Source organism: Pseudoalteromonas sp. NFXS53, assembly GCF_056629255.1.
In genome coordinates, this window is sequence record NZ_JBWVBR010000004.1 from 1 (window position 1) to 115,343 (window position 115,343).

100 protein-coding genes and 2 tRNA genes (1 of these 102 running past the window's edge) are annotated in these 115,343 nt (G+C 41.8%); 64 read left to right on the forward strand and 38 right to left on the reverse strand.

Annotated features, from left to right (window positions below; all coding sequences use genetic code 11):
* From AC1HJP_RS06315 to AC1HJP_RS06350, 8 genes are all read left to right on the forward strand, one after another.
* A tRNA-Pro gene (locus tag AC1HJP_RS06315) sits at window positions 1-77 on the forward strand.
* Window positions 78-332: 255 nt separating this feature from the next.
* Window positions 333-1,637, forward strand: coding sequence for a trigger factor (gene tig / locus AC1HJP_RS06320; RefSeq protein WP_480361090.1), 1,305 nt, complete (start codon window positions 333-335; stop codon window positions 1,635-1,637).
* A 142-nt stretch (window positions 1,638-1,779) separates the two neighbouring features.
* Entirely contained in the window at window positions 1,780-2,397 is a 618-nt protein-coding gene (clpP, locus tag AC1HJP_RS06325; protein ID WP_058030725.1) for an ATP-dependent Clp endopeptidase proteolytic subunit ClpP, read from the forward strand.
* A 180-nt stretch (window positions 2,398-2,577) separates the two neighbouring features.
* Window positions 2,578-3,861: an ATP-dependent protease ATP-binding subunit ClpX gene (gene clpX, locus AC1HJP_RS06330; RefSeq protein ID WP_138484083.1), complete on the forward strand. Its 1,284-nt coding sequence runs from the start codon at window positions 2,578-2,580 to the stop codon at window positions 3,859-3,861.
* Between the two features lie 119 nt (window positions 3,862-3,980).
* A complete protein-coding gene (lon, locus tag AC1HJP_RS06335) occupies window positions 3,981-6,350 on the forward strand; it encodes an endopeptidase La (protein ID WP_404393762.1) in 2,370 nt (789 codons plus the stop codon).
* A gap of 199 nt (window positions 6,351-6,549) precedes the next feature.
* Window positions 6,550-6,822: a nucleoid-associated protein HU-beta gene (gene hupB / locus AC1HJP_RS06340; RefSeq protein WP_010371157.1), complete on the forward strand. Its 273-nt coding sequence runs from the start codon at window positions 6,550-6,552 to the stop codon at window positions 6,820-6,822.
* 159 nt (window positions 6,823-6,981) lie between these two features.
* On the forward strand, window positions 6,982-8,892 hold the full coding sequence (ppiD, locus tag AC1HJP_RS06345) for a peptidylprolyl isomerase (RefSeq protein ID WP_480361091.1): 1,911 nt from the start codon (window positions 6,982-6,984) through the stop codon (window positions 8,890-8,892).
* Window positions 8,893-9,062: 170 nt separating this feature from the next.
* The gene (locus AC1HJP_RS06350; protein ID WP_480361092.1) at window positions 9,063-9,611 is read left to right on the forward strand and encodes a YkvA family protein; all 549 of its coding nucleotides are present in this window, start codon (window positions 9,063-9,065) and stop codon (window positions 9,609-9,611) included.
* A gap of 42 nt (window positions 9,612-9,653) precedes the next feature.
* Here AC1HJP_RS06350 and AC1HJP_RS06355 read toward each other — a convergent pair whose 3' ends face one another.
* From AC1HJP_RS06355 to pspF, 6 genes are read right to left on the reverse strand one after another with little or no spacing between them, the layout of a single operon-like run.
* A complete protein-coding gene (locus AC1HJP_RS06355; RefSeq protein ID WP_480361093.1) occupies window positions 9,654-10,415 on the reverse strand; it encodes an ATP-binding cassette domain-containing protein in 762 nt (253 codons plus the stop codon).
* On the reverse strand, window positions 10,400-11,407 hold the full coding sequence (locus AC1HJP_RS06360; protein WP_480361094.1) for a peptide ABC transporter ATP-binding protein: 1,008 nt from the start codon (window positions 11,405-11,407) through the stop codon (window positions 10,400-10,402). The genes AC1HJP_RS06355 and AC1HJP_RS06360 overlap by 16 nt, the downstream gene beginning before the upstream one ends.
* Window positions 11,407-12,300: an ABC transporter permease subunit gene (locus AC1HJP_RS06365; protein WP_130255298.1), complete on the reverse strand. Its 894-nt coding sequence runs from the start codon at window positions 12,298-12,300 to the stop codon at window positions 11,407-11,409. Before AC1HJP_RS06365 ends, AC1HJP_RS06360 begins: the two co-directional genes overlap by 1 nt.
* Window positions 12,287-13,318: an ABC transporter permease gene (locus tag AC1HJP_RS06370; protein ID WP_480361095.1), complete on the reverse strand. Its 1,032-nt coding sequence runs from the start codon at window positions 13,316-13,318 to the stop codon at window positions 12,287-12,289. Before AC1HJP_RS06370 ends, AC1HJP_RS06365 begins: the two co-directional genes overlap by 14 nt.
* Window positions 13,318-14,925 (reverse strand): ABC transporter substrate-binding protein, encoded by a 1,608-nt coding sequence (locus tag AC1HJP_RS06375; protein ID WP_480361096.1) that lies wholly within the window; start codon window positions 14,923-14,925, stop codon window positions 13,318-13,320. Before AC1HJP_RS06375 ends, AC1HJP_RS06370 begins: the two co-directional genes overlap by 1 nt.
* Before the next feature lie 3 nt (window positions 14,926-14,928).
* Window positions 14,929-16,017 carry a phage shock protein operon transcriptional activator gene (pspF, locus tag AC1HJP_RS06380; protein ID WP_480361097.1) on the reverse strand — a complete coding sequence of 363 codons (1,089 nt, stop codon included), beginning with the start codon at window positions 16,015-16,017 and terminating at the stop codon, window positions 14,929-14,931.
* A 184-nt stretch (window positions 16,018-16,201) separates the two neighbouring features.
* On the opposite strand from pspF, the gene pspA reads away from it, so the two are divergent.
* The 11 genes from pspA (at window position 16,202) to AC1HJP_RS06435 (ending at window position 26,961) form a co-directional block, all read left to right on the forward strand.
* Window positions 16,202-16,864, forward strand: coding sequence for a phage shock protein PspA (gene pspA / locus AC1HJP_RS06385; protein WP_349285637.1), 663 nt, complete (start codon window positions 16,202-16,204; stop codon window positions 16,862-16,864).
* A 61-nt stretch (window positions 16,865-16,925) separates the two neighbouring features.
* Entirely contained in the window at window positions 16,926-17,159 is a 234-nt protein-coding gene (pspB, locus tag AC1HJP_RS06390; RefSeq protein WP_138484102.1) for an envelope stress response membrane protein PspB, read from the forward strand.
* The gene (gene pspC / locus AC1HJP_RS06395) at window positions 17,156-17,560 is read left to right on the forward strand and encodes an envelope stress response membrane protein PspC (RefSeq protein WP_058030712.1); all 405 of its coding nucleotides are present in this window, start codon (window positions 17,156-17,158) and stop codon (window positions 17,558-17,560) included. The genes pspB and pspC overlap by 4 nt, the downstream gene beginning before the upstream one ends.
* A gap of 178 nt (window positions 17,561-17,738) precedes the next feature.
* A complete protein-coding gene (locus AC1HJP_RS06400) occupies window positions 17,739-19,142 on the forward strand; it encodes a YcjX family GTP-binding protein (protein WP_480361098.1) in 1,404 nt (467 codons plus the stop codon).
* Window positions 19,139-20,164: a TIGR01620 family protein gene (locus AC1HJP_RS06405; protein WP_480361099.1), complete on the forward strand. Its 1,026-nt coding sequence runs from the start codon at window positions 19,139-19,141 to the stop codon at window positions 20,162-20,164. Before AC1HJP_RS06400 ends, AC1HJP_RS06405 begins: the two co-directional genes overlap by 4 nt.
* A gap of 138 nt (window positions 20,165-20,302) precedes the next feature.
* Window positions 20,303-21,481 (forward strand): trans-sulfuration enzyme family protein, encoded by a 1,179-nt coding sequence (locus AC1HJP_RS06410; RefSeq protein ID WP_480361100.1) that lies wholly within the window; start codon window positions 20,303-20,305, stop codon window positions 21,479-21,481.
* A 220-nt stretch (window positions 21,482-21,701) separates the two neighbouring features.
* Window positions 21,702-22,499, forward strand: a complete 798-nt coding sequence (gene phhA / locus AC1HJP_RS06415) for a phenylalanine 4-monooxygenase (RefSeq protein WP_480361101.1) — start codon at window positions 21,702-21,704, stop codon at window positions 22,497-22,499.
* A 10-nt stretch (window positions 22,500-22,509) separates the two neighbouring features.
* Window positions 22,510-22,854, forward strand: coding sequence for a 4a-hydroxytetrahydrobiopterin dehydratase (locus AC1HJP_RS06420; protein ID WP_130255287.1), 345 nt, complete (start codon window positions 22,510-22,512; stop codon window positions 22,852-22,854).
* 166 nt (window positions 22,855-23,020) lie between these two features.
* Window positions 23,021-24,010: a hypothetical protein gene (locus tag AC1HJP_RS06425; RefSeq protein WP_480361102.1), complete on the forward strand. Its 990-nt coding sequence runs from the start codon at window positions 23,021-23,023 to the stop codon at window positions 24,008-24,010.
* Between the two features lie 91 nt (window positions 24,011-24,101).
* Complete coding sequence (locus AC1HJP_RS06430) at window positions 24,102-26,048, forward strand: DNA topoisomerase III (RefSeq protein ID WP_480361103.1); 1,947 nt, start codon at window positions 24,102-24,104, stop codon at window positions 26,046-26,048.
* Window positions 26,049-26,103: 55 nt separating this feature from the next.
* On the forward strand, window positions 26,104-26,961 hold the full coding sequence (locus tag AC1HJP_RS06435) for a tetratricopeptide repeat protein (RefSeq protein WP_480361104.1): 858 nt from the start codon (window positions 26,104-26,106) through the stop codon (window positions 26,959-26,961).
* A gap of 539 nt (window positions 26,962-27,500) precedes the next feature.
* Here the strand turns inward: AC1HJP_RS06435 and AC1HJP_RS06440 are convergent.
* Window positions 27,501-29,048 (reverse strand): methyl-accepting chemotaxis protein, encoded by a 1,548-nt coding sequence (locus AC1HJP_RS06440; protein WP_480361105.1) that lies wholly within the window; start codon window positions 29,046-29,048, stop codon window positions 27,501-27,503.
* Between the two features lie 79 nt (window positions 29,049-29,127).
* On the opposite strand from AC1HJP_RS06440, the gene AC1HJP_RS06445 reads away from it, so the two are divergent.
* The 3 genes from AC1HJP_RS06445 to AC1HJP_RS06455 all read left to right on the forward strand — a co-directional run bounded on the left by AC1HJP_RS06445 (window position 29,128) and on the right by AC1HJP_RS06455 (window position 32,449).
* Window positions 29,128-30,066, forward strand: coding sequence for an NADP-dependent oxidoreductase (locus tag AC1HJP_RS06445; RefSeq protein ID WP_480361106.1), 939 nt, complete (start codon window positions 29,128-29,130; stop codon window positions 30,064-30,066).
* Between the two features lie 71 nt (window positions 30,067-30,137).
* Window positions 30,138-31,715 (forward strand): glutamate--cysteine ligase, encoded by a 1,578-nt coding sequence (gshA, locus tag AC1HJP_RS06450; RefSeq protein ID WP_480361107.1) that lies wholly within the window; start codon window positions 30,138-30,140, stop codon window positions 31,713-31,715.
* Window positions 31,716-31,831: 116 nt separating this feature from the next.
* Window positions 31,832-32,449 carry a transglycosylase SLT domain-containing protein gene (locus tag AC1HJP_RS06455; RefSeq protein WP_480361108.1) on the forward strand — a complete coding sequence of 206 codons (618 nt, stop codon included), beginning with the start codon at window positions 31,832-31,834 and terminating at the stop codon, window positions 32,447-32,449.
* Between the two features lie 78 nt (window positions 32,450-32,527).
* On the opposite strand, the gene AC1HJP_RS06460 is transcribed toward AC1HJP_RS06455, so the two are convergent.
* On the reverse strand, window positions 32,528-33,796 hold the full coding sequence (locus AC1HJP_RS06460) for an HlyC/CorC family transporter (protein WP_421963231.1): 1,269 nt from the start codon (window positions 33,794-33,796) through the stop codon (window positions 32,528-32,530).
* A 61-nt stretch (window positions 33,797-33,857) separates the two neighbouring features.
* A complete protein-coding gene (locus tag AC1HJP_RS06465; RefSeq protein ID WP_480361109.1) occupies window positions 33,858-34,664 on the reverse strand; it encodes a cytochrome C assembly family protein in 807 nt (268 codons plus the stop codon).
* 167 nt (window positions 34,665-34,831) lie between these two features.
* On the opposite strand from AC1HJP_RS06465, the gene ffh reads away from it, so the two are divergent.
* The 6 genes from ffh to tyrA all read left to right on the forward strand — a co-directional run bounded on the left by ffh (window position 34,832) and on the right by tyrA (window position 39,739).
* A complete protein-coding gene (gene ffh / locus AC1HJP_RS06470; protein ID WP_480361110.1) occupies window positions 34,832-36,205 on the forward strand; it encodes a signal recognition particle protein in 1,374 nt (457 codons plus the stop codon).
* 239 nt (window positions 36,206-36,444) lie between these two features.
* Window positions 36,445-36,693, forward strand: coding sequence for a 30S ribosomal protein S16 (gene rpsP, locus AC1HJP_RS06475; protein WP_058030695.1), 249 nt, complete (start codon window positions 36,445-36,447; stop codon window positions 36,691-36,693).
* A gap of 17 nt (window positions 36,694-36,710) precedes the next feature.
* A complete protein-coding gene (gene rimM, locus AC1HJP_RS06480; protein WP_480361111.1) occupies window positions 36,711-37,244 on the forward strand; it encodes a ribosome maturation factor RimM in 534 nt (177 codons plus the stop codon).
* Window positions 37,245-38,012, forward strand: coding sequence for a tRNA (guanosine(37)-N1)-methyltransferase TrmD (trmD, locus tag AC1HJP_RS06485; protein WP_138482613.1), 768 nt, complete (start codon window positions 37,245-37,247; stop codon window positions 38,010-38,012).
* A gap of 33 nt (window positions 38,013-38,045) precedes the next feature.
* Window positions 38,046-38,405 (forward strand): 50S ribosomal protein L19, encoded by a 360-nt coding sequence (gene rplS / locus AC1HJP_RS06490; RefSeq protein WP_058030692.1) that lies wholly within the window; start codon window positions 38,046-38,048, stop codon window positions 38,403-38,405.
* A 197-nt stretch (window positions 38,406-38,602) separates the two neighbouring features.
* Window positions 38,603-39,739, forward strand: a complete 1,137-nt coding sequence (gene tyrA, locus AC1HJP_RS06495; RefSeq protein ID WP_480361112.1) for a bifunctional chorismate mutase/prephenate dehydrogenase — start codon at window positions 38,603-38,605, stop codon at window positions 39,737-39,739.
* 110 nt (window positions 39,740-39,849) lie between these two features.
* On the opposite strand, the gene AC1HJP_RS06500 is transcribed toward tyrA, so the two are convergent.
* Window positions 39,850-41,001: a chorismate mutase gene (locus AC1HJP_RS06500; protein ID WP_480361113.1), complete on the reverse strand. Its 1,152-nt coding sequence runs from the start codon at window positions 40,999-41,001 to the stop codon at window positions 39,850-39,852.
* Window positions 41,002-41,180: 179 nt separating this feature from the next.
* Complete coding sequence (locus AC1HJP_RS06505) at window positions 41,181-41,459, reverse strand: hypothetical protein (protein WP_480361239.1); 279 nt, start codon at window positions 41,457-41,459, stop codon at window positions 41,181-41,183.
* On the opposite strand from AC1HJP_RS06505, the gene AC1HJP_RS06510 reads away from it, so the two are divergent.
* Window positions 41,347-44,307 carry an EAL domain-containing protein gene (locus AC1HJP_RS06510; protein WP_480361114.1) on the forward strand — a complete coding sequence of 987 codons (2,961 nt, stop codon included), beginning with the start codon at window positions 41,347-41,349 and terminating at the stop codon, window positions 44,305-44,307. The two genes, AC1HJP_RS06505 and AC1HJP_RS06510, sit on opposite strands and share 113 nt — an antisense overlap.
* Window positions 44,308-44,320: 13 nt before the next feature.
* On the opposite strand, the gene yciH is transcribed toward AC1HJP_RS06510, so the two are convergent.
* Entirely contained in the window at window positions 44,321-44,650 is a 330-nt protein-coding gene (gene yciH, locus AC1HJP_RS06515) for a stress response translation initiation inhibitor YciH (RefSeq protein ID WP_480361115.1), read from the reverse strand.
* A gap of 201 nt (window positions 44,651-44,851) precedes the next feature.
* Between yciH and AC1HJP_RS06520 the strand changes: the two genes are divergently transcribed.
* The 5 genes from AC1HJP_RS06520 to cysE all read left to right on the forward strand — a co-directional run bounded on the left by AC1HJP_RS06520 (window position 44,852) and on the right by cysE (window position 50,261).
* Window positions 44,852-45,157, forward strand: a complete 306-nt coding sequence (locus AC1HJP_RS06520; protein ID WP_058030687.1) for an STAS domain-containing protein — start codon at window positions 44,852-44,854, stop codon at window positions 45,155-45,157.
* A gap of 18 nt (window positions 45,158-45,175) precedes the next feature.
* Entirely contained in the window at window positions 45,176-46,840 is a 1,665-nt protein-coding gene (locus AC1HJP_RS06525; protein ID WP_480361116.1) for a SpoIIE family protein phosphatase, read from the forward strand.
* Window positions 46,841-47,080: 240 nt separating this feature from the next.
* Window positions 47,081-47,749, forward strand: a complete 669-nt coding sequence (locus AC1HJP_RS06530) for a GAF domain-containing protein (protein WP_480361231.1) — start codon at window positions 47,081-47,083, stop codon at window positions 47,747-47,749.
* A 282-nt stretch (window positions 47,750-48,031) separates the two neighbouring features.
* Entirely contained in the window at window positions 48,032-49,222 is a 1,191-nt protein-coding gene (locus tag AC1HJP_RS06535) for an amino acid aminotransferase (RefSeq protein ID WP_058030684.1), read from the forward strand.
* A 217-nt stretch (window positions 49,223-49,439) separates the two neighbouring features.
* Window positions 49,440-50,261 (forward strand): serine O-acetyltransferase, encoded by an 822-nt coding sequence (gene cysE / locus AC1HJP_RS06540; RefSeq protein ID WP_480361117.1) that lies wholly within the window; start codon window positions 49,440-49,442, stop codon window positions 50,259-50,261.
* Between the two features lie 27 nt (window positions 50,262-50,288).
* Here cysE and xseA read toward each other — a convergent pair whose 3' ends face one another.
* On the reverse strand, window positions 50,289-51,659 hold the full coding sequence (gene xseA, locus AC1HJP_RS06545; protein WP_480361232.1) for an exodeoxyribonuclease VII large subunit: 1,371 nt from the start codon (window positions 51,657-51,659) through the stop codon (window positions 50,289-50,291).
* 132 nt (window positions 51,660-51,791) lie between these two features.
* Here xseA and guaB point away from each other — a divergent pair, with 132 nt between their 5' ends.
* The 5 genes from guaB to rimI all read left to right on the forward strand — a co-directional run bounded on the left by guaB (window position 51,792) and on the right by rimI (window position 56,008).
* The gene (gene guaB, locus AC1HJP_RS06550) at window positions 51,792-53,261 is read left to right on the forward strand and encodes an IMP dehydrogenase (RefSeq protein ID WP_480361118.1); all 1,470 of its coding nucleotides are present in this window, start codon (window positions 51,792-51,794) and stop codon (window positions 53,259-53,261) included.
* Window positions 53,262-53,374: 113 nt separating this feature from the next.
* Window positions 53,375-54,949 carry a glutamine-hydrolyzing GMP synthase gene (guaA, locus tag AC1HJP_RS06555; protein WP_480361119.1) on the forward strand — a complete coding sequence of 525 codons (1,575 nt, stop codon included), beginning with the start codon at window positions 53,375-53,377 and terminating at the stop codon, window positions 54,947-54,949.
* 148 nt (window positions 54,950-55,097) lie between these two features.
* Window positions 55,098-55,174: transfer RNA gene (locus AC1HJP_RS06560), tRNA-Trp, on the forward strand.
* A gap of 65 nt (window positions 55,175-55,239) precedes the next feature.
* A complete protein-coding gene (locus AC1HJP_RS06565; RefSeq protein WP_480361120.1) occupies window positions 55,240-55,566 on the forward strand; it encodes a hypothetical protein in 327 nt (108 codons plus the stop codon).
* Window positions 55,556-56,008, forward strand: a complete 453-nt coding sequence (rimI, locus tag AC1HJP_RS06570; protein WP_480361121.1) for a ribosomal protein S18-alanine N-acetyltransferase — start codon at window positions 55,556-55,558, stop codon at window positions 56,006-56,008. The genes AC1HJP_RS06565 and rimI overlap by 11 nt, the downstream gene beginning before the upstream one ends.
* A 16-nt stretch (window positions 56,009-56,024) precedes the next feature.
* On the opposite strand, the gene AC1HJP_RS06575 is transcribed toward rimI, so the two are convergent.
* Together AC1HJP_RS06575 and AC1HJP_RS06580 are read right to left on the reverse strand one after the other, a co-directional pair.
* Window positions 56,025-58,694, reverse strand: coding sequence for an ATP-binding protein (locus AC1HJP_RS06575; RefSeq protein WP_480361122.1), 2,670 nt, complete (start codon window positions 58,692-58,694; stop codon window positions 56,025-56,027).
* Window positions 58,695-58,825: 131 nt separating this feature from the next.
* Window positions 58,826-59,512, reverse strand: coding sequence for a 4'-phosphopantetheinyl transferase family protein (locus tag AC1HJP_RS06580; RefSeq protein ID WP_480361123.1), 687 nt, complete (start codon window positions 59,510-59,512; stop codon window positions 58,826-58,828).
* A 273-nt stretch (window positions 59,513-59,785) separates the two neighbouring features.
* Between AC1HJP_RS06580 and AC1HJP_RS06585 the strand changes: the two genes are divergently transcribed.
* The 5 genes from AC1HJP_RS06585 (at window position 59,786) to AC1HJP_RS06605 (ending at window position 66,269) form a co-directional block, all read left to right on the forward strand.
* Window positions 59,786-61,165 (forward strand): MATE family efflux transporter, encoded by a 1,380-nt coding sequence (locus AC1HJP_RS06585; RefSeq protein WP_480361124.1) that lies wholly within the window; start codon window positions 59,786-59,788, stop codon window positions 61,163-61,165.
* A 158-nt stretch (window positions 61,166-61,323) separates the two neighbouring features.
* The gene (gene prfC / locus AC1HJP_RS06590) at window positions 61,324-62,913 is read left to right on the forward strand and encodes a peptide chain release factor 3 (RefSeq protein WP_480361125.1); all 1,590 of its coding nucleotides are present in this window, start codon (window positions 61,324-61,326) and stop codon (window positions 62,911-62,913) included.
* 69 nt (window positions 62,914-62,982) lie between these two features.
* Window positions 62,983-64,725: an arginine--tRNA ligase gene (gene argS / locus AC1HJP_RS06595; RefSeq protein WP_480361126.1), complete on the forward strand. Its 1,743-nt coding sequence runs from the start codon at window positions 62,983-62,985 to the stop codon at window positions 64,723-64,725.
* 124 nt (window positions 64,726-64,849) lie between these two features.
* Complete coding sequence (gene pdxH, locus AC1HJP_RS06600) at window positions 64,850-65,491, forward strand: pyridoxamine 5'-phosphate oxidase (protein ID WP_480361127.1); 642 nt, start codon at window positions 64,850-64,852, stop codon at window positions 65,489-65,491.
* Between the two features lie 13 nt (window positions 65,492-65,504).
* Complete coding sequence (locus tag AC1HJP_RS06605; protein ID WP_480361128.1) at window positions 65,505-66,269, forward strand: TatD family hydrolase; 765 nt, start codon at window positions 65,505-65,507, stop codon at window positions 66,267-66,269.
* On the opposite strand, the gene AC1HJP_RS06610 is transcribed toward AC1HJP_RS06605, so the two are convergent.
* Window positions 66,236-66,865, reverse strand: coding sequence for an AhpA/YtjB family protein (locus tag AC1HJP_RS06610; RefSeq protein ID WP_421963209.1), 630 nt, complete (start codon window positions 66,863-66,865; stop codon window positions 66,236-66,238). The two genes, AC1HJP_RS06605 and AC1HJP_RS06610, sit on opposite strands and share 34 nt — an antisense overlap.
* 65 nt (window positions 66,866-66,930) lie before the next feature.
* On the opposite strand from AC1HJP_RS06610, the gene serB reads away from it, so the two are divergent.
* Entirely contained in the window at window positions 66,931-67,941 is a 1,011-nt protein-coding gene (gene serB, locus AC1HJP_RS06615; RefSeq protein WP_480361129.1) for a phosphoserine phosphatase SerB, read from the forward strand.
* A gap of 72 nt (window positions 67,942-68,013) precedes the next feature.
* Here the strand turns inward: serB and AC1HJP_RS06620 are convergent, their stop codons facing one another.
* Together AC1HJP_RS06620 and AC1HJP_RS06625 are read right to left on the reverse strand one after the other, a co-directional pair.
* A complete protein-coding gene (locus tag AC1HJP_RS06620; protein WP_480361130.1) occupies window positions 68,014-68,178 on the reverse strand; it encodes a hypothetical protein in 165 nt (54 codons plus the stop codon).
* Between the two features lie 177 nt (window positions 68,179-68,355).
* Complete coding sequence (locus AC1HJP_RS06625; protein WP_480361131.1) at window positions 68,356-69,150, reverse strand: RMD1 family protein; 795 nt, start codon at window positions 69,148-69,150, stop codon at window positions 68,356-68,358.
* 217 nt (window positions 69,151-69,367) lie between these two features.
* Here AC1HJP_RS06625 and speA point away from each other — a divergent pair, with 217 nt between their 5' ends.
* The 4 genes from speA to AC1HJP_RS06645 all read left to right on the forward strand — a co-directional run bounded on the left by speA (window position 69,368) and on the right by AC1HJP_RS06645 (window position 76,040).
* Window positions 69,368-71,281 (forward strand): biosynthetic arginine decarboxylase, encoded by a 1,914-nt coding sequence (gene speA / locus AC1HJP_RS06630; RefSeq protein WP_480361132.1) that lies wholly within the window; start codon window positions 69,368-69,370, stop codon window positions 71,279-71,281.
* 10 nt (window positions 71,282-71,291) lie between these two features.
* Window positions 71,292-72,224 (forward strand): agmatinase, encoded by a 933-nt coding sequence (speB, locus tag AC1HJP_RS06635; RefSeq protein WP_480361133.1) that lies wholly within the window; start codon window positions 71,292-71,294, stop codon window positions 72,222-72,224.
* 235 nt (window positions 72,225-72,459) lie between these two features.
* Entirely contained in the window at window positions 72,460-75,186 is a 2,727-nt protein-coding gene (locus tag AC1HJP_RS06640) for a CHASE domain-containing protein (RefSeq protein ID WP_480361134.1), read from the forward strand.
* 86 nt (window positions 75,187-75,272) lie between these two features.
* Window positions 75,273-76,040 (forward strand): substrate-binding periplasmic protein, encoded by a 768-nt coding sequence (locus tag AC1HJP_RS06645; RefSeq protein WP_480361135.1) that lies wholly within the window; start codon window positions 75,273-75,275, stop codon window positions 76,038-76,040.
* Here the strand turns inward: AC1HJP_RS06645 and AC1HJP_RS06650 are convergent.
* The gene (locus AC1HJP_RS06650) at window positions 76,037-77,326 is read right to left on the reverse strand and encodes an MFS transporter (protein ID WP_480361136.1); all 1,290 of its coding nucleotides are present in this window, start codon (window positions 77,324-77,326) and stop codon (window positions 76,037-76,039) included. The two genes, AC1HJP_RS06645 and AC1HJP_RS06650, sit on opposite strands and share 4 nt — an antisense overlap.
* A 365-nt stretch (window positions 77,327-77,691) precedes the next feature.
* Here AC1HJP_RS06650 and pdhR point away from each other — a divergent pair, with 365 nt between their 5' ends.
* From pdhR to lpdA, 4 genes are all read left to right on the forward strand, one after another.
* Window positions 77,692-78,450: a pyruvate dehydrogenase complex transcriptional repressor PdhR gene (gene pdhR / locus AC1HJP_RS06655; RefSeq protein ID WP_138567073.1), complete on the forward strand. Its 759-nt coding sequence runs from the start codon at window positions 77,692-77,694 to the stop codon at window positions 78,448-78,450.
* A gap of 51 nt (window positions 78,451-78,501) precedes the next feature.
* Window positions 78,502-81,168 (forward strand): pyruvate dehydrogenase (acetyl-transferring), homodimeric type, encoded by a 2,667-nt coding sequence (gene aceE, locus AC1HJP_RS06660; protein ID WP_480361137.1) that lies wholly within the window; start codon window positions 78,502-78,504, stop codon window positions 81,166-81,168.
* A 12-nt stretch (window positions 81,169-81,180) separates the two neighbouring features.
* Window positions 81,181-83,070, forward strand: a complete 1,890-nt coding sequence (gene aceF, locus AC1HJP_RS06665; protein WP_480361138.1) for a pyruvate dehydrogenase complex dihydrolipoyllysine-residue acetyltransferase — start codon at window positions 81,181-81,183, stop codon at window positions 83,068-83,070.
* A gap of 179 nt (window positions 83,071-83,249) precedes the next feature.
* Window positions 83,250-84,677, forward strand: a complete 1,428-nt coding sequence (lpdA, locus tag AC1HJP_RS06670) for a dihydrolipoyl dehydrogenase (protein WP_480361139.1) — start codon at window positions 83,250-83,252, stop codon at window positions 84,675-84,677.
* A gap of 61 nt (window positions 84,678-84,738) precedes the next feature.
* Here lpdA and phaC read toward each other — a convergent pair whose 3' ends face one another.
* The 3 genes from phaC to AC1HJP_RS06685 form a co-directional block, all read right to left on the reverse strand.
* Window positions 84,739-86,505, reverse strand: a complete 1,767-nt coding sequence (gene phaC / locus AC1HJP_RS06675; RefSeq protein ID WP_480361233.1) for a class I poly(R)-hydroxyalkanoic acid synthase — start codon at window positions 86,503-86,505, stop codon at window positions 84,739-84,741.
* A 99-nt stretch (window positions 86,506-86,604) separates the two neighbouring features.
* On the reverse strand, window positions 86,605-86,949 hold the full coding sequence (locus tag AC1HJP_RS06680; RefSeq protein ID WP_058030660.1) for a phasin family protein: 345 nt from the start codon (window positions 86,947-86,949) through the stop codon (window positions 86,605-86,607).
* 70 nt (window positions 86,950-87,019) lie between these two features.
* Window positions 87,020-87,769: an SDR family oxidoreductase gene (locus AC1HJP_RS06685; RefSeq protein WP_480361140.1), complete on the reverse strand. Its 750-nt coding sequence runs from the start codon at window positions 87,767-87,769 to the stop codon at window positions 87,020-87,022.
* Window positions 87,770-88,076: 307 nt separating this feature from the next.
* Here AC1HJP_RS06685 and AC1HJP_RS06690 point away from each other — a divergent pair, with 307 nt between their 5' ends.
* On the forward strand, window positions 88,077-89,900 hold the full coding sequence (locus AC1HJP_RS06690; protein ID WP_480361141.1) for a sensor histidine kinase: 1,824 nt from the start codon (window positions 88,077-88,079) through the stop codon (window positions 89,898-89,900).
* A gap of 135 nt (window positions 89,901-90,035) precedes the next feature.
* Here the strand turns inward: AC1HJP_RS06690 and AC1HJP_RS06695 are convergent, their stop codons facing one another.
* The 7 genes from AC1HJP_RS06695 to AC1HJP_RS06725 form a co-directional block, all read right to left on the reverse strand.
* Window positions 90,036-91,862: a DUF885 domain-containing protein gene (locus tag AC1HJP_RS06695; RefSeq protein ID WP_480361142.1), complete on the reverse strand. Its 1,827-nt coding sequence runs from the start codon at window positions 91,860-91,862 to the stop codon at window positions 90,036-90,038.
* A gap of 79 nt (window positions 91,863-91,941) precedes the next feature.
* Entirely contained in the window at window positions 91,942-93,078 is a 1,137-nt protein-coding gene (hemW, locus tag AC1HJP_RS06700) for a radical SAM family heme chaperone HemW (protein WP_480361143.1), read from the reverse strand.
* A 2-nt stretch (window positions 93,079-93,080) separates the two neighbouring features.
* Window positions 93,081-93,668 carry an XTP/dITP diphosphatase gene (locus tag AC1HJP_RS06705; protein ID WP_480361144.1) on the reverse strand — a complete coding sequence of 196 codons (588 nt, stop codon included), beginning with the start codon at window positions 93,666-93,668 and terminating at the stop codon, window positions 93,081-93,083.
* A 7-nt stretch (window positions 93,669-93,675) separates the two neighbouring features.
* Window positions 93,676-94,110 (reverse strand): DUF4426 domain-containing protein, encoded by a 435-nt coding sequence (locus tag AC1HJP_RS06710; RefSeq protein ID WP_480361145.1) that lies wholly within the window; start codon window positions 94,108-94,110, stop codon window positions 93,676-93,678.
* A gap of 12 nt (window positions 94,111-94,122) precedes the next feature.
* The gene (locus tag AC1HJP_RS06715; protein WP_349285682.1) at window positions 94,123-94,656 is read right to left on the reverse strand and encodes a YggT family protein; all 534 of its coding nucleotides are present in this window, start codon (window positions 94,654-94,656) and stop codon (window positions 94,123-94,125) included.
* A 9-nt stretch (window positions 94,657-94,665) separates the two neighbouring features.
* Window positions 94,666-95,487: a pyrroline-5-carboxylate reductase gene (gene proC / locus AC1HJP_RS06720; protein ID WP_480361146.1), complete on the reverse strand. Its 822-nt coding sequence runs from the start codon at window positions 95,485-95,487 to the stop codon at window positions 94,666-94,668.
* Window positions 95,488-95,501: 14 nt separating this feature from the next.
* Window positions 95,502-96,185, reverse strand: coding sequence for a YggS family pyridoxal phosphate-dependent enzyme (locus AC1HJP_RS06725; RefSeq protein ID WP_480361147.1), 684 nt, complete (start codon window positions 96,183-96,185; stop codon window positions 95,502-95,504).
* Between the two features lie 30 nt (window positions 96,186-96,215).
* Here AC1HJP_RS06725 and AC1HJP_RS06730 point away from each other — a divergent pair, with 30 nt between their 5' ends.
* From AC1HJP_RS06730 to AC1HJP_RS06740, 3 genes are read left to right on the forward strand one after another with little or no spacing between them, the layout of a single operon-like run.
* On the forward strand, window positions 96,216-97,262 hold the full coding sequence (locus AC1HJP_RS06730; RefSeq protein WP_138482675.1) for a type IV pilus twitching motility protein PilT: 1,047 nt from the start codon (window positions 96,216-96,218) through the stop codon (window positions 97,260-97,262).
* 12 nt (window positions 97,263-97,274) lie between these two features.
* Complete coding sequence (locus AC1HJP_RS06735) at window positions 97,275-98,393, forward strand: PilT/PilU family type 4a pilus ATPase (RefSeq protein WP_138482677.1); 1,119 nt, start codon at window positions 97,275-97,277, stop codon at window positions 98,391-98,393.
* The gene (locus tag AC1HJP_RS06740; protein ID WP_480361148.1) at window positions 98,374-99,276 is read left to right on the forward strand and encodes a hypothetical protein; all 903 of its coding nucleotides are present in this window, start codon (window positions 98,374-98,376) and stop codon (window positions 99,274-99,276) included. Before AC1HJP_RS06735 ends, AC1HJP_RS06740 begins: the two co-directional genes overlap by 20 nt.
* A gap of 3 nt (window positions 99,277-99,279) precedes the next feature.
* Here the strand turns inward: AC1HJP_RS06740 and ruvX are convergent, their stop codons facing one another.
* From ruvX to AC1HJP_RS06770, 6 genes are read right to left on the reverse strand one after another with little or no spacing between them, the layout of a single operon-like run.
* A complete protein-coding gene (ruvX, locus tag AC1HJP_RS06745; protein WP_480361149.1) occupies window positions 99,280-99,729 on the reverse strand; it encodes a Holliday junction resolvase RuvX in 450 nt (149 codons plus the stop codon).
* Window positions 99,730-99,744: 15 nt separating this feature from the next.
* Entirely contained in the window at window positions 99,745-100,305 is a 561-nt protein-coding gene (locus tag AC1HJP_RS06750; protein ID WP_480361150.1) for a YqgE/AlgH family protein, read from the reverse strand.
* A gap of 48 nt (window positions 100,306-100,353) precedes the next feature.
* Complete coding sequence (gshB, locus tag AC1HJP_RS06755) at window positions 100,354-101,310, reverse strand: glutathione synthase (RefSeq protein WP_480361151.1); 957 nt, start codon at window positions 101,308-101,310, stop codon at window positions 100,354-100,356.
* A 55-nt stretch (window positions 101,311-101,365) separates the two neighbouring features.
* Complete coding sequence (gene rsmE, locus AC1HJP_RS06760) at window positions 101,366-102,100, reverse strand: 16S rRNA (uracil(1498)-N(3))-methyltransferase (protein ID WP_480361152.1); 735 nt, start codon at window positions 102,098-102,100, stop codon at window positions 101,366-101,368.
* A gap of 57 nt (window positions 102,101-102,157) precedes the next feature.
* On the reverse strand, window positions 102,158-102,634 hold the full coding sequence (locus AC1HJP_RS06765; protein ID WP_480361153.1) for a hypothetical protein: 477 nt from the start codon (window positions 102,632-102,634) through the stop codon (window positions 102,158-102,160).
* A 33-nt stretch (window positions 102,635-102,667) separates the two neighbouring features.
* Window positions 102,668-103,561, reverse strand: coding sequence for a DUF350 domain-containing protein (locus AC1HJP_RS06770; protein WP_480361154.1), 894 nt, complete (start codon window positions 103,559-103,561; stop codon window positions 102,668-102,670).
* Window positions 103,562-103,642: 81 nt separating this feature from the next.
* Between AC1HJP_RS06770 and glnE the strand changes: the two genes are divergently transcribed.
* Window positions 103,643-106,438 (forward strand): bifunctional [glutamate--ammonia ligase]-adenylyl-L-tyrosine phosphorylase/[glutamate--ammonia-ligase] adenylyltransferase, encoded by a 2,796-nt coding sequence (gene glnE / locus AC1HJP_RS06775; RefSeq protein WP_480361155.1) that lies wholly within the window; start codon window positions 103,643-103,645, stop codon window positions 106,436-106,438.
* A gap of 57 nt (window positions 106,439-106,495) precedes the next feature.
* Here the strand turns inward: glnE and AC1HJP_RS06780 are convergent, their stop codons facing one another.
* The 3 genes from AC1HJP_RS06780 to tolC form a co-directional block, all read right to left on the reverse strand.
* On the reverse strand, window positions 106,496-107,110 hold the full coding sequence (locus AC1HJP_RS06780) for a TcpQ domain-containing protein (protein WP_480361156.1): 615 nt from the start codon (window positions 107,108-107,110) through the stop codon (window positions 106,496-106,498).
* 16 nt (window positions 107,111-107,126) lie between these two features.
* Window positions 107,127-108,053 carry an LpxL/LpxP family Kdo(2)-lipid IV(A) lauroyl/palmitoleoyl acyltransferase gene (lpxL, locus tag AC1HJP_RS06785; RefSeq protein ID WP_480361157.1) on the reverse strand — a complete coding sequence of 309 codons (927 nt, stop codon included), beginning with the start codon at window positions 108,051-108,053 and terminating at the stop codon, window positions 107,127-107,129.
* A 121-nt stretch (window positions 108,054-108,174) separates the two neighbouring features.
* Entirely contained in the window at window positions 108,175-109,515 is a 1,341-nt protein-coding gene (gene tolC, locus AC1HJP_RS06790) for an outer membrane channel protein TolC (protein WP_480361158.1), read from the reverse strand.
* A 166-nt stretch (window positions 109,516-109,681) separates the two neighbouring features.
* Between tolC and nudF the strand changes: the two genes are divergently transcribed.
* The 6 genes from nudF to parC form a co-directional block, all read left to right on the forward strand.
* Window positions 109,682-110,305: an ADP-ribose diphosphatase gene (gene nudF, locus AC1HJP_RS06795; RefSeq protein WP_480361159.1), complete on the forward strand. Its 624-nt coding sequence runs from the start codon at window positions 109,682-109,684 to the stop codon at window positions 110,303-110,305.
* A gap of 12 nt (window positions 110,306-110,317) precedes the next feature.
* Complete coding sequence (locus tag AC1HJP_RS06800; protein WP_480361160.1) at window positions 110,318-110,773, forward strand: DUF1249 domain-containing protein; 456 nt, start codon at window positions 110,318-110,320, stop codon at window positions 110,771-110,773.
* Window positions 110,760-111,533 (forward strand): metallophosphoesterase family protein, encoded by a 774-nt coding sequence (locus AC1HJP_RS06805; RefSeq protein WP_480361161.1) that lies wholly within the window; start codon window positions 110,760-110,762, stop codon window positions 111,531-111,533. The genes AC1HJP_RS06800 and AC1HJP_RS06805 overlap by 14 nt, the downstream gene beginning before the upstream one ends.
* Window positions 111,518-112,138: a YqiA/YcfP family alpha/beta fold hydrolase gene (locus tag AC1HJP_RS06810; protein WP_480361162.1), complete on the forward strand. Its 621-nt coding sequence runs from the start codon at window positions 111,518-111,520 to the stop codon at window positions 112,136-112,138. The genes AC1HJP_RS06805 and AC1HJP_RS06810 overlap by 16 nt, the downstream gene beginning before the upstream one ends.
* Complete coding sequence (gene parE, locus AC1HJP_RS06815) at window positions 112,119-114,008, forward strand: DNA topoisomerase IV subunit B (protein WP_058030634.1); 1,890 nt, start codon at window positions 112,119-112,121, stop codon at window positions 114,006-114,008. The genes AC1HJP_RS06810 and parE overlap by 20 nt, the downstream gene beginning before the upstream one ends.
* 113 nt (window positions 114,009-114,121) lie before the next feature.
* On the forward strand, window positions 114,122-115,343 hold the 5' portion of the coding sequence (gene parC / locus AC1HJP_RS06820) for a DNA topoisomerase IV subunit A (RefSeq protein WP_480361163.1). Its footprint extends 1,076 nt past the window's final position; the window shows 1,222 of its 2,298 coding nt (coding positions 1-1,222); its start codon is at window positions 114,122-114,124; its stop codon lies beyond the right edge, outside the window.

The following is a 115,343-nucleotide window of genomic DNA, read 5'->3' on the forward strand; positions in this document are numbered from 1 at the left end:
CGGCGATTAGCGCAGTTTGGTAGCGCACTTGGTTTGGGTCCAAGGGGTCGCAGGTTCAAATCCTGCATCGCCGACCATCTTATCTTCTCTCATTTTAGTCATCTTTTAATCAGTCAGTCCGTTATTCACCATTTATTTACCTTCATAGCTCGACTACAGCAATGAATCGGTTATAATGCCGCGTCTATTGTTTAACATAGCGCCCAGTAGGGCAGGCAACAAGATTGTCTAATAGGGTTAAATACACGTATTGCGTTTTTAACTAAGCTAATTAGTGCAACTTGTTTCTAAGGAAGGCGCATTGGCGCCAAAAATGAAGATTGAGGTAAATCATGCAAGTTTCTGTTGAGACGACTCAAGGCCTTGAGCGCCGTCTGACTATCACCGTTCCTGCAGAGAACGTTGAGACTGAAGTTAAAAAACGCTTACAACAACTGTCTAGAACTCAGCGTATCGATGGTTTCCGTCCAGGTAAGGTACCAGTAAAAGTAATCGCTAAGCGTTACGGTGCAGCTGTACGTCAAGAAGTTGCTGGCGATATCATGCAACGCAACTACATCGAAGCAATTGTTTCTGAAAAGCTAAACCCAGCTGGCGCACCTGCGTTCGCACCTAAGTCTTTAGAAGAAGGCAAAGAGCTAGTATTTGAAGCAACTTTTGAAGTTTATCCAGAAGTTGAACTAAAAGATCTTGAGCAAATCGCTGTTGAAAAGCCAGTTGTTGATGTAACTGACGAAGATCTAGCTAACATGCTAGAAACACTTCGTAAGCAACACGCTACTTGGACTGAAAGCGATGCAGCTGCTGGCGAAAACGACCGTGTAACTGTTGATTTCCTAGGTACTGTTGACGGCGAAGAGTTCGAAGGCGGTAAAGCTGAAGATTTCCCTCTAGAGCTAGGTCAAGGTCGCATGATCCCTGGTTTCGAAGACGGTATCGTTGGTAAAAAAGCAGGCGAAGAAGTTGTTGCTGATGTAACTTTCCCTGAAGAGTACCACGCTGAAAACCTAAAAGGTAAGCCTGCTCAATTCACTATCACTGTGAAGAAAGTAGAAGTTCAAGAGCTTCCTGAGCTAAACGACGAGTTCGCAACTAAGTTTGGTGTTGCTGAAGGTGGCGTTGACGCACTTAAAGAAGAAGTTAAAAAGAACATGTCTCGTGAGCTAACTCAAGCAGTTAAAGCGAACGTAAAAGACCAAGCTATCAAAGGTCTTTTAGAGACTAACGAAGTTGAAGTACCTAAGTCACTTATCGACCAAGAAATTGATGCGCTTCGTCAACAAGCGGCACAACGTTTTGGCGGCAACGCGCAAAACATGCCTGAGCTACCAGCTGAGCTTTTCCACGAGCAAGCAGTAACTCGCGTTAAGACTGGTTTACTTCTTGGTGAAGTGATCAAGTCAAACGACATCCAAGTTGATGACGCTAAAGTTGAAGAGCTAATTGCATCAGTTGCTTCTGCATACGAAGATCCAAGTGAAGTAGTTGCATACTACAAATCAAATGATCAAATGATGCAGCAAATGCGTAACGTAGCTATGGAAGAACAAGCTGTTGAAGCGATTCTTGCAAAAGCTGCAGTGACTGACGTTGAAAAAGCATTCGACGACATCATGAATCCACAGCAAGGTGCTTAATAAGTCATTGACTTAAAGCTTTGCTAACGATTTAATGGCTCGTGATACTCTTTTTGAGGATCCGAGCCATTTTACTTTCTGTAGGTAAAATATCCGCAAAACGCAGCGCCAGATTTTGGCGGCTCCTAAGGAATGAATAACAATGAATGATGGTATGTTTGATCCACTTAATGCATTAGTCCCTATGGTTGTTGAGCAAACAGCGAAAGGTGAACGCTCTTTTGACATTTATTCACGTCTTTTAAAAGAACGTATTATTTTCTTAACTGGACAAGTTGAAGACCACATGGCAAACCTTATTGTGGCGCAACTATTATTCTTAGAATCTGAAAGTCCTGATAAAGATATTTATTTATACATCAACTCGCCAGGCGGTTCGGTAACGGCGGGTATGTCTATTTATGATACTATGAATTTCATCAAACCTGATGTAAGTACGGTATGTGTAGGCCAAGCAGCGAGCATGGGCGCATTCTTACTGTCAGGTGGTGCAAAAGGTAAACGTTATTGCTTACCTAACTCTCGCGTGATGATCCACCAACCATTAGGTGGTTTCCAAGGTCAGGCATCTGATTTTGAAATTCATGCAAAAGAGATTTTATCTATCAAAGAAAAACTAAATCGTTTAATGGCTGATCACACAGGCCAAGAATACGAAAAAGTAGCACATGACACAGACCGTGATAACTTTATGACTGCAGAGCAGGCATTAGAGTATGGTTTAATCGATGCAGTTCACACTCGCAGAGATTTAAAATAAGTTATAATACCAATCATCAATAACTCTCAAAATTGATCACTTATTTAAGATTATTGGTATAAATCAGGGCAAAGTTAATTTGCCCTATGTTAACTATGCTAATTTTTAGTTTCTTTGATATAGTTAACAACATGATTATTGTTATCTAGAGAAGATAACGCAAAACGATGAGGTAGCTGAATGTCAGATACACCAACAGACGGCGACAAAAATACAAAGCTTCTATACTGCTCATTTTGTGGCAAAAGCCAACATGAAGTGAGAAAGCTGATTGCTGGACCTTCTGTTTATATTTGTGACGAATGCGTCGATCTGTGCAACGACATTATTAGGGAAGAAATCAAAGATATTGCACCAAAGCATGATTCTGGTGACAAACTACCTGTTCCTAAAGAGATCCGTAACCACCTAGACGACTATGTTATTGGTCAAGAGCACGCTAAGAAAGTGTTAGCCGTTGCTGTATATAACCATTACAAGCGATTAAAGAACCAATCTGTAAAGTCTGAGGTTGAATTAGGTAAGAGTAATATTCTACTTATCGGTCCAACAGGTAGTGGTAAAACACTATTAGCAGAAACGCTGGCGCGATTACTTGACGTACCATTTACAATGGCTGACGCAACAACATTAACTGAAGCGGGTTATGTTGGTGAAGATGTTGAAAACATCATTCAAAAGCTGCTACAGAAATGTGATTACGATGTCGAAAAAGCACAGCGTGGCATTGTTTATATTGACGAAATAGACAAGATTTCTCGTAAATCTGATAATCCATCAATTACGCGTGATGTGTCAGGTGAAGGCGTTCAGCAAGCATTACTTAAGCTGATTGAAGGCACCGTTGCGTCAGTGCCACCGCAAGGCGGCCGTAAGCACCCTCAACAAGAGTTCTTACAGGTTGACACCTCTAAAATCTTGTTCATCTGTGGTGGTGCGTTTGCTGGTCTTGATAAAGTCATTGAACAGCGCAGCCATAAAAACACTGGTATTGGTTTTGGTGCAGACGTTAAAACGTCAGACTCAGAACGTTCTTTAAGTGAAACATTTAAAGATGTTGAGCCTGAAGATTTAGTGAAGTACGGTTTAATCCCTGAGTTCATAGGTCGTCTGCCAGTTGTTGCAACACTTACAGAGCTTGATGAAGCGGCACTTATTCAAATTTTAAGTGAGCCTAAAAACGCGCTGACTAAACAATTTGGCGCACTTTTCAAAATGGAAGGTGTTGAATTAGAGTTTAGAGAAGACGCCCTGAAAGCGATTGCACACAAAGCGATGGAACGTAAAACCGGTGCCCGTGGCCTGCGTTCTATTGTTGAAGGTGTACTGCTAGATACCATGTATGATTTACCTTCAATAGAAGATGTCAGTAAAGTTGTTATTGATGAGACTGTGATTAAAGGCGAATCAGACCCAATTCTTCTTTATGAAAACGGCAACCAAGACAAAGCTGTTTCAGAATAATTAAGATTCGGTATAAAAAAGGAGCCATTGGCTCCTTTTTTTATCAATCGGTTGAACTTTATGGGTTTAATCCCCATATTGCCATTATTAACGAATAACCAAAATGCGAAGAGAAAATAATGACACTTGAGAGAACTGATCGAGTCGAAATTCCTGTGTTGGCCTTACGCGACGTTGTTGTGTATCCGCATATGGTGATCCCGCTATTTGTTGGTCGTGAGAAATCGATCAGATGTCTTGAAGCGGCGATGGAAAAAGACAAGCAAATTTTTCTAGCCGCGCAGATGGATGCTGCGGTTGATGATCCTTCAACAGATGAAATTTATACAACAGGTACAATTGCGACTGTATTACAGTTATTAAAATTACCTGATGGCACAGTTAAAGTGCTAGTAGAAGGTACGCAAAGAGCGCGTATCGAATCATTCATCGAAACTGATGAATACTTTTCTGCGACTGCACAGTTTGTTGCTTCACAAGATATTGATGAGCAAGAGCAAGATATTTTCGTGCGCAGTGCAATTAGCCAATTTGAAGGCTATGTAAAGCTTAATAAGAAGATCCCACCAGAAGTTTTATCATCTGTGTCTGGCATCGATGAAGCTGCACGACTAGCCGATACTATGGCTGCACATATGCCTATTAAAGTACCAGAAAAGCAGAAAGTTTTAGAGCTTGAAAGCGTAACAGAGCGCTTAGAGTACTTAATGGCTTTAATGGAAGGTGAAATTGATCTACTACAAGTAGAGAAAAAAATTCGCTCTCGCGTTAAAAAGCAGATGGAAAAATCTCAACGTGAGTACTATCTGAACGAACAAATGAAAGCGATTCAAAAAGAGTTAGGTGAGCTGGATGATGTACCTGACGAATTTGAAGCGTTGAAAAAGCGCATCAGCGAAGCGCAAATGCCAAAAGAGGCTGAAGAAAAAGCCACAGCTGAACTGAACAAGTTAAAAATGATGTCGCCAATGTCTGCAGAAGCGACAGTAGTGCGTTCGTACATAGATACCATGATCAATGTACCTTGGAAAAAACGTTCTAAAGTGAAAAAAGATTTAGCTGGCGCTGAAAAAATCTTAAATGCTGATCACTACGGCCTTGAGAAAGTGAAAGAGCGCATCATTGAGTATCTAGCGGTTCAACAGCGTACCAACAAACTAAAAGGTCCAATCCTGTGTTTAGTGGGTCCTCCTGGCGTGGGTAAAACCAGTTTAGGTCAATCAATCGCACGTTCAACAGGTCGTAAGTATGTGCGTATGGCACTGGGTGGCGTTCGTGATGAAGCTGAGATCCGCGGTCACCGTAGAACTTACATTGGTTCAATGCCAGGCAAACTCATTCAAAGTATGAGTAAAGTTGGGGTGAAGAACCCATTATTCTTGCTTGATGAAATCGATAAGATGTCATCGGACATGCGTGGTGACCCAGCTTCTGCATTATTAGAAGTATTAGATCCAGAGCAAAACAGCACCTTCGCCGACCACTATTTAGAAGTCGATTACGACCTATCTGATGTGATGTTCGTTGCAACGTCTAACAGCTTCAATATTCCTGGCCCTCTACTTGACCGTATGGAAGTAATCCGTCTATCTGGTTATACCGAAGATGAAAAGCTGAATATTTCAAAACAGCACCTGATTCCAAAGCAGATCAAGCGTAATGGCTTAAAAGAAGGTGAGGTTGAAATCGAAGATAGCGCTATCATTGGCATTATTCGCTACTACACGCGTGAAGCGGGTGTTCGTAGCTTAGAGCGTGAGATCTCAAAGCTTTGCCGCAAAGCGGTTAAAGACATCTTATTAAACAAAGACAACAAGCAAATTGTTATCAATGGTGACAACTTAGAGTCTTACTTAGGCGTACACCGTCATGACTTCGGTAAGGCAGAAGATGGCGACAGAATCGGTCAAGTTACTGGTTTGGCATGGACTGAAGTCGGTGGTGATTTATTGACTATCGAATGTGCGTCGATGCCAGGTAAAGGCAAGTTGTCATTTACCGGTTCTCTGGGTGATGTTATGCAAGAGTCTATTCAGGCAGCTATGACGGTTGTTCGTAGTCGCACTGATAAACTGCGCATTAATGAAGACTTCTATGAGAAGCGTGATATTCACGTACACGTACCAGAAGGCGCGACGCCAAAAGATGGTCCAAGTGCAGGTATTGCCATGGTCACAGCTTTAGTTTCAAGTTTAACGGGCAACCCAGTACGTTCTGATGTGGCAATGACAGGTGAGATCACTTTACGTGGTGAAGTACTACCTATCGGTGGTTTAAAAGAAAAACTTCTGGCAGCGCACCGTGGTGGTATTAAAACCGTTGTTATTCCAAAAGTGAATGAAAGAGACTTGAAAGAGATTCCTCAGAATGTGCTTGAAGGCTTAGAGATTCACCCAGTTTCTTGGATTGACGAGGTGTTATCACTGGCTTTAGCTGAACCAATCGAGTCATTTTCTGTTGAAACTCAGAAAAAAGTCGAAAATAGCTAAAAAAGTGCTGTAAAGGGCTTTTCAAATCACATTGGTGTGATAAGTTAGGCTCTGATTCAAGCCTAGGCCTTATGTAGCTTAGGCTGACAAAGATTTTAAGAATTAGAAAGTAGTTCACTTTCTAGTAGTAATAACAAAAAGTGGTAGTTATCAAAAAATGCTCTCGCTTTTGATAATAACAATGTAAGAGGATGATATTGTGAATAAATCTCAATTAATCGATCAAATCGCAGCTGATGCTGACATCTCTAAAGCAGCGGCAGGTCGTGCGCTAGATTCATTCATCGAGTCAGTTACTGGTGCGTTAAAAGATGGCGATTCTGTAGCATTAGTTGGTTTCGGTACTTTTTCTGTACGTGAGCGTGCAGCACGTTCAGGCCGTAACCCACAGACTGGTGAAACTATCCAAATCGCAGCTGCGAACATTCCTTCTTTCAAAGCGGGTAAAGCACTGAAAGACGCAGTAAACTAATTAAATTAGTGACGAGGCTTTACACTGATTCACGTTTAAAACGTTAAGTCAGTCTCGTGTAGCTTCAAGTAAAAAAGCGTATCTGTTAAGATACGCTTTTTTTACAATAGCTAAAAATCAAAGCGCGTGCGTGCTTTGGCTTAGATAAGAGAAACAACAATGCTAGAAAAGATCAGAGAAGGCTCACAGGGCCTTGCAGCCAAAATTATCCTTGGCTTAGTTATCCTGTCTTTTGCGTTAGCAGGGATAGGTGGTTACCTAGGTCAAACCACAGAGCAACCTGTCGCAGAAGTTAATGGAGTTCAAATTAGTCAAACTGAGTTCTCACGTGCTTTTGAAAATGAGCGTGCGCGTCTTGAGCAACAGTTTGGTGAATACTTTGCGCAAATCGCAGCTGACCCAAACTACATGGCACAGATCCGCAATGGCGTGATCGACCGTTTGGTACAACAAGAATTACAAAACCAACTTGCGCTTCAGTTAGGTCTACGCGTCAGTGACGAGCAAGTGAAGCAGGCGATTGTTGAAATGCCTTATTTCCAAGTCGCAGGTCAGTTTAATAATGATGCATACCTACGTGCTATCCGTCAGATGAACTTCCAACCAGACACATTCAGAGAGTTCCTACGTGAAGAAATGACACGTACACAACTGGTTTCTGCTGTTGCTGGTTCTGATTTTGTGTTGCCAGGTGAAATACAGCAAACAGCTGCACTGCAACAACAAACACGAAACATCGATTATGTGCTTCTGACAAAAGAGAAAATGAAGTCTCAAGTGTCAGTATCTGATGAAGAAGTGAATGATTATTATCAACTTAATCAGCAACAATTTATGGCACCAGAGCAAGTTGCTGTTCAGTATTTAGAATTAAAAGCTGATGATATTACTTTAGATACGCCAGTGACTGATGAAGATGTTCGCGCTTACTATGAAGAAAGCAAGTCACAGTATTTAGAAGAAGAAAAGCGTCGTGTTGCGCACATTCTTATCGATAACAGCGAAGATGATACTGCAGCAGAAGAAAAAGCTAACGCTATCTTAGCTGAATTAAAAGCGGGCGCAGACTTTGCTACCTTAGCTGAAGAAAAATCTGATGACATCGTCAGTGCTGAACTTGGCGGTGACCTTGATTGGATTGAACGTGATGTGATGGAACCTGCCTTTGAAGAAGCTGCATTTGCACTGGCAAATATCGGTGACTTTACTGACGTTGTTGCAACTGAGTTTGGTTATCACATTATTAAATTGACAGATTTACAAGCGCAAGTTGAGAAACCATTTGAAGAAGTTGCCACTGAACTAAGAGCTGAACTTGAAAAGAACGCGAAGCTAGATGTGTTCTATCAAAAGCAAACTGAAGTGGCTGAGCTTGCGTTCGAAGTTGCTGATACTTTGGAAGATGCATCACTTGCTGCAGGTGTTGAATTGAAAACAACTGACTTAGTTAGTCGTATGATGTTACCTGCACCTCTAAATTCACCAGCTGTTTCAACAACTATCTTTACACCAGAGTTACTTGAAGACAAAGTGAACTCTGAAGTGTTAGAAGTGGCACCTGAGCATTTTGTGGTTGTTCGTGTAACAGAGCACGTTGCTGCTGCAACTAAGCCGCTTGAAGCAGTTAAAGAGCAAATAGTATCGACTTTAACAAACGAAAAAGCATCATCTTTACTTGCTGAATATTCAGAAAACTTATTTACTGAGTTTAAAGCAGGTAAAGCGCTACAAGAGATTGCGTCAGCTGAAGCGACTGAGGTTAGCACTGAGGCAGCTCTGCAACGTCAATCTTATTCTGTTGCGCCTGCGATTGTGAAAGAGGTATTTGCTTTACCTCACCCTTCAGAAGGCGGCAAAGTTGAAAGCTTAGTCACGTTAAATAACGGTGATGTAGCACTTGTTCAATTGAACTCAGTAACAACCCCTGAAATTACGGCTGAACTTGATGCGCAGCAAAAGCAGGGCATTACTATGTCGGCGATAAATAAAAACTACTTAGCGTTTGTTTCTGCTCTTGAATCAAAAGCTGAGGTGGTTCGTCCAACAGTTCAAGTTACTGAAGAAAATTAAGTAAATATTTTATGAACAGAAAAGCGCCTTTATGGCGCTTTTTTTATTTTAATTTACAAAACAATAGCAAGTTTGCCGGGTTTTTGTACGCTCTATTATTGACATAAATCCCCATTGCTCTATGGTTAGAGTAATATCTACAAACAATAAAAACTCAGGGAGCTGGGAACATGGCAATCGAAATCAACTTTGAACTATCAGATGCAGATTTAGCGCATTTTAAGAGCATGATGGACAAAGTTATCAGCAAAACTTCACACTATTCAGAAAGCGAAATCTTAACCAAAGCGCAACAGCTAGTTGATGAGATGGAAAAGAGTGAACTGCCAGAATTTGTTCGCACAAGAATGGCGTCTTTAGCGACGTTAATTGATGCAGTTCAAGATACAGAGTGGCAGATCCCAGAAGAAGAAAGAAAAGACATTATCGCTTCGCTAGCATACTTCAGCGAGCCTGAAGATGTAGTACCTGATCACATTCCTGGTCTTGGTTATATTGATGATGCGATTATGATTGAACTTGTATTACAAGATATGTCTTTAGATCTTAAAGCATACTCAGAGTTCTGTAGTTTCAGAGCGACGGAAGAGTCTCGTCGTGGTGAAGAGGCAAAAGTCGACCGTGAAAGTTGGTTAGCAGGTACGCGTGCTCAGATCCGCTCTAACATGCGCCGACAACGTCAAGGCCGAAAATCTCGCCTATTTTCGCGCATTATGTAATTTTGTTTATTTGATAACAAACATAAATTTCGAAAAGGCTGCTTACACGTTAAGCAGCCTTTTCATTACCTTAGATTTGGGTTGAGCGAATACCTGAGCGGTTTTTCCATATTCAACCACCTTGCCTTTATTAAGTACCAACAAGCTATCACTCATGTGTTTGACTAAGCTTAAATGATGAGTGATCAAAACATAGCTCAAGGCAGTTTCTTTCTGCAATGCTAATAAGAGATTGACTGTTTGCGCCCTAACAGATGGGTCAAGCGACGATAAGGCTTCATCGAGCACCAAAACTTTAGGATCTAAAATAAGAGCTCTAGCGAGCGCGACACGCTGCAATTGACCCCCACTAAACATGTGCGGATAGTAATGGTAGTGTTCCTCAAGCAAACCAACCCGAATTAAAACATGGGCTATTTTTTTATCTCGTTGTTTGTGAGTTAACTCTGTGTTGTAACTCAAACAGTCATCGAGTATTTCACCTATTGTAAGACCAGGGTTGAGAGAGCGAGTAGGATCTTGGAAAATCATACGAATATGACGACAGTGATCTTGCCTAACACCATCGTCTTCTATGGTTGTGCCATCGAGTAAAATTTGCCCTGTTTCGGCTTGCTCTGCACCGGCTAATAGCTTTGCCAAAGTGCTTTTACCTGCGCCAGTTTCACCTATAATGGCGATGGTTTCACCTTTGCCTAAGCAAAAGGATATATCGGTCAATACAGGTACATTTTTTCTTTTTAATAAACCGACTCTAACGCGATAGGTTTTGTGCAGAGACTGAACTTTTAAGATGGGTTGCATTTTTTATCTTCCTTTAACAAAGGGAAGTGGCAAGCAAAAGTATGACCATGAGATTTTTTTTGCTTAGGGGTAACCACACACTGCTTTTGCGCTTGTGGACACCTTGGCCCTAAGCGGCAGCCTATAGGTAAGTGCTGTAATGGTGGAATAGTGCCTTTAAGTGCATAAAAACTTTCTTTATGGGCAAGACCTTGTGCGTAATCTGGCAAACTTTTTACTAAGGCTTGCGTGTAAGGGTGCAGAGGGGCATTAAACACTTTCTCTGTGGGCCCTGCCTCCACCATCTGACCACAGTACAATACATGCATAGCGTGTGACCAAGAGGTAATTTCTTCGAGTTCATGAGAAATCATCAATACAGACATATTTTTGAGCTGATTGAGGCTTTTTAATAGTCTAAAAACCTGTGCTCTTGTCGTGCTTTCAAGTGCCGTAGTCGGTTCATCAGCAATTAACAACTTTGGGTTTCGAGCAATGGCCATGGCTATCATTACTTTTTGGCAGATCCCTTCTGAAAGCTCATGAGGGTAGCTATCAGCAACACGTTTATCGTCTTTGATCCCCACTTTATGAAGTAGCGCTTTGACGCGTTTTTTTCTTAGTTGTCTGCGCACTAAAAAGTTACCACTTAACGACTCTTCAGGGATTGACTCTGAGACTTGCTCAAATACTTTTGCTGTTGGGTCTAGGCTTCTACTCGGCTCTTGATAGATCATCGCAATATCTTGGCTGACTAGTTTTCGACGTTTTTCCGGCGGCAAGCGCATTAAGTCGACCCCTTGCCAATGCATCCTATCGGCTGTGACACGCCAGCGTTTATTTAAAACCCCGACAATGGCCTTTGCGATTAAACTTTTGCCAGAGCCTGACTCGCCAACCAGCGCATGTACTTCGCCTTCTTTTAGGCTCAAATTCACTTTATCAACCGCGCGAATAACGCCATTTTCGGTAGGTAGCTCTATGGTTAAGTTTTTGATATCGAGTAAATGCATCAGTCAGCCTTACGATCTTTCAATACTTGTCTCAAACCATCACCTACCAGGTTCGTCGATAAAACAGCGATAAATAATAGTACACCAGGCAAACCAACAGTCCATGGTGCTAGGTAAATTAGACCAAGGTTTTCAGCCAAGATAGCGCCCCATTCAGTCGTCGGTGGTTGAGCCCCTAATTTGAGGAAGCCAAGCGCTGCAATGTCCAAGATAGCCGTTGAAAGTGCCATAGTGAAAATAACCACAATATGCTCGTAAATATTAGGAAATACGCCTCGAACCAGTATTTTCCATTTACTGGCGCCATCTAAGCGAAAGGCACTGATGTAATCTTTACTTAGCTCTTCTACCACTAAATTTCGGATTGAATGCACGTATTGAGGAAGTAAGGCCAAAATAATCGCCCACACCGTATTAAGCAAGCCAGGCCCTAAGATAGCGATGATGATGATAGCTAATAACAACGAGGGAATAGACAAGGTGATGTCTAGTAAATGATTAAAAAAGCTTGAGCGAATACCTTTACTCATACCTGCTAGCGAGCCAATAATGACACCTAAAGCGGTGGTAATTAAAGCTGCAATGATAGATAAACCAAAGGTGAACGTTGCCCCGTTCATCAGTCTCGACAGAATATCTCGGCCAAGGTCGTCTGTGCCGAGTATAAACCTGACATCACCAGCATCATGCCATGAAGGCGGGAGTAAGAGTGCATCAGCATGTTGTTGATTTATGCTGTAAGGTGAAATAAGTGGCGCGAACAGGGCCAATAAAGTAAGTGCAATAAAAATCCACAAGCCAACAAGCGCAGGGTGGTTAGCCTTGAACTTCTTCCATAAGCGAGAAAGGGGCGAGCGGTTTGACTCTTCACTAAATAATTTAAATTTTGCCATGCGCTTGATTCCGAGAAATAGGGTTTAACACGGTATGGCTAAATTCAGCAAACATATTAGCGAAAATAACAAACACAGACACAGCTAATAAACCACCTTGGATCGCTGGGTAATCTCGTTGATATATACTTTCAATCAACCAGCGGCCAACACCTGGCCAAGAGAATATCACCTCGGTGATCATGGCAAGTGTCAACAAAGTACTAAACTGCAGACCGATTTGCTTAATCACAGGCAGAAGTGCGTTTCTAAGCGCATGATGCAAAATCAACTGACGACGGTTTAAGCCTTTAGCGCGAGCAGTTTTAATGTAGTTTTGTTCAAGTACATTGAGCATTGAGTCGCGAGTAAATCGAATTAACACTGTGGTTGGATACATAGCGAGTACAATGGTTGGCAATGCTAAGTGCTTTAATGCATCAATGAATGCAAGGCCACCGTATGGAAACCTTTGCGCGATAATATCGATTAAAATAAAGTGGCTATAAGGCTCGATTTCATAGAGTAGGCCAATTCTTCCAGACATGGGGAATAAACCCAATCCCAAGCAAAACACCATAATCAACAATAAAGCCAACCAAAAGATGGGAATAGAAAAGCCCATTAAAGTGAGTGAGTTAATGACTTTATCAGGCCATCGTTTGTGAAAAACTGCGGCAATGACACCTGATGGAATACCAAATACAATTGCAACAACAAGTGCATATACACACAGTTCAATTGTGGCAGGGAAGAGCAACAAAATATGCTCAAAAACAGGTTGTCCAGATGAAAGGGAGTAGCCCCAATCGCCATCAACAATGCGGCCAAGAAACGCACCATACTGCACTATGATGTTTTCTTCTAGCTGGTATTTATCGGCCAATGCTTGTGACTGCGCATAACTACTATTCACTTGGCCACTGAGATTCGTGAGCACATCACCCGGAAATAAATAATTCAAAGAAAAGGTAAATGCAGTCAGAGTGAGCAGCATGAATAGTAAAAGGCTAAGTCGTCTGAACAAATACTCGCGCATTACTCTTTCCTTGCATTGGCTAAAGAAATCCCACCAAAAGGTTTCAAGTCGATCCCTTTAACCTCTTTGCTTGAAGCCTGAAAGCGCATACCATGGGCAATTGGCACAAGCGGGAGCTGGTCAATGATCATGGCTTGCGCTTGAGCATAAAACGCTTTTCTTTCTTCGATATCTGTTGTGTCGAGCGCTTTAGTTAGCAGTAAATCAAATTCTGGATTGCACCAATTCGCTGGGTTTTTATCGCTGAAAGTCGCTGTACAACTCAATAGTGGGCTAAAGAAGTTATCTGGGTCAGGAGTATCAGCAACCCAGCCAAGCAGTACACTGTCATGCTCATGTTTACCAATACGTTCAATAAATGTATTCCACTCGTACTCAACTATTTTCGCTGTGACACCAATTTGTTTTAAATCGCTCTGAATAAGCTCTGCCATTTTGCGCGCATTGGGATTATAAATTCTAGATACCGGCATTGCCCAAATTGTCATTTCAAAGCCTTCTTCGTAGCCTGCCATATCAAGATATTTTCTTGCTAAGGTCGGGTTATAAGTCGGCATACTCTTTTGTTCAGCAAACGCCCAAGAAGCAGGTGGTAAATAAGATTTGGCAATTTGGCCATTACCATAAAAAACAGCTTGTAGAATTTTATTAAAATCAACAGAGTGAGCGAGAGCTTTGCGAACAAGTGAATTATCAAAAGGCTCTTTCTCGGTATTGAATGCCCAGTAGCCAATATTTAGGTTTTCAGCTTTCTCTACGGTTATATCTGCACGTTTACTTAACACAGCCAATTGTGAAGCACTAGGGTGAGCTGTGACATCACATTCTTTCGTCAACATCTTGGCAATACGGCTGGTGTTATTGGTTGTGATATCGAACACCAATTGCGTCATAGCAACAGGGTGTTTCCAATAAGTCTCATTCTTGTGGTAACGGACCAAATTATCTCGAAGGTATTGCTTATATTTATAAGGACCTGTGCCTATCGGTTTATTATCAAACTGAGATTTATTTTCAGCGGCCGCAAGAATGTCTGCGTACTCTTTAGAGGTAATCACGGCAAAGTCAGTTGCTAAGTTTGATAAAAAGCTGCTTTCAGCATTAAACAGTTTAAATTGCACTGTGTAATCGTCGACTTTGATAATCTCTTGTATCAGCTGATCTAGACCGACACTTTGAAAATAAGGGTAAGTCGCATCGCCAACAAAGTGATAGGGGTTATAAACATTGAATAAGCGGTCAGAAGAAAACACCACGTCATCTGCGGTCATTTCTCGGCTAGGCGTGAAGTAATCCGTGCGATGAAATTGCACGCCTTTTCGCAAATAAAAGGTGATGGTTGTGCCATCATCTGACACCCCCCAAGCTTCTGCAAGCTCAGGTTTAAATTCTGCGGTATCTGGATCAATGCTGATTAAGCGGTCATACAGCTGGTTTGCAATGAGATCTATGGTTGACCCGGTCGTTGTGACTTGTGGGTTAAATGTCATAGGGTTGGCTTCAGCACAATAAACTAACCCTTGATTTTTTTCATTTAACTTCACATTGGGCTTATCAATGCAGCCTAGTAGCAAAGTACACAGCGTGCCCAGCAGCAGTATTCGCACGATTTACGCCTCTTGTTTCTGATCTAACAGATTGTATTTTTTCAGATAACCTCTCAATTGATGATACGTTAAACTGAGCATTTGTGCAGTCTTCTTTTGGTTAAATTGACTATGTTCTAATGCTTTTTTGAGTAGTTCAATTTCATAGTCGTTTGATAGAGTTTTCAAATCGCATGGGAATGAAAAATTATTCTCAGCTTGTTTGGTCTGCTCAATAACTGTAGCAGTGGAGATTTCAGCCGTTGCAGGGGTTGTTACTTCAGGGGCGCGTTCAATATTTGTAGGTGCTTTAATACGCTGAGCAGGACGATATGGGCTTTCAAATGGGTCGAATATAATTTCATGAACAGGCAGTTGCTCGCTACCATGGCGGTATAAGCTTCGTTCAACCACATTTTTTAATTCACGAATGTTACCCGGCCAATCGTAATCTAATAGCTTGTCCATGGCTTTTTTTGTAAAGCCACTGAACAATGCCCAATCAAGATCTCGGGCCATGTTTATGGCAAATTGCTCAGCCAGTAAGACGATGTCCTCCCTTCTTGCACGAAGAGGTGGCAGCGTGATGACATCAAATGCGAGGCGGTCGAGTAAATCGTGACGAAATTCACCGTTATCAGCTAATGTAGGTAAATCTTCATTGGTTGCACACACTAAGCGCGTGTCTACTTTAACGGTGCTTTTACCACCGACACGTTCGAATTCACCATATTCGATAACACGAAGAAGTTTTTCTTGTACCATGGCAGAGGTGTTGGCTAGCTCATCTAAGAAAAGAGTACCGCCATTGGCGCGCTCGAACCGACCTTCATGACGTTTACTTGCGCCGGTAAAGGCGCCACTTTCGTGACCGAACAACTCACTTTCAAGTAAGTTCTCATTAAGGGCTGCACAGTTTAACTTAACGTAGTTTTGATCCCAGCGTTCAGATAGATAATGAAGGCGGGCTGCAATAAGTTCTTTACCTGTTCCTCGTTCACCGATGATTAGTACGGGTTTATCTAGTGGAGCAAGTTGTGAAACCTTGTCTAGCACAGCTAAAAAGCTGTCTGATTGGCCAAGTAAATTATCCTGTTGGCGAAACTGACTCATATTGCCTAACTCTTAGTTATTTTTGCTAACTATTAGTGTATTTTAAAAAAAGCTTGAACAAAAGGAGTTTTTGAAATTTAATAAGTTATTGATTATTATTGTTTTTATTTATTTAAAAAGTTGGCAAGCAACTTGATACTACTTACTCAGTTAAATAAATAGAGTAACCGAAGAGGTAAAGATTATGGGAATTTTCTCACGTTTTGCAGACATTGTTAATTCAAATATCAATGCCATCCTTGATAAAGCAGAAGATCCAGAAAAAATGGTTCGCCTCATCATTCAAGAAATGGAAGACACATTAGTAGAGGTTCGCTCTACTTCAGCTAAAACACTGGCTGAGAAGAAAGAATTAGCACGTCGTGTTGAGCAACTAAATCAAGAAGCGCAACAATGGCAAGAAAAAGCAGAGCTGGCACTGGTTAAAGATCGTGAAGACCTAGCACGTGCAGCACTACTTGAAAGACAAAAATCTTCAGATGCGGCAGCGAGTGTTGAAAAAGAGCTTGAGCATGTAGAGTCTCATATTGAGAAATTACAGCAAGAAGTTGCCACACTTCAAGATAAACTAGCCGATGCGAAAGCAAGACAAAAGGCCATTGTACTGCGCCAGCGTTCAGCTGAGTCTCGTTTAGAAGTGAAAAAGGCATTAGACAGCTCAAAAGTTGAAGATGCACTTAATCGTTTCGAACGATACGAAAGCAAGATCGATGGACTAGAATCACAAGTAGAAGCTTATGATTTAGGTAAAAAGTCACTATCGGATGAAATTGCTGATTTACAAAAAAATGAGCAAGTTGATGACGAGCTAGCGGCTTTAAAGAAAAAGCTAGCAAACAAAGAATAAAAGTTAAAAAGTGCCTGCCTAGACAGGCACTGACACAACAGGTTGAGTTATAGGAGTATTGATGATGGATTTAGAAGTTTTAGTTGCCCCGATTATTATTTTTATGGTGATTGTTGCCCCACTTTGGCTCATTCTTCACTATCGCAGTAAGAAACAGGTAAGCCAAGGTTTAAGCGAGCACGAACACCGCCAACTGTTAGAACTGGCTAATAAAGCAGAGAAAATGGCTGAACGCGTTGAGACCCTTGAAGCATTATTAGATCAGGAGTCACCACAGTGGAGACGTAAGGTATGAACAATCTAAAGAAAGAACTGTATCGAGATCCAAAACGTGGAAAAATAGCAGGTGTATGTGCAGGCCTAAGTGATTACTTTAATATGGAATTGTGGCTGGTTCGCATACTATTTATCACAGCCGTATTGTTATCTGGTGGTCCTTTATTTGTTGTTGTGTATATAGCCTGTTGGTTTATTCTCGATAAAAAAGAGCCGAGCATGTCGCAAAATGCGGGCAAATTTGATGAGATTGATCCAATCTCAGTGAAATTTAAAGTATGGCAAAAAGGCGAACCACCTCGTCAGGCGCTATTCGACTTAAAAGATCGTTTAACCCGTTTAGACGGCCGTATTCAAAATATGGAAACTTATGTGACATCAAGTGAGTTTACTGTGTCACGTGAAATCAATAAGCTGTAATACCAATTGCATTGAAGGTTTGTTCGCTTATAGCGGCAAATAAAATTTAAAGGACTATCTAGTTTATTAGAAAGGACATTTAATCAATAAAATTGGTATATCCATCATCTTCAAGCGAGTGCGGCTAAATTTTAGTGTAGGCCGCACGCTTTCTCTAACAGGGAGTGACACTGTTATAATGAGTCCGAATTTATTCAGCCACGCGAACCTTGATAAACTCAAACAAAAAGCCCAAAAGACCCTACATCGAAGCCTAGATCAACATGTAAAGTTGGCCGTTACTGGCCTTAGTGGCAGCGGCAAGACGGCATTTATAACAGCGCTCGTAAAACATTTAACCACACAAACCAACAAACAGAATTTACCTTTTTTCGATGTTGTAAAGGATGACCGCCTGATCGCAGCCAAACAAGTACCGCAGTCAGCGTTAGACATTCCTACTTTTGATTACCCTAATGCCATTAATTGTTTATTGAATTCTGAGCCCAGCTGGCCTGAATCGACAAAACGCATTAATACCTTAACGATTGCTATTCGATACGAAACCAAGCATGGCTTAAAGCAACATGTTTCGCCACAAAGTACCCTCTATCTAGAACTGATTGATTACCCCGGAGAGTGGTTAATTGATTTGCCCATGCTTGAGCAAGATTATGCAAGCTGGAGTGAGTCAATGCTCAGCTTGCTTGAAAAGCCAGAGTACAGCGAATATGCGCGGCCATTTCTAACTGAGCTCGAACAATTCAATAGTGAAGAAAATATTGATGAGCAAGTGCTTAAGCAGTTATCTAATCTTTATACGCAAGCGTTAAAGCAGTTAAAAGCACAGACGCAACTTGCTTATCTGCAACCAGGAAGACAATTGATCCCTGGCGATTTAGAAGATGCCCCCATCTTACTGTTCTTCCCGTGCCGTGAGAGTAACGACAAAGAAAATAGCCAATATAGTCATTTATCCAGCCGCTTTGAGGCGTATAAAAAGCAAGTTATCACACCTTTTTATAAAAACTATTTTTGTGAATTTGACCGCCAGTTGGTACTTGTTGATGTGATGAGTGCCTTAAATGATGGCCCGCAGTCTTTGCTTGAGCAAAAACATACGCTGCAAGCGGTTTTGCAATCATTTAATTACGGCCGCTCGAATCTAATTAAGCGTTTGTTCTCGCCAAAAATCGATAGAGTGCTATTTGCTGCGAATAAGTGCGACCATGTGAATGGCACTCAGCAAGTGGCCATAGCGCAGTTATTGCATGATTTGGTAGGCGAGCAAGCCAATGATATGCGTTTTAATGGCGTGCAGATTGAAACAATGGCGATGTCATCAGTGCAAAGCACTTTGGCGAAGCGTATAAAAGAAGGCGACAAAGCCTTAGACTGCATCTATGGCAAGCCACTCAATGAAAATGAATGGCTTACTTACTTGCCGCCAGAACCGCCTAACCACTTTATTACTCAAAGTCAGTGGCCAACTCATGGCTTTGAGTTTATTTCATTCGCGCCATTACCAAGTAGCAAAGGCGAATTAAACCATACCCGTTTAGATCATGCTCTACAGTTTTTAATTGGAGATAAATTGCAATGACAGACAATCAATCAGCTCAATTAAAACCGGGTAGACGAATTAATGTCGGTGATGTCGGGGAAACCCAAAAAGAGTTAGAAACAGGCAAGCGCTTTGAAATAGTCGAAGAGCTAGACGTCATTGATGAAAGCAGTGAGTTTGAACAAGAGTTAGAACCCGTATTTAAACCTAAAACCAGCAGCTTCAACTTCAAAGGTATTTTCGTCATTAGCTTATTGTTATTAATCGCGGTTGAAACGGGTTATACCATCATTGAGGCAATGCAAGAGTCTATATTATTAGCAGGCTTGTATGGCTTTGTTCTGACTACCGCCTTGTTAGTATTAAGCAAATTCTTATTCAAGGAAGCGGTTTCATTAAAAGCGCTAAAACAACAAAACCTGCGCCAAAATGATGCGCTTCGGTTAATGAGTAGCACACAAATTGGTGAAGCAGAAACCTGGCTACAACCCTTACTAAAACAACATACCGACGCAGAAGTAAAAGAATTTAAAGCTTGCTTAAAGCCGCACCATACTGACAAAGAAGTTTTACAGTTATATCAAACAACCTTACTGGTTAGTAAAGATGAGCAGGCAAAAGCAATCATTAACCAACATGCAAAAACGTCAGCGCTTTTGGTGTCTCTCAGTCCGATGGCATTACTTGATATGCTTTCGGTACTGTGGCGTGGTATTAGCTTGATTGAAAAGATAAGCCAACACTATGGTATCAAACTGGCGTATCGCAGTCGCATTATGTTGTACAAGCAATTGGTTAAACAGATGTTGTTTGCTGGTGCGTCCGAATTGGTATCTGACTTAGCGGCGACCAGCTTGGGTGCTGAGTTGTTGGGTAAGTTGTCAGCGCGAGCTGCGCAAGGTCTCAGTGCTGGCGTGTTTACAGCGCGTTTAGGCTACAAAACCATGGAGTTATGTCGACCGCTGCCAAAGCTTGAACAAAAACAATCGCTGTTAGGGCAATCAGCACAGGGCATTTTAAAAGCTTTATTAGAGCGCACAAAACCGTCTAAAAATGATTAAACTGACAACTTAACTGTACGATTTTTAGAGGGTTTTGCTCGTCTAGCCGTCTTAACATCTGGCTTGCTTGTGGAATTTTACTTGCTGGATTATTTATTAGTTCATCAACAGACTAATAATAAATTCATAGGCAATAAAATGACGAAGTATCATGACAACACCAATTGCATCCATAGTCCTGTCCATTTTGACGACCCACATGGCGCGTTAACCGCGCCACTATATCAAACATCTACTTTTCAATTTAAAGACGCTGCTCAAGGTGCTGCACGTTTTGCAGGTGAAGAAGCGGGTTACATTTATACGCGCCTTGGCAACCCAACTACCCGTGAGCTTGAACAAAAGCTCGCGCAGCTTGAAGAGATGGAAGATGCTGCAGCAACTGCAACAGGCATGGGGGCGGTATCTGCTTCTGTACTGAGCTTTTTAGAGCAAGGCGATCATTTAATTGCATCTAGCGCATTATATGGTTGTAGTTTTGCGCTGTTTTCTCACATGCTGCCTAAGTGGGGCATTGAAGTGTCATTTGTAGATATGACCAACGAAGCAGAGCTTTATGCCGCTGTGAAGCCAAACACCAAAATGGTATTTGCTGAAACACCGATCAACCCAAATATGACGGTGATTGATTTAGCGATGCTAGGTCAGTTTGCTAAAAAGCATAGTTTAATCAGCGTGGTGGATAACACCTTTATGACACCGTTACTGCAAAAGCCAAAGCACTTTGGCATAGATATCGTGATCCACAGTGCAACTAAATATCTTAACGGTCATGGTGATGTCGTTGCAGGTGCGGTATGTGGTTCGCAAGAACACATAGAGTTGATAAAACTTACGGTATTAAAAGATATTGGTGCGACCATCAGTCCGCATGATGCTTGGTTGATCAATCGAGGTCTCAAAACACTGGCTGTGCGTGTTGACAGACACTGCCAAAGTGCACAAAAAGTCGCTGAGTTCTTAGATGCGCATTCTAAAGTCAGTGAAGTGTATTACCCTGGTTTACCCTCTCACCCGGGTTACAAATTCTTAGGTGAGCAAATGAAAGGGGCTGGTGGCGTTATTGCCTTTGAGATCGATGGTACCTTAGAGCAAGGTGAGCGTTTTATTAACGCGACTGAACTTTGTACGTTAGCGGTGAGCTTAGGCGATCCAGAAACACTCATTCAGCATCCAGCCTCAATGACACACTCGCCGTATACCAAAGAAGAGCGTGAAGCTGCGGGCATTTCTGATGGTTTGATCCGAATTTCTGTTGGTTTAGAAGATGTTAACGACATCATTGCTGACCTAGAACAGGCATTTAAGCAAATTTAGTGTAATTAAAAATGTACAAAAGGGGGGCTTTGTCGCCCCTTTTTTATTTGCTGTTTTGTTTGGTGTACGGTGGTGTAAATAAAAGATTCCAAAAAATTGAGTTTTCAGGATTGCTTGAAACATCTCATCTATTAATCTTTTGCTTACTTTTCCCTAGTATCAAGTCAACAAGTTGAAGCGCTCAAGCTGGGGCAAGAGCGAACTAACAGCGAAGGTTATTATGGCTAAAGCAAGTAAATATGTATCAAAGCAACCTGATGAAAATGGCATCATCGCTTGGACCGAAGAAGAAAATAAAATATGGTCTGAGTTGGTTGCACGTCAATTAAAGTGCATTGAAGGCAAAGCATGCAACGAGTACATGGAAGGCCTTGAGAAAATAAATTTACCGCACGACCGAATCCCTCAGCTTCATGAGTTAAACGAAGCCCTTGGTCGTGAAACAGGTTGGCAAGTTGAGCCTGTACCTGCACTGATTGATTTTGATGAATTCTTCAGACTATTGGCAAACAAAAAGTTCCCGGTAGCAACCTTTATTCGCTCTCGTGAAGAGTTTGATTATCTGCAAGAGCCTGATATTTTCCATGAGATTTTTGGTCACTGTGCCATGCTTACGAACCCTGCATTTGCAGAGTTTACGCATAAATATGGTCAACTAGGCTATGCCGCTGAGAAAAAAGACCGTGTATATTTAGCACGTTTGTATTGGTTTACGGTTGAGTTTGGCTTAATGCAAACTGAAGACGGTTTACGTATTTATGGCGGTGGTGTCCTTTCAAGCCCGGGTGAAACGCAATATGTTTACTCTGATACGCCTGAAATTAATAAGCTAGAAGTGCTAGATGTACTGCGTACACCATACCGCATTGATATTATGCAGCCTGTGTACTACACAATTAACTCAATTAATGATTTATTTGATATCTCACAAATGGATATCATGGCGTTAGTACAAGAAGCAAAAGAATTAGGCTTATTTGAGCCAAAGTTTCCCCCTAAAGAAAAATTAGCAAGTTAAGGATTTTGTAATGTCTGATTTAAGTGCACAAAAATGTGAAGCGTGTCGTGCGGATGCGCCTAAAGTGTCAGATGAAGAGTTAGCGGTATTAATTAAGCAGATCCCTGATTGGGTTCCTGAAGTGCGTGATGGCATCATGCAACTTGAGCGTGTATTCAAGTTCAAAAACTTCAAGCAGGCATTAGAGTTCACTAACAAAGTGGGCGACATGGCTGAAGAAGAAGGTCACCACCCAGGTCTTCTAACAGAGTGGGGTAAAGTGACAATCACTTGGTGGAGCCACTCTATCAAAGGTCTGCACAAGAACGATTTTGTATGCGCAGCGAAAACAGACGACGTTTTCAACGCTCTATAAGACTTCAACATATCATTTAACCAAAGCGCCTTTTACGGGCGCTTTTTTTATGCCATTTATTATTAAAGCGAAAAGCAGAAACAATTTGAAAAGAAAAACGTTATTAAGAATTATGTATCTTGATTTATGATTCAGTGCTGAACATCTGGTGTACCCAAGGATAGATATGACACGCATATTTTTAAAACTCATTTTGGCACTGTTTTTTTCAATGAGCTTCTCTTCAAGTGCATTTCAAAATGTACTTTACATCAAGCTTAACTCTTCAAAAGAGAAATTGATAATTGAGGCTGAACTTAATAAGTCTAAAAAACGACTCACGCTTAATGAAAGTATCAGCACCACAAAAATTAACTTTGATACGCTATTGGCTAGGCTAAATGAGTGGGAAGTTGATAAACGTGCAATAGACAACATAGTAGGAAGTTATGAATATACCTTATTTGAGCCATTAACATCTTTTTTAGAGGCTTCAACGCATGTTCATTTCATCTTAGATGAAGGTAGTTTTTCCTTTGCATTGGATCTAATCATGTTTAATGGCCAACCATTGTTTTTACAACGCCCTGTTTCTTTCAGCAGTAAGCCTGTGCACATTAATAGAAGTTACTCTTTTAATTCAAAAGGACATGGCTTAATAATAAAAGATAAAACAACTGATCCTGATGATGCCTCAAAGTTACTCAATAAAATTCTACCTAAATCTCAGTATTTTGAGATGGAGCAAAGCTCAAAAGCGGATTTAAGACAGGTCATTGATTTAGAAGTTTTATTACTCAGTTTGCATGGTGTTGCAACAGGTGACGGGGCTTATATGCAACTTAATGATGAAGAAATAGAGGCCATAGATTTGTCGGAATTAAACAGTAAATTGCTGTACTTAGATTCTTGTCAGATAGGCTCATCATTTCATTTTGCCAGTGAAATCTCTAACAGTTCCAACCAATTTATCATTGCCCCTTTATTTGATAATGAAGCTGGGGATTCTTCTACATTGACAATGAACACGTTTTTCTCTGAACTAAGTAATAACAACGCGCCCGCGCAAGCACTTTTCCATACACGAAAGTTATTATTTGAAAAATATAATAAAAAGTATGGGTTCAAAGATGCACTTTGGAAAGCTTATCCTTTCAGAGTGATACAAAGCAATTGAATGTAATGCGAAAACCACAATGTAGCGTTTTGCACTTAGCAAGCGTTTGCTCTATCATAACTGTTAATTTATACAGTATATAAATCTAACAATGAAACTCTACATCGCTGAAAAACCGTCATTAGGCAGAGCCATTGCCAATGCGCTACCCAAACCTCATAAAAATAACGATGGCTTTATTGAAGCGGCGAACGGCGATATTGTTACTTGGTGTATTGGCCATTTATTAGAACAAGCCGAGCCTGAGGCGTACGACCCTAAATTTAAAAAATGGGCGATTGCCGATTTGCCAATCGTGCCTGAACAATGGCAGCTAGTAGCAAAAAGTAAAACCAAAAAGCAATTTAATACCGTTAAAAAGTTAATTAAATCGGCTAAAACCATTGTCAACGCGGGCGATCCAGACCGAGAAGGGCAGCTTTTAATAGACGAAATGATTAATTTTTGCGGCGCCACTAAAACACAAAAAGAGCAAACACTTCGTTGTCTGATAAGCGATTTAAACCCATCAGCAGTCAAACAGGCCATCAATAACCTCAAACCTAACCTCGATTTTTTATCGCTGTCGGTTTCAGCGCTGTCTCGTGCTCGTGCCGATTGGCTTTACGGTATTAATATGACACGCATGAGCACCATCAAAGGACAGCAAGCGGGTTATCAAGGCGTGTTATCAATTGGCCGAGTGCAGACGCCAGTATTGGGCTTGGTTGTTTATCGTGATTGGGAAATTGCTAACTTTGTTTCAAAGCCGTTTTTTGAAGTCGAAGCGAAGTTAAATACCCAAGCCGGTGCGAGTTATATAGGTAAATGGCAACCAAGCGAAGCCTGTCAGCCTTATATGGATGAAGAAGGTCGCGTGCTGGTCAAAGGCTTAGCTGAAAATGTGGCGAGCAGAGTTAAAAACCAACCGGGTGAAGTGAGCAAAGATAAAAGCACCCAAAGTAAAAAGTCACGCCCTTTGCCGCATAGTTTATCGACTCTACAAATAGAAGCGGCCAAAGTATTTGGCATGAACGCCCAGTTGGTACTTGATACCTGTCAGAGTTTGTATGAGAGGCATAAGTTGATCACTTATCCCAGATCAGATTGCCGTTATTTGCCAAAAGACCATTACAAAGAGCGCAGCTCAGTAGTAGGCGCCATTGATGCCATTAGCGATAAACTAAGTGCTTTTATAGGCAAAGCGAATTTAGAGATAAAGTCATCTGCATGGAACGACAGCAAAGTCGGAGCGCACCATGCGATTATTCCGACCTCAAAAAAGTCGAGCGGCGCGCTTAATCAAAATGAGCAAAATGTGTATTACTTGATTGCAAGGCACTACTTAGCGCAATTTTTTGAGCCAAGCGTTTACGCTGAGCGAGAGATACATACGCTTATTCAAGGTGGGCTATTTACCTCTAAATTTAAAAGCCTGATTGATAAGGGCTGGGAAGTCTTATTCAACAAGCAAGAAAAAGGAGAGGCTGAGCTTACTCAGTTGCCAATGCTGCAAAAAGGTGAGCAAGTACAATGTGTTGATGCACAGGTTATCGAAAAGCATACGTCGCCGCCAAAGCACTTTACCGATGCAACTTTACTCGCTGCCATGACGGGGATAGCCCGTTATGTGACCGACCCAGAAATTAAAAAAATATTGAAAGAGACCGACGGCATCGGCACAGAAGCGACCCGTGCAGGGATCATTGAGCTACTTTTTAAAAGACAATATTTACAGCGTAAGGGCAAAGCAATCCATTCTACCGAAATAGGGCAAAGTGTCATCAAAGCATTGCCAGAAAGTGTCGGCCGCCCTGATATGACTGCTGTTTGGGAGCAATCTCTTGAGCAGATTTATCAAAAGTCTCAATCGTATAATCAGTTTATGGGCTCAGTTGAAGTGCATTTAAATCGCTTATTACAAGACACACAAACTGCGAGTTTTCAAGGGTTAGCAGGCAAGGGGAAAGCCAGTTTTAAACGTTTTAAAAAGGGTAAGCGCAGTGCGAGTAAAGGTAAAAGCAGTGCTAAATCTCCTCGGGCGAAAAGCAAGGCTTGAAAAAGCGAGAAGAGTCGCAATATAGTGAATAATACATAGATTTAAGAAGCGAATTATGGACAACCAAATTCAATTAACACCTGAAAATATCCAGCAGGTTTTGGCTGAGCAAAGTGCCGATAAACTGGTTTTAATGACGTTCTTCAGTGCGCAGCAACCTGAGTGCATTGAACAAGCGAATATTTTGTCTGCGCTTGCACAAAGCTACAAAGAGCACTTACTCATTGCAACAGTAGATTGTGATACACAACAAGCGTTGGCATCTCAATTAGCACAGCAAGTAGGCCTACAAGCGTTACCAACGATTGTGTTATTGAAAAATGGCGCGCCAGTTGGCGTATTACCAGGTCCTAAAAGCGATGCTGAAATTAAAGAGGCATTGGCTGAGCATTTACCAAGCCCTGAAGTTTTATTGCTTGAGCAAGCAAAACAAGCGCTGGCAAATGACGATCAAAATGCAGCGTTTAACTATGCCAAGCAAGCCTATGCGATTGACCCAGAAAATACCCGTGTGAAACTGGTACTGGCTGATATCTGCATTCAAATTCAAAAGTTTGAAGATGGTCAGGCGTTACTTGATAGTGTTGTCGAATCTGAGCGCGACCCGTACTACCAAAACTTGCAAGCCAAATTAAATGCCGCACAAAGTGCGCAGGAATCTCCAGAGATCATTGCTCTGACCGAGCAATTAGATGCGGACCCTGAAAACAAAGAGTTAAAAGCACAGCTCGCTGCGCTACTGGCCGAAGCTGGTAAGAAAGAGCAAGCGCTTGAGCTATTATTATCTGTGCTAAGAAAAGACTTAAATTTTGGTACTGCGAAAAAGGATTACCTAGATTTGATTGCGAGCCTTCCAGATGGTGACGCTTTGGCAGGTGCATATCGTAGAAAGTTATACAGCTTATTATACTGATAGTTAGTTAGCTTTAAGCACAAAAATGGCAGCTGATTTAGCTGCCATTTTTGTTTTAAGAGCCTGACTTAAAATCAGTACTACCAAATAGAGGGCGCGGTAGCAGCGATTTCACATCGCGTTTTTAAGTTATTTGAATTAACCCGACATAAAGTCGGTGCTACCGAATCGAGGCCGCAGTAGCAGCGATTTTATATCGCGTTTTTTGAATTATTAGAATTAACCCGACATAAAGTCGGTGCTACCGAATCGAGGCCGCGGTAGCAGTGATTTTATATCGTGCCTTTTAAATTATTAAAATTAACCCGACGTAAAGTCGGTGCTACCGAATCGAGGCCGCAGTAGCAGCGATTTTATATCGCGTTTTTTGAATTATTAGAATTAACCCGACATAAAGTCGGTGCTACCGAATCGAGGCCGCAGTAGCAGCGATTTCACATCGCGTTTTTTGAATTATTAGAATTAACCCGACGTAAAGTCGGTGCTACCGAATTGTGGATACGGTAGCAGCGATTTCATATCGCGTTTTTATCAAAATTTTAAACTTTAAACGTCAGTAACAAACCAGATATTTTGTTTGCACTTTCTACCAATTTAGCTGCATCTTCCGCAACTTTATAACTTAGGGTTAAATTTTCGCTGCCGTGATGGGTGATGGTGGTGATGTTGTCGTTAATCTCCACACTCACCATCTGTTGTTGCTCTGCAGCCGTTGAAATACCTTGTGCAGCATTGGCAATTTCACTGATCTGATCAAAAATCACTTCTAAGGCCTGCTGGCTGGTTTGGCTTGCATCGGCACAGTTTGATGCTCTGTCTTTGGTGCTCTGCATCACTTCTGACCATTTATACAAAGTATCTTGTATCTCTTTGATTGATGCGTAAATATGGCTGGTGGCACTTTGTGTACGAGATGACAGGGCACGAACTTCATCGGCAACTACAGCAAATCCTCGGCCATGCTCACCCGCTCTAGCAGCTTCAATCGCTGCATTCAGTGCTAATAAGTTAGTTTGCTCTGCAATACCTTCGATTTCAGTCATGACTTGGCCAATCTTATCGGCTTCCTGGGCGAGTGAATTTGCTGTTTGCGCGGCTTCATCTACTTGCGTGGCAAGCGAGCTGACCATATCAACGTTTTCGAGCATGGTATTTTTAATTTCTAAACAATGATGCTGCGTACTATCGACTTTGTTGGCGGTATCGGCCGTGTTGTTTGAAATTTCACCGATGGTTTGGCTCATTTGCGACATCGCAGCAGCCATTGAGCGTAAGCGCTCACTTTGCGCTTCAATGCCCTTTTCAGTGTTTGAAGACTTTTCATCAAGTCCGGTTGCGATATTTTTGAAAGTAGACGCAGAATCTTGCATACGGCCTAAAACAGTTCGAAGCTTGGCTTGCAGCATACCCAAATTAAATTCAGCGATAGAAAAGGGCGTCGCTTCGCAGTAGACATAGCGAGAGACCGAATCGAATTGCTGTTGCTGTAATTTGAGCTTGGCAGGCACCACAAGCAGTTCATCATAGTTAATGAACAAAATGGCCAGCATTGTGACAATAGCCGCAATACCGAGTTGCCAACCTGAAAATACAAAACAAGCAAGCGTCAGTAGTAAAGCAATGATTGTCGAAAGGGTTTGCCTCAGCGCAATCTGCTCACGCCAGTGCCAAACCTTTTTACCTTGATTTATTGCATCATAAAGCGATTGTGCTCTTTTCTTAAGCTGCTCAGAAGGTTTAACTCTCACCGATTGATAGCCAACGAGCTGGCCATGCTCAAAAATAGGTGTCACAAATGCGTCTACCCAGTAATAGCGACCGTCTTTACAGCGGTTTTTTACTACTCCACGCCAAGAGTGACCTTGTTCTAATTTATCCCAAAGCTCTTTAAACGCCGCTTTTGGCATATCGGGATGGCGAACGATATTGTGGTTTTTCCCTACTAGCTCTTCGGCACTAAACCCTGAAACGGCACAAAATGCTGCATTTGCATACGTAGTGACACCGCGTAAATCGGTAGTAGAGACAAGTTGTTGCGAGTCATCAAAGGTGACTTCTTCATTGATAATTGACTGGCCACGACGCATGATTTTCTCCATAGGGATCAGTGTAAAACTGTGTTAGATTATAAGGCTATAACGCTTTGTGTAATAGTAGGAATATAGTATGCCTGTGCAAGCAATAAAATATGGAATAGATGAATTCGGCGCTGCGGATAAAATTCAGGCAAAAACATGTGTTCTACCTGAGTTAAATGAAACTCAAGTGCTTATTAAAGTGCATAGCAGTGCAATTAACCCTATCGACTTGAAAACGCGTGCAGGCTTAGGCTTTGTTGCTCAAGCTAAAGAAGCAGATGAATTTTTATCTTTGGGCTATGACGTATACGGTGTTGTAGAGCAGTGTGGCGCTCAGGTCTCTGATTTGCAAGTGGGTCAGTTTGTCGCAGGTATGGTGGGGTTTGCCAAACAGCCAGGCTGTTACGCTGATTATGTTACTGCTGAAGCAGACGAATTAATTGCATTTGATGTGCAACAAAAATCAGAAGTCGCGGGTCTATCTTTAGCAGGTTTAACCGCAATTCAGGCTCTGAAAAAGTTTTCAAGCTCACAGTCAACCCTTTACATAAATGCACCGACAGGTGGTGTGGGTCATTTAGCAATCCAACTAGCCCAATTACAAGGTAAAGAAGTGGTTGCAGTAAGTAATCGCCCTTCACATCAACTGTTACAAAAGTTAGCTGTAAAGGTTGTTGATTATGAGACATTCTTTTCACAAAAGCGCCAAGCACAGCTACTCGATTTAGTCGGTGGTGAAATCGGCGAGAGAATGGTCGCGAATTTAAACTCAGGCAGTGAAGTGGTGACTGTACCCACCATCAGCGCCCAGCAGATCGTTGCAGCTGCACAGCAAAGTGACATAACGGTCTCTGGTATTGTGGTAGAAAAGAATAAAGCTGATCTAAATGAATTGATGACTGCGTATCGTGGTGGCGATTTATTTATCCATGTGGATTCGACTTTTGCGTTGCAAGATATCCAGCAAGCGCATGAATACATGGAAGCGGGGCAGCATGCCGGCAAGATAATTATTAATCATAGTTAATAATTATTGCTTGAGTATTGGGGATGTGCCCCCATTGATTGAACATTGCCTATTGGCTTGAGGATAATTTTTTGAATACACCAGAATTAAAGACTCGCTTAGAAGCACTCTCTGCAGCAGAACACCAGCAAGCCATTAAGGGCATCAAGCGTGGTATTGAGCGAGAAGCATTAAGGATCAACCCGAATGGCTCTATTGCCAAAACGCCTCATCCACAAGACGCTGGGCATCCATTAACTAACTCGCATATCACCACTGACTTTTCAGAATCATTACTCGAGTTTATTACCCCTGTTAGTGAAGATCCAAAAGAGACGTTAGCGCAACTGCAAGACTTACAGAAATACACCCTGAGTAAAATGGGTGATGAGCTCTTGTGGCCTATGAGTATGCCTTGTTTTATTGAAAACCAAGATGATATTGCCCTAGCGTATTTTGGCGAATCAAACATTGGTAAAATGAAAACCCTGTATCGTGAAGGTCTAAAAAATCGCTACGGTAGTATGATGCAGGCTATCGCCGGTGTTCATTTTAATATTTCATTTCCAGATACCTTGTGGGATAGCCTGCAAAAAATTGAACAAAGCAGTGCTGAGAAACAAGCCTTTATTTCAGAGAAATATTTAGGCCTTATTCGAAACTTTAAACGTGAGCTATGGTTAATCAGTTACCTGTTTGGCGCTTCTCCTGCGCTGTGTAAATCATTCTTGCAGGGCAATAAAAGTGACCTTCCGTTTGAGACTCTGGGTAAAGGCACGCTTTACTTAGAACATGGCACAGCGTTAAGACTAGGCGATTTAGGGTATACCAACAGTGCTCAATCGTCTTTAAAAGTGACGTATAACAATCTAGATGAATACATTGCAGGCTTACGCGAAGCAATTGGCTGTCATTCTGACTTGTATGGTGATTTAGCCGACTATAAATCTGAAACGCCGCAGCAATTGAATAAAAACATACTGCAAATCGAAAATGAGTTTTACTCACCGATCAGACCTAAGCGCAATGCACAGAGCGGTGAGACTCCCACTCAAGCTTTAGCAAGAGCGGGCATTGAATATGTCGAGATCCGTGCTTTAGATGTTAATCCTTTTTCACAGACGGGGATCAGTCTAGAGCAAATTCATTTCTTGGATGTATTTTTAACTTATTGTCTGCTGAAAGACGCGCCAGTATTAAGCTGTGAAGATCAAAGGTTAACAGAAGCAAACTTACAAGCAGTGGTGAACTTCGGTCGTAAAGCTGACCTTGAACTACAACGAGATGGCTCGCCTGTTTCTTTGCAAACATGGGCAGACGAGATTTTTGCAGAGTTAGCGCATGTAGCCAAATATATGGACAATGCAAATGACTCGAATGTGTATCAGAGTGCAATCAAACTATGGCGTGAATGCATTTCTGATCCAAATAAGACACTTTCAGGTCAGTTCTTATCTCAGCTTAAGCAAACTCAACAAGATGGCGGAAGCTATGCAATCGAGTTGGCGAATGAGTATAAGTTAGCGCATCAGTCTCAGGCATTTGTAACCTACTCAAACTCAAGTCTCGATGCTGATGCAATAAGTTCTCATCAAGCACAGCAGCAAAAAGCGGCAGAAGATGATTTGACTTTTGTGGCATTCTTAGATGATTATTTTTCTAACGCTTAGGCAAAAAAAAAGCGCAGCTAAATTAGCTGCGCAAATATTAAATCAGGGATGAAACAATGCTAAACCACTGTATTCATATGCTCTGACTTATAGAATTTAAATAAGTTCACCAAAAAATGAAAAAAATTAAAAAAAGTTTTCTTACCCTTTCATTCGCCGCGGTTTTGAGCGGTTGCGCAACGGCGCCTCCTAAACAACCTGATAATATTTGTAAGATCTTCGAAGAAAAAGAAGATTGGTATTATGATGCCCGTGATGCCCAAGATAAGTGGGGCTCGCCTAAACATGTGTTAATGGCAATGATGTATCAAGAGAGCTCGTTTAAACACGATGCAGCGCCGCCGATGGAGTATTTTTTAGGGTTTATCCCTATTGGCAGAGCAAGTTCTGCCTATGGTTACTCACAAGCTAAAACACCTACATGGCAAGACTACATACGAGAAACAGGCAACTCAGGTGCTGATAGAGATGACTTTGAGGATGCCATTGATTTCATGGCTTGGTTTGTTAATAAAACCCATAAAGTGAACGGTATTTCTAAATGGGATGCCTATGCTCAATACCTAAATTATCACGAAGGGTGGGGCGGATATAAGCGTGGTACTTATCGAAAGAAAAAATGGCTGATGGCTGTGGCAAATAAAGTGAAGCATCGTGCAGGGCGCTATGGGGCGCAATTAAAAAGATGTGAAGCTGAATTAGATAAGTCTTGGTTTGAGAGGTTATTTAGCTAAATTAGTAAAAGAATTAATAAATTAAAAAAGCCGCGAATGCGGCTTTTTTAATTTTTAAAATTTATAAAATCAAAGTTGTCACTTTCTTTGTTCAGGAAACACTTTAACCTGCTTAATCATGTTTTCTTTGATCTCGATAATTTCAATCGGGTAGCCTGCAATCCTCATTCCCAGAGGCTTTTGAGGAATATCTTCTAAATACTCAACAATTAAACCGCTCAATGTTTTAGGGCCTTCTGTTGGCAGCTCCCAGTCCATTTCTTTGTTAATTTCACGGATGTTGGCCGTACCATCAACCAACACAGAGCCGTCAGACTGTACGTCAACTTCTTCACTCGCTGCACGAGTTTGTGTTGTTGTGAAATCACCCACAACATCTTCAAGAATGTCCTCGAGTGTGACTAAGCCTTGAATATCACCGTACTCGTCAACAACTAAGCCAATACGTTCTTTGCTTTGTTGGAATTTTAAAAGCTGGGTATTTAATGAGGTGCCTTCAGGAATATAGTAAATTTCACGCACTGCTCGTAATAGAGACGGCTTATCGAACTGTTCTTTAGTAAGAAGACGCAGTGCATCACGAGAGTGAATAAAGCCAACAGCATCGTCAATCTGGTCACGATACAACAATACGCGAGTGTGTTGTGCATTGGTTAAATGTTTGGCGATGTCTTTCCAGTCGTCATTAATATCAATGGCATTAATTTCGTTTCGTGGGATCATGATGTCTTCAACCGTGACATGATCTAAATCGAGAATAGACGTCAGCATGTTTTGGTGATTGCTAGGGAGTAATGCACTGGACTCATTTACCACTGTTTTTAGCTCTTCTTTACTTAAGCTATGTTCTTCAATGTCTTGGTTTGAAATACCAAACAGTTTAAGAATGCCATTGGTGATCCAGTTTAATCCAATTACAAATGGGAACATCAACTTTAAGAGGCCTTTCAATATTACAGAACTAGGAAAGGCAACTTTTTCTGGATGTAATGCTGCAAGTGTTTTTGGAGTAACCTCAGCAAAGATTAGAATTACGAATGTGAGCGCTATCGTATTGACAAGAGGACCCCAAACATCGCCGAAGTACCTTTCTGTAATAATGGCAGCAACTGTAGCGGCCGCAATATTAACGAGGTTATTACCAATTAGGATGACACCAATTAATCTATCAGGACGTTGTAGTAAGCTACTTACGCGTTTTGCACCTTTATGATTTTCTTTTTCTAAGTGTCTAAGTCGATATTTGTTTATCGACATCATGCCTGTCTCTGAGCTTGAGAAATAAGCTGAGAGCAAAATAAGTAAGCCCAAAATCGCAAAGAGCGTACCGGTTGATATGTCGTCCAAAAGAGGATCCCTTTTCTAATATTGAATAGGTATTAAGCGTTACTGAAAGTACTGAGTCAAGTTAAAACTTTACTAGAATTACTTCTTGTATGAATCTGCTACCAAAGTAGGCCAAAGTAACTAAACTTGAGGCGCCTATAATAGCAAAAACTACAGGCTTTCCACGCCAACCAAAGCGATGATGGCCTAGGGTTACAATTGCAAAAACTAACCACGCGACAATAGACAGCACGGTTTTGTGGATGACCTCTTTAGCAAACATGCCTTCAAGAAAGATAAATCCAGACATTAGCGCTAATGTAAAAATACCAGTACCCACAGTAAGCAGTTGGTAAAGTTGTCTCTCTACTAACATAAGTGGCGGTAGATGGCTGTTCATAATGGCTAGGTCTTTCTCTTTAAGGCGTTTATCTATATAGAAGAATTGCACTGCATAAAGTGTGGCGATAATTAAAATACAATAAGCGAGCAGTGACAGTGAAATATGTACAACCAGCCCTAAATCCACATTAATACTTTGCATAATAATATGATGTGGAATGAACAGACTGGCAATTAATAAAATAGCAGCAAAGCCATAGACGACAGGAAGCAGCAAAGTAGCTGGGAACTTCAATGACACAGTCGTGACGCTCACGACAATCACCCAGCAAGTTAATAACGCCACATTAACGGTACTTAAATCCTGCCCTTCTTGCGTAAACACCGAATTCACGAGCACCAGCATGTGCGCCAAGATTGCACCTGTGCTGAGCAAGACAGTTAGCTTGTGACTAGGACCTTCTTTATGAAATAGACGTGACAATACATGCCCAGTGGCAAGAACATATAAAAGACTGGCAAGTAAAGACAAGCTAATGATCAACATATTAAATATGGTCCAGAGGTTAGAATCCTTGTTACAGGCTATTGTATTTTAAGCCACCGTTCTTGCAAAGAGGTTATAAAAAGAAACTTTGTCTTTACTTGAATACTGTATTAGTAGCCTGCATATCAGTATAATGCGCTTAATTACGATTTATTGGAACCTAATACATGTTTGAAAATCTCCAAGAACGCTTAGGTAAAACGTTAAAAAACATCAGTGGCCGCGGCCGACTTACCGAAGACAATATTAAAGAAACCCTCCGTGAAGTGCGTATGGCATTTCTTGAGGCTGATGTTGCATTACCGGTTGTTCGTGAGTTTGTAAAACAAGTAAAGGAACGTGCAGTTGGTGTTGAAGTAACGAAGAGCTTAAGCCCGGGTCAAGTCTTCATCAAAATAGTACGTGAAGAACTTGAAAAAGCCATGGGTGAAGCCAACGAAGAGCTTAACCTAGCTGCGCAACCTCCGGCTGTTGTAATGATGGCGGGCTTACAAGGTGCGGGTAAAACAACCAGTGTCGGTAAACTTTCTAAATTCTTAAAAGAGCGTAAAAAGAAATCAGTACTTGTAGTGAGTGCTGACGTTTATCGTCCGGCGGCGATTAAGCAGCTTGAAACGCTAGCGGGTGAAGTAGACGTTGAATTCTTCCCAAGTGATATTTCACAAAAGCCAGTTGATATTGCAACCAGTGCTATAAGCCATGCGAAAAAGAAATTCATCGATGTTGTGATTGTCGATACTGCGGGTCGTTTGCACGTCGATAGCGACATGATGGACGAGATCAAAGACCTTCATGCGGCAATCAATCCTGTTGAAACCTTATTCGTTGTTGACTCTATGACGGGTCAAGATGCGGCGAACACTGCAAAAGCTTTCGACGAAGCATTACCACTAACCGGCGTGATCCTAACAAAGACCGATGGTGATGCGCGTGGTGGTGCGGCATTATCAATTCGTCATATCACGGGTAAACCAATTAAGTTTATCGGTGTGGGTGAGCGCACTGATGCACTAGAGCCTTTCCACCCTGATCGTGTTGCTTCCCGTATTCTAGGCATGGGCGACGTACTTTCATTAATCGAAGAAGTTGAAATGAAAGTCGATAAAGACAAAGCAGCAAAAGTTGCTGAAAAGGTCTTTAAAGGTGACGGCTTCACGCTAGAAGATTTTGCAGAACAACTTCGTCAAATGAAAAACATGGGTGGCATGATGGGGATGCTTGATAAGCTTCCTGGCATGTCAAACTTGCCAGATGCAGTTAAAGATCAGGTTGGTGACAAAACTTTCAATCAAATGGAAGCTATCATCAATTCAATGACACCGAAAGAGCGCGCTCGTCCTGATTTGATCAAAGGTTCTCGTAAAAAGCGTATTGCAGCGGGTTCTGGTACTCAGGTACAAGATGTCAATAAACTGCTTAAGCAATTTACCCAGATGCAAAAGATGATGAAGAAGATGAAGGGCAAAGGCGGCATGATGAAAATGATGCGCAACATGAAAAACATGATGCCACCGGGCATGATGGGTGGCCCAAAGTTCTAAATTAGTACTGAGCTAAAAATAATTATAAAAAAAGAGGTTAACGCCTCTTTTTTTATTGCCTATTAAAAATTAGCGTGTTACGGTGATTTTTTGCGCTTCAGATCAGCATTTAATCTACCTAAGTTCGATTTATCCTCAGTTCATACTTGCATTGTGGCAAAAAACTCGTACAATTCTCCAGCTTCCCAAAATGGGAAGCAAATCTTATTAATGAAAACAGTCAACTAATTGAGGACGGTATGGTAACTATTCGTTTGCAACGTGGCGGCGCTAAAAAGCGTCCATTCTATCAAATCGTGGTTGCGGATAGCCGTTTCTCACGTGACGGTCGTTTCATCGAGAAAGTAGGTTTCTTTAACCCAATCGCTGCGGGTCAAGAAGAGAAATTACGTTTAGATTTATCTCGTGTTGAGCACTGGGTAGGTCAAGGCGCATCTCTTTCAGATCGCGTAGCTAAGTTAGTTAAAGACGCTCGTAAAGCGGCTTAATAGGCGTAAGTGTAACCATGAGTCAAGAAAACACCTCGATTATTGTAGTAGGTAAGCTTGGTGCCCCTTATGGTATTAAGGGCTGGCTTAAGGTGCATTCATTTACTGATGATCCCCAAGGGATCTTCGAATTCAGCCCCTGGTTGATAGGGCAACAAGGTAAATGGCAATCTCTTGAAGTGAGTGACTGGCGTCGCCACAACAAGGGCTTTATCGCCAAGTTTGCGCAAGTAAACGACCGAGATGAAGCAATGGCTTTGACCAATGTGGAAATTTCAGTTTATTCGGCGCAACTTCCTGAACTCCCTGAAGGTGAGTTCTATTGGCGAGATCTTATCGGCATGTCTGTTGTAACTGATAAAGGTTATAACTTAGGCACAGTCGATGACTTGATGGAGACTGGTTCAAACGACGTTTTAGTTGTGAAAGCAAATAAAAAAGATGCGTTTGGCCAATCAGAACGATTAATTCCGTTTTTAACTGATTCAGTTATCAAGGGTGTTAATCATGAAGAAAAAGTAATTACTGTAGACTGGGATCCAGGCTTTTAAATGAGCCAGCAAAAACCATTATGGGTCGGTGTTATTTCACTGTTTCCCGAAATGTTTGATGCGATTACCCAGCAAGGCGTAACGGGACGCGCTGTTAAAAACGGTTTAATCGAGTTTAACAGTTGGAATCCACGAGACTATGCAACTGATAAGCATAGAACCGTAGATGACAGACCTTATGGTGGCGGTCCGGGCATGTTGATGATGGTTAACCCATTAAAACAAGCCATTCTTGATGCCAAAGCGGCAGCAGGAGAAAACGCCAAAGTAATTTATATGTCCCCTCAAGGGCGAAAACTAGATCAGCAAGGTGCAGCTGAATTGGCAGCATCAGAAAAACTGATATTAGTTGCGGGTCGTTATGAAGGTATTGATGAGCGGATCATCGAGTCTTATGTAGACGAAGAATGGTCCATCGGCGATTTTATTCTCAGTGGTGGTGAACTACCAGCCATGACACTAATCGACGCAGTTGCGCGTTTGGTGCCAGGTGTTTTAGGTCACAACCAATCAGCTGAGCAAGACTCCTTTTCGGATGGCTTGTTAGATTGTCCTCATTATACACGGCCAGAAACATTGGATGGCAAGCAGGTGCCTGCTGTATTACTCAGCGGAAACCATAAAGAGATAGCCAAATGGCGGCTTAAGCAGTCATTAGGCAGAACTTGGCTTAGACGTCCTGACTTGTTGCGTAACCTAGCTCTGACTGAGGAGCAAGCCATGTTACTTGCTGAATTTCAGCGAGAACATGAACAAGCTTGTGGCTAGAAGACAGTTACACCTAGGAATGTGAGAAATAAAATGGCAAAAGTAAACCAAAATATTATTAAAGAGCTTGAAGCTGAACAGCTTAAGCAAGACGTACCTGCGTTCGGCGCTGGTGATACAGTTGTTGTACAGGTACGCGTTAAAGAAGGTAACAAAGAGCGTCTACAGGCCTTTGAAGGTGTTGTTATCGCTAAGCGTAACCGTGGTCTACACTCAGCTTTCACAGTTCGTAAAATCTCGAGCGGTGAAGGTGTTGAGCGTGTATTCCAAACGCACAGCCCACTAGTAGATAGCATCACAGTTAAGCGTCGCGGTGCAGTTCGTCGCGCTAAGCTTTACTACCTACGTGAGCGTTCAGGTAAATCAGCACGTATTAAAGAAAAACTTAACTAATACGCGCGTTTTACTACGCTTTAAAAACAGGCCACTCTTTGAGTGGCCTGTTTTGGTTTATATGCCCCAAAAAAACATATCGCACTTTGTGATGTCATAGTCTAAATTTAATTCATCCCTTCACTTTTATCTGTCATACCATCCTGTTAGACTAGTTGTAATTATTTATTTACTGGTGTTTATAAAAGTTTACAGTTATGACGGGTGAGCAAACATTAGCACAACTTCGAGCCGGCATTGATGAATGCGACAGTCAGCTCGTACAACTTCTTGCTAAACGCAACGCATTAACATCTCAAATCGGTGCTATCAAACAAGAGATAGGTGCGCCTTTACACGCCCCTGACAGAGAAAGCCTTTTGATCGAAGCGAGAAGGCAGCAGGCTGAAGAACACAACGTAAACCCAGATCTAGTTGAAGATATGCTTAGGCGCATGATGCGTGAAGCATACGAAAATCAGCAAGGTAAGTTAGCCTGTAAAGCACCAGATTTATCACCAGTTGTGATTGTTGGTGGTGAAGGGGCGATGGGCCAGTTGTTTGCTAAGCAGCTTACTCGCTCAGGGTATGAGATTCGTATTTTGGACCGAGCGCAACAAGCCGATGCAGAAACAATATTAACTGGAGCTAAATTGGTGCTTGTGAGTGTACCAATTAACGCCTTAGAAGAAGTCGTTTCGTCATTACCAGCTTTACCTGATGACTGTGTTTTAGTTGATATTACCTCCGTTAAGCAAGCACCTTTGAAAGTGCTTATGGATAAACATGCAGGTCCTGTAGTTGGTCTTCACCCAATGTTTGGTCCTGATATTTCTCATTGGGTAAAACAAACCATTGTGGTCTGTGAAGGACGAATGCCTGAAGCATGTTCAGGGCTACTTGAACAGTTAAAAGTATGGGGATGCCAGCTAGTCGAAATGGATGCGAAAAAGCATGACCAAGCCATGCAGATCATCCAGGTAATGCGTCACTTAACCACGTTCGTCTATGGCCAATTTTTGGCGAAACAATGCCATACTTTAGAAGAGCTAAGAAGCTGTTCTTCACCTATCTATCAGCTTGAATTAATGATGGTTGGTAGGCTGTTCGCACAATCTCCAGAGTTATATTCAGACATTATGTTAGCGCAATTTAATGATGTTGAAGGTCTGTTGGCCAGTTATCAAGAAACATTTGAATTGACACTGGATAAACTGAAAGCGGGCGACAAAGCGGCATTGATTGATTCGTTCTCAGAGGCAAAACACTATTTCTCGGGCTGTGCAGAGCAGTTCTTAAAGCAAAGCCGTGGTTTGCTAAATAAAGCGAATGACGCCAAAGTGTTAGATTTATAATTCTACTTCTTTCTATCTCCTCATTAATTAAAAAACAGGATAAAACCAAGATATTAAAAAGGCGCTTCATTCAGCGCCTTTATGGATTTTACAGTTATCTAGATAGAGCTTTAAACTTCAACGGCTTGCATAGATTCACTTTGATAGCACCCTAAAATACGTACAAATTGAGTGTGATCTTTAAGCTCTTCTAAGGCGTTTTGCACATGCTTTTCTGCCGTATTGGCAAGTAAATCAACATAGAACACTTCTTCCCAAGGGTTGCCAGGCACAGGGCGTGATTCTAATTTCACCATATTGATGTTATGGGCTTTGAAGACCATTAGAGCATCGGCCAAAGAGCCAACCTGCTGTTTGGTTGCCATAATTAGACTGGTTTTGGTTGGGATCTGGGTTGACACTTGCAATGCTTTACGCGCTACAACAATAAAGCGGCTGTGGTTTTCAGTTTGATTCGCAAGCCCTGCTTTGATAACTTCAAGACCGACATTTTTACCCGCCTGCGCAGAGCCAATGGCAGCGCCATTTGGAGTTTCTGATGCTTGCTTTAAGGCGCTTGATGTCGAATCACATGTTTCATGCAATACATTATCTAACCCTTGAATGAAGCGGCTACATTGTGCAAATGGCTGAGGGTGAGCAAATATTTTTTGAATGTCAGTGAGCTCAGTGCCTGGCGCTGCTAATAAGCAATGTTCAACAGAATGAGTGACTTCACCGACTATTGTCACTTGCGCATGTTGTAATAAGTCGAATACCTCGTTGATACTGCCTGAGCTGGTATTCTCAATCGGCAGCAGACCATAATCGGCTTGACCCTTTTCAACATGCTGAGTGATTTGTTCAAAGCTTTGACAGCCCATTTCAACTAACTTACCAGGGCGGCGGCTGAAGTATTTATGACAAGCAAGTTGGCTATAAGAGCCTTGCCCACCTAAATAAGCAACACGATGGGTGTCACTCAATGAATCTGGGTTTAGGCTCTTTTGTAATAACGCCTGTTGATTTAAAACCGAATCTTCCAAAATAGTTTGAAAAACACTGTTTACATAAAACGCATCAAGACCGAGTGACTTACCATAGTTAATTAGTTTTTCAAGCAAAACTTGTTCACGTTCTTCGTCGCGAACCGGTTTATTATTCGCAATTTTATATTCCAAAACGCTATGGCTAATGCGACGGCGTTTTGCCAGTAACACCATTAAGTCTGAATCGATTTCATTTATATCTTTGCGTAAAGCATTTAAAGTATTTTCTGTCATAGGTCCTCACTCCCAGCGGCAAAAAAAAACCTCCCAGTTGGGAGGCTTATCTATTCGTAATCACGCGCAAACAGGTAAGCCTCTTCATCTAAAAAAGAAGCTAAAAAAGAAATAAGTTTTGCGAGTGATAGAATTTGTCATTGTTTAATTAAGAATTACTTAATAGATTGAATACATTATTAACACAGGGGGTAAGTGCATACAAGCACTACCTTAGTCTTTACTGGTAATTTTTTCTCATTTGTTGCGAGATTGTAGGCCCCAACTTGGCGAAAAGGAAAACATTCTGATATATTGGGGAAACGATATCGATATAAAAATAACAATTTTAATAAGGGTTTAGCAGTGGTCAATCGTCGACCCCCTTCAAGGTTTGGTTTTAATTCTTTAAGCGTCAAACTCTCGATTTTAATTTCGGCGGTGTGTTTGGTTGCGGGAATTTTTGCTGCTGCTTTCATGCTAAAGTCAGAAGAAAAACAGCTTGTATTTGAAGAGTATGCTGATCTAAAGCGCTTTAGCACCCAAGTCATAAATCAATTCACTAACTATCTTGAATTAAAAAAGAGTCTGTCTGAACAAACTGGTGCTGTTGTAACTAAACATCTTTTTTATGATGAACAGACCATTCAGAATCATTCACCATCACCAATACAATTTAGAGACGGCGCTTACCGCAGTACCGCATCGAATGGGTTAACGGCTGCCTATTTTACCGGAGAGTCTTTAAACGAAGCGCAAAAGCAGTTTTTTGCTCGCTCAGAAGCACTATGGGATATTATTGCGCCACCGTTATTGCAAGACTTTTTTAACTTTTACATGGTGACGAATAATCAGTTTGTCAGAATTTCTCCGCCCAATACGCTATTGAACGCAGCCCCTAAAAAAGGTTTGTTTGATGGCCAAACCATTGCTCAACTTAAACAAGAGCTAAACCCGACACGAGAAGCGGTTTGGTCAAAAGTGCACTACGACGATGTATGGAGCAAATGGGTAATCAGTATTCTTGTGCCTCTTTACTTTGAAGAAGAATATCAAGGTTTCGTAGGCACAGATATTAGTATGGTAGACCTACTTAAACACCTACCAGTGCCAACTACGAATCAGGGATACTTAATTTTTGATGGGCAGGGCAATATTCTCGCTGCGCCAAATCTACAAAAAATCTTTAATACGGGCTCTGCTATCAGTCGCAATGAGTTAACGCCAGAGCTTGCAAAGGTTGTTGATGATACATTGAAGTTAAAATTGCCTGATAGGCAGTCAATCTTTGACTTAAAAGGTGAAACACACCTTATCAATGTCACTCAACTCACAGAGTTAGGTTGGTATGTTGGTATTTACAAAAAGCGTGATTCGGCGCTTGCCGCATTAGAAGAGCTAAAAGTTAAATTCTTTGGTTTATTTGTTTTATATGCGATGTTCGTTGCTCTCTTACTGCATCAAGTGCTTTATAAACTGGTGCTACAGCGTATAAATAATACGGTCAGTGCAGTAAAAGACTTTGGTCGAGGCCAATGGGATATGCCCGCAATGCCTAATAACAATGATGAAATTGGCCTCTTAAATGCCACTTTCAATGATATGGGCAAAGAAATTAAAACCTTAGTAACGGGTTTAAACAATAAAATTACTGAAAAAGAAATAGCGCAAAAAGCGGCTGATAGATTATCTAAAGCAGTTGAGTTCTCGGGTACTGCGGTAGTGATCACCAATGAGCATTTTCAAATCGAATACGTAAACCCAAAAATGCAAGAAATGACTGGCTACAATGAAGCACATTATGCCCGACAGCCTTTATTGAGCATTATTTCCAAAGAAATGTCGATTCTTATTGAAGACATCGATTTAGATTTACGAAGTCGAAATTATTGGCGTGGTGATACCATCCTGCAAGGGGTGACAAATGAACCTATTTGGGTGAGCTTGAGTATTTCACCCATTCGTGATGAAAGCGGTCACATTTCAAGTTATGTGGCGTCAGCTCAGGATATCTCGTTCGTTAAAGAGAGTCAGCGTAAGATGGAGGAGTTGGCTTACTTTGATACACTAACAGGCCTTGCCAACCGTACCTTCTTTAGAATGCAGTTGAAAAAGTCGATGGCATTGGCTGAACGTGGTCATTACGCATTTGCACTGTTCTACTTTGACTTAGATGAATTTAAACGTATTAATGATACCTTGGGTCACGACGCTGGCGATCGCTTACTAGTAGAAGTAGCCGACCGACTTAAAACCCGTCTAAGAGCTGAAGATACGATAGCACGATTAGGTGGTGATGAATTTGCCGTACTGTTAAGTGGCATTGAGAAACGAGATAATGCGATGGATGTGGCGCAGATGATCCAGCGCACACTGAATGTGCCAATTAAACTTGGCAATAATGAAGTGATTGTTAGCGCCAGTATTGGTATTACACTTGCGCCTTTTGACAGTAAAGAAGAAGAGCAATTACTTAAACACGCTGACTTAGCAATGTATGAGGCAAAAGCGAAAGGGCGAAACACGTTCCATTTCTACTCTCAAGAGTTAGATGAAGCAGCAAACGAGCGCTTGTATATAGAAAATGAACTGCGCTCGGCTATTCGTGATAATCAATTCACTTTGCATTACCAACCACAGGTTGATTACCGTAATAATGAAGTGGTTGGGTATGAAGCCCTAATTCGTTGGGAGCATCCAGAGCAAGGACCTATCCCGCCAAGTAAATTTATTCCAATAGCTGAAGCTACGGGTTTAATCGTAGAGCTGGGAGAGTGGGTACTCGAAGCCGCATGTCGCTTCTCGGTGAAGTTACAGCAGCAAGGCAGAGTTGGAAACATGTCAATTAATTTGTCAGCGAGACAATTTAAAGACAGTAATATGAAACGCGTGTTGTCTGATGTGTTGGCACGAACAAATATGCCGCCTAAATTACTTCATCTTGAGCTGACTGAGAGCATGCTTATGGGAGATGTTGAAGCGGCAATTTCTCAACTTCATCAAATTAAAGCGCTAGGTGTCTCACTTTCAATTGATGACTTTGGTACAGGCTATTCGTCTTTGAGTTATTTAAAACGCTTCCCAGTTGATATTCTTAAAGTTGATCGCTCTTTTGTGAAAGATATCCCTGAAGACTCAAATGATATGGAAATTACCGCAGCTATTATCGCGATGGCACAAAAGCTTAATCTTGAAGTTGTTGCTGAAGGGGTTGAAACTAAAGAGCAGGTAGATTTCTTAGCGAACAATAATTGTTATGTAGTACAAGGATATTACTACAGCCCACCTATCCCTGAAGAGGCTGTTGAAGTCTTTAAAGTAAAATAACAAAAGGGGGTTATTAGCCCCCCGAAATTTTGACCTTGAACTTCATCGCTTCTAATATTTGTTTGAGCTTGTCTCGGTCATCTCCTTGTATTTCAATGACACCTTCTTTTACCGCACCGCCTTGACCCATCTTACTTTTTAGTGTTTTGGCGAGTTTCTTTAAATCATGCTCAGACGGGTCAATACCAACAACCAGCATCACGCCTTTCCCTTTACGGCCTTTGGTTTGCCTTTCAATGCGGACTGCCCCATCTTTAAATAGACGGACTTCAGGTTCATTGTTTTCGCTCTCAGGTTTAATACGACCAAACTCAGTTGAATAAACAAGATTATTTTCAGACATTTTTCAGTGCTCTTTTGTTTCCATCCCTGAATAATAACAGTTTAGTAGATAGCATTGAACACATCTTGATAATGGTATGATTTTTATGCATTTAAATAAATTTTGATAATAAGTTCGATATTTTTTGGCGATTATTCCTAAACAAGTTATATTTAAGAACAACGGATGAATAACAAATTCGAACCATATTAGGAGGTTATAATGAGTTTGAGCAAGAGCGCTTCTGCCGATGGCAAAACGTTGACGATACAGATAAAAGGAAAGTTTGATTTCAATTTGGTTCAGTCTTTCCGTCAAGCGTATGCTGAGGTAGATGGGCAAACGGATAAGGTAATTATCGATTTGCGAGAAACTGATTATATGGATAGTTCTGCCCTTGGTATGCTTTTAAATATGAAGAAAACGTTGGGTGAATCTGTGTCGAGTATTACAATTAGCAACTGTCGTCCTCAACTGAAGAAAATATTGCAAATCTCTCGTTTTGATAAAAAGTTTGATATTGACTAATTTAGATTAGACCCTACCTTGCGTATTTTAGTCGTTGATGACCAACCCTTAAACTGCACTTTGCTTAAAACTATGCTCGAGCAACAAAGTTATCTGGTCGAGCTTGCAAGCAACGGGCAACAAGCGCTTGAAAAGTTAAACGAGCACTCTATTGATATCGTTTTGCTTGATGTCATGATGCCTGTAATGGATGGTTTTGAAACTGCACCACTCATTAAGCAGCAAGCTGGGGATGTTTATTTACCAATTATATTTATTACTGCGCTTGAAGATCACCAGAGTTTTGAAAAATGTCTTGAGGTGGGTGGTGATGACTTTATCCACAAACCTTTCGATAAAATCATTCTTTCAGCCAAAATTAAAGCGCATGCAAGAACACGTCGTTTAAGCCAAGAAGCCAATAGGCAAAAAAAAGAGCTCGAATACCACTATAACCAAACTGAGCGTGAGCATGAAATTGTAGAGCACATTTTTAGCAATGCGCTCTCGCAACAGAAAAGTTTTCCAAACATTTGTGACTTCCACCTATCCCCTGCGTCTATGTTCAATGGCGACATGCTCTTAATGGCACAGAGTCCGCTCGGTGGTTTCTATTGTTTATTGGGTGATTTTACAGGTCATGGTTTAGCAGCTGCAGTGGGTGCTTTACCTGCCTCTCGTATCTTTTATGCGATGGTGGCGAAAGGTATGGCGGTGAGTGACATCGCTTACGAATTAAATAATGCACTGGCAGAATTATTACCTGGACATATGTTTTGTGCTGCAGCGATCATAGAGTTAAGTGAATCAGGGCGTAGTGTTTCAGCCTGGTTAGGTGGTATACCGGATATCTACTTAATAGATAAAAGCGGTGCGGTAATTAAAACCCTTGAGTCACAGCATATGGCATTGGGCATTCTAGAGGCGGACGAATTTGAGCGAAACATTGTTCATTTTGAAGTGAATGACGCGCATAGAATTGTCATGGCGACAGATGGCATCGTTGAAACAGAAAGCAAACAAGGTGAAATGTTTGGTGAAGAGCGCTTAAAGGCGACACTCGCCAGCAGAACAAACATAGGCACCGAAGATATTATTGCTCAAGTACATCAGTTCTCTGGTCACAGTGAGCAACAAGATGATTTGAGTATCGCGATTATAAACTGTGTCGCGAATCCGCTGGTTATCAATTCAGAGGTGAGCTACTCTCAGTTGCCATTTGATTTTCACGTTGTGTTAAACGCAGAACAAATGAAACGAAATGATCCCATTTTAGAATTAGTAAACATGTTAAGTACGGTTGAAGGGGTTGATAATCACCGTTCAAATATTTTTCTACTGCTTTCTGAGGCCTATAACAACGCATTAGATCATGGGGTGCTGGGGTTAGATTCAGACATCAAAAATCAAGAAGATGGATTTTTTATTTTCTATCAAATGCGTGAAGAAGCATTGGCAAAATTGCAAGAAGCTCGGATCGAAATAAGTGCAAATTACGAACCTCAGCATCAACACATTAGATTTACCATTACAGACTCTGGCACAGGCTTTCATGTAAAAGAAGATAGCACAGCTTCTTTGTGTCAAGAGCATGGCAGAGGGGTTGGCTTACTAAACGAAATAGCCCATTCTGTGTCTTATAATGAAACTGGCAACTGTGTCGAACTTATATACTCATTAAATAACAATCCTTATATTTCTTGATTGAACTTCTAGGCGATTACTGAACAGCTTAATTTAAGTGTATAAAACTTTTTCTTCGAAAAGTCATATCTCAAAGTCAAATAAGCCATAGCGCTGTAGCTTTCCACCAAAAAAACCTTTATCCGAAATTAATTCTTACTTCCACTGGTCTTTAATGTTTCTCAATGAATTGGCTTTGTACCTTTGCAAAGCTAATTTTGTGTGTTAAGTTTCGGGTATCTGGATGTTTGGATGGCTAAAATGATTTCTTCTTATCTTTCACTTTCGGGCGTAACTACATCGCCTTCACTTGTTGAGCAAGCACTAGCAGAATTAGATGCATTTCTAAATTCTGAACAAGGCACTGCGGATGCGGTTTGGTCTTATTTGATCCCTGAATTAGGGGAAGGCGGAAGCTGCAGTTTATTTGGTCAACTACAAGATGCGCCTTTTGAGTTAGAAAGCTACATCAATAATAACCAAGAAAATAAAGTATTATTGGAAAAGCTCAATGCGATTGTGCAATTCGTTGTTGATAAAACACAGGTGGATTGGTTTGGTATTTATGCAAATAACTTAACCCCTGAAGGTGAGCAGTTACTTAAACTGGCTTATCATGGCGCACCAAGCCGTCCTTTGTTTCCGCTTACAGAAGATTTTGCAAAGATAAGTAATAACGTACAAGTTGCCTTATCTTCTAAAGGTCGAGTTGTGAATGATGTCGCTGAATACGTAGCGCAAGGTGGTGAGTATTATACCTGTGATCCTAAAGTACAATCTGAAGCATGTTTACCTATGTTTGATAACATTTCAGGCTGTACTGGTATCATCGATGCCGAGGCGTTTTCAACTGGCATTTTTGATGAACAGGTGTTGGCAGTTTTAGTTGCCGCCTGTATTAGAATTCCTCAGTATTTACCGCGTTCGTAGCACTCGAGTTCTTAAAATTTTATGTTACTATTAACGCAGTTTTAATATCAATTGCATTGAATTTATGTTCATTTATTGCGACTGAAAAATGGTCAAAGAATGAGAAAGAAATGACGTGATATAGTTATTCTATATGAGAAGTTTCTGACGAAATTATTGGACCATTTAGCTCGCTAGAATGAACACTTAGTTGATAAAATTGATATCACCCTGGTTATGCCTTGTAAATACTCTGCGCGTTTATGAGGCACACTGACAAATAACTAAATTAAGAGATGACCTATGTTCTCAGAATTAAAACCGTTACCAACTGATCCAATTTTGGGTCTTATGGCTGCTTACAAACAAGATACTAACCCTAATAAAATCGATCTTGGTGTTGGTGTTTACAAAGATGAGCAAGGTAATACCCCTGTACTAAGAGCTGTAAAGAAAGCTGAAGCTTTTCGTTTAGAAAACGAAACCACTAAGTCTTACATTGGTCTTGCTGGTAATTTAGATTTTTGTCAGAAAATGGAAACCCTGCTATTAGGTGAGCACAGCACGTTACTTGCTAACCGTGTTCGCACTGCACAAGCGCCAGGTGGTACAGGTGCATTACGTGTTGCTGCTGAATTCATCAAGCGTTGTAATACTGATGCGACAGTATGGGTAACAACACCAACTTGGGCTAACCACATCAGCTTATTTGAAGCGGCGGGCCTAACAGTTAAAGAATACCCGTATTACGACTACGAAAATAAAGGCTTGTTGTTCGATGAAATGATCGACACGCTTAAACAAGTACCTAAAGGTGACGTGGTTCTTTTACATGCTTGTTGTCACAACCCAAGTGGTATGGACTTAAACGAAGAACAGTGGAAAATCGTTGCTGAACTTGCGAAAGAAGTGGGCTTCACACCGTTAATCGACATTGCTTACCAAGGTTTTGGTGCTAGCCTTGACGAAGATGCAAAAGGCTTACGTTTATTAGCAGATGCAGTTGACGAGCTGATCATTTGTTCTTCATGTTCTAAGAACTTTGGCCTTTACCGTGAGCGTATCGGTGCATGTTCAATCATTGCTAAAGACAGTGCGAATGCTGATATTTCTAACTCAGTATTATTAAGCGTTGTTCGTAGTATTTACTCTATGCCGCCAGCACATGGTGCAGACATCGTAAATACGATTTTAGGTAGTACAGAACTAACTCAAGAGTGGCATGATGAGCTTGATGAAATGCGTAACCGTATCAATGGTCTACGTACATTGATCAAAGATAGCTTAGCAGCGCAAGGTGTAGCACAAGACTTCTCTTTCATTGATAAGCAAAACGGTATGTTCTCTTTCTTAGGTATTAATAAAGAGCAAATCGAGCGCCTACAAAAAGAATATGCAATCTATATTGTGGGTTCTAGCCGTGTAAACGTTGCTGGTGTGAGCCAAGCTAACATTGAGTACTTCTCGAAAGCGGTAGCTGAAGTATTAAAATAATTAAGCATTACGCTTAATTAAATGCCACTTTTGATAAGTGGCATTTTTGTTTCTAGATTGTGCTTTCCTTTGTTTTGAAGTGGATGCAAATCTCTCGCAAATTGCCTGTTTTAGTGCAGTTTGTTATAAGTAAGTAGAAGATGTTCCCAGCATTTTCTAGTCGTAAGGTTTATGTAACCGTTACAATCCGCCTAATGTCAGTCTGTAAGGTATGTTTATGCGTCATGAAATTTGGCAGCAGCTTCGTCAAGAAGCAACAGAGTTAGTAAGTAGAGAGCCTCTTTTGGCAAGCCATGTTTACTCGAGTGTTTTAAATCACGAGTGTTTAGGCTCTGCGTTAAGTTTTATTGTTGCAAACAAGCTTGCAGATGCGGTGGTCTCGGCTTTTACAATTCGTGAATTGTTCGACCAAGCCTTTGTTGACTGCGACAGAATGTTGACTCATGTTGCCCATGACATAAAAGCAGTTAAAGATCGTGACCCAGCGGCCGATAGTTATTTAACTGTTATTTTGAACTTGAAGGGTTTTCATGCAATCCAAGCACACAGACTTGCACATTGCCTCTGGCGTCAGAACCGCAAAGAGCTCGCACGTTTCATCCAAAGCCGTACCTCTGAAGTTTTTGGCGTTGACATCCATCCTGCTTGTAAAGTCGGTCATGGCATTATGTTTGACCACGCTACTGGCATCGTAATTGGTGAAACCGCGGTAATCGAGGACAATGTATCAATCTTACAATCTGTGACACTCGGTGGTACGGGTAATGAACAAGGCGATCGCCACCCGAAAATCAGAGCGGGTGTATTGATAGGGGCAGGTGCAAAAGTACTGGGTAACATCGAAGTTGGAGAAGGCGCACGCATAGGCGCAGGTTCAGTGGTGTTAAACCCCGTTGCACCACATACAACAGTTGTAGGTATCCCAGCTAAAGTGGTTGGTAAGCCGAATTGTCCTTGTCCTGCAGAATCGATGGATCAAAACTTCTTAGAGGATGAAGTGTCTTTAGAAAACAAATCCTATACCAGCGCGATGCTATAAAGCATTTATACATAATGACAAAGGCTGCTACTGTGCAGCCTTTGTTGTTTCTAGAGTGTGGTTAACTGTGGTGTGAATTTCACCATCATGGACTTGAGTAATCAGTGTTTCTCCTGCTTTTACTTGTCCAATCGATTTCACCACATGCTCGCCTTTCTTGGTAATTGAATAGCCTCTAGCTAACACGCCCAGTGGGCTGATGCTTTCAAGTCTTGCCGCTAGCATGGCTAACTGTTGCTGTGCCACCTGCTGGTTTTTATTTTGTGCGTTCAATAATCTTTGCTCTAACTGCTGTAGCGCATCTTTTGATTGAGAAAGTCGACGCTCAGGGTGTTGATGTTGGAACCTTTGCTGCAGCAGATTCAGTTGATTATTTTTTTGATTTAGCTGAGCATGCACGCCGCGTTGTAATCGCATTGAAAGCTCGTCTAAACGCTGTGTCTGTTGCTGCAGTTGACTATTGGGATGTTGCAGCTTGAGTCGCTGTAATAGTGCATTGTTAGTTTGCTTCGCTTCTTTGATTTTACTCAGCATTAAATGACTTAAGCGTGCGTACTTTTCAATAATGTGCTTTTTAATCGCATGCTGATCAGGGCTGACTAGTTCAGCGGCTGCTGATGGAGTAGGGGCTCTTAAATCAGCAACATAATCCGAAATGGTGGTATCTATTTCATGACCCACTGCACTGATAATAGGTAAACGACTGGCAAATATCTCACGGGCTAAATGCTCTTCGTTAAAGCACCATAAATCTTCTAACGAGCCACCGCCACGTCCCACAATCAGCACGTCGACTTCATTTCGGGTATTTGCCAAACGAATTTTCTCTGCAATTTGCAGGTGAGCATCGCTGCCTTGCACTTGAGTCGGGTAAACGATAACTTCAAGTTGTGGTGCGCGGCGCTTCATTACCGTCAAAATGTCTTTAATTGCCGCGCCTGTAGCAGAGGTAACAACACCTACTTTTCTTATTTCAGTTGGCAGAGGTTGTTTATGTGCACTGCTAAATAGTCCCTCAGCAGCAAGTTGTAACTTGAGCGCTTCAAACTGTTGTTTCAGTTGGCCTTCACCAGCAGGTTCCATATGCTCAACAATCAGTTGATATTCACCGCGAGGTTCATATACAGAGACGCGTGCCGTGACAACCACTTGGGCACCATTATTAGGCTTATATTTACTGTATCGATTATTACCTCGCCACATGGCAGCCTTAATTTGTGCTTTGTCATCTTTTAAAGAGAAGTACCAATGGCCAGAAGCCGGTGCAACAAAGTTAGAAATTTCTCCGGTTAGCCTTAAAGAAGCAAAACCTTGTTCTAAAATGCCGCGAATTTCTTTATTAAGCTTTGAAACTGAATAAACTTGGTGTTGTGGAGCTGAAGAAACTGAGAATGTCATCATTGGCCTCTGAAAAAATTACCGCGAAACTTTAGCATATTTTTTGAAAAAAAGATTTACTCACTACAGCAACGCTGATAAAATTCGCACGCAATTCCTATTACTCAATTCCACGTGAGAGATACCGCAAACATGCTAAGAATTGCAAAAGAAGCCCTAACTTTCGATGATGTGCTACTCGTCCCAGCACACTCTACCGTATTACCTCATACCGCTGATTTAAAAACGCGTTTGACGCGTGGTATTGATTTAAACCTACCTCTTGTTTCTGCTTCAATGGATACTGTAACTGAAGCGCGCCTAGCTATTGCACTTGCGCAAGAAGGCGGCATTGGTTTTGTTCACAAGAACATGACAATTGAAGAGCAAGCGAGAAATGTTCGTAAGGTTAAAGCTTACGAAGCGGGTATTGTGTCTTTCCCTGTGACTGTGACAGCTGACCTGACTATTGAAGGTGCACTTGAGCTTGCACACGAGAAAGGTTTCTCTGGTTTCCCTGTCGTTGATGAGAATAATAAACTAGAAGGCATCGTAACTAGCCGTGATATGCGTTTTGAAACGCAACTAGATAAGCCAGTTTCTTCAGTAATGACGAAAAAAGCGGACCTTGTGACGGTAAAAGAAGGTGCTGCACGTGAAGAGATCTTAGGTCTGATGCACGAGCACCGCATTGAAAAAATCTTAGTTGTTGATGATGCGTTTGCATTAAAAGGCATGATCACAGTTAAGGATTATCAAAAAGCACAAGAAAAGCCGAATGCATGTAAAGACGAACAAGGCCGTTTACGTGTAGGTGCTGCTGTTGGTGTGGGTGCAGGTACTGATGAGCGTATCGCAGCACTTGTTGAAGCGGGTGTTGATGTATTACTTATCGATACTTCACACGGTCACTCTCAAGGCGTAATTGACCGTGTTAAAGCAACACGTGAAGCATACCCTGATTTACAAATTGTTGCAGGTAACGTTGCTACAGCTGAAGGCGCAGTTGCGCTAGCTGATGCCGGTGCTGATGCAGTTAAAGTTGGTATTGGCCCAGGTTCAATTTGTACTACTCGTATCGTAACAGGCTGTGGTGTACCGCAAATTACCGCTATCTCTGATGCTGTTGAAGGCTTAAAAGGTCGTGACGTTCCTGTAATTGCTGATGGTGGTATCCGTTTCTCTGGTGATATCGTAAAAGCACTTGTGGCTGGTGCATCATGTGTAATGGTTGGCTCTATGCTTGCTGGTACTGAAGAGTCTCCAGGTGAAGTTGAGCTTTACCAAGGTCGTTACTACAAGTCTTACCGTGGTATGGGTAGCTTGGGTGCGATGAACCAAAAAGAAGGTTCTTCAGATCGTTACTTCCAAAAATCAAATGAAGCAGACAAATTGGTACCAGAAGGTATCGAAGGTCGTGTTGCATATAAAGGTCCTATCGCAACGATTATTCACCAACAAGTGGGTGGTATCCGTAGTGCAATGGGCTTAACTGGCTGTGCAACGATTGCTGAGCTAAATACAAAACCTCAGTTCGTTAAAGTAACGTCTGCAGGTATGGGTGAGTCACACGTTCACGACGTACAGATCACCAAAGAAGCGCCTAACTACCGTATGGGTTAATGCGCAACGCATATTAAAAATTGGGCTAGCTCAGGCTAGCCCTTCTTAATTTTAGGTAAAGTTCGTTTTTGTGCTTTACTAGACTTATCGTTTTCTAACCAACGAGATTATCAATGAGCAAAGACATCCACGATTCCCGCATTTTGATCTTAGATTTCGGTTCTCAGTACACGCAGCTTATCGCGCGCCGTGTTCGTGAAATCGGTGTTTACTGTGAGCTTTGGGCTTGGGACGTAACGGAAGAGCAGATCCGTGAATTCAACCCTCAAGGTATTATTTTATCTGGTGGCCCAGAGTCAACGACTGAAGAAAACAGCCCACGTGCACCTGAGTTTGTATTTAATGCTGGCGTGCCAGTATTAGGCGTATGTTACGGTATGCAGACTATGGCGATGCAGTTAGGCGGCCGAGTTGAAAGCTCAGACAAGAAAGAGTTCGGTTACGCACGTGTTGAAAAACTAGGTAACTGTAAACTATTTGAAGATATTCAAGATCACATCGAGAATGGTTCAGACTTCCTAGACGTGTGGATGAGCCACGGTGACAAAGTAATTGAAGTTCCAGAGACATTTGTAACATCAGCTAAAACTGACACATGTCCTCACGCGGCTATGTCTTGGGAAGAAAAGCGTTTTTATGGTGTTCAATTCCACCCAGAAGTAACACACACACAGCAAGGTCAGCGCCTTTTAGAGCGTTTTGTTATTGACATCTGTGGCTGTGAAAAGCTTTGGACTCCATCGCAAATCATTGAAGATGCCGTTGCTAAGATCAAAGAAAAAGTAGGTGATGACGAAGTTATCCTAGGTCTTTCTGGTGGGGTTGATTCATCAGTAGTAGCCATGCTTATCCACCGTGCAATCGGTAAGAAGCTAACCTGTGTATTCGTTGATAACGGTCTACTTCGTTTGAACGAAGGTCAGCAAGTAATGGAAATGTTTGGTGATAAGTTCGGTCTTAACATCATCAAAGTAGATGCTGAAGAGCAATTCTTAAACGACCTAGCTGGTCTTTCAGATCCAGAAGATAAGCGTAAAGCAATCGGTCATACGTTCATTGACGTGTTCGATGCTGAGTCTAAAAAACTGAAAAATGCGAAATGGTTAGCACAAGGTACAATTTACCCAGACGTGATCGAGTCAGCGGCTTCTAAAACTGGTAAGGCGCATGTGATCAAGTCTCACCATAACGTAGGTGGTCTACCTGACGATATGGAAATGGGTCTAGTTGAGCCGCTTCGTGAGTTATTTAAAGATGAAGTACGTAAGATTGGTCTTGAGTTAGGTTTACCTTACGACATGCTTTACCGTCACCCATTCCCAGGTCCAGGTTTAGGTGTACGTGTACTAGGTGAAATCAAGAAAGAATACTGTGACTTACTTCGTCGTGCAGACGCTATCTTCATTGAAGAACTACATAAAGCCGACATCTACCACAAAGTATCGCAAGCATTCACGGTATTCCTACCGGTTAAATCGGTTGGCGTAATGGGTGATGCACGTAAATACGACTGGGTCGTATCACTTCGTTGTGTAGAAACAATCGACTTTATGACAGCGCGTTGGTCACACCTACCTTATGATTTCTTAGGTCTAGTATCAAACCGCATCATTAACGAGATCGATGGTATCTCACGCGTGGTTTACGATATTTCTGGTAAGCCACCAGCAACCATCGAATGGGAATAATGAGCAAGTAGTTCATTGCTAATTTGATGATTAAAAAGGCGAATAGGTAAAATATTCGCCTTTTTGTTTATTTAAGCCGCAGTTAAACGTTTTTTTGAAATTTTTACTTTACCTTTAAAAAAACCTCTCTATAATGCGACGTCATTGCAGGGGCGTAGTTCCAATTGGTAGAACAGCGGTCTCCAAAACCGATGGTTGCGGGTTCGAGTCCTGCCGCCCCTGCCACTTCTTACTTTGCTTTCTTTGCTACAAACCTTTATATTCTCAAAAAAATTCTTCAAGATTTAACTATGCGCGCATTGCATGCTGATGTTTTAGGTATTACACCACTTAAACTCAATTCACATTTTGCTCCAGAGACACCTGAGTCTGAAATGAACTCGGCTGATCACAAAGAGATGCCTTTAATGGCTTCTGAGCAGCAAACTGAGCAATATGAGTTACTAACCCTACCTTATCAATTACATGCTGATTTATTATTGCTACAGCCCGCAGGCTTCGCTGAAATAATAAAGGGCGATAGCGTCAAGCTGCAGAACAATATTCTTACTCTGCCTTCGGAGAACCTTACGGTTGAGCACAAACGTGCGTTATGGAAGTTATTACATGACAACTAAAATAGTTACGGGCTTGCTTAATGACATGCCGCTTGAAACCATTATGGATATTGAAGAGGCATGCCATAGTTTCCCTTGGAGTGCTAAAACCATGCAATCCTGTTTAGGTGGCCGATACTACAATGCGGGTTTATTGTTAGGTGATGAATTGGTTGGCTTTTATGTTGTCGAGCAGGTTGGGCCTGATCACACCTTAATGGATATTTGTGTTGCCCCTAAGTACCAAGGGCGAGGCTATGCAAAACAACTTATGGCCCATTTGCTGGAACAAGCGAAAATACTTGGCGCTGAGAGCTGTTTTTTAGAAGTAAGAGAATCAAACCTAAGCGCGATTGCGGTTTATCAAAAGTTTGATTTTTCAGAAGTGGGTTTACGAAAAAACTATTACCCAGCGAAAGAGGGTAAAGAGCATGCTGTATTAATGGCGAGAAGCTTCTTTTAAAAAGCGCCAACGCCATTTAATCTTTATCTTTAGTTTGCTGTGCCAAAGTGTATTTGATGGCTTCACAGAGATTTAGCTGCGTATATTGCCATTGAGTTTGCTGGTTGGTCATTAGGCTATTCTCAAGCTCTTCAGCAGCACTGTGAATGTTCATAAAACCAAAGCAGCCAGCACTGCCTTTTAAGCTATGAGCAAGCGCTCTGAGCGATTCCCACTCTTGATTATCATAGAAGGTCTGCAGTTGCTTAAGGTAATCAGGCAACTTTTCCATATAATTTTTATTTATCTGTACAAACTTTTCACTGGCTAAGAGTGAATCCCATTTCGATTGGCTCGCCGCTTGGATCTGTAGGTGCTCTAAAAGTACTTGACCAAGTTGCTTTTTATCGATTGGTTTTGCCAAGGTTGCATCACAGCCAGCAGCAAGGTAAGACTCAACATCATGCTTCATGACATTCGCCGTGAGTGCGATGATAGGGCCATCGTAGGCCGCGTGCCTGAGCATTTCTGTGGCTTCAAGACCACCCATAACAGGCATCTGCATATCCATCAAAATCAGTTGGTAATCATTAACTAATGCTTTCTCAACTGCTTCAGCGCCGTTATTGGCTATATCCGGCTTAATTCCCCATGCATCAAGCAGTAAGCAGATCAATTCTTGGTTATCAGGATTATCTTCGGCCAGTAGAATATTGGCATCAAACTGGGTTGCTGCCAGCTCTTGTGAGGCATCAGGAGTATGTGCTGATTCTTCTAACTTATTGATAAGTTGGTAGTCACCATTCGGGAAGTTTGCAAGAACTCGAATGGTAAACTTACTACCCACACCTTGCTCACTCAATACTTCTACATCACCACCGAGAAGTTGGGCTAAATTTTTAGAAATACATAGGCCTAACCCTGTTCCACCGAAGCGGCGTGTGGTGGTGCTATCTGCTTGCTCGAAGGGTTTAAAGACGCGTTTGATTTCACCTTCAGACATGCCGATACCGGTATCTTCAATAACAAATTCAACACTCTGGCTCTGGTGAATAAATCGTACACTTAAACGAATTCCACCGTGCTCAGTAAATTTCACGGCGTTGGTGGTAATGTTTAATAGGATCTGTTTTAAACGGGTAATATCGCTGTAAATGGAGCGCGGCAACGGGAATTGGTAATCCATTGAAAAAGACAGCTGCTTTTCTTGTGCCAGTGGCGCGATGATCGACTCAACATCTTCAAGCAAAGGCTGTAGTTTGAAAGGGCGATTTTCTACATCAAGTTTTTCAGCTTCAATTTTCGATAAATCTAGGATGTTATTTATCAGCTCTAATAAGTGCTTTGAGTTTCGCAGTACTGTGCTTAAGTGATTTCGATTGGCGGTAGCTTGCGGGTTGATAATCAACTGCTCGGTAAAGCCCATAATCGCAGTCAGAGGGGTGCGGATCTCATGACTCATATTGGCTAAGAAGCGACTTTTTAAATCACTCGCCTGTTCAGCCTCTTTAATCGCGATTTCGAGTTGTTGATTTGTTTCTTCTAGCTCTTTAGTGCGCACATCAACCATTTCTTCTAAGTGTAACTTGTAGGTTTTAAGTTCAGATTGAGAATCTCTGATCTGTTTTACCATGTGGTTGAAGTCTCTGAATAAAAGCCCGACTTCATCGTTGCTTTGTTCTGGTAAAGAAACTGATAAATTACCATCACCGACCTTATGACTTGCAGCACCAAGTAATTCAATCGGATTTAAAAGTAGGTTCCTAACCACGATAAAAATCAAAATAGGGAGCGTGATCACAGACAAAATGACGATTAAAGCCGTGATCAAACTAATTGCTTTACCCGACTGATACAGAAGTGCTTTTGGAATACTCGATAAATAATAATAACCACCACTTAATTGCACCGCATAAACCATACGCTCTATGTTATCTACACTCGACAACTTGATTGACTTAAGCGTACTGCGCTCAGCAGTGTCTTGTATTTTATGGGTTTCTTCGACGTTCAACGATTGCGCATATAGACTTGGATCTGAGCTGAATAAGATTTCACCCTGCTGAGTGATCAATAAATTTAAAGTATTATTGTATGGTGACTCTAAGATACTTGAGTGAATTACCGAAGGGTCAACTTGAACTATGATGTAGCCTTGTTGTTTTGGTCTTTTGAGCTGGAAATCAACACTGAAAATTTGCTGTACAAGATAAATATGTGTGGTGTTGTTCTCAGTCGGCACCATGAATTTCTGCTGCCGCATACTGCTATTTTTTACTTGATCAAAAAACGGATAGCTTTGTGGTGCCTGATTTAAATTATTCGCATAGTACGCTTTTGATTCACCCTCAGGTGAAACTAGGTTTATACTCAAAATGTCAGGGTAAGCATCGCTGTAACTGGCAAATACATCCATTAAAGCGCCAAGCCGAGCGGTTTTTTCAAAAGGCGTTTCAAAATCTTTGGCAAGGAAATCGCTTAATACTGGAGAAGTTGAGAGTAGTTTGGTGGTTGACTGATAAATTTCAATATAGTTGAACATCTTCTGATGTTGTTGTTCAACAAATCGACTTACTGTTAATTTTGCTTGTTTTTGTGTTGAGCTAGTAACGTTAGTTAAGGTGAAACCACCTAAAAACAGCAAAGGTAAAATCACTAATGGAGTGATGTACCATAATAATTTTATACTTAACTTGCTGGTTTTCATGCGATTTAAATAACGTCCTAAATGTTCTTCTTGTTAGCATAATGGAACAAAGCCCAAGTATCTAATCCTAAGACAATGCGGCTTTTTTAACAAGTCATATGCGCTATGTTCATACTTGTTTAATAAAGCAACTATTTTGCTTCAAATAAACATTGAGTGAATACAAGGTCATCTATAAGTTGATAGTGAACATTAACTTCTAAACCAGTTTGCACTTGTTTGCTTAAGTTATGCATTATTTCAAAAGTTAAAACAGTCTCGTTTAATGCAATTAATCTTGCTTTATCGAATCCAAAATATTTTTTCACGAAAGGATAGAGGGCTTTATAAATACTTTCTTTGGCAGAAAAAATAACGCTGAGGGGATGTGTTACTTGCTTACTAAGTTCATGAAATTGTGTTTTTTCGTCATCTCGTAATATGTGTGTTTGCAGTTTTGTCTCTTGACTATCTTTCATCAATTTTTCGACATCAATCCCCACGCTTATGGCGCGATCCTGCAAGCCAGCTATCGCAGCAGCAATGCCCTTGGTATGGGTAATTGAACCAAATGTACCTGCCGGCCAAATTGGCACTCTATCATCAGCAGTGTGAACTATCGGGTTATCAATGTTTAGTGCTGTTAATGCCTGGGTGGCACAAATTCGCCCTGCTAAATATTCGGCTTGACGTTTGTGAACTGCTTTTTTTATACGTTCAGGCAGCGGCTGGTTGAATAAATCAAAACTGTGAGTTTCATAGCTGTCTGCATCGAATTCAAGCACCACGAGTTCAAGCGCGAGATGATTCTTAAAAACAGACGATTCGGTTACTTGCATTGCACACTCCTTTTAAGGGGGCTGAGTGTCATTTATTTGTATTTAAATCGCAAGCTTTTCTCAGCAGAATAAAGGATGGACTACTTAAGCGGTCCATAAGTTTTACAAAAGTTTACCTGCTTTTCTTCAATTCAACTTTTAGGATGAAGCTAAAGTAAAAACGGCTTAGCTCGGCCACTAAACACAAACTTTGTTACAAACGCAGAAAGTTATTTTGTAATAAAAACCAAGGTTTGAGGTCTTAGTTTAAGACGGATGAAATGGATTGATACTATGCAGCAGAGTCAAACTTTGTGTTATCTAAGTGCATCGCCTTGGCAGCTATTAAGAAAAACCACCGCTATTTTATTGCCAGCGATTTGCATTCTATTAGCCTATGACGTAGTCGAATCGTCGGTGATAGCCAATACCAATGAGCAACTTCTACAACTCTATGGGTATGCCCAGCCTTTATTTATAATTTTGATGGCTTTTGCTGTTGCGCTGTCGGTGCGAACAAATATGGCCATGGTGCAATTGGTCGACCAGAAAAATAAAGGATTGTTTGCTCATATTCGCTTTGGAGTCTTTGCCAGTGTCGCTGTATCTATTTTCTTATTACTTACATTAGATGAAATACTGGCCTTATTCGGTTTAGCTGAGTGGTTGAGTACTTTATCGGACGTGCAGTCTGTCGAGTTTACTTCAGAGATCATGTCGTTTTTAACAGTGCGGATCAGCACACTCTTTGCTCTAGTGATTATTTGGCAAGTGAGCAGCGCGCTCAGAGCGTTAAACGATTGTTGGTACTCGGCACTGTATTTATTGCTTTGGATGATGTGTAAATCAATTGGTTTGTTAGTGTTAGCTCAGCAAAGCGAGCTTCATTTGCTGAGTTCTCTAGCCCAGTTGCATGCTTTTGTTGATGTTTTATTTGCAGCGATAGGTTTAAGCCTTGTATTTATGAGGCATAAATCGAGTTTATTTGCATCGGACAAATCAGTAAATGGAAATTTAGATACGATACTCATTATTTGTCAGCAGTTAATACCTGCATGCTCTCTTGCGCTATTAACTTATATCGCCAGCCAGTTTGATGCGGCTTTTATCGCAGTATTTGCTTTAACCTTTAAGATAGAAGCATTGGCTTTATTGATCCCTATGGTGCTGACCGCTTCATTACCTGCAATAGTGGGCGTCAATTATTGGTCGAACAATAAAAAACGTGCTGTGAGTATCTTAAAAAGTGCGTTTTATCTCATTATTGCTATGCAATGTGTAATAGCCGTTTTACTTTATCTATTTCAGTCACAGCTGTTTGCTGGGATCTGCCCCGATTGTCAGCAAATTACCTTGTTAAAATACTTCATTCAATTCTTACCCATCAGTTATGTAGGCTTAGGTATGGTTATGGTGTATGTCTCTTGTTTGAATGCCATGGGTAAGAGTAAACAAGCCATGGTGTTTTTAGCTTTCCATCGTTTATTGCTTATCCCAGTTTTGGCTGTGTTGGGGCTTAATCTATTAGGTAATTTGGGGTTGTTTATTGGTTTAGCAGTATCGCATTTGGTTATGGGGGGTTTTGTATTTTATCAAATCACTGTTGTTTACAGTCGTTCAAGTGATGAACAAAACGACATGGCTCAATTAGATTTGCAAACAGAAAAAATTTAACTATTTGAGAAGAAAAAGTTGTTATAAAAACCGCTGCACGATTGAGTATCTTGGCAAGATAAGCGAAAATAGTCGATTAACTGATATTCATAGCCTGAGCAGGGCAAGTAATTTCATTTTTCTTGTGCTGTGCTCAACTTAAGAGAAGATTTTAATCGATGTCAAACGCTTCAATTCCTCAGGAAGTCTCGAAAAGACGGACTTTCGCGATTATCTCGCACCCGGATGCGGGTAAAACCACCATCACAGAAAAAGTACTTTTATTCGGAAAGGCCTTACAAAAGGCCGGTACGGTAAAAGGCCGTGGTTCAAACCAGCACGCTAAATCTGACTGGATGGAAATGGAAAAAGAGCGTGGTATCTCAGTAACAACCTCTGTGATGCAGTTCCCGTATAACGATGCATTGGTGAATCTACTAGATACCCCGGGACACGAAGACTTCTCTGAAGATACTTATCGTACACTGACTGCGGTTGACTCATGTCTGATGGTTATCGATGCGGCAAAAGGTGTAGAAGACCGTACACGTAAACTAATGGAAGTAACGCGCTTACGTGACACACCAATCGTGACTTTCATGAACAAACTTGACCGTGACATCCGTGACCCTATGGAAGTGATGGACGAAGTTGAAACTGAGCTTAACATCATGTGCGCACCTATTACTTGGCCAATCGGCTGCGGTAAAGAGTTTAAAGGTGTGTATCACATTCACCGTGATGAAACGATCCTATACGCAACTGGTCAAGGCCATACTATCCAAGAAAAGCGCATCATTAAGGGCTTAGATAACCCAGACTTAGATGCAGAAATCGGGGATGAATTAGCAGAGCAACTTCGTGAAGAGTTAGAGCTAGTAATCGGTGCATCAAACGAATTTGATCACGAGCTATTCCTATCAGGTGAGCTAACGCCTGTGTACTTTGGTACAGCATTAGGTAACTTCGGTGTTGACCACATGCTTGACGGTTTAACTGAGTGGGCACCAACGCCTATGCCGCGCCAAACTGAAGAGCGTGAAGTCAAAGCTGAAGAAGAAAAGTTCTCAGGTTTCGTATTTAAAATCCAAGCAAACATGGACCCGAAACACCGTGACCGTATCGCTTTCATGCGTATTGTATCGGGTAAATATACCCAAGGTATGAAAATGGACCACGTACGTATCGGCAAAAAAGTCAGTATTTCTGACGCGGTTACTTTCATGGCCGGTGACCGTGAACGTGCGCAAGAAGCGTTTGCAGGTGACATCATTGGTTTGCATAACCACGGTACAATCCAAATCGGTGATACTTTTACTCAAGGTGAGAAGCTTAAGTTCAGCGGTATTCCAAACTTCGCGCCAGAGTTATTCCGTAGCATTCGCTTGAAAGATCCGCTTAAGCAAAAGCAGTTATTAAAAGGCCTAGTTCAGCTTTCAGAAGAAGGTGCGGTACAGGTATTTAGACCATTACAAAATAACAGCCTAATCGTAGGTGCGGTTGGTGTGCTGCAGTTTGATGTGGTTGTTGCCCGTTTGAAAGCGGAATATAACGTAGATGCAATCTACGAGAGTGTGTCAGTACAAACTGCGCGTTGGGTAACCTGCGACGACGATAAGAAAATGGCTGAGTTTAAACGTAAGTGTGAAGCAAACTTAGCCCTTGATGGTGGCGATAACTTAACTTACATTGCACCAAGCCGTGTAAACTTAAACTTATCAATGGAACGCTATCCTGATGTTCAGTTCCACCATACACGTGAACACTAATAAACGCTTAAATTGAATCGAATTTAACCTTGCTGGCATTGAAGGCTGGCAAGGGTTACAGGATAAAAAATGAATATCAAAACTCTATTAATTGAAAAAGCCAATGCGGCGATGCACGCTGCGGGTATTCCTGAAGGCACAAACCCAGCGGTTACACAATCTACTCGTCCGCAATTTGGTGATTACCAAATCAATGGTGCAATGGGCGCTGCAAAAGCATTAAAAACTAACCCGCGTGAACTTGCACAAAAGATCATCGACAATTTAGACGTTGCAGACCTTGCTGCAAAAACTGAAATTGCAGGCCCAGGTTTCATCAACATTCATCTAAAGCCTGAGTTTTTAGCTGCAAGCCTAGAAGCGGCAAACCAAGATGCAAAACTTGGTGTTGCTGAACACGCAAACCCGCATAAAGTTGTGGTTGATTACTCTTCACCAAACCTTGCAAAAGAAATGCACGTAGGCCACTTACGCTCTACCATCATTGGTGATGCGGTTGTACGTGCCCTAGAGTTCCGTGGCGATACAGTTGTTCGTCAAAACCACATGGGTGACTGGGGTACTCAGTTCGGTATGCTTATCGCACACCTTGAAGATTTACTTGAGCAGGGTGTAGATCTTGAAAAAGTAGCGCTTGCCGACCTTGAAAGCTTCTACCGTGACGCGAAAAAGCGTTTCGATGACGAAGAAGGCTTTGCTGACAAAGCGCGTGACTACGTTGTTAAACTACAAGGTGGCGACGCGCATTGTAAGAAACTTTGGCAGATGTTTATCGACACGTCGGTTAAACACTCTGAAGAAGTTTACGCGAGATTAAACGTTACCCTTGGCCGTGACGATATTAAAGCAGAAAGCGCTTATAACGACCGTCTTCAAGGTGTGATTGACCTACTTAAAGAAAAAGGCATCGCAGTTGAAGACCAAGGTGCGCAAGTAGTATTCCTTGATGAGCTTGCGAACAAAGATGGCGAGCCATCAGTGTTCATCGTTCAAAAGTCAGGTGGCGGTTTCTTATATTCAACGACTGACCTTGCAGCCTGTGACTACCGTTCAAACGAGTTAGACGTAGACCGTATCTTAATTTTCGTAGATGCACGTCAGGGCCTACATTTCAACCAAGTTGAGATCACAGCACGTAAAGCGGGTCTGTTAAAAGACAAAACCAGCTACGAGCCAAGCCTATTCGGTACTATGATGGGTGATGATGGTAAACCATTCAAAACTCGTACGGGTGGAACAGTTAAACTTGCAGACCTACTTGAAGAAGCAGTAAGCCGTGCAGCAGATAAAATTGCTGACCGTACAGCTGAATTAAGCGAAGAAGAGCGCAGCGAAATCGCCCGTAAAGTGGGCATTGGCGCCGTTAAATACGCTGACTTATCTAAGCACCGTACCAGTGACTATATCTTCAACTGGGACACAATGTTGAGCTTTGAAGGCGCAACCGCACCTTACCTTCAATATGCCTACACGCGTGTAAGTGGCATTTTCCGTAAAGCGGGCGTAGACAGTGCAAATCTTACTGGCAGCATCAATATTGTTGAGTCACAAGAAAAAGCATTGGCGTTAAAACTACTTCAGCTTGAAGAAGTGTTAGATCTGATGATCAGCGAAGCCACACCGCACGTATTATGTGGTTACTTATATGAGCTTGCGAGCCTCTATATGACATTCTACGAAGCGTGCCCAATCTTAAAAGATGATGTGGCAGCAGATGTACGTGAAAGCCGCTTACTACTATGTAACTTAGTGGCTAAGTCTTTACGTACCGGTCTAGACCTTCTGGGCATCGAAGTGATGGAGCAGATGTAATCTGTTTCATTCACTGAATGAGTTTTATAGGCCGCGCAACAGCATGTTGTTGCGGCCTTTTTTATATCTAATTAAGAGCAGATTGTTATTAACCTAAGCTCAGGTTAACTAGTAAGGAACGAATATGAAATTAGAAGACATTCGTCGCGAGTATACTCAAGGCGGCTTACAGCGTGAAATGCTAGCAGATGATCCTATTGTGCAATTTGAAGCTTGGTTAAAACAAGCGGTTGAAGCCAAGTTTAGTAATGATCCGACAGCCATGGTTGTTGCAACGGTTGATGAAACTGGCCAGCCTTCACAGCGCATCGTACTGCTTAAACATTTGGATGAAAATGGCTTCGTATTTTTCACCAATACCGGCTCACGCAAGGCACAAGAGTTAAAGAGCAATAACAAGATTTCTTTGCACTTCCCTTGGCATGCCATAGAACGTCAAGTGATTGTATATGGTGAGGCAAAACCGCTACCAACCAGCGCTGTGGCAAAGTATTTCTTATCTCGCCCTAAAGAGAGCCAACTTGCAGCTTGGGCATCACAGCAGTCTCGTCCGGTGTCATCTCGCCAGGCGCTAATGCAAACCTTCAACAGCATGAAGTCAAAGTTTGCTAAAGGCGATATTCCATTACCAGATTTTTGGGGCGGCTATTGTGTAGAGCCAACTAAGGTTGAGTTTTGGCAAGGTGGCGAGCACCGCTTACATGACCGCTTTATGTATGTGAAGCAAGCAGATGGCAATTGGGCTGTTGAAAGGTTAAATCCTTAAGCTTCGCTTCAGCATGCAATTCATAGACACCCACTGTCACCTTGACTTCGATGAGTTCAAAGGTGGCTTGCAAAACCATGTTTACCGAGCCAATCAGCTTGGTATTCATGGTTTTGTTGTACCAGGGATCACACTCAAGCAAAGCCAAACTTTACTGAGTTTTAAACAGCACAACTCTGGTGTTTATATTGCTTTCGGTCTTCATCCGTATTTTATGGCTGATCATCAAGACGGTGATTTTGAACAGCTGAAAAGGTTGGCGATTGAACATCGAGAGCAGCTGGTGGCGATTGGTGAGTGTGGTATTGATGCGAGCATTGCAGATATTGAAAAGCAACAAGTGCTTTTTGCAAAGCACATTCAACTTGCGAATGAGTTGTCGCTGCCGCTCATTGTGCATCATAGGCAAAGCTATCACTTGATCATGCAAGCATTTAAGCAAGTCCAGCCAAAATGGGGTGGGGTGATCCATGCTTTTAGTGGTTCACTACAACAAGCGCAAGCGTATATCAAACAGGGTTTTAAACTTGGCGTGGGGGGCACGATAACGTATGAACGTGCCAACAAAACCAAGCAAGCTTTGGCACAAGTGCCACTCGATAGCTTAGTGCTTGAGACCGATGCGCCTTCTATGCCGCTTGCAGGTTATCAAGGGCAGATGAACTTACCTGAACGTCTTAAAGCAGTATTTGATTGCCTAGTCGCAATTCGTAGCGAGTCAGAGTCTGAGATTGCTGAGCAGGTTTATGCGTCGTCTTGTTCGCTTTTCAAGATTTGACGCTTTACTTCCCAACGTTTTAACGCGCGCCCTAATTGCCAAGTGAATACACAAGTAATGATCAACATCAGCAACACCATACGGCCGAGTTCGTGAAAGTGATGATGACTTTCACTCATGGCATCTTGGGTTAAATACACCATATTTACAAAGCCAAGGGGCTTGTCGTCCGCATCAAGAATGGGCAGCACAATGGCATCTTTTAATTTGCTGATCCCCGGTAATTGTTTAGCTATGCCTTGATTGAGGGGCTCGGCTTGAAATCCTTCACTTTTAGTTAAGAGTTGCCCTTGATGATCATAAATCGCAGCACCTAACACGTAGGGATCTTTGGCCAAATTCTTGGTTAATTTTTCTAACTTATCGAGCGCTTGGCTTTGCATTGCAAAGCTGGCGTTCCATGCTGTTTGCTGTGCCAAACTTCGGGCTGCTTGATGCGCTTGATTATGTAATAGTTGGTGAGAGCGAAAACTGGTATTAAAGGCAATCCAAGTCAGTGTGACAAAGCAAGCCGCAGCAATGATTAAACGGATCAAGCGTCGGTTTTTCGAAGACGTTATCAAATCAAGTGCTTGTGTATTTTTCATAGTATCCATATTGAATGCTGACAGCCTTTTGGAATGATGTTACAAATGCATTGTTACTAAATTTGGAGCTCACAATGGCTGGTATTCGCTTTAACCTTACACCGCAACTTCCACTCACCGATTTATGCACCTTAGCAAAATGGTATCAGATTGAAAATGATCACTTAGTCGAGCAAGCGCCTGAATCATTGCCATTGGGTGAAGATTTTATCGTGTTTTTTGGAGCGCAAGCGAACTCGCAATTTTTGCAACACGGTATTGAATTTATTGGTGAAGCCAATATTAATGCGCTAAGTATTTATCAGCCAGCAGCGCAATTAGCCCCCGCGTTAGCGTTTAGCGTTACAGCACAGTTTGATGACTCGAAAGCATATAAAAAACAGCTTCGTAGTTTTGCCGCTGAGCATGGTTTTGAAGGTGCCTATTTATCAAAGCCAGCCAGTTTGAGCCTGCCAGGTTTACTCATCATGGATATGGACTCTACGGCGATAAAAATTGAGTGTATTGATGAAATAGCACGTTTAGCCGACGTTTATGACGAGGTTGCTAGCGTGACAGCCATGGCAATGGCGGGGCAATTGGGTTTTAGCGAAAGTTTGTATCAGCGTGTGGCGAAACTTGAAGGCATTGAACTGTCTTTGATCCAACAGCTTAAAGATAACTTACCGCTGATGGAAGGTATTCAAGACCTGTGTCACACACTAAAAGCTCATAACTGGCAGCTAGTACTCGCATCGGGTGGCTTCACTTGGTTTGCAGAAGCACTGCAAGCACCACTGTCGCTAGATGCTTTTTATGCCAATGAGCTGGAAATAGAAGAGGCGCGTTTAACGGGTAAAGTACTAGGCGATGTGGTCGATGCTCAGAAAAAGGCTGACATTTTAGCTAAGACGCGCACGCAGCTTGGTTTAGCGAAACAGCAAACCATTGCCATTGGTGATGGTGCCAATGATTTAGTGATGATGGCAGAAGCGGGAACAGGGGTAGCCATTCATGGCAAACCAAAAGTGGTTGAAAATGCCGATGCAGCCATATGTCATGGCTCACTATTGCAGTTGTTATATTTTATTGCGCTACCAAAATAATCAGTTTGTCAGTGATGAATTGTTCGAAAAAAGGAAGTCGCTACGACTTCCTTTTTTGTGCCTATGAAGAGGTTATCTTTGGCATGCATTTACGTTTTCGCAGGTAGGAAAATAACTCATAGGGCAAATGCCTTGTGGTGTTGAAAAACCAAACCCACCTGCAATGTTAGGAGTCGCAACTTTATCAATGGTTTTTGCATTCGATAAGTTCTTTAACTTCTTTTTATTCAATTTCATAATCAGTTTCCTTCTAAATAAAGCCGAAATAGGCTTTTTCATGTTAGGAGGTAAAAAAGTCAGGAACAAGTTTTCACTCAGAGTAAAAAATTATAAAAACAGTTTGTTCAAACGATTAAGTGCTATTGAAATGCCTGCACTATTTAACTCCTTTGAATACTTAGGTTATGTGAACTCTTAAGGCTCAAAAAAGTAGACCAAAATATCAACGGCAATTAAGACGATGATCACCCACTCTAAAAAAGCAGAGTGTTTGTGGTTTTGTTCAGTACTGAGCATATCCAAAAGCGTATGAATGGTATCGAGCTTTTTCTGTAAAATTTGAATGCGCGGTAAAAAGTCCAAGTACTTACTTAATTGCTGATACAGTCCTTCAAGGTTGGGGTTGTCCCAAAAAAACTCTGGTGTATCGAGCAAGTTAAAATGCAAGTTAATATCTGTGCTGGTTTTAAATAATGCCCCTCTCAGCTTAGCGAGTTGCTTGCGACTTAGTGGCACAATACCTGTATCAGCTAGAGTCTCAGACAAGTAAGCGTTATCGTTGATCACAGTTTGTGCTTGCTCTTCAAAAAACTCTAATTTAGCCGATTGCGCAAAGGCATGGCTGAGCGCCAGTTTAGTCATGCTGTCGGTACTGTCTAAATAAAGGCAGTCATCTTTTATGAAGAAAGAGTCAGTATCGGTTTGCTTATAAATGTAATGTTCAATACTAGGCCTATGGATAGGCTCAATCACTAAGTCTTCTATTTTAGCAATGAGTTTACTTAATTCATCTTGGTTAAAGTTCCAACACACTAAAACCGCATAATCAAAAAGCCACGCTTGTTTTTTACCAAGGGTTAGCCCATAGGCGTCTTTTATTTGTTTGGCACCATAATGATCGACTAATTTAATGTGGGCTTTTTCTTTATCAATACTGTGCCCTAGTAAGGTAATTACCAAACGATTTTCTAACTGAGTTTGCTCAGACATTGCTTGACTCCATCGTCAAAGACTTGGCCAAAATGGCGCTTCTTTTCTCGCGCATTTATAGACTGAAATTTATGCAATAGAAATAGTAAGCAGAGGTTTTTAGTGATTTATTTTATTGTCGTGACGACAAAAAATAACAGTTGGACTTGAGGGGGGGCATACCGTTAAATACGCGCAATTAAGCCAGTCCTATACATTGATTTTTTTAAGGGTAGAAATGAAAGACAACTCAGCGATTGAACAAGTTCGCGCAAGTTACAACGTACCACATTGGAGCCAAGGGTACTTTGATATAAACGACCAAGGTGAGTTAACGGTATCGCCAGATACGGCAAACCCTAACCACGCGGTGAGTTTATCTAACATTGCCGAACAAATTCAGCAGCGCGGGTTATCTTTACCAGCTTTGGTTAGATTTCCACAAATTCTACACCACCGTGTACATAGCTTATGTAATGCATTTAATCGTGCCATTGCCTCTTACGGTTATGAAGAAAAGTATCTATTGGTTTATCCAATAAAAGTAAACCAACAACGTGAAGTGGTTGAAGAGATTTTAGCCAGTCAAGCTGAGCAAAGTGAGAAGCAACTCGGTCTAGAAGCGGGCAGTAAAGCTGAGCTATTAGCGGTACTGGCGATGGCACAAAAAGTCAGCTCTGTGATTGTGTGTAATGGCTACAAAGACCGTGAATACATTCGTCTTGCTTTGATCGGTGAAAAGCTAGGCCATAAAGTAAATATCGTGCTTGAAAAGCGCTCTGAGTTAGAGATGGTGCTTGAAGAAGCCTACAAGCTTGGCGTAACACCTCGCTTAGGTATTCGTGTGCGTTTAGCATCGCAAGGCAAGGGGAAATGGCAGGCAAGTGGTGGCGAAAAGTCAAAATTTGGTTTGTCGGCTTCGCAAGTGCTGAGTGTATTGTCACAGTTAAAAGCCAAAGACATGCAAAGCACATTACAGCTCGTGCATTTTCACTTAGGGTCGCAAATGGCGAACATTCGTGATGTGCGTACAGGTGTCAGTGAAGCGGCACGTTTTTACTGTGAGCTACGTCGTTTAGGCGCAAACTTAACCTGTATGGATGTAGGTGGTGGTTTAGCGATTGACTACGACGGCACACGCAGTCAATCAAGTAATTCAATGAATTACTCGCTTGCTGAATACGCCAATAATATCGTGTACACAATCGGCGATGTGTGTAAGCAGTATGAACAGCCTATGCCGATGATTATTTCGGAGTCGGGTCGTGCGTTAACGGCACACCATGCGGTTTTGATCACCAATGTGATTGGTACTGAGTCTTATCAAGTTGAAACAGTGGCGTCGCCTGATGAGCAAGCGCCTCAATTGTTAAAGAACATGTGGCACTCATGGTTACAACTCAATAATCGTGTTGATGAGCGCGCGCTTATTGAAATTTATCACGATTGTATGAGCGACTTGGCAGAAGTGCATGCACAATTTGCAATGGGCTTACTTAACCTAGAGCAAAGAGCGTGGGCTGAGCAGTTATCGCTACGTATTAACTATGAATTAAAGCAGTTACTCGATGGCAAAAACCGTTTCCATCGCCCGATCATGGATGAGCTGAGTGAGCGACTAGCCGATAAGTTTTTTGTGAACTTCTCGCTATTTCAATCATTACCAGATGCATGGGGTATCGATCAGGTGTTCCCTGTGATGCCTTTATCTGGGTTGGCAGCGCAACCAGAGCGCAGAGCGGTATTACTCGATATCACCTGTGATTCTGATGGCACCGTTGATCAATACGTTGACGGCCAAGGCATTGAGACCACTTTACCTGTGCCAAATTGGCAAGCAGATAGTCCTTACTTAATGGGCTTCTTCTTAGTCGGTGCGTATCAAGAAATTTTAGGTGATATGCACAACCTGTTTGGTGATACGCACAGTGTGGTTGTGACTATGGACGAGCAAGGACAAAGTCATATTGTTGAGGTTAACGAAGGCGACAGCGTAGAAGACATGCTTCGCTATGTTCACTTAGATGCGGACGAATTTAGACAAGCGTTTGCCCAGTTGGCAGAAAACAAATTGCCAGAATCAGAGCGCGCACATGTATTGGCTGAGCTAGACATGGGCTTAAAGGGTTATACCTATTTAGAAGATGTATAAAGGGTACGAAATGCATACTGTGTTTGAAAAAGATAATTGCATGTTGTTTGGCAATGCCATGACATTTATGCGTCGTCCTTTGGTTTTAAACCCGCTCAATGCTGAAGCCGATGTGGTGGTATTGGGGTTGCCTTATGATATGGCAACTTCAGGACGCTCAGGCGCAAGAATGGGGCCTGATGCAATGCGTAAGGCCTCGACGAATCTCGCTTGGGAAGACACGCGTTATCCGTGGCAATTTGCGCTCAATGAACACTGTAATGTGGTAGACGCCGGTGACTTGACGTATATGTCGGGCGATAGCAGTGAATTTACCGAAAAAGTAGAAGCAGCGGCGACAAGCATGCTTGAGCAAGGCAAGAGTATGCTAAGTTTTGGCGGCGATCATTTCGTAACTTTGCCTTTGCTGCGAGCCCATGCAAAGAAATTTGGCCAAATGGCATTGGTACATTTTGATGCCCACACTGACACTTACTCAAATGGCAGTGTCTATGATCATGGCACCATGTTTTTCCATGCGCCAAATGAAGGTTTGATCGATAAGCATCGCTCTGTACAAGTTGGGATCAGAACAAATTACAGCGAAGCAGATCATGGCTTCACTGTGATTGATGGTCAGCAAGGGAACGAATTAAGCGCCTGTGCCATTGCTAAAATCATCACAAACACAGTGGGTGATTTACCGGTTTATTTAACTTTTGATATTGATGCGCTTGATCCGGCTTTTGCACCAGGTACAGGTACGCCAGTATGCGGTGGTTTAACCACCGATAAGGTCTTAAATATTTTAAGAGCGTTAAAGGGTCTTAATCTAGTAGGCATGGATGTGGTCGAAGTAGCGCCAGCATACGACAACTCAGAAGTAACGGCACTTGCAGGGGCGAGCATTGCGCTAGAGCTACTGCATTTATGGACTTATAAGCACAAATTAAACCATGCTTAATTCTCAATTAATGTGCAGTTTAATTACTTAAAAAATTATTAGCCCGATTAAGTTCGGGCTTTGTTTAAGTTGAGGTTTTAGTTAAATATATATTGGTAATATTTCTCGCCTTAGATTAAATCTCCACCTACACTTATCTTTAATAAAAAGTCGATTAAAATGAAGCAATTCATCTGATTGAATCGATATCAGCGTCAGGTTGAAATAGCTCCTCTTAAAAAGGTGAGACATTTTCATGGGTGAAAATGGACTGGTTTTAAATAATGATAAACGCCTGTTAGTTTTTCTATCTCTCATATTTGTTTGTGTAGGTTTTGGCCTATCAAAATTTACATTTTACGTACAAGTGATCCCAATCTGGTTGCCTGCTGGGCTTGCCCTAGCTGGGTGTTATTTATTTGGTCGCACATTTGCCGTCATCACTTTACTGGGTACTTTTTTATATAATTTTTCTGCCACGCCTGATTACATCACTAATGCGTCTATTCTTGAGCGAGTCGGGCAAAATATCCTCATCGCGCTGGGCGCAACTAGTCAGGCATATATAGGTAGCCGACTGTTATTGCGTTGGGGAGATCCCCTAAGAGCAAAGCATCAACTCAGTATTTTGAAGTTTGTATTGATAATTGGTTTATCGGTTAGTTTAATCTCAGCCACCATTGGGTCGTTGGCGGTGCTAGTTTTTAGCCCCGAGCAAAGTGTCACAGCAGCCATATATAGTTTTGTATTTTGGTGGCTAGGAGATGCCCTCGGTGTGCTACTCGCTACGCCATTCGTGTTAGGGGCGATTAAACTTGTTACTCAGCAATCTTCATCTCATGGTGGAGATAAACCCCTGATTAGTTCGATTGCTTGTCTGTTTATCTTTGTTGTTTCAATAACATGGTTGTTTTTTGACTCGACAAAGACGGCATCTGAACAAAGAGTAGATAAACAGTCACAGACGATAGAGAACAAAATTTATCGCGAACTATCTGGAGCCTTATCTCAGCTACAAGTCATGGCTGACTTTATCCAAAATACAGATGAAGTGAGTCGTACTGGTTTTGCACAGCAAGCCAAAGCGCTGATGACAGATAACGGTATTTTACAAGCAGTATCATGGAACCCACTCATCACACAGCAAGATAAAGCGCATCATAATGAGCGGCTAAATAATGTCTATGGAGATGAATTTAAAATCAAAGGTGACTCTATCGAGGTCGATGATCCTATTATTTACGTGCGTTATATTTATCCTGAAAAGCCTAACCAAAACGCCATAGGCTTTAATGTATATTCTAACCCTGACCGCAAACAAACCCTTTACGCGGTTTTGCAAAATATGCAGCCTAAAGCTACGCCGATAATTCAGCTTGTTCAACATAAAGAAAAGCGCCCAGCATTTTTATTATTTTACCCAGTTTTTGACCTGAAAAGTTTAAGAGCCCAAACCGGAGAAAATCGTTTAATCGGTTTCAGCACTGGGGTATTCAAAGTTTCTGAAATTATTGACTCGGCGCTCGATAATATCGATAAAGATATGTTTCATATCCATGCGTATGAAGCGCAAACAGATACATTAATTTACACTAGCATAGAAACAGAACCGCTGAGTGAGACTGAAAACATTTTTAAGCGTCTAGAAATCTTCATGTTCGGGCAGTTGTGGTACGTTGACTTGCACCTTAACACTCAAGTAATCAGCTTTTTACAACACCAATCTAATTTTCCACTATTTTTGCTGCAATTCATTATTGTTACAGCCATTACTTTGCTTATTCTGCAGATGTATAACCAACAACATGTATTAGATAAGCGGGTGATGCAAAGAACGCGTTCATTAAATAAAGCGGTTGAACAAGCTGATAAAGCCAATCACGCCAAAAGCCGGTTTTTAGCCAATATGAGCCATGAAATACGTACACCCATGAATGCGGTTGTTGGTTTTTCTCAATTAGCAAAAGAATCAGAAGATTTTGAGCAGGTTAAATCTTACCTTGAAAATATAGATGTTTCGTCGCAGCACTTACTTAATATCGTGAATGATATTTTAGATTTTTCCAAGATTGAGTCGGGCAATTTTGAGCTTGTTGAGGATGAATTTGACTTAAATAAAGCACTGAATAAAGTGAACAATATTTTTAAATTATCAGCAACAAGTAAAGGGCTTACTTGGCGGTTTGAAAATCGTTGTCCTGTTCCTTTGTTAGTCAAAGCAGATAAAACACGCTTTGAACAAATTTTAATTAACTTGTGTGGTAATGCGATTAAATTCACTGAGCAAGGAGAGGTTGTACTGAGTTGTAGCATAGTTGCTCAAAGTGAACAGGCGTATCAGTTATCTATTCAAGTCAAAGATACGGGCATAGGTATCGCACAAGAAAACTGCGAACAGTTATTTTCGGCATTCACGCAAAGTGATTCCTCCACCTCAAGAAAGTTTGGCGGTACAGGCCTTGGTTTAGCGATTTCTAAACAGCTCAGTAAATTAATGAAGGGGTCTATAAGAGTTGCAAGTAATCACCCTCAGGGCTCAATTTTTACTTTTATGCTTGAATTGCCAAAAGCTGATAAAGAGATAGACACTGAAGTGCCCAGTACTAATCGTGACTTTTCATCACTCAAAGTCTTGGTTGCTGAAGATAATCCAGTAAACCAAATGGTCATTAAAGCCATGCTGGAGAAATTAAATATAAATGCCACGCTTGTTGAAAATGGTCAGTTAGCGCTAGAAGCCATTGAAAAAAATGTCTTTGACGTGGTTTTGATGGACTGTCAGATGCCTGTATTAGATGGGTATGAAGCGGTAAAACAACTTCGTTTATTAGAGCGTTCCGCAACCTTACCTGTTTTTGCTTTAACAGCCGATGCGGATACTGATAGTAGAGAAAAGGCTTTAGCGTCGGGCTTTACGCTACATGTTGCAAAGCCCCTTACCATTGAAAAGCTTAAACAGTGTTTAAGTACCCTAAAATGCTAATTTTAACTTTGTCATGCTAGAAGGCTGGCAAAGCGCCTGCAATCTAGGTTATGTTGTTTTTTCACACAATGCTGAGTAAAGGCTGTATGAAACATCTGGCATTCTATTCATTTTTATTATTTATGAGCATAAGTGCTTTTGAGGTGCGCTCTGAAAGCGAGTTGCGTTTTGTTGCCGAAGATCTCTACCCATTACACTTCATTGACGATGCAAAACAGCCGCAAGGTTTTTTAGTCGACTTAGTCGAAGCGGTATTACTCGAGTGCCAGTGTAAAGGGCGCGTCGAAATTATGCCGCAAGCGCGTGCATTTAAAGAGTTTACATCAAATTCAAGCACGCTAATGATATCTTTATTAAAAACGCCAAAACGTGCCAATGCGTTTAACTTTTTGGGGAGTGTGTATTTTGCAGACGCATATCTAATAGGCCTTAAGCACAGAGCATTTAAACTGATAGATTTGAAAACAGCCCAAGGGCTAAGAGTGAGCACAGTTAGAGGCTACCACAGTCATTATTATTTAGAGAGAGCAGGGGTTTCGACTGAGCATGATCTGGTGCTTGCGCCAGATCCTGCAAGTTTGCTCAAAATGTTGTATAGAGGGCGTACTGATCTGGTGCTAACGAATACTTTGTCACTGGATAAGGAGTTAAGGAACCTAGGATTAGACCCAAGTCAGATAGAAAAAAAGCTGAGCTTGCCAGACTTTCCAAATGAATTGCATTTTGTTGCAAATAAGCAGCTTAACCCAAGTCTAGCTCAGAGTTTAAGTCAATCATTGCAGAGGGTTAAGCTCAACGGTAAATACGCAAAGCTGTTAAAAAAATGGCAATTGGGCCAAACAAACACGCTTTAATCTTTCAAAAAATATGAACTGATAATTGCCAGCAATGACAGGCTGCTGAACATCAAGATAAGTGAGAGCGCTCCTAACTGTTCTGCTAACAAGCCAACACTTCCTAATATCAACAGTATAACTCCGGTAAATGTATTGCCCACTGCAACATAGTCGGTTCTTTTATTGCCCTCGGCTAAATTCACTACATAAGTTTTACGGCCTAAACGCACACCCTGATGTGCCACACTCAAGAAAAAATACAGCAGTGGTAAAAACCAAATAGAGCTAAAAATCTGAGGTAAAAATATATGCGCAACATAAAGGGCAATGGCATTTATTGCCACCAGAGCCGAACTTAATGCCATAACACGTTTACTCGATAAATCACTTAAGCGCCCCCAGATCGGTGCTGAAACTAAGCTAGCAGCACCAGATACCAGCATAAATGTCGCCAAAACAGCAAAATCAAATGCTTGCTCTGAGGCAAGTACTATATAAAACGGGGCGCTCAAAGCTGAGCAAAGTAGCAATGTACGCGTCAGTAAAAACAGCGCAAAGTTACTGTCTTCATAAATCATCCGAAACTTGCTTAACGCTGCTTTTAAGCCGTTTTTTCCGCCATCAGTCGCGCCTTTATACTCGCTTATTTGCCCATAACTTAAGGCTGCTAATAACCACATAACAGCAGCTAAGCCTAATGCCCATAAGATAGTTTGATCTTGTTGACTGTCTGAAAATATAAAAAACAACCCAAACAACACCGTTGCCAAGCCAGATAAACTAGCGGTTAAGCCACTTAAATTGCCTCTTTGTGTTTTAGGAATGGTTTTACCCAGTACGTCTTTGGCGGCAATTGAGTTAAAACCTCTGGCTAGAGAGAAAATAATGAGCGTGCCAATAATAGCAAGACCCGCTTCATAACCGCTTAAAGTAAAGCTTATCGTAATCAATGCCAGCATGCATAAGGCTTGAGTCAGGGAGCCAAATACCCATACCCACTTTCGTAGCGGGAGTTTTCGGATGAAACTTGCAATAGCAAGCTGAGGTAACAGTGAGCCAGATTCTCTTATCGGCACGAGCCAAGAAATAAAAACGGCGGGCACTTGCAAGCTTTGTAGTAGCCAGGGCAAAGTCACTTTTGGATTTAGCAATGCATCAGCAAATTGGCTAAACAGCTGACTGAATAGCGTCAATATGAAGTTATGAGGGACGACTTTACAAGCCGAGTCATCAAGTGGTTTACAGGCCCTCGCATCTTCTTCATTACTGAGCAGCTTAAAGAGGTTGTCTTTATAGTTTTTCATTTATATTCCTCAATCTCCTTGCTGACACTTCTAAATACTCGATTCTTTTTTTACTTAACCACAATACGTCAGTTAAGTAAAAATGATCGCTTTAAATTTTGGTATACCAAGCTGGTGGCATAATAAAAATACGTCAATGGTCAGACCACTTTAATTTGTACTGTGGTTTTTCCTAAAGTTGTATAAAGTTTAGACTTTGGTTGTAGAAAAGCTGTGGTTAAACCGTGCAGAATTTTGACAGTATCATGGGTTTTTGATAGTGTAATGCGCAAATTTGGTATTACCAATTTACCTTTTGGTTAAGATTACCTAGCAATATGATGTTAGATGGTCTTTTCAACATGCTTAAATTCGGCGTTTGATCAATGTCTTTAAAGATAAAAGCAGCAAAATTATCCGATGTTATTTTAGAGCAACTTGAGAATATGATCCTCGAGGGCTCTTTAATGCCAGGTGAAAAGTTGCCTCCAGAAAGGGAGCTTGCGAAGCAGTTTGAGGTTTCACGACCTTCTCTTCGAGAAGCAATTCAGAAGCTTGAGGCAAAAGGACTCGTGACACGTCGTCAAGGCGGCGGAACGTATGTAAAAAATCAATTAGAACAGGGGCTCACTGATCCGCTGTTTGACTTGATAAGTAAGCATCCAGAATCGCAATTTGATTTACTGGAGTTTCGTCACGCACTAGAAGGGATCGCGGCATATTATGCAGCGCTTCGCGGTACAGACACTGACTTTGAGAAAGTTCAGCAAAGTTTTGACAATATCGCCGATGTGCACGGGGACCTAGAGCAAAAAGCACAAGCAATTAATGCATTTCATTTTGCGGTGGCTGAAGCGTCTCATAACGTGGTGTTATTACACTTAGTTAAGGGCATGCAGTCTTTGCTGGAGCAAAATGTATTACAAAACTTACAAGTTTTGGTGCAAAAGAACGACGTCAGTGAACAGCTTGCTGAGCACCGTAAATTGTTGATGGATGCTGTTATAGAAGGCAATCCAGAGCAAGCACGATTAGCCAGTAACGCGCACTTAGCGTTTATTGAAGAAGCATTACTTGAAGCGGACAAAGAACGTTCGCGGATCGCACGTAGTTTAAGACGTACCAGTAACAATCGAGTTCGTTAAGATTAACCAGAAGTAATTAAATTCGTATTTTAAACATAAGGAACACTCCATATGTCTGAAGTCAATAAAATTGACGTAGACGCGTTAGAAACCCAAGAGTGGTTACAAGCGCTTGAGTCTGTAGTAAAAGAAGAGGGCGTCGAACGCGCTCAATACCTATTAGAGCAAGTACTAGAACAAGCTCGTCTTGATGGCGTTGATATGCCAACAGGTATTACTACAAACTATGTAAATACTATTCCAGCAGATCAAGAGCCTGCATACCCAGGTGACACAACGATTGAGCGTCGTATTCGTTCTATCGTTCGTTGGAATGCGATCATGATCGTTTTACGTGCGTCTAAGAAAGACTTAGAGCTAGGCGGCCACATGGCGTCTTACCAGTCTTCGGCTGCATTCTATGAGATGTGTTTCAACCACTTCTTCCGTGCACCAAACGAAAAAGACGGTGGTGATTTAGTTTATTACCAAGGTCACATTTCACCAGGTATCTACGCACGTGCTTTCCTAGAAGGTCGTTTAACTGAAGAGCAACTTGATAACTTCCGTCAAGAAGTAGACGGTAAAGGTATCTCTTCATACCCACACCCTAAGTTGATGCCTGAATTCTGGCAGTTCCCAACTGTATCTATGGGTCTAGGTCCAATTGCATCAATCTACCAAGCACGTTTCCTTAAATACCTAGAAGGCCGTGGTCTAAAAGAGACGAACGAGCAGCGCGTATATGCGTTTTTAGGTGACGGTGAGATGGATGAGCCAGAATCACGTGGTGCAATTTCTTTCGCTGCGCGTGAGAAACTAGATAACCTATGTTACCTAATTAACTGTAACCTTCAGCGTCTAGACGGCCCAGTAATGGGTAACGGTAAGATCATTCAAGAGCTTGAAGGTCTATTTAAAGGTGCTGGCTGGAACGTTATTAAAGTTGTTTGGGGTGCAGGTTGGGATGCACTACTAGCGAAAGACACAACAGGTAAGCTATTACAGCTTATGAACGAGACAATCGACGGTGACTACCAAACATATAAAGCGAAAGATGGCGCATATGTTCGTGAGCACTTCTTCGGTCGTTACCCAGAAACAGCGGCACTTGTTGCAGACATGACTGATGACGAGATCTTCGCGCTTAAGCGTGGTGGTCACGATACATCTAAGCTTTTCGCAGCTTACAAAGCAGCGCAAGAGACAAAAGGTCGTCCAACTGTAATCCTAGCTAAAACGGTTAAAGGTTACGGTATGGGTGAAGCAGCTGAAGGTAAAAACATTGCGCACCAAGTTAAGAAAATGGACATGACGCACGTTGAACATCTTCGTTCACGTCTTGGTCTTGAAGACTTGGTATCTGATGAGCAAATCAAAGATTTACCATACCTGAAGCTTGAAGAAGGTTCAGCTGAATATGAGTACCTTCACTCACGTCGTAAAGCGCTTCACGGTTATACACCGCAGCGTTTACCTAACTTCACGCAAGCACTTGAGCTACCAACTTTAGAGCAGTTCAAGCCACTACTTGAAGCACAAAAGCGTGATATCTCTACAACTATGGGCTATGTACGTGCGCTGAATATCTTACTAAAAGATAAAGGCGTAGGTAAAAACATTGTTCCTATCATTGCGGATGAAGCGCGTACCTTTGGTATGGAAGGTCTATTCCGTCAGATCGGTATTTATAACCCGCATGGCCAGAACTACACACCTCAAGACCGTGACATCGTTTCTTACTACAAAGAAGCAACATCAGGTCAGGTACTTCAAGAAGGTATCAACGAGCTAGGTGCAATGTCTTCATGGGTTGCGGCTGCAACGTCATACTCGACAAATGATCTACCGATGATCCCATTCTACATCTACTACTCTATGTTCGGTTTCCAACGTGTTGGCGACATGGCGTGGATGGCGGGTGACCAACAAGCGCGTGGTTTCTTACTAGGTGCAACCGCTGGTCGTACAACGCTTAACGGTGAAGGTCTACAGCACGAAGACGGTCACTCGCACATTCAAGCGGGTACTATTCCTAACTGTATTGCTTACGACCCAACATTCGTATTTGAAGTCGCGGTAATCCTACAAGACGGTATCCGTCGTATGTACGGTCCTGAGCAAGAAAACGTGTTCTACTACCTAACGCTAATGAATGAGAACTACGCACAACCTGCAATGCCAGAAGGTGCGGAAGAAGGTATTCGTAAGGGTATCTATAAGCTTGAAGATAACGCTGGTGACAAAGCACACGTTCAGCTAATGGGCTCAGGTACTATCTTAAACGAAGTACGTAAAGCAGGTCAGATCCTAAGCGAAGAGTACGGCATCGGTTCAGATGTATTCTCTGTAACCTCATTCAATGAGCTTGCGCGTGACGGTCAAGATGTTGAGCGTTTCAACATGCTTAACCCAGCAGCAGAACAAAAAGTACCTTACATCACGTCTGTACTAGGTGAGTCTCCAGCAATTGCTGCAACTGACTACATGAAGAACTATGCAGAGCAAGTACGTGCTTATATGCCAAGCGCTTCTTTCAAAGTACTTGGTACTGACGGTTACGGTCGTTCAGACAGCCGTGAAAACTTACGTCGTCACTTCGAAGTAAATGCAGGTTACGTAGTAGTTGCTGCACTTACAGAGCTTGTTAAGCAAGGTAAAGTTGACGCATCAGTTGTTGCTGACGCTATCAAGAAATTTGATATCGACACAACGAAAACTAACCCACTATACGCATAAGAGGCAGATATAATGGCAATCGAAATTCATGTTCCAGACATTGGTGCAGATGAGGTTGAAGTAACTGAGATCCTAGTAAACGTAGGTGACACAGTTGAAGTTGATCAATCTCTTATCACTGTTGAAGGTGATAAAGCTTCAATGGAAGTGCCAGCTGCGCAAGCGGGTACAGTGAAAGAAATTAAAGTAGCTGAAGGCGACACTGTTGCAACTGGCTCTTTAATTATGATTTTTGATGCTGCGGGTGAAGCACCTGCAGCAGCCGAGCCTGAAGCACCAGCAGCCCCTGCGGCTGCGCCTGCTCCAGCAGCGGCATCTGAATTAAAAGAAGTTCACGTACCTGACATCGGTGGTGACGAGGTTGAAGTAACTGAGATCATGGTTGCCGTAGGCGACGTGGTTGAAGCTGACCAATCAATTTTAAACGTAGAAGGCGACAAGGCTTCTATGGAAGTACCAGCACCATTTGGCGGTACGGTTAAAGAAATCAAAGTTGAAGTTGGCGGTAAAGTATCAACGGGCTCGCTAGTATTCGTATTTGAAACAGGTGCATCTGCGCCGGCAGCTGTTGAAGCGGCTCCTGCGGCAGCGCCTGCTCCAGCAGCGGCGGCAGAACTTAAAGAAGTTCACGTACCAGACATCGGCGGTGACGAAGTTGAAGTAACTGAAGTCATGGTTGCGGTAGGCGATGCAGTTGAAGCTGACCAATCAATCTTAAACGTAGAAGGTGATAAGGCTTCTATGGAAGTACCAGCACCGTTTGCAGGTACTGTTAAAGAAGTGAAGGTTGAAGTTGGCGGTAAAGTGTCGACTGGTTCATTGGTATTTGTATTTGAAACGCAAGGCTCTGCACCTGCTCCTGTAGCGGCGCCAGCAGCTGCACCAGCTCAAGCGGCTCCGGCAGCACCAGCGGCAAAACCAGCGGCACCTGCAGCTTCAGCACAAAAAGATGAATTTGTAGCGAACGACCAATACGCACATGCATCACCTGTAGTTCGTCGTCTTGCGCGTGAGTTTGGTGTAAACCTAGCACGCGTTAAGGGCACGGGTCGCAAGAACCGTGTACTTAAAGAAGATGTACAAAACTACGTGAAAGAGTTAGTGAAGCAAGTTGAATCAGGTCAGCTATCTAAAGGTGGCAACACTGGCGGTGGTGAGCTAAATCTAATTCCTTGGCCAAAAGTAGACTTCAGCAAGTTTGGTGAAGTTGAAGAGAAGAAGCTTTCTCGCATTCAAAAGCTTTCTGGTGCAAACCTTCATCGTAACTGGGTACAAATCCCACATGTTACGCAATTTGATGAAGCTGACATCACAACGCTAGAAGCATTCCGTAAAGAGCAGAATGTAATGGCCGAGAAGAAGAAAATGGGCGTGAAGATCACACCACTAGTATTCGTAATGAAAGCAGCGGCTAAAGCACTAGAAGAGTTCCCAACGTTTAACTCATCACTGTCTGAAGATGGCGAAAGCTTAATCCTTAAGAAGTATGTAAACATTGGTATCGCAGTAGATACACCAAATGGTCTAGTTGTTCCTGTTGTTCGTGACGTGAACAAGAAAGGCATCATTGAGTTATCTCGTGAGTTGATGGAAATCTCTAAGAAAGCACGTGAAGGTAAACTAACTGCATCTGATATGCAGGGCGGTTGTTTCACTATTTCTAGCCTAGGTGGTATCGGTGGTACTGCGTTTACACCAATCGTAAACGCGCCAGAAGTTGCTATCTTAGGTGTGTCAAAGTCAGACATGAAGCCGAAGTGGAATGGTAAAGAGTTTGAGCCGCGCCTAATGGTGCCGCTAAGCTGTTCATACGACCACCGTGTAATTGACGGTGCGTTAGCAGCACGCTTTACTGCAACACTTGCAGCTTACCTAAGCGACATTCGTCAGCTGGTAATGTAAAACTCAAAAACCCCACTGATTTTCAGTGGGATTTTGTTTGTATCCTCTGATACAATCGACGCACACTTTTTTAGTCTGCCCCTTGTTCCTCCTGACAAATGGATGACATGGCAGTGAGTATAACGAGTAGGGCAACGCCAATTTGGCATAACCCGTTCGCAAAATATTAAGGTTAAAACATGAGCAACGAGATCAAAACTCAAGTTGTTATACTAGGCGGTGGTCCTGGTGGTTACTCTGCAGCTTTCCGTGCTGCTGATTTAGGTTTAGACGTTACACTTATTGAATCACGTAACACTCTAGGTGGTGTTTGCTTGAACGTAGGTTGTATCCCTTCAAAAGCATTACTTCACGTTGCTAAAGTAATCGACGACGCGAGCGAAATGGCATCTCATGGTGTTACTTTCGGTGCTCCACAAATCGACCTAGACAAAATCCGTTCTTGGAAAGAGTCTGTAATCGGTCAATTAACTGGTGGCTTAGACGGCATGGCGAAGATGCGTAAAGTTAACGTTGTTAACGGTTACGGCAAATTCACAGGTGCTAACACTATCGCTGTTGAAGGCGAAAACGGTACTACAACGGTTACTTTCGACAATGCAATCATTGCAGCGGGTTCTCAGCCTGTAAACCTACCTTTCATCCCAGAAGATGAGCGTGTAATCGATTCAACAGGTGCACTTGAACTTAAAGACGTACCTGAGAAGCTACTTGTATTAGGTGGTGGTATCATCGGTCTTGAGATGGGTACTGTTTACCGTGCGCTAGGTTCACAAATCGACGTTGTTGAATTTGCTGATCAACTAGTACCAGCAGCTGATAAAGACATCATCAAAATTTACCAAAAATACGTTAAGAACAAGTTCAACGTAATGCTTTCTACGAAAGTAGTGGCTGTTGAAGCGAAAGAAGACGGTCTATACGTATCATTCGAAGGCAAGAACGCTCCAGCTGAGCCAGTACGTTACGACAAAGTACTTGTTGCTGTAGGTCGTACACCTAACGGTAAACTACTTGACGCTGAAAAAGCGGGTGTAGCTGTTGACGAGCGTGGCTTCATCAACACTGACAAGCAAATGAAGACAAACGTAAACCACATCTTCGCGATTGGTGACATCGTTGGTCAACCAATGCTTGCGCACAAAGCAGTTCACGAAGCACACGTTGCAGCTGAAGTTATCTCTGGTCAGAAGCATTACTTCGATCCTAAGTGTATTCCTTCAATCGCATACACAGATCCAGAAATCGCTTGGGTTGGTGTAACTGAGAAAGAAGCAAAAGAGCAAGGCCTTAACATTGAAACTGCGGTATTCCCGTGGGCAGCATCTGGCCGTGCAATCGCTTCAGCACGTACTGAAGGTTCAACTAAGCTTATCTTCGATAAAGACTCAGGTCGCGTTATCGGTGGTGCAATGGTTGGTATCAATGCAGGTGAAATGCTTGGTGAGATCGGCCTAGCGGTAGAAATGGGTGCAGACGGTGAAGACCTAGCGCTTACTATCCACGCTCACCCAACTCTGAACGAGTCAATCGGTCTAGCAGCTGAAATCTTTGAAGGTTCAATCACTGACCTACCAAACAAAAAAGCAGTTAAAAAGAAGAAGTAATTCTTTGATTTAAAGCTTTTAAAAAAAACCCGCTTCGGCGGGTTTTTTGTTATCAGCTACATTAAAGTGTCACCTTTACATATTCTCCAGGTGCATCATAAATCCCTGGCTTTTCGTCAGTATGCGTTGCTCTGGCGTTTACTTTTGTGTCATTTAGGTTATTGAGCCACTGATGCCAGTGAGGCCACCAAGAACCTGTTTGATGCTGCGCTTTATCAAACCAATCTTGTGCTTCTCCTTTGGCTTCTGGGCCAAAGAAATAACCATATTTATTTGCCTCAGGCGCATTAATTACACCGGCAATGTGGCCACTCTCACCCAGCACAAAAGTCACTGGGCTAGCGGTATTTTGCACACCTTTAAATGTGGCTTGCCAAAGCGCAATATGATCATCACGCGTTGAGAGCATATAAATTGGTGTTTTTACCTTGCTCAAATCAATTTTAGTACCACGAATACTGATTGCTTTTGGTTCTACCAGCTTGTTTTCTAAATAGAGGTTACGCAGCATAAAGTTATGGCATGCTGCGGTAAGGTTAGTGCTGTCACCATTCCAGTAAAGCAAGTCCATATTCATAGGTGCTTTACCTTTGAGGTAATTATTCACGTAATAATTCCAGTATAGGCTGTTTTCTCTGAGCATACTGAATGCGGTGCCGAGTGAGTGACCATGCATGACACCATTTTCAGTATTATACGCCTCAAGTGCAGCAATTGTTGGCTCATTGATAAAGACACCAATCTCTCCAGGTTGTGCAAAATCGAGCAATGTGGTTAATAAGGTCGCACTTTTGATGCGCTGTTTCATTCGCTTCGCTGTGAAATAAGCCAATGTTGTGGTCAGTAAAGTACCACCAATACAATAGCCCATAGCATTGACATAGCTTGTGCCTATATGTTTCTCGATGGCATCAAGGGCAGCTATCACGCCATCGACCACATAATCTTCAAAGCTGATGTGTGCCATACTCGGATCAGGGTTTTTCCACGACATCATAAATACGGTGTGGCCTTGATCGACAGCCCATTTCACCATTGAGTTTTGCTGTTGCAAATCTAAGATATAGTACTTGTTTACATAAGGTGGAATGATTAATAGCGGTGTCTCGAGTACTTGCTCTGTGGTTGCACTGTATTGGATTAATTCAAATAAATGGTTTTGATACACCACACGACCCGGTGTCGTCGCTAAGTCTTCACCGAGTTTATAAGCTTGCTCTTCAGTCATGCTAATACGCAGCATGTCTTGGCTTTTGTCTAAGTCTTTTTTAAGCAGTTCAAAGCCTTTTACTAGGTTTTCACCTTTTGATTCTAGGGTGAGTTTGAGTAGTTCAGGGTTGGTGCTGATAAAGTTACTGGGCGCAAGCGAGTTAATGGTTTGTCTGGCAAAAAACTCAAGGCGTTCTTTTTGTTTTTCGTCTAGCCCTTGAGTATCACGAATGTTTTGTAACAGTGACTCACCAAATAATAAGTAACTTTGTTTAATGTAGTTAAACCATGGGTTTTGCTGCCATTGCTCGTCTTTAAAACGGCGGTCGCCACGTTCTTCACTGATGACAGGCGCAACGTTTTCGTCACCGGCTTGCATCGCATTTTGCATTATCTGCAATTGCTGTTGCCACCAGTTCGTTTGATTCTTTATTAATGTCTCAGGCTGCTGGCTTAGCGCTTGCAACCAGGTAGTAAAGTCTTTGCTGTTTTGTTCGTTTAAAGCTTGTTGAACAGGGCTTTGTTGGCTCAGGCTTTGGGTAAAGGAGTTAAAAATTTCTTGGTTTTGTTGCCACCAAGATTGCATCGTAGCATTTAAGGCGTCGTTATCCATCTTCATCATGATTGTCCTAATGACACAACTAGACGCTGCTTGGGTGTCGCAGCATGAAGGCAAGAAGAGCAGGTAGCGGCAGAAATACCGCTACCTAAATAAGTCTTAAGCTTGAGCAGTTTGCATTTGCTCTTTAGTTAGAGTTTCAAGGTTGTCTTTAAACTCTTGACCTAGTTTAGTTAGCTTTTGACCATCTTCGATCATTTGCTGGCTTAGTTGCGTCATTGCTGAAACTTGGCTTAAGTTAAAATCGATTGCAGATTTTACATCTTGTACTTCAGTCGCAGCTTTTAATTGCGATACAGAAGCATTTGAGATGTTTTGTACTGCATCAATTTGAATGCTTGCTAGCTGCTCAATGTTCTTTGCAACTAGTTGGTTGAACTTAATAGCTGGGCCGAAAAACTTTTGGTTTTGTTCAGTTAGTGTGTTTAGTAAATCAGTGTACATAACGTTTTCCTTTTGAGTCGTTGAGATTGTGCAAAAAATGGGTTGAGCGTTAACTGCTTACTCAACTAACTTAATTCATGTATAAACCGCCGTTTAAAGCGAGTGTTTCACCTGTGATATAAGCCGCATCGTCAGATGCTAAAAAGCGCACTGCTTTGGCGACTTCTTCTGGGGTCGCTAAACGCTGCATAGGTACTTGGCCGCGAATGTTATCTAGTACCTCAGGTTTCATTGCTGCAACCATTGGGGTTTCTGTATAACCGGGAGCAACTACATTTACTGTGACACCCGCGCGTGCCCCTTCATAAGCTAGAGATTTAGAAAAGCCGATCATGCCCGCTTTTGCTGCGGCATAGTTTGCTTGTCCAAATTGTCCTTTTTGGCCGTTTACACTTGAGATGTTGATGATACGACCTTGCTTTTGCGCACACATATGTGCAAACAAGGGTTGGGTCATGTTGAAAAGAGAGTTTAAGTTGGTATCAATGACTTCGCGCCATTGTTCAATCGACATTTTCTTGAACGTGGTATCTCGAGTGATACCTGCGTTGTTAACTAACACATCAATGTGTTGATGCTCTTCGATAAGGTCGTCTAGGGCAAGTTTACAAGCTTGTGTATCTGTAACATCTAAAAACGCCGCTTGGACATGTTTTGGATTGATGTTTGTATCGTTTAGCCATTTGTCAAAGTCCGCTTGAGTACGGCGTTGACTTGCAACAGCGATAACGAAGAATTGGTTTTCTACAAGAGATTGAACGATGGCAGTACCAATGCCACCAAAGGCGCCAGTTACAATGGCAGTTTTTTGTATATCCATGATGATTTCCCTACATCTTTTATGACAATTTAACTGCATTTGTCATGTTTGTTTATGGCAACAAACACTAGTGAATTCACTTGAGTGATCGTTAAGTGACTTCATTATTTGCGAAAAAAGTGACAGTTTTTTAACCAAACCATGACCTTTTTAAGAACTCACTCTTGCGGCTTACTTTAAGCGTAAACCCCATAGCGCGGTTTATCATATAGTCTATCGTTATGATCAAAATTTGCACAATTTATAACTTGATCTAAATCTAGTTTTCTTTACTAAACTTAAAGTAAGGAAAAATTAAGGTCAGTCTATGCGCGTTAAGTCTTCATTACTCATTTTTAAAGTTGCTTCGAGCACATGTGTGTTTTTAATCATGCTTGCAAGTTGGTTAATGTATTCACACATAGATCATACTCAGCAAGTTGAACTGCAGTTAAATCGTCTGAAGTTAGCCGCAGCTCGGTTAGTTGGCGTAAAAAATGACTACATACAAGAAAGGCAGCCAGAATTTATTGAGTCTTTCGATATGCATTATTTTCAGTTCGAAAAAGAATACGGTGAGCTTGCTCAACTTCTTTTAGATGAGCCAAGAGTCATGCTGCAACTTTCCGCAATAGAATCTAATACCGCACAACTAAGGCAAACTTTAAAGCGTTTTGAGCAGTTCCAAATCAAGTTAGGTCATGAGGCTGATGAGGGCGTATATGGCTTGTTTAGACGTCACGCTCATCAGTTACAAAGTTATGTGCAAACAGCTGAACAACCCATGTTAGAGCTTAAGGTACTTGAATTACGACGTGCCGAGAAAGACTTTTTACTGCGACACGATCATGCCTATATTGAACGTCATACTGGAATTTACGATACGTTATATCAAAAGCTGCAATCCGAAAACCCTCAAGCGGCACTGCTTCTTAAAGCTTATCGACAAGGCTTTTTATCTTACAGTGCAGTGCTCACAGAAATTGGTTTGAACTCTAAGCAGGGGTTGAGAAAGCTACTTGATGAGCAAAAAAATGCGCTAACAACCAAAATATTGGGATTGAGTAATACTATTATTTTACAGGACCATGATACCAAGCAGGCTTGGGTTTTAAGCTTACTAAGTATGATAATTTTGATTTGCTCTGTGTGCTTTGTTCTATTGATGATCTTGCATGCAAGAGTCTCGAAAAAGATCAATGTGATCAATGATGTCTTAGACAAGGTTGTTGAACATGAAAACTTTAAACTCAGGACTAATCTCAATAATACCGATGAGTTAGGTCAAATAGGCACACATGTCGATAAATTACTAGAATACCTTGATGGTCTACTAGTGCGTTTGTCTTCGGCGCAAAAACGTTTATTAGAAGATGCTGAAGTGGCGAGTTTTAGTAATGTTATTCATCGTTTTACTCAAGAGCTCAATACGCCACTTGGAGAAGTAAAAAGTGGCAAGGGTGATATGGCTGAGTTAATAGCCATCATGAAAAGTAACCTAAGAGATGGGCTAGATGAAAACGCCTCTATTACTGAGATGATAAGTCATCTAGAAAGTACGCTAGATATTATTGAAAGTAACCTCACTGTTAGTGAGCAGCTTATTGAAGAGTTTAAACTTATTTCTTCTAATCAGCACTTTGATGATTTGAACTACTTTAATTTACTTGATCAAGTAGAGCAGGCTTTTCGAATTAATGACGGTTTATTACCTGCCGATAATTATGATATCACCTTTGATATTTCAGAAGGGTTGTTTATTAATAGCTACCCCTCAGCAATCAATCAGATCATTAACCTGTGCATTCATAACAGTATTAAACATGGCAAAATAGCTAATCAGAAACTCCATATTGTGGTGTCGGCAATGGTTGTAAATGACTTTGTGCATATCTATTTTAAAGATGATGGCATGGGCATAGACAAAGAAATTTTACCAGTGATCTTCGAGCCGTTTATTACTTCAAAACGTCATAGTGGTGGCACTGGTCTAGGTATGAGCATCATACATAATTTGGTCACGCAAAAGCTGAAAGGGGAAGTGAAAATGCAAAGCCCTGCGCATGGTGGTGCTTGCCTTCATATTATTTTGTCAGAGACTGAATTTTCACAAAAACAATTATCTGACGTAAGCTCAGAGGAAATGGATTAGTGCTTAAATGAGTTATATCTACCCTCAAAATAACTCACTTAATTAAGAGGATTGGTATAAATTCATCCCTTAAAAAAATTTATAAAAACAAAAAAGCCATGATGAGAATCATGGCTTTTTATGTCACTTTAGCGGTTAAGCTTTTTTACTCGCAACCCACTCGTCAACGAACTTTTCTAGTACGTTAAGCGGTACTGGGCCATTTTTCAGTACCACATCGTGGAACTGACGAATATCAAACTTGTCACCAAGCTCTTTCTTAGCATCTTCACGTAGTTCTAAGATCTTAAGCATACCGACTTTATAAGCGGTTGCTTGAGAAGGCATTACGATGTGACGCTCAACCATTTTAACACCGTCAGACTTAGCGTTAGGAGTGTTATTCACGTAGTAATCGATACCTTCTTGACGAGTCCACTTCATAGCGTGAATACCTGTATCTACCACTAGACGACATGCACGCCACAGCTCCATCGCTAGACGACCAAAATCTGAATATGGGTCTTCATATAGGCCCATTTCTTTTGGTACTAGCTCAGAGTATAAACCCCAACCTTCGATATAAGCTGTGTAACCACCGAATTTACGGAATTTAGGGACACCTTCAAGCTCTTGCGCGATAGCAATTTGCATGTGGTGACCTGGGATACCTTCGTGGTAAGCAAGTGCTTCCATTTGGTAAGTAGGCATTGCTTCCATGTCATACAGGTTTGCATAGTAAATGCCAGGGCGAGAACCATCTGGCGCAGGCTGCTGGTAGAAAGCTTTACCAGCCGCTTTTTCACGGAACGCTTCAACACGTTTAACGATCATGTCTGCTTTTGGCTTAACAATGAATAACTCATCAAGGCGAGACTTCATGTTGTCGATCATCGCAGTTGCATCTTTAAGATACTTCTCTTTACCTTCATCAGTATTAGGTAAGTAGAACTGCTTGTCAGTTTTCATGAATTCCATGAATGCTTTTAAGTCGCCTTTAAAGCCAACCTTGTCTTTGATTTCACGCATTTCATCATGAATACGTGCTACTTCAGCAAGACCAATTTCGTGGATCTCTTTCGCTGTTAAATCTGTGGTTGTTGTGCGAGCTAGGGCATTGTTAAAGAATGCCTCACCTTCAGGGAACTTCCAAGCACCATCACGGGTATCTGCTTTTTTCTCAAGCTTAGCTAGGTAGTTAATTAGCTTGTTGTAAGATGGCTTGATAGCGGTTTTAAGTGCTTCTGTCGCTTCATTGATAAGCGCTGCTTTTTCTGAATCAGCAATCTCTAGCTTGTTCACTTTGCGCTTAAAGTCAGCAAGTAATGTAGAGTCTTCACCTTTTTCAAAAGGTGCACCCTTAATGATATTCTTGCTTGAATCAATTACATGAGGGAATACAAACTTAGGTGCAATAATGCCCTTTTGTGCACGGATCTCTAAAGAGTCAATAAGTTGATCGAATACTTTGGTGACGCCATTTAAACGAGAGATGTATGCTTTTGCATCTTCTACGCTAGTGATTTGGTGTTGGTTAATTAAAAATGCAGGCACCATTGAGTGCGTACCAAACATTTGGTTAACCGGATAGTTATGGTAGCGCCATTTGAAATCAGCAATGCCATTTTCTAAGCTTTGTTGCATTAGGTCATAGCTAACCTGAGTATTAGCATCAAGTTTGCTGCGGTCAATTGCAGTTAAACGAGCAAGATTCTTTTTCGTGATTTCAAGATCTTCAAGTGCGCGAGCTTCACTGTCATCATCCCATTTATCATAGTCTTTTTTGATGCCCATGTAAGTTTGGTATACCGGGCTGCGCATGACGCCATCCATGAAGATTTCTTCGAAAAGCGCATTGGCTTTTTCTACTTCACTTTGAACAACTTGAACTTGGGGTGCAGGAGCAGGTTTTTCAGCAGTTTGCTGACAACCAGCCAAAAATGCTGCGCTGATTGCTGCAGCAATAATGGTGAGTTTACGCATTGTTATCTACCTTTGAGTTTTTTTGTACGCTATGGATTATCCGAGCGCGTTTTTATTTTTATAAAAACAGCGATGCTGTTTAAACAAATAATTCTAGCAGGTCATTTAAAAAACGGTGGCCTTTATTTGTAACCAACCATGAATGGCCTAAATCTTCTATTAATCCTTTATCAAGAGCAGTGTTAATTGCAGCTTCAATTTTGCTTATCGCTAAGCCAGAATAATCAATAAACTGACTTTTATTGCATGGCTCTCGCAGTCTAAATTGGTTCATAAAGAACTCAAATGGGCGGTCTTCATTTTCAACTTGCCAGCTCTCATATAAATATGGCTTGCTAAGATCCATATAACCACGAGGGTGTTTCACTTTTACAGTTCGTAAAATGCCACCTTGTTCAGGCTGAGTTATCTTACCGTGGGCGCCACAACCTATACCGAGATAATCACCGAAGCGCCAATAATTTAAATTGTGTTTACATTGATAACCTGGTTTAGCGTAGCCTGAGATTTCATAGTGCTCGTAGCCAGCTTCAGCCAGTAATTTTTGACCTTGTTCTTGGATATCCCACAATGTTTCATCTTCAGGTAGAACAGGTGGTTTTGAGGCAAACTGAGTATTAGGTTCGATGGTCAGTTGATACCAAGATAAGTGAGGCGGGCTGAGTGCAATGACTTTTTGTAAATCGCTTAACGCATCTTCGACACTTTGACCCGGAAGCCCATGCATTAAATCCATGTTAAAAGAATTTAAACCTGCAGCTTGCGCTTCTTTTGCTGCGTTTATGGCTTCATTTTCACCATGAATACGACCTAGAGATTTTAACTTGTCGGCTTGTAAGCTTTGCACTCCAATTGAGATACGGTTAATACCCGCTTCAACATAATGCTTAAACTTATCTTTCTCTACTGTGCCCGGGTTCGCTTCTAGGGTAACTTCAATATCATCTTCAAAGGGAATAAGCTTTTCTATTTCGGCTAACAGCCATTGATAAGCCTTACCCGATAACAAACTTGGCGTGCCACCACCGACAAAAATACTGTGTAATTTACGACCTTGCACTAAGTGCAAATCAGCCTGCAAGTCGTGGAGTAAGTGTTGAATATATTCTTGTTCAGGAATTTCACCCTTTTGACCGTGGCTATTAAAGTCGCAGTAAGGGCATTTTTGCACGCACCAAGGTACGTGCACATATAAGCTTAGAGGAGGAAGTTGCACAATTAGCCTTTTAATTTAGCAACGAGTTGCTGCAGTGCCTGACCACGATGGCTCAGGGCATTTTTTTGCTCCTTCGTTAATTGTGCAGACGTGCATCCTTCGCTTGCTACATAAAACACCGGATCATAACCAAAGCCTTCACGGCCTTGTTGATCTTCTGTGATGGCCCCTTCCCAGCTTGCTTGGCAAACGAGTGGCGTCGGGTCATCAGCGTGACGCATATAAACTAACACACACCAAAAACGCGCAGAACGCACAGTTTCACCTTGCATCTCAACCAGTAACTTGTCGATGTTGTCTTGGTCATTTGCGTTTTCACCGGCGAAGCGTGCAGAGTACACACCTGGTGCGCCGTTTAAAGCATCGACCTCAAGACCTGAGTCATCTGCGATTGCAGGCAGGCCGGTAATTTTAGCTGCATGGCGCGCTTTAATAATGGCATTTTCGATAAAGTTAGTGCCTGTTTCTGGCACGTCAGGTACATCAAACTGGCTTTGTGGTAATACTTCAATGTTTAACTCATTAAGCATTGCGCCCAGCTCTTTCACTTTACCTTGGTTGCCAGTGGCAAGAACGATTTGTTGACTCATCAGTTAATTAGTCCACGTAGAATTTTTGTTGAAAGTTTAAAACTTGGAAGTTGTTGCCTTGATTAATGTTGATTTTAAAGCGGTAAACCTCTTCATTGCGAAAATCAACTTGGGCAAGGTAATAAATGGCGTCGCCATCAACCACTTCTTTGAATTCCAGTACTTGTTTAGTACCTAGGAGATTTTTTGCTTCACCTGTGAGTTTGGCTTTTTGAGCAGGCGTGCCCTTTTTATTGGCAAGCACTGAGATATTAATCACGCCTTTATAGTTACTACGCTCAAGCCCATAGGCTTTGGCGATACTAGGTTGAATAAACGTTGAAGGGAAAGCTATGTAGTGCACTTGCCATGGGCCGAGTTCTTTATATTGTCCACCTTGTACAGAATTAGCAGAGGCAATAAAGCCACTTAAAGCTAGGATGCAAGCAATCAAAATTCGCATAAATACTCCTAATTAACCTAGCAAGTCCATGATTAATAATTGCACGAACTGCAGGCCAATAATTAATACCAAAATAGATAAATCTAAACCGCCAAGAGGTGGGATAACTTTACGAATTGGGCGTAGCATTGGCTCAGTAAGTTGGTCAAATACCGCGGCAATCGGGTTATAGCCTTGAGCTACCCAGCTCATGATTGCACGAATAATTAATATCCAAAATACCAGCGTAAAGGCTTCTTTTAATACAGTGATAACACCATTGATTGCGGCGCCTACAGGCTCCCAACCACCGTAAAACATCACCATGAGCAAAGATACTTTGGCAAAACCAACTAAGAAAGCAAGCACCAAAGAGGCGAGGTCTAAGCCACCTACACCAGGAATGATTTTGCGCAGTGGATTAACCGCAAAAGAAGTGGCTTTAACAACAGTTTGACTGAGAGGATTGTAAAAGTCAGCGCGAACTAACTGTAGCCAAAAACGCAGTAACACGACCATTAAAAATAGGTCGAATACGATACCAATTAAAAATTGCATAGCAGTCATGGCTGCCTCCTAGATCTGTTGTTCCATTTCTTCAGCGCGAGCGATACAGGCGTCCATAGCGTCGGCAACGGTAGTTTGTAAGTTTTGTGATTTTAAGTATTCAACAGCCGCGTGTGTTGTTCCACCTTTTGATGTCACATTGGCGCGCAGTTGTTCGAGTGAAATGTCATCATTGGCAAACGCCATTTCAGCCGCGCCTAATGCAGTTTGCTGCACTAGTAGTCGAGCTTGTTCATGGCTAAAGCCAAGGTTTACGGCTTTTTCAGCAATAGATTGCATAAATAGGAAGAAATACGCAGGCGATGAGCCTGTTACAGCAATGATGTCATTTATCTGTGACTCTTGCTCTAACCATAGTGCTATGCCTGTTGCGTTGAACATATCAGTGACAATGGCTTTTTCTTCATCGCTAATTGCATCGCTGAATAAGCCACTGACGCCTTTACCTAATAAGCTCGGTGTATTTGGCATACAGCGTACGAGTTTTGCATCAAACCCCAGCATTTCACGTAAGCGCTTAACCGTAATGCCCGCAGCAACTGAGATGAATAGTTTGCTACTCATGTCTATGCCTGCGTCTTGGAATGTTTGGCAAAGTTCTGCCATCATCTGTGGTTTAACAGAGAGTACGATAATATCGGCTTGCTTTACTGTCGAAAGGTTATCTGATGTGGCGTTCACACCTAAGTCAGTTTCAACTTTTGCTAGTTTTTCTGGATTGCGGTTAGTAGCAATAATGCTGTTTGCATCGAAGCCACTTTTTACCATACCACCGATGATGGCATAGCTCATGTTACCTGTTCCGATAAACGCGATGGTTTTATTTGACATAGTTTGTGCTTACCTTATTGTCTTTTTCCAAAAATATCGGTGCCAATACGCACCATGTTTGCCCCAGCAATGATGGCAGGCTCTAAGTCCTGACTCATACCCATAGATAGGGTATCTACTTGAGGATATTGGTGCTTTAGTTTATCAAAGCAAGCCCGCATTTGCTGAAAATATTGTAATTGTTTCTGCTCATCATCGGTTTTTTCGGTGATGGTCATTAAACCACGCAGGTTTAATTGACGTGCATCAGCAATAAATGTGGCCAATTCATCTAGCTCTGAAAGCTGACAACCCGACTTATTTTCGTCTTCACTGATATTTACTTGGATCAGGATGTTCAATGGCATCAGGTTATTTGGTCGTTGCTCGTTTAAGCGTTTTGCAATTTTTAAACGGTCAACACTTTGCACCCAACTAAAGTGCTCCGCAATATGGCGAGATTTATTTGATTGGATCGGGCCAATAAAGTGCCATTCAATGTCTTTTTTATCTTTTAAGTGTTGAATCTTATCAACGGCTTCTTGTACGTAAGACTCGCCAAATTGACGTTGCCCTGCGTCATAGGCCTCTTCAATGAAGTTAATTGGTTTGGTTTTAGACACGGCAAGTAATTGCACTGTATCGGAAAATGGACTGTTTTGTTCTGCTTTTATCACGCGATCGTAGGCGCAGCTCAGACGTTCTGCTATTGTAACCATATTATATTTCAGCTCGTTTTGGAGTCATACATGGATATTACTGAATTATTGGCCTTTAGTGTTCAACATAAAGCCTCGGATTTACATTTATCATCGGGGGTTTCGCCGATGATCCGGGTTGACGGCGATGTGCGTCGTGTAAATATTCCCGCGTTAGAATCGAAAGACGTAAATAGCCTTGTTTACGATATTATGAATGATAATCAGCGAAAGGACTATGAGCAAAATTTAGAGGTAGACTTTTCGTTCGAAGTGCCTAATTTAGCGCGTTTTCGTGTAAATGCATTCAATACGAGCCGTGGCCCAGCGGCTGTGTTCCGTACTATTCCGTCAACAGTGCTTTCACTTGAAGAGTTAGGTGCACCAGATATTTTTAAGGATATCTCGGATAAACCGCGAGGCTTGGTACTGGTTACCGGTCCTACCGGTTCTGGTAAATCAACCACCTTAGCCGCTATGGTTGATTACATAAATAATAATAAACACCACCATATCTTGACCATCGAAGATCCTATTGAATTTGTCCACCAAAATAAATTAAGCCTAATTAACCAACGTGAAGTGCATAGAGATACACACAGCTTTAAAGCGGCACTTCGTTCAGCGTTGCGTGAAGATCCTGATGTTATCCTAGTGGGTGAATTACGAGATTTAGAAACTATTCGTCTCGCTATGACCGCAGCTGAAACAGGTCATTTAGTGTTTGGTACTTTGCACACCACATCGGCACCAAAAACCATTGACCGTATTATTGATGTTTTCCCAGGTGAAGAAAAAGATATGGTGCGTTCAATGCTGTCAGAATCACTACAAGCGGTTATTTCACAAACACTAGTCAAAAAGGTAGGGGGAGGCCGTGTGGCTGCACACGAAATTATGCTTGGCATTCCTGCAATCCGTAACCTAATTCGTGAAGATAAAATTGCGCAAATGTACTCGGCTATTCAAACCGGTGCTATGCATGGCATGCAAACTATGGATCAATGTTTGAAGAACTTGGTTAACCGCGGCCTTATCACAGCGCAAGATGCACAAACAAAAGCGCATGATAAAGCGCAATTTGGTCCAAATATGTAAGGAGAGGCCGTCATGTTATTGAATCAATTCTTACAAGCCATGGTAGACCGACAAGCATCAGATTTATTTGTTTCTGCGGGTCTAGCTGTGAGTGCCAAAATTGATGGTGAATTAACGCCTTTAAGTGAGGAACGTTTAACACCCGAAGCCTCTCTTGAGCTTGTTGAGTCAGCAATGAATGACAGGCAAAAAGAAGAATTTTATCGCGAAAAAGAATGTAATTTCGCGATTGCTACCGATGAAGGGCGTTTCCGTGTTTCTGCATTTTGGCAAAGAGATTGTGCGGGTATGGTACTGCGTCGCATTGTGACGCAAATTCCTGATGTGAATGATTTGGGCTTACCTTCTGTTTTGACAGATGTGATCATGTCAAAGCGTGGTCTGGTGTTATTTGTCGGTGGTACAGGCACAGGTAAGTCAACATCACTAGCTGCACTGCTAGGTTATCGCAACCGTAATCAGCGTGGTCATATTCTAACAATTGAAGATCCAATTGAATTTGTGCATGAGCACAAAAAGAGCATTATCACGCAGCGTGAAGTAGGCATTGATACCGAGAGTTTTGAAGCGGCGTTAAAGAGCTCGTTGCGACAAGCGCCTGATGTCATTTTAATTGGTGAAATTCGCTCTCAAGAAACCATGGAATACGCGCTCAGCTTTGCTGAAACTGGTCATTTATGTGTTGCAACACTGCACGCAAATAACGCTAACCAAGCGATAGACCGTATTATGCATCTGGTTCCGAAAGAGAAACATGATAAACTCAAGTATGACCTAGCATTGAACTTACGTGCAATTGTTGCTCAGCAACTCGTACCTTCAGCGAAAGGCGAGGGGCGCGAAGCGGCCATCGAGATTTTACTTAACTCGCCAATGGTTGCTGAGCTTGTCAAAAAGGGTGACATAGGTTCAATTAAAGAAACCATGGCGAAGTCAAAAGAGATGGGGATGCAGACCTTTGATCAGGCATTGTTTGAGCTCTATAAACAACGTCGTATTAATTATGCTGACGCGCTTCACTACGCAGACTCGCCAAATGATCTACGCTTAATGATAAAGCTGCAGAATAATGAACAGCAAGGCGCAGGTTTCCTACAAGGTGTGACTGTTGATGGGTTGGACTCAAAATAATAAGTATTTAAGAAGTTTATATTTTGTACTGCCTATGTTGACTGTGTTTTTTAGTCACACAGTCAACGCATTAGGTATAAACAAAATACAAATATACGTTAGAGATGATGTGTATATCGATTACAAACGCTTCCTAAACGGCCGTAACGTCTCAGAGATCACTGACTTTTCTGGTGAGTATATTCGTCGAGATGTTGTTGATATGATTTTAGCGCAACAAGCACTTGCGTTAGGTGGCTTTTCAAAAGAGTTCGAATATCAAACTGGAAACGTCAACTTTAGAAATACCAAACTGCTAGAGCAAGGAAAACTGTTACTTAGCATGGACAGTTATTGGTTAGAAGATGCCAAAGCAATGTCTGATTCTGTGTATGTCAGTAAAGCGCTCATCAAACGAGGTGAGTACTATGCGGGTGTATTCTATTCACCAAATAATAAAAAAATGCAGCAGCTTCAGAGTTATCAGCAACTGATAAACTACACCTCAGTCAGCACACCACGCTGGCGTACCGACTGGGAAACCTTACATAACCTGCCATTAGATAAGCTATTTGTTGAACATGAGTGGGTTTCACAAGCGCGTATGGTAAGCATGATGTGGGCTGACTTTATGTTAATGCCACTGATGCCGAGTCTTAAAAATGAATTTAATTTAGAAGGTATAAAGTTAGTTGCTCACCCAAGTTTAGTGATGCTTTTGGACGGTAGTCGACATTTGGTTGTATCGAAAGCGCACCCATACGGTAAAGAAGCTTTTAAAGCGTTGCAAAAAGGGTTAAAGGTATTAAGGGAGCGCGGCATGATCATAAAAGCCTACACGCAAGCAGGCTTTATTCCTGATCTGTCAAAATATGAGGTTTTAAATCAGTTATCAACTAGGTAAGAATTAGTCCCAAAGCGATTCAAAAAAACTTTCTAAAATGATAACCGCAGACATACCGTCTACGTTACTCTTGCCTAAATTACGATAGCCACCTTGCTCGAACAAACGCGCTTTTGCGTCAGTGGTGGTCAGTCGTTCATCTTGGGTTTCAACTTGAAGTTTAAAGTTATTGTGAAGGCGATTGGCAAATTTCTTTGCTTGGAATGTGACTTGTTGATTCGTACCATCCATATTCAAAGGAAGGCCAACCACTAATAAATCAGGCTTCCAGTCGTTGATGTGTGTAGCAATGTCATCCCAATTAGGAATGCCATCTCGCGCTTTCACTGCACCAACACTATTGGCTGTGCCGGTGATCTCTTGACCAACAGCAATACCAATGCTTTTAGTACCAAAATCAAAGCCCATGACCGTTCGTTGGCCAATGGGCGTTTTTTCTTTATTATTTGTCATTAACTATATTCTTTATTAGGCGTGGCCTGCGATAGTTGCAAGTTTAGAGATATCGAAACCAAGCATTTCTACAGCTTTTTGCCAGCGTAGCTCTACAGGCGTGTTAAAAATGATTGCAGGGTCAGCTTTGATTACTAACCAGCTGTTTTCGGAAAGCTCACGTTCTAGTTGGCCTTGTTCCCAACCTGCATAGCCAAGAGTAATAATAAATTCACCGGGGCTGTCATCATAAGTCAGACTTGCGAGTACATCTTTAGATGTGGTGATCATTATCTCTGAGCTCAGCTCCTGACTCGATGAGTAGCCCAATTTTGGCGTATGAAGCACAAACCCTCTGTCAGTGTTTACAGGACCACCGGCAAAGACATGGCGTTTAGCCGCTTCACTCATCTTGTTATTCTCGATATCAATTTTATCGAGTAGTTCACCTACGGTGACATTGACGGGGTGGTTAATCACCAGCCCCATCGCACCTTCTTCATTATGCTCACAAATATACGTCACACTTTGTTTGAAATAGGGATCTTGCAAACTCGGCATTGCGATTAAGAAATGATTTTCTAATGATGATTGCATATTGATGGCCTTATGTCAGAAGATGGGGCGCATATTGCCCCATTTAGTTTATTTATTATGGGCTAGTTTTTCTTCGATCGCCTCATAGAGTTTATCCATAATTGAAATATCAAACGCCGCTTCTATTTCTTTTACACAGGTTGGCGCTGTGACATTGATTTCGGTTAGCTTGTTACCAATGATGTCTAAGCCAACAAAAATGAGCCCTTTTTCTTTTAGGGTTGGGGCAACAGCTTGCGCGACTTTTAAATCATCCTCATTGATTGGACGGGCTTCACCACGACCTCCTGCGGCGAGGTTACCTCGGGTTTCACCACCTTGAGGAATTCGCGCTAAGCAGTATGGGATGACTTCACCATTCACAACCAAAACACGTTTATCGCCTTGCTTAATTTCTGGAATGTACTGTTGTGCCATAGCAAATCGACTACCATGTTCAGTTAGGGTTTCGCAGATCACGCCGATATTAGGGTCATCTTGTTTTACTCTGAAGATTGATGCGCCACCCATGCCATCGAGTGGCTTTAAAATGATATCGCCATGCTTAGTTAAAAACTCGCGAATTTGTGCTTGAGAGCGCGTGACCAGTGTATCTGGTGTATGCTCACTAAACCACGCAGTAAATAGCTTCTCGTTAGCATCGCGTAAGCTTTGCGGCTTATTAACCACTAAAGTACCAGCATCTTCAGCGCGTTCAAGAATATAAGTTGCGTAGATGTATTCAGTATCAAATGGCGGATCTTTTCGCATTAAGATCACATCTAGGTCACTCAGGGCAATATCTTGCTTATCTTCTAGTGCATACCAGTTGTCTACATCGTCAAACACGGTCGCTTTAGCTGCGGTTGCACGGGCTTGGCCTTGATATAAAAACAAGTCGTCCATTTCCATGTAGTACAGCTCATAGCCACGTTGTTGTGCACTGAGCATCATGGCAAAGCCAGTGTCTTTTTTGATATTGAAACCACTGATTGGATCGCTAATGATACCGAGTTTAATTGCCATAATGTTTACCTAGTTGTTTGAATGTTTTAATCAATATGGGGGTAGAAAAGCACTTTTAAAGTGCTAAATCACCAAATTGCAATTGCAGTGCACTTAATACGGTTAAAGCGGCTGTCTCTGTGCGAAGTACTCGTGGGCCTAAGCGAACATCTACAAAGCCTTGCTTTGAGGTCGCAGCCATTTCTTCATCGGTAAAGCCGCCCTCAGGTCCCACTACAAAACGCACACCATATGTTGGTACTGGTAAAGTTTTAATACTGTGCTCGGCACGAGGGTGTAGCGTTAGCTTTAACTCTTCACTTTGCTGTGACAGCCATTGAGATAATTGAATTGGAGGATGGATCTTGGTTACAAAATTTCGACCAGATTGTTCGGCAGCAGCGATGGCGATTTTTTGCCATTGCTGGTGCTTCTTAGCGAGGCGATCACCGGTTAGTTTTACGCCACAACGGGTTGTGAACAAGGGGGTGATTTCGGTGATACCGAGCTCTACAGATTTTTGAATGGTGAAATCCATTTTATCACCGCGAGAGATCCCCTGACCCAGATGAATTTTAAGAGGTGATTCAACGTCAACTTCTTTGAATTCGATAGGTGTTGCTGTAACCGACTTTTTGCCTACTTCGGTCAGTTCGCACAAATACTCTCCCCCTTCGCCATTAAACAAAGAGACGTGATCGCCTTGTTGCATTCTTAACACTCGACCAATATGGCCAGCAGCATCATCAGAAAGCTGAACAGAGGTGTTAAGACTTAACTCAGAAGGTTGAAAAATATGAGGAACGCGCATAGTGATTAGACTTAAAAACAAAGGTGAGGCAATAGTAAGGCTAAGCGAAAGCGACGTCTAGTCATTCTCTAATTTACATAAAGAAGCTTCGATTGATTTATCGGCTTCATCAAGATGTTCACTGTGACAAGACATGTGATTTTCATGAAATACATCGGGAATTTTACTGTAGTTATAACCCTCAGGCGTGATTTCAACTAAATAGCGGGTTGGGTGGAGAGAGTTAAATATGGCTCTTTGTTCTTCATTTGCGAGGTGAAAATCTAAATCATGGATGACCACTCCAGCAATTTGATGATGTTCTAACAAATAAGCGGCAAGCTCAGTCACACTTATTTCGTTGGCAAAGTCACAATAGCAGTAGTCTTTGATCAAATTGTCGAACATCATTTTTACTAAATGACGCGTATCTTCACCTGCAACAATAAGGTGTTGCGGCTTGTTTGGAAATTGTTGATTTTGATAGGTAACAAAATCTCTGCTGAACTCAGCATTACTGTCTATGAGTAAAAAATTTTCAAAACAAGTCGCCATACCTTCACCTTGCTTCAGTCAGTGATTAACGTACTAGACTGAAAAGAGATTAATAAGTAAATAGCCCATAGCAGTGAAAACCGCAAATTCTATACAGGCAACGCCAATGTTATCTTGGTGATCAACTTCTAACCCTACATTCACTTTGGGCAGAGCAAAATGAATAAGAGAAAAGCTCATTGAGTATAACAATACCCACATTATTCCACAGTGAAGCAATACGCTATTAATATTCTCGACTATGGTGGCCCCGTGATAAGGCGCACTCTGTAACCCTGCGAAAAGCGCTAACGAAAGCCCTATGGTTTTACCCGCATAGCGTATACCAATTGAGGTATTCGCAAGGTTAAAGTTTTGTTGTAATGAAGCACCTTGGTTTGCTTTGGCAAATCGCATTTCTCTGAGCTTGCTATCAATAGCGAATACGATTTGTAAAACAATAAAGCTCATCGTTGCCACCAATAAATCACTGACGCCCTGTGGGTGAAGCCAGTGAAAAATACCTAATACCAGTATGGTATTGCCTAACAACATGCCTGAATCAACGAGAGCTGCACAGATATTTTGTTTCATGATGGCTTTTTCTTCATTAAAGCGATTTAAAATCCACTTACGATGAATATATTGACCTAGCAAAATAAAACTAAAGGAAATCAGAACGGTAAGTATGGCTAAGGGAAAGTGACCCGCAGTTAGGTGTTCATATACATCAGGAAAGATATACGCACCTGTGATCGCGATGATGCCGATCTGACAGGCGTAGTTAATGCCGAAGGCAAAGTTATCGCGTTTGGCAATTTCAGATTCGAGGGCTTTTTTGGCTTTGTATTGCATGATCAGACGATGACCAATCACAATCAGGCTTGCTAATACAAAACAAACTAAAATGGCAAAAATATTGATATCGAGTAAAGACAAATATGACATATAACGTGTAATGTTATGGTTTTAATAGATTAACTATAACGACTCCCAACTCATTGAGCTACCTAGCTTTGGAGATTTTTTATGCATCAGGTCGATTTTCCGCTTTCACTTTTGCAATTAGCTGAGCAACGTTGGCAGCAATTATATGGCGCACAGCCTTATGATGAACAACTTGGGCGGTTAATAGGGCTCAGTGATTTTGCATTTAGAATTTTAGAAAAACGACCTGAGTTAGGGGCTTGGTTACAGCAACTTAATATTGACTGTCGTATCGTTCCAGAGCCACTGACAGGTGACCTAGCCGAACTGAGTGAGCAGGCATGTTTTAAACAACTGCGTTTATATCGCCAGCAGTACTGGCTAAAGGTGATGTGGTTAGACTTGGTTCATCAAAACCCCATCGAAGACAGTATTGAGTATATTTCTAAGCTGTCAGAAGCTTTAATCGGGGCTGCGAATCAATGGGCGTTTGCTCAAACAACAAAGCAATGTGGTGCCCCGTTAGATGAACAAGGTAACCCTCTGCCAATGTTGGTTTTAGGCATGGGCAAGCTCGGTGGCGGAGAGCTTAACTTTTCATCAGACATTGATTTAATTTTTACTTACCCAAGAAATGTACCTACGCAAGGCGGTAGACGCAGTTTCGAGTCCCAAGTGTTTTATACTAAGGTTGCGCAAAAGCTGATTAGCGCGTTAAACCAAGTGACCGCAGACGGACAGGTATTCAGAGTGGACATGCGCCTTCGACCATTCGGTGAAAGTGGGCCTTTGGTGATGAGCTTTGCTGCCATGGAAGATTATTACCAAGACCAAGGCCGTGAGTGGGAGCGTTATGCGATGCTCAAAGCAAGGCCGTTAGGGGAAGAAACCTGTTATTGGGATGAATTTAAGCAACTACTTAAACCTTTTGTATATCGCCGTTATATCGACTTTTCAGTGATTGAGTCGCTTAGAAAAATGAAACATCTCATCGCGCAAGAAGTACGCAGAAAAGGGCTAGTAAATAATATTAAACTCGGTGCGGGTGGTATTCGTGAAGTAGAATTTATAGTGCAAGCACTTCAGATGATCCGTGGAGGTCGAGATGTTGGCTTGCAAACCCCCTCTATATTGGCTGCCATCTCAGAATTAACCCTGCTTGATATTTTACCAGGTGAAGTCAGCCTTAGTTTAAAGCGTCATTACTTATTTCTCCGCAGAGTCGAGCAATACCTGCAAGCATTTGATGATCAACAAACGCAAACTTTGCCCGATGCAGAGTTAGATAAAGCGAGACTGGCTTATTTACTCGACCAGCCAGATTTTCAGTCAACTTTGCCGCAGATCAACCAGGTAATGGAGTCAGTTCGACAAGAGTTTGCCCTTGTGGTGGGTGATGAACCTCAAGAGCAAACGAATTTTGACGACAGCTATAGCTATGCTTGGTTACAAAGAGATTGCTTGCAATTAGAAGGTATACTCGAAACTGAAAAATTAGCGCAATGGCAAAGTGTGCTGGTTGAGTTTGATACCAAGCTGAATAAGCGTCATGTAGGCGTAAGAGGGCGAGATATACTTGATAAGTTGATGCCTGCTTTATTACACGCTCTGGCACAGCAAAAAAGCTCAGCTGAGTTATTGCAGCGGGTTTTAAACATTATTGAAATGATAGTGACTCGAACTACTTATTTAGAATTATTGTTTGAGAATCAAGGCGCACTGAAGCAATTGGTACTGTTATGTGGTCATAGCAATTGGATCGCTGAACATATTGCAAAATATCCAATATTACTTGATGAGCTAATTGACCCCGCAGCGCTTTATAAACCTTTACCCTTGAGTGAGTATCAGACTGAAATTAGGCAGTATTTCTTACGTATCGAGCAAGATGATCTCGAGTTACAAATGGAAGCGCTAAGACAATTTAAACAAACGCATCAATTACGTATTGCCGCCGCGGATGCGACTGGCGTGTTGAGTATCATGAAAGTCAGTGATCACTTAACAGCGCTTGCCGAAGCAATCGTATCTCAGTCGGTGAATCTAGCTTGGCAGCAGATGGTGAGCCGCTACGGTGAGCCACAGGGCTGTAATGAGATTAATAAGGGCTTTGCAGTCATCGCTTACGGTAAAGCGGGAGGCTTAGAGCTAGGTTATGACTCAGATCTTGATTTAGTATTTGTCCATAATCAACAAGGTGATAGCAGCACGATTGGTAAGAAGCAGATCTCCTCGCGCCAGTTTTATTTAAAACTTGCTCAGCGTTTGATGCACTTATTCAATACTCGTACAGCATCAGGGATTTTATATGAGCTTGATACAAGGCTTCGTCCAGAGGGGAACTCAGGCTTGTTGGCCATTAATATTGAAAGCTTTAATCATTATCAGCAGTCACAGGCGTGGACATGGGAACATCAAGCTTTGACTCGAGCGAGAATGATTTACGGTGAGACTGAGTTAGTCGAACGCTTTGCAGAGATCCGAAAAGGTATTTTATGTACAGCAAGGGACGAAGCTCAATTGAAAGATGATGTAGTTAAAATGCGCGAAAAAATGCGCGCGCATCTTTCGAAAGACAGTGAACAAGCATTTGATTTAAAACAAGGTCATGGCGGCATGACAGACATTGAGTTTATCGCTCAGTTTCTGGTGTTAAATCATGCTAAGAATTTTCATGAACTCACGCATTTTTCAGATAATATTCGTATTCTAGAAAGTGCTGCGCAGCAAGGTGTGATTAGCTCAGAGCAACAAGCTATTTTGACAGAGTGTTATTGCACACTTCGTGAGCACTATCATTTAAATAGCTTAAATCAGCACGGACGGTGTGTGCCAAGAGCATTGGTAGCCGCTCAGGTTGAACAAGTCAGAAATATTTGGCAGCAACTTTTCTACTAAGTCTGCTATTAGAATTTATAAATGGGGCTAAATCAAGCCCCGTTTATTCATGGGTGCTTACTTACTTAACCTTCTACAATTTGATCTAACAAAGTGAGAAGGTTTTTCTGTGATGACTGCTGCACGATGGTTCGGGCAAAAGAAAGTATACACTTCGTACTCGAAGTCATCATTGATTGCGCGACCAACCTGGTAAAGCGCCGACACAAAATTACTATCAACTCTGAAGTTATGTTTGACGACATAATCTCTTTCTAAATACCAAAATAGTTCAATGCCTTCTTCGCGGGCATAGTTGGCTAAGACTTCTTTTAAAGTGCCACCTGATTCAAAGCGTCGGGGCGCTAGCTCCCCGGTCCAACCGGGAGAGGAAGGTTTTACAACGAGGCCGCGTTGTGCAAGTGCGTCATCTAGAGGAAAGGTTGGTTTTCCTAAATTTATGACATACTGATCACGTTCAGTATCTCGCTCGCTGACACGGTTCCTAAAACTTTCATAAAATTGCGATAGACCTTGCGCAGCAGCATTACTGGTTTTGGTCATATCCATATTCTCAGGCAGTGTACCATTAAGCACATAATAGGCTGCAGCAATTAAAATAGCGCTCAGGGCGAGATGTTTTAACCAAAACCCAGTTGAAGACGACTTTTTTCTTTTGTTCTTTTTAGCCATACATAATACTCATGTTTTACTTGTAGTACGATGGAGCATTCTCGTCAGGTCGTGTTTTGAACCTGCGGTGCAGCCACATATATTGCGAAGGTGCTTTATCAATTGACTGCTCCATGCGTTCATTTACGCGTCTAACATCATTATTGTCATTACCACTAGGGAAATTCTCTAGTAGTGGATGAAATTCAATATGATACTTACCTTGTTCATCTCGAAAGCCTGATAAGCTTAACGCCTCACAGTGCCTACTCGCTGCAAATAGCAAGGTGCCTGTCGTTGTCGCTGTTTCTTTTACCGCATAAAACGAAGTAAACTCACAGCGGTTACGGCCATAATCTTGATCGGGTAAGTAGTAACACATTTTTTTGTTTTTTAGTGATTGTAATAAGCCTTTTACATCTCTTTTACCGATCAATGCCTCATTCGAGCGAAGTCGCCCTCGAGTCATAAAAAACTCCATCAAGGCATTGTTATGAGGGCGGTAGAATCCAACTCCAGGCTGAATAGAGCCGACAATTCGCCCTAGCATTTCAAGATGCAGCATATGTGGTACAAGTAAAAGCACTCCTTTACCATCAGCTTGCACGCGTTCAACATGTTCAAAGCCTTTAATAGAACCGATCACATTTTTAACTCGCCAATTTGGCCACCACCATGCCATGCCCGTTTCTAATGTTGCTACGCCTGTGTTTTCCATATTCTCTTTTACAAGTTTAGCCTGTTCAGCCTCGCTCATATCAGGAAAACAAAGCTTAATATTTACTTCGGCAATTTTGCGGCGTTTCTTAACATATTTATGGACTAATTTTCCAAGGCCTTGACCTAACCATATTTGTATTTTTTGCGGAAGCCAAGAAATTAGGTAAAGGAAAAGCACACCTAGCCAGGTTAACCAATACTTTGGTGCCAAAAAAGCGAGTTTAAAAGATGGATTTGTGACCACAAAAGTTCTCTCGTACACAGAATTGTCGATAGTTTAACGATAAGCTTTTCAAAATACAAAAGCCGGCGAGTGCCGGCTTTTGAAAAAAGAATTTTAAGTGTCTGTTTAACAGGGGTTAATTTTAGCCTTCAGAAAGACCTTTATTAATAGCTTCAAGGTCAGCTCTTGAAAGTGTACCAGTCGCTTGCTTAAGTCTAAGTGAAGAAAGCACGTATTGATAACGCAGGTTTGCTAGGTTACGTTTTGCTGCATAAAGGTTTCGTGTACTGACTAGTACGTCTACAATAGTACGAGTACCTACTTCAAAACCTGCTTCTGTTGCTTGCAAAGCACTCTCAGCAGAAACAACGGCTTGCTCTAGTGCTCGATAAGTCGCAACATCAGACACCACCTGGTTATAAGAGGTGATCACCGAGCGCGTGATGTCACGCATACTCTTTTCTAGATCTTCACTCGCTGCAACAAAATTAGCTCTTGCTCTGTCTGTCGCTGCTTGTGTTTTACCACCAGAGTAGATTGGGACGTTTAAAGTTAATCCAACTTGAGTCGTGTCGCCTCGAGGTTTACCGTCAGCACCTGTTGCATTAGTTAAACCATCTGAGTAAGACGCTTCAAAACCAAGTGTTGGGTAGTGACCCGCTTGTGCTCTGTCAATTTCATCTGACGCAATGTCTAGTGATGCTTTAGTGATCTGTAAAGATAAATTACGCTCTTTTGCAATATCAATAAAATCAGTTGATTTTTTAGTTGGCTTCACAGTTGAAAAAGTATCAGTGTTTAAAGCATCAAGTTTGCTGTGGTATTTGCCAGTGATTGTTCTTAGAGTTTCACGCGCTGTTTCAACATCATTTGAAGCAACAATTTCGTCAGCAACAGCACGGTCAAACTGAGCTTGAGCTTCATGCACGTCTGTAATTGCTGTTAAGCCAACTTCATAGCGTTGCTTTGTTTGTTCAAGCTGACGTTCGATTGCGCGTTTTTCTGCTTGTACGAATTCAAGATTGTCTAGTTTACTTAGAACGTCAAAGTAACCTTGTGCAATGCGAACAATTAGGTCTTGTTGAGCCAAAGCATATTGAGTTTCGGCTTGCAGAGCTTGTTTTTCCGCAATGCCTAAACCTTCCCACACACCTAAACTGAATACGGTTTGTGAAAGAGTAAGCGTGCGAGTGAAAGAGTCTGAAGATGAACTACCAAACACATAACCTTTTGCGTCGTTTCCTTCGTAACCATCACTATCGGTTTCACCATAGCTCATTCTGAAACCTAATGACGGTAGTAAATCACCTAATGCGCTGTCTTTAGCAAACTTTTGTGCGTCAGCTTGGGCTTTTGCTTTTAATACCGTAGGATCATTGGCAGTTGCAATGTCGTAAACTTGTAATAAATCTTCGGCTTGAGAAATCGTGCTGGTTAAAGCGCATGATAAACCAACAAGTAGTGATAATAAGCTTTTTTTCATTTGTCGCTCGATCCTTAGACAATTTTTAATTGAGAGTATGTTACCGTGTTTTTATCAATAGCAAAGGGGTAAATACGTAAAAGTTTACGCTCAAGTGTAACAGAATATATTACAGTTGAAACACCTTGTTTTTTGCGGCTAGACCCCTATTTTTAAAGGTAAATTTATGAAGTCTATAAATCAATTTAATGAAAATGATGTAAAAATCACATCAATTGAGCCGGTTTTTGATGGCTTCTTTAAAATTCATGCGTATAAATTTAATCATGCACTTTTTGCAGGAGGCATGAGCCAAACAGTGCGAAGAGAAATACTAGAGCGCGGTCACGCTGTGGCTGTTTTACCATACGATCCGAGTACAGATAATGTACTACTTATAGAGCAAATTCGTATTGGCGCTTTGGCAACAAAAGAGTCTCCGTGGTTATTAGAATGTATTGCTGGTATGGCCGAGGGATCAACTAACTATGAAAATGTGGTTCGAAAAGAAGCCAAAGAAGAGGCAGGTTTAGAGCTGCAAGAGCTTGAATTTATGACATCTTATTTATCTAGTCCAGGCGGTACCACCGAGCGATTATATTTATATCTGGCGAAAACAGACTTATCTAATGCAGGTGGTATCTATGGCTTACATAATGAAGACGAAGATATAAAAGTACACGTAATGCCTTATGATGAAGCAATTGCTCGTCTTAACAGTGGAGAAATTGATAACGCTGCGACTGTGATTAGTCTACAATGGTTAGCGTTAAATAAAGCCCGTATGTTGGAACAATGGCAAGCAGAGTAAAGAGGTGCACAGTTGAGTAATGTGGTTACTAGGCAAGCGTATATTCAATCTCTCCCTAAGTATATTACCTTATGTGAGCGTAACTACCTACGCGCGTTAAAAGTATTACCTGAAGAAGTGGTTGGCGAGAAGCGAAAAATCGTATTAGCCAATGCCAGTTACGAAGTACATATTGACGACTGTGCAAAATACACCACAGATATCTCCATTAAACAAACCTCAACAATCAGCGACTATCTGCCAGAATTAGACCTTGCCGTACGTCTTTATCACGATGCGAAGGTGGCTGAAGTGGTTCATCATGATTTTCATCAGCGTATTAAACCCTCTTACGGTTACCCAAACCCGAGCATGCATCACAAAGATGAAAAGTATCAGCTAAATGCTTTTTTAGGCGATTGGCTGATGGCATGTTTAGAAAGTGGTCGAGTGCCGTTAAATTGGGATGTTAATAATGGCATGGTTTGAACAAACTTATACTTTTGAGGCCCGCCATCTAAAACTTGCTCATTTCACTGACTGTCACTTATTCGCTAATAAAGAAGGTGAATACTTTTCTGTTAATACAGCAAGCAACTTAGCAGCAACGTTCGAATTCCTAGCTACACAGCAATTAGATGCGGCAATATTTGGTGGCGATATTACCCAAGATCATACTGCTGAGTCTTATCAGTTATTTGCAGAGCTTTTAGAGCAAAGTGATTTAACTTGTCCTGTATTTTGGTTGCCGGGTAATCACGATGAATTGAGTGAGTATACAGGGATTGAAAACACTCAAATACTGCCACATAAAAAACTAGTGGCAGATGGCGTTGAAGTATTGCTGCTGAATTCAAAAGGCGACACGCCAGCAGGTTGGTGTACGCAAAGTCACCTAGAAGAAATAAACACGCATTTGCATGAAACTGAAAATCAAGTGCTTGCGCTATGTCATCATCATCCTGTGCCAATCAACGGTTATTTAGATAAACACATTTTAGAAAATGGGCCGCAGTTATTAAACACCTTGGTTGAGAGTGAAAAAGTAAAAGCGCTTATTCACGGTCATGTGCATAACGATTACTCGCAGAGCTTTAGAGAGATGCCAGTGTTAGCAACACCGGCAACTTCGATTCAGTTTTCAAAAGTAACCCCTAATTGGCAGCAGCAAAATTTGGGGCCAGCAGTGCGTTTGATTGATTTCTCACGTTCAGTGCTTAAAACAGAGGTGATATGGTTAAACGCGTAATTTATATCCACGGGTTTAATAGCTCAGAGAAGTCATTTAAAGCCCAACAGTTTGGACAATGGATATCAAGGCATTATCCTGATATTGAGTACATCTCACCGAGATTAAACTATGACCCCAGAGTTGCCATCATTCAGCTTACCCAGCTAATTGATCAACACACAGTGTTGTTGGGGAGTTCTTTAGGTGGCTTTTATGCGACCTATTTGTCGCAGTTGCATAACATTAAAGCAGTTGTGATTAATCCGGCTGTTAAGCCTTTTGAATTATTAGCAGATTACTTGGGACCACAGTATAATCCCTATCAAGACATGCATTATGAATTGACGTTAGAGCATGTTGCTGCATTAAAGTCGTTTTATGTTGAGACGCTTTCTCAGCCAAGCAATGTTTTATTACTGCAACAAATGGGTGATGAAGTGCTTCCATTTCAGCAGGCGGTTGATTATTTCAAACAAAGCGCGCAACATGTAGAGTTTGCCGGTGATCATAGTTTTGTAGGTTTTGAACGCTACTTTGACACCGTTGCCAAATTTCTTAAAATCACGTACAACAAATCGAATAAAAAAGATAAAGAATTAAGCCATGAGCCAGCAGAATTATAATGCCGAAGCGATAGAAGTTTTAAACGGGTTAGAACCTGTAAAACGTCGCCCGGGAATGTACACAGATACCACTCGTCCTAACCATTTAGGCCAAGAAGTAATAGATAACAGTGTTGATGAAGCATTAGCTGGCCACGCAACTAAAATTGACGTCATCCTACATGAAGATAACTCACTAGAGGTTATCGATGATGGTCGAGGTATGCCGATTGATATTCACCCTGAAGAAGGCATTCCTGGGGTAGAACTGATCCTGACTAAACTGCATGCTGGTGGTAAGTTCTCAAATAAAAACTATCAGTTTTCAGGTGGTCTACACGGGGTAGGTATTTCAGTCGTAAATGCCTTGTCAACACGTGTTGAAATTAGCGTTCGCCGCGATGCTCAAGTCTATGAAATGGCATTTGAAAACGGCGATAAAGTACAAGATTTAGAAGTCACGGGCACGGTAGGTAAACGCAATACAGGTACTTCAGTACACTTTTGGCCTGATGCAAGTTACTTCGACTCAGCAAACTTCTCTTTATCTAAGCTAAATCACTTACTAAAAGCCAAAGCGGTATTATGCCCAGGTTTACGCATTCGCTTTATTAATAAGCAAACAAAAGAAACGCAAGAATGGCATTATGAAGCTGGTCTTGAAGATTACTTAAAAGACGCAGCAAGTGGTTTTGAAGTATTACCAAAATCGCCTTTTACAGGTAGCTTTAGTGGCTCAACAGAAGGTGTTGATTGGGCGCTACACTGGTTACCTGAAGGTGGCGAGTCAATCGCGGAAAGTTACGTAAACTTAATACCGACAGCACAAGGTGGTACGCACGTAAATGGCCTTCGTCAAGGTTTATTAGAGGCGATGCGTGAGTTTTGTGAATTCCGCAACTTATTGCCCCGAGGCGTGAAGCTAACTCCAGACGATATCTGGGATAAATGTAGCTACGTATTATCGGTGAAGATGCAAGACCCACAATTCGCAGGTCAAACCAAAGAAAAGCTATCTTCGCGTTCATGTGCGACCTTTGTATCGGGCATTGTAAAAGATGCATTTAGCTTGTGGCTAAATGAGCATACAGAAACGGCTGAGCTACTGGCAGAATTGTGTATCAGCAATGCACAAAAGCGTATGCGCGCAGCGAAAAAAGTGGTGCGCAAAAAGGTCACATCAGGTCCTGCGTTACCGGGTAAGCTAACCGACTGTTCGGGCAGTGAAACCGAACGCTCAGAGCTATTTCTAGTAGAGGGTGACTCGGCGGGTGGTTCAGCGAAGCAAGCCCGAGACCGTGAATTCCAAGCTATCATGCCACTTCGCGGTAAAATCCTAAATACTTGGGAAGTTGAATCAGGGCAAATTCTAGCATCTCAAGAAGTACATGATATTTCAGTGGCTTTGGGTATCGACCCTGATTCAACTGATTTATCGGGCCTGCGCTATGGCAAAATTTGTATTCTTGCTGATGCTGATTCGGATGGATTACACATTGCAACACTCTTGTGTGCGCTATTTGTTAAGCACTTCCCGACCTTAGTTAAAGCGGGTCATGTGTATGTGGCAATGCCGCCGTTATTCCGAATCGACATTGGTAAAGAAGTTTATTACGCACTCGATGAAGACGAAAAGCGTGGTATTTTAGATAGAATTGAAGCCGAGAAAAAACGCGGTAAAGTGAACGTACAGCGATTTAAAGGTCTGGGTGAGATGAACCCAATGCAGTTGCGTGAAACGACTATGGATCCAAATACGCGCCGTCTAGTACAGCTGACGTTAGACGAAGAAGAGCACACCATTGAAATGATGGATATGCTGCTTGCGAAAAAGCGCTCGGGTGATCGCAAATCATGGCTTGAAGAGCATGGCGACAGAGCCGAAGTATAAGAATAGATTTTAAAATTGAGTAGCCGCTAAACGATATAATCGCTAGCGGCTTTGTACGTTTTGTTCATTTCAATTAATGAAAGCGTATAAAGATAATAACAATAGGGCGCGATATGACAGATCCGCAAACCTTGTCCTTACAGGGCATAGAACAACAAACCATGGGGCGTTTTACTGAAGACGCCTACCTCAATTATTCCATGTACGTGATCATGGACCGTGCACTGCCGCATATTGGCGATGGTTTAAAGCCAGTGCAACGTCGAATAGTATATGCGATGAGCGAGTTGGGCCTTTCAGCTGCTGCTAAGTATAAAAAATCAGCACGTACGGTCGGTGATGTACTGGGTAAATACCACCCTCACGGTGACAGTGCGTGTTACGAAGCCATGGTATTAATGGCGCAACCGTTCTCATACCGCTATCCGCTCGTTGACGGTCAAGGTAACTGGGGTGCTGCGGACGATCCTAAGTCGTTTGCCGCAATGCGTTATACCGAAGCCCGATTATCGAAATTCTCAGAAGTGCTGTTAAAAGAACTTGGCCAAGGCACCGTTGATTGGACCCCGAACTTCGACGGCACTATGAACGAACCTCTAGTGCTGCCAGCGCGTCTACCCCATATCTTACTTAATGGCGTAACGGGTATTGCGGTAGGTATGGCGACAGATATACCGCCACATAATGTCCGAGAGTTAGCATCTGCCTGTTGTACGTTACTTGATAAACCAAAAACAACCTTGGAAGAGTTGTTAGAGCTCGTTCAGGCACCTGACTACCCAACCGATGCTGAAATCATCACGCCAAAAGCGGATATTCAGAAAATCTATACCACGGGTAAAGGCTCAATCAAAATGCGTGCGGTTTACACTGAAGAGCAAGGCGAAGTGGTGATCACGGCTTTACCGCATCAGTGTTCGGGCGCAAAAGTATTAGAGCAAATTGCAGCGCAGATGACCGCGAAAAAGCTGCCTATGGTAGCCGACTTACGCGATGAATCAGATCATGAAAACCCAACGCGCATTGTGGTTGTGCCTCGCTCAAATCGCGTGAAAGTTGAGCCACTGATGGCGCACTTATTTGCAACCACAGATTTAGAGAAAAGCTACCGTGTTAACTTGAACATGATTGGCTTAGATGGCAGACCGCAAGTTAAAGACTTACGCTCAATCTTAGCGGAATGGCTTGTCTTCCGCCGCGAAACAGTCCGTCGTCGTTTGCAGTATCGTCTAGATAAAGTCTTAGCGCGTTTACACATTTTAGAAGGTTTAATGATTGCCTTCTTAAACATCGACGAAGTCATTGAAATTATCCGTAATGAAGATAATCCAAAAG

Bases quoted from the DNA above. Each gene is read 5' to 3' on its own strand.
- ppiD (WP_480361091.1), top strand. From the start codon at position 6,982: ATGCTAGAAAAGATCAGAGAAGGCTCACAGGGCCTTGCAGCCAAAATT.
- AC1HJP_RS06530 (WP_480361231.1), top strand. From the start codon at position 47,081: ATGATTTCTTCTTATCTTTCACTTTCGGGCGTAACTACATCGCCTTCA.
- AC1HJP_RS06585 (WP_480361124.1), top strand. From the start codon at position 59,786: ATGCAGCAGAGTCAAACTTTGTGTTATCTAAGTGCATCGCCTTGGCAG.
- glnE (WP_480361155.1), top strand. From the start codon at position 103,643: ATGCATCAGGTCGATTTTCCGCTTTCACTTTTGCAATTAGCTGAGCAA.
- AC1HJP_RS06360 (WP_480361094.1), bottom strand. From the start codon at position 11,407: ATGCATTTACTCGATATCAAAAACTTAACCATAGAGCTACCTACCGAA.
- tyrA (WP_480361112.1), top strand. From the start codon at position 38,603: ATGACGGGTGAGCAAACATTAGCACAACTTCGAGCCGGCATTGATGAA.
- AC1HJP_RS06805 (WP_480361161.1), top strand. From the start codon at position 110,760: ATGGCATGGTTTGAACAAACTTATACTTTTGAGGCCCGCCATCTAAAA.
- AC1HJP_RS06500 (WP_480361113.1), bottom strand. From the start codon at position 41,001: ATGACAGAAAATACTTTAAATGCTTTACGCAAAGATATAAATGAAATC.
- ruvX (WP_480361149.1), bottom strand. From the start codon at position 99,729: ATGACAAATAATAAAGAAAAAACGCCCATTGGCCAACGAACGGTCATG.
- AC1HJP_RS06535 (WP_058030684.1), top strand. From the start codon at position 48,032: ATGTTCTCAGAATTAAAACCGTTACCAACTGATCCAATTTTGGGTCTT.
- proC (WP_480361146.1), bottom strand. From the start codon at position 95,487: ATGTCAAATAAAACCATCGCGTTTATCGGAACAGGTAACATGAGCTAT.
- guaB (WP_480361118.1), top strand. From the start codon at position 51,792: ATGCTAAGAATTGCAAAAGAAGCCCTAACTTTCGATGATGTGCTACTC.
- AC1HJP_RS06740 (WP_480361148.1), top strand. From the start codon at position 98,374: ATGGGTTGGACTCAAAATAATAAGTATTTAAGAAGTTTATATTTTGTA.
- rimI (WP_480361121.1), top strand. From the start codon at position 55,556: ATGACAACTAAAATAGTTACGGGCTTGCTTAATGACATGCCGCTTGAA.
- rimM (WP_480361111.1), top strand. From the start codon at position 36,711: ATGAGTCAAGAAAACACCTCGATTATTGTAGTAGGTAAGCTTGGTGCC.
- tig (WP_480361090.1), top strand. From the start codon at position 333: ATGCAAGTTTCTGTTGAGACGACTCAAGGCCTTGAGCGCCGTCTGACT.
- AC1HJP_RS06770 (WP_480361154.1), bottom strand. From the start codon at position 103,561: ATGTCATATTTGTCTTTACTCGATATCAATATTTTTGCCATTTTAGTT.
- AC1HJP_RS06400 (WP_480361098.1), top strand. From the start codon at position 17,739: ATGAGTCCGAATTTATTCAGCCACGCGAACCTTGATAAACTCAAACAA.
- AC1HJP_RS06370 (WP_480361095.1), bottom strand. From the start codon at position 13,318: ATGCGCGAGTATTTGTTCAGACGACTTAGCCTTTTACTATTCATGCTG.
- AC1HJP_RS06435 (WP_480361104.1), top strand. From the start codon at position 26,104: ATGGACAACCAAATTCAATTAACACCTGAAAATATCCAGCAGGTTTTG.
- AC1HJP_RS06650 (WP_480361136.1), bottom strand. From the start codon at position 77,326: ATGAAAAACTATAAAGACAACCTCTTTAAGCTGCTCAGTAATGAAGAA.
- prfC (WP_480361125.1), top strand. From the start codon at position 61,324: ATGTCAAACGCTTCAATTCCTCAGGAAGTCTCGAAAAGACGGACTTTC.
- cysE (WP_480361117.1), top strand. From the start codon at position 49,440: ATGCGTCATGAAATTTGGCAGCAGCTTCGTCAAGAAGCAACAGAGTTA.
- AC1HJP_RS06420 (WP_130255287.1), top strand. From the start codon at position 22,510: ATGTCTGATTTAAGTGCACAAAAATGTGAAGCGTGTCGTGCGGATGCG.
- AC1HJP_RS06455 (WP_480361108.1), top strand. From the start codon at position 31,832: ATGAAAAAAATTAAAAAAAGTTTTCTTACCCTTTCATTCGCCGCGGTT.
- argS (WP_480361126.1), top strand. From the start codon at position 62,983: ATGAATATCAAAACTCTATTAATTGAAAAAGCCAATGCGGCGATGCAC.
- rplS (WP_058030692.1), top strand. From the start codon at position 38,046: ATGGCAAAAGTAAACCAAAATATTATTAAAGAGCTTGAAGCTGAACAG.
- gshB (WP_480361151.1), bottom strand. From the start codon at position 101,310: ATGGCAATTAAACTCGGTATCATTAGCGATCCAATCAGTGGTTTCAAT.
- clpP (WP_058030725.1), top strand. From the start codon at position 1,780: ATGAATGATGGTATGTTTGATCCACTTAATGCATTAGTCCCTATGGTT.
- AC1HJP_RS06645 (WP_480361135.1), top strand. From the start codon at position 75,273: ATGAAACATCTGGCATTCTATTCATTTTTATTATTTATGAGCATAAGT.
- AC1HJP_RS06625 (WP_480361131.1), bottom strand. From the start codon at position 69,150: ATGTCTGAGCAAACTCAGTTAGAAAATCGTTTGGTAATTACCTTACTA.
- speB (WP_480361133.1), top strand. From the start codon at position 71,292: ATGCATACTGTGTTTGAAAAAGATAATTGCATGTTGTTTGGCAATGCC.
- rsmE (WP_480361152.1), bottom strand. From the start codon at position 102,100: ATGCGCGTTCCTCATATTTTTCAACCTTCTGAGTTAAGTCTTAACACC.
- AC1HJP_RS06505 (WP_480361239.1), bottom strand. From the start codon at position 41,459: ATGAAAGCAGCAGCAAAAATTCCCGCAACCAAACACACCGCCGAAATT.
- AC1HJP_RS06605 (WP_480361128.1), top strand. From the start codon at position 65,505: ATGCAATTCATAGACACCCACTGTCACCTTGACTTCGATGAGTTCAAA.
- AC1HJP_RS06365 (WP_130255298.1), bottom strand. From the start codon at position 12,300: ATGGCAAAATTTAAATTATTTAGTGAAGAGTCAAACCGCTCGCCCCTT.
- serB (WP_480361129.1), top strand. From the start codon at position 66,931: ATGGCTGGTATTCGCTTTAACCTTACACCGCAACTTCCACTCACCGAT.
- AC1HJP_RS06620 (WP_480361130.1), bottom strand. From the start codon at position 68,178: ATGAAATTGAATAAAAAGAAGTTAAAGAACTTATCGAATGCAAAAACC.
- lpdA (WP_480361139.1), top strand. From the start codon at position 83,250: ATGAGCAACGAGATCAAAACTCAAGTTGTTATACTAGGCGGTGGTCCT.
- pdhR (WP_138567073.1), top strand. From the start codon at position 77,692: ATGTCTTTAAAGATAAAAGCAGCAAAATTATCCGATGTTATTTTAGAG.
- AC1HJP_RS06610 (WP_421963209.1), bottom strand. From the start codon at position 66,865: ATGGATACTATGAAAAATACACAAGCACTTGATTTGATAACGTCTTCG.
- AC1HJP_RS06765 (WP_480361153.1), bottom strand. From the start codon at position 102,634: ATGGCGACTTGTTTTGAAAATTTTTTACTCATAGACAGTAATGCTGAG.
- AC1HJP_RS06425 (WP_480361102.1), top strand. From the start codon at position 23,021: ATGACACGCATATTTTTAAAACTCATTTTGGCACTGTTTTTTTCAATG.
- yciH (WP_480361115.1), bottom strand. From the start codon at position 44,650: ATGTCTGAAAATAATCTTGTTTATTCAACTGAGTTTGGTCGTATTAAA.
- AC1HJP_RS06405 (WP_480361099.1), top strand. From the start codon at position 19,139: ATGACAGACAATCAATCAGCTCAATTAAAACCGGGTAGACGAATTAAT.
- clpX (WP_138484083.1), top strand. From the start codon at position 2,578: ATGTCAGATACACCAACAGACGGCGACAAAAATACAAAGCTTCTATAC.
- aceE (WP_480361137.1), top strand. From the start codon at position 78,502: ATGTCTGAAGTCAATAAAATTGACGTAGACGCGTTAGAAACCCAAGAG.
- AC1HJP_RS06725 (WP_480361147.1), bottom strand. From the start codon at position 96,185: ATGGTTACAATAGCAGAACGTCTGAGCTGCGCCTACGATCGCGTGATA.
- AC1HJP_RS06685 (WP_480361140.1), bottom strand. From the start codon at position 87,769: ATGGATATACAAAAAACTGCCATTGTAACTGGCGCCTTTGGTGGCATT.
- xseA (WP_480361232.1), bottom strand. From the start codon at position 51,659: ATGACATTCTCAGTTTCTTCAGCTCCACAACACCAAGTTTATTCAGTT.
- AC1HJP_RS06430 (WP_480361103.1), top strand. From the start codon at position 24,102: ATGAAACTCTACATCGCTGAAAAACCGTCATTAGGCAGAGCCATTGCC.
- nudF (WP_480361159.1), top strand. From the start codon at position 109,682: ATGAAGTCTATAAATCAATTTAATGAAAATGATGTAAAAATCACATCA.
- AC1HJP_RS06695 (WP_480361142.1), bottom strand. From the start codon at position 91,862: ATGCGTAAACTCACCATTATTGCTGCAGCAATCAGCGCAGCATTTTTG.
- AC1HJP_RS06680 (WP_058030660.1), bottom strand. From the start codon at position 86,949: ATGTACACTGATTTACTAAACACACTAACTGAACAAAACCAAAAGTTT.
- AC1HJP_RS06715 (WP_349285682.1), bottom strand. From the start codon at position 94,656: ATGACTGCTATGCAATTTTTAATTGGTATCGTATTCGACCTATTTTTA.
- trmD (WP_138482613.1), top strand. From the start codon at position 37,245: ATGAGCCAGCAAAAACCATTATGGGTCGGTGTTATTTCACTGTTTCCC.
- AC1HJP_RS06580 (WP_480361123.1), bottom strand. From the start codon at position 59,512: ATGCAAGTAACCGAATCGTCTGTTTTTAAGAATCATCTCGCGCTTGAA.
- pspC (WP_058030712.1), top strand. From the start codon at position 17,156: ATGAACAATCTAAAGAAAGAACTGTATCGAGATCCAAAACGTGGAAAA.
- AC1HJP_RS06575 (WP_480361122.1), bottom strand. From the start codon at position 58,694: ATGAAAACCAGCAAGTTAAGTATAAAATTATTATGGTACATCACTCCA.
- pdxH (WP_480361127.1), top strand. From the start codon at position 64,850: ATGAAATTAGAAGACATTCGTCGCGAGTATACTCAAGGCGGCTTACAG.
- AC1HJP_RS06710 (WP_480361145.1), bottom strand. From the start codon at position 94,110: ATGCGAATTTTGATTGCTTGCATCCTAGCTTTAAGTGGCTTTATTGCC.
- AC1HJP_RS06410 (WP_480361100.1), top strand. From the start codon at position 20,303: ATGACGAAGTATCATGACAACACCAATTGCATCCATAGTCCTGTCCAT.
- pspF (WP_480361097.1), bottom strand. From the start codon at position 16,017: ATGAGTCAGTTTCGCCAACAGGATAATTTACTTGGCCAATCAGACAGC.
- tolC (WP_480361158.1), bottom strand. From the start codon at position 109,515: ATGAAAAAAAGCTTATTATCACTACTTGTTGGTTTATCATGCGCTTTA.
- rpsP (WP_058030695.1), top strand. From the start codon at position 36,445: ATGGTAACTATTCGTTTGCAACGTGGCGGCGCTAAAAAGCGTCCATTC.
- AC1HJP_RS06440 (WP_480361105.1), bottom strand. From the start codon at position 29,048: ATGCGTCGTGGCCAGTCAATTATCAATGAAGAAGTCACCTTTGATGAC.
- AC1HJP_RS06445 (WP_480361106.1), top strand. From the start codon at position 29,128: ATGCCTGTGCAAGCAATAAAATATGGAATAGATGAATTCGGCGCTGCG.
- ffh (WP_480361110.1), top strand. From the start codon at position 34,832: ATGTTTGAAAATCTCCAAGAACGCTTAGGTAAAACGTTAAAAAACATC.
- AC1HJP_RS06565 (WP_480361120.1), top strand. From the start codon at position 55,240: ATGCGCGCATTGCATGCTGATGTTTTAGGTATTACACCACTTAAACTC.
- phaC (WP_480361233.1), bottom strand. From the start codon at position 86,505: ATGAAGATGGATAACGACGCCTTAAATGCTACGATGCAATCTTGGTGG.
- AC1HJP_RS06705 (WP_480361144.1), bottom strand. From the start codon at position 93,668: ATGAGTCAACAAATCGTTCTTGCCACTGGCAACCAAGGTAAAGTGAAA.
- AC1HJP_RS06810 (WP_480361162.1), top strand. From the start codon at position 111,518: ATGGTTAAACGCGTAATTTATATCCACGGGTTTAATAGCTCAGAGAAG.
- AC1HJP_RS06735 (WP_138482677.1), top strand. From the start codon at position 97,275: ATGTTATTGAATCAATTCTTACAAGCCATGGTAGACCGACAAGCATCA.
- parE (WP_058030634.1), top strand. From the start codon at position 112,119: ATGAGCCAGCAGAATTATAATGCCGAAGCGATAGAAGTTTTAAACGGG.
- pspA (WP_349285637.1), top strand. From the start codon at position 16,202: ATGGGAATTTTCTCACGTTTTGCAGACATTGTTAATTCAAATATCAAT.
- AC1HJP_RS06350 (WP_480361092.1), top strand. From the start codon at position 9,063: ATGGCAATCGAAATCAACTTTGAACTATCAGATGCAGATTTAGCGCAT.
- AC1HJP_RS06520 (WP_058030687.1), top strand. From the start codon at position 44,852: ATGAGTTTGAGCAAGAGCGCTTCTGCCGATGGCAAAACGTTGACGATA.
- guaA (WP_480361119.1), top strand. From the start codon at position 53,375: ATGAGCAAAGACATCCACGATTCCCGCATTTTGATCTTAGATTTCGGT.
- AC1HJP_RS06730 (WP_138482675.1), top strand. From the start codon at position 96,216: ATGGATATTACTGAATTATTGGCCTTTAGTGTTCAACATAAAGCCTCG.
- speA (WP_480361132.1), top strand. From the start codon at position 69,368: ATGAAAGACAACTCAGCGATTGAACAAGTTCGCGCAAGTTACAACGTA.
- AC1HJP_RS06750 (WP_480361150.1), bottom strand. From the start codon at position 100,305: ATGCAATCATCATTAGAAAATCATTTCTTAATCGCAATGCCGAGTTTG.
- AC1HJP_RS06690 (WP_480361141.1), top strand. From the start codon at position 88,077: ATGCGCGTTAAGTCTTCATTACTCATTTTTAAAGTTGCTTCGAGCACA.
- AC1HJP_RS06640 (WP_480361134.1), top strand. From the start codon at position 72,460: ATGGGTGAAAATGGACTGGTTTTAAATAATGATAAACGCCTGTTAGTT.
- AC1HJP_RS06355 (WP_480361093.1), bottom strand. From the start codon at position 10,415: ATGCAACCCATCTTAAAAGTTCAGTCTCTGCACAAAACCTATCGCGTT.
- AC1HJP_RS06780 (WP_480361156.1), bottom strand. From the start codon at position 107,110: ATGGCTAAAAAGAACAAAAGAAAAAAGTCGTCTTCAACTGGGTTTTGG.
- pspB (WP_138484102.1), top strand. From the start codon at position 16,926: ATGATGGATTTAGAAGTTTTAGTTGCCCCGATTATTATTTTTATGGTG.
- lon (WP_404393762.1), top strand. From the start codon at position 3,981: ATGACACTTGAGAGAACTGATCGAGTCGAAATTCCTGTGTTGGCCTTA.
- AC1HJP_RS06465 (WP_480361109.1), bottom strand. From the start codon at position 34,664: ATGTTGATCATTAGCTTGTCTTTACTTGCCAGTCTTTTATATGTTCTT.
- phhA (WP_480361101.1), top strand. From the start codon at position 21,702: ATGGCTAAAGCAAGTAAATATGTATCAAAGCAACCTGATGAAAATGGC.
- aceF (WP_480361138.1), top strand. From the start codon at position 81,181: ATGGCAATCGAAATTCATGTTCCAGACATTGGTGCAGATGAGGTTGAA.